Source organism: Desulfatibacillum alkenivorans DSM 16219, assembly GCF_900142135.1.
In the GTDB taxonomy this organism is placed as follows: domain Bacteria; phylum Desulfobacterota; class Desulfobacteria; order Desulfobacterales; family Desulfatibacillaceae; genus Desulfatibacillum; species Desulfatibacillum alkenivorans.
The window spans coordinates 57,672-156,224 of record NZ_FQZU01000009.1; the positions used below are offsets into that span (position 1 = coordinate 57,672).

Annotated in this window: 93 protein-coding genes and 1 pseudogene (1 of these 94 cut by a window edge); 41 read left to right on the plus strand and 53 right to left on the minus strand. The window is 54.7% G+C overall.

What is annotated here, in order from left to right; all coding sequences use genetic code 11:
* The 14 genes from BUE18_RS09715 to BUE18_RS09780 form a co-directional block, all read left to right on the plus strand.
* On the plus strand, positions 1 to 755 hold the 3' portion of the coding sequence (locus BUE18_RS09715; protein WP_139264664.1) for a tetratricopeptide repeat protein. The gene continues 577 nt to the left of window position 1, outside the view; 755 of the gene's 1,332 nt are visible here — the last part of the coding sequence; the start codon falls outside the window, past its left edge; the stop codon is at positions 753 to 755.
* Complete coding sequence (locus BUE18_RS09720; RefSeq protein ID WP_073475243.1) at positions 752 to 1,336, plus strand: D-sedoheptulose-7-phosphate isomerase; 585 nt, start codon at positions 752 to 754, stop codon at positions 1,334 to 1,336. The genes BUE18_RS09715 and BUE18_RS09720 overlap by 4 nt, the downstream gene beginning before the upstream one ends.
* 5 nt (positions 1,337 to 1,341) lie before the next feature.
* Positions 1,342 to 2,310: a GSU2086 family protein gene (locus BUE18_RS09725; protein WP_073475244.1), complete on the plus strand. Its 969-nt coding sequence runs from the start codon at positions 1,342 to 1,344 to the stop codon at positions 2,308 to 2,310.
* Positions 2,311 to 2,313: 3 nt separating this feature from the next.
* Entirely contained in the window at positions 2,314 to 2,517 is a 204-nt protein-coding gene (locus BUE18_RS09730) for a hypothetical protein (protein WP_015949076.1), read from the plus strand.
* Positions 2,518 to 2,530: 13 nt separating this feature from the next.
* A complete protein-coding gene (locus BUE18_RS09735; RefSeq protein ID WP_073475246.1) occupies positions 2,531 to 2,959 on the plus strand; it encodes an iron-sulfur cluster assembly scaffold protein in 429 nt (142 codons plus the stop codon).
* Between the two features lie 184 nt (positions 2,960 to 3,143).
* A complete protein-coding gene (locus tag BUE18_RS09740) occupies positions 3,144 to 3,515 on the plus strand; it encodes a cytochrome c3 family protein (protein WP_073475247.1) in 372 nt (123 codons plus the stop codon).
* 77 nt (positions 3,516 to 3,592) lie between these two features.
* On the plus strand, positions 3,593 to 4,861 hold the full coding sequence (locus BUE18_RS09745) for a 4Fe-4S dicluster domain-containing protein (protein WP_139264665.1): 1,269 nt from the start codon (positions 3,593 to 3,595) through the stop codon (positions 4,859 to 4,861).
* Positions 4,862 to 5,851, plus strand: a complete 990-nt coding sequence (locus BUE18_RS09750) for an RnfABCDGE type electron transport complex subunit D (protein ID WP_073475251.1) — start codon at positions 4,862 to 4,864, stop codon at positions 5,849 to 5,851.
* On the plus strand, positions 5,844 to 6,440 hold the full coding sequence (rnfG, locus tag BUE18_RS09755) for an RnfABCDGE type electron transport complex subunit G (protein ID WP_073475253.1): 597 nt from the start codon (positions 5,844 to 5,846) through the stop codon (positions 6,438 to 6,440). Before BUE18_RS09750 ends, rnfG begins: the two co-directional genes overlap by 8 nt.
* A gap of 18 nt (positions 6,441 to 6,458) precedes the next feature.
* The gene (rsxE, locus tag BUE18_RS09760; protein ID WP_073475255.1) at positions 6,459 to 7,070 is read left to right on the plus strand and encodes an electron transport complex subunit RsxE; all 612 of its coding nucleotides are present in this window, start codon (positions 6,459 to 6,461) and stop codon (positions 7,068 to 7,070) included.
* A 45-nt stretch (positions 7,071 to 7,115) separates the two neighbouring features.
* Complete coding sequence (locus BUE18_RS09765) at positions 7,116 to 7,691, plus strand: electron transport complex protein RnfA (protein ID WP_073475256.1); 576 nt, start codon at positions 7,116 to 7,118, stop codon at positions 7,689 to 7,691.
* A 258-nt stretch (positions 7,692 to 7,949) separates the two neighbouring features.
* The gene (locus BUE18_RS09770) at positions 7,950 to 8,795 is read left to right on the plus strand and encodes a sulfide/dihydroorotate dehydrogenase-like FAD/NAD-binding protein (RefSeq protein ID WP_073475258.1); all 846 of its coding nucleotides are present in this window, start codon (positions 7,950 to 7,952) and stop codon (positions 8,793 to 8,795) included.
* A gap of 65 nt (positions 8,796 to 8,860) precedes the next feature.
* Entirely contained in the window at positions 8,861 to 10,264 is a 1,404-nt protein-coding gene (gene gltA, locus BUE18_RS09775; RefSeq protein WP_073475260.1) for an NADPH-dependent glutamate synthase, read from the plus strand.
* 159 nt (positions 10,265 to 10,423) lie between these two features.
* Positions 10,424 to 10,909, plus strand: coding sequence for a TIGR00725 family protein (locus BUE18_RS09780; RefSeq protein WP_073475261.1), 486 nt, complete (start codon positions 10,424 to 10,426; stop codon positions 10,907 to 10,909).
* Positions 10,910 to 11,064: 155 nt separating this feature from the next.
* Here the strand turns inward: BUE18_RS09780 and BUE18_RS09785 are convergent, their stop codons facing one another.
* From BUE18_RS09785 to BUE18_RS09825, 9 genes are all read right to left on the minus strand, one after another.
* The gene (locus BUE18_RS09785; protein ID WP_244549302.1) at positions 11,065 to 12,345 is read right to left on the minus strand and encodes an ATP-binding protein; all 1,281 of its coding nucleotides are present in this window, start codon (positions 12,343 to 12,345) and stop codon (positions 11,065 to 11,067) included.
* 242 nt (positions 12,346 to 12,587) lie between these two features.
* The gene (locus BUE18_RS09790; RefSeq protein WP_073475265.1) at positions 12,588 to 13,892 is read right to left on the minus strand and encodes a GMC family oxidoreductase N-terminal domain-containing protein; all 1,305 of its coding nucleotides are present in this window, start codon (positions 13,890 to 13,892) and stop codon (positions 12,588 to 12,590) included.
* Between the two features lie 22 nt (positions 13,893 to 13,914).
* Positions 13,915 to 14,877: a 4Fe-4S binding protein gene (locus BUE18_RS09795; RefSeq protein WP_073475267.1), complete on the minus strand. Its 963-nt coding sequence runs from the start codon at positions 14,875 to 14,877 to the stop codon at positions 13,915 to 13,917.
* 37 nt (positions 14,878 to 14,914) lie between these two features.
* Complete coding sequence (locus tag BUE18_RS09800; protein ID WP_073475269.1) at positions 14,915 to 15,520, minus strand: TetR/AcrR family transcriptional regulator; 606 nt, start codon at positions 15,518 to 15,520, stop codon at positions 14,915 to 14,917.
* 168 nt (positions 15,521 to 15,688) lie between these two features.
* On the minus strand, positions 15,689 to 16,834 hold the full coding sequence (locus BUE18_RS09805) for an SPOR domain-containing protein (protein WP_170868318.1): 1,146 nt from the start codon (positions 16,832 to 16,834) through the stop codon (positions 15,689 to 15,691).
* Positions 16,835 to 16,874: 40 nt separating this feature from the next.
* Complete coding sequence (locus BUE18_RS09810) at positions 16,875 to 17,288, minus strand: hypothetical protein (RefSeq protein WP_073475272.1); 414 nt, start codon at positions 17,286 to 17,288, stop codon at positions 16,875 to 16,877.
* 35 nt (positions 17,289 to 17,323) lie between these two features.
* Positions 17,324 to 18,253, minus strand: coding sequence for a helix-turn-helix transcriptional regulator (locus BUE18_RS09815; RefSeq protein WP_073475274.1), 930 nt, complete (start codon positions 18,251 to 18,253; stop codon positions 17,324 to 17,326).
* A gap of 15 nt (positions 18,254 to 18,268) precedes the next feature.
* Entirely contained in the window at positions 18,269 to 19,099 is an 831-nt protein-coding gene (locus BUE18_RS09820; protein ID WP_170868319.1) for a trypsin-like serine peptidase, read from the minus strand.
* 99 nt (positions 19,100 to 19,198) lie between these two features.
* Positions 19,199 to 20,143: a hypothetical protein gene (locus tag BUE18_RS09825; RefSeq protein WP_073475278.1), complete on the minus strand. Its 945-nt coding sequence runs from the start codon at positions 20,141 to 20,143 to the stop codon at positions 19,199 to 19,201.
* A gap of 177 nt (positions 20,144 to 20,320) precedes the next feature.
* On the opposite strand from BUE18_RS09825, the gene BUE18_RS09830 reads away from it, so the two are divergent.
* A complete protein-coding gene (locus tag BUE18_RS09830) occupies positions 20,321 to 21,076 on the plus strand; it encodes an ATP-binding protein (RefSeq protein WP_083610910.1) in 756 nt (251 codons plus the stop codon).
* A gap of 276 nt (positions 21,077 to 21,352) precedes the next feature.
* Here BUE18_RS09830 and BUE18_RS09835 read toward each other — a convergent pair whose 3' ends face one another.
* Positions 21,353 to 22,159 carry a helix-turn-helix domain-containing protein gene (locus tag BUE18_RS09835; protein ID WP_073475279.1) on the minus strand — a complete coding sequence of 269 codons (807 nt, stop codon included), beginning with the start codon at positions 22,157 to 22,159 and terminating at the stop codon, positions 21,353 to 21,355.
* A gap of 92 nt (positions 22,160 to 22,251) precedes the next feature.
* Between BUE18_RS09835 and BUE18_RS09840 the strand changes: the two genes are divergently transcribed.
* From BUE18_RS09840 to BUE18_RS09865, 6 genes are all read left to right on the plus strand, one after another.
* On the plus strand, positions 22,252 to 22,593 hold the full coding sequence (locus tag BUE18_RS09840) for a hypothetical protein (protein WP_073475281.1): 342 nt from the start codon (positions 22,252 to 22,254) through the stop codon (positions 22,591 to 22,593).
* 674 nt (positions 22,594 to 23,267) lie between these two features.
* Positions 23,268 to 24,569: a hypothetical protein gene (locus BUE18_RS09845; RefSeq protein WP_073475283.1), complete on the plus strand. Its 1,302-nt coding sequence runs from the start codon at positions 23,268 to 23,270 to the stop codon at positions 24,567 to 24,569.
* A gap of 102 nt (positions 24,570 to 24,671) precedes the next feature.
* Positions 24,672 to 25,523, plus strand: a complete 852-nt coding sequence (locus BUE18_RS09850; RefSeq protein WP_139264666.1) for a hypothetical protein — start codon at positions 24,672 to 24,674, stop codon at positions 25,521 to 25,523.
* Between the two features lie 729 nt (positions 25,524 to 26,252).
* On the plus strand, positions 26,253 to 26,966 hold the full coding sequence (locus BUE18_RS09855) for an N-acyl homoserine lactonase family protein (RefSeq protein WP_073475286.1): 714 nt from the start codon (positions 26,253 to 26,255) through the stop codon (positions 26,964 to 26,966).
* Positions 26,967 to 27,112: 146 nt separating this feature from the next.
* Positions 27,113 to 28,558 (plus strand): trimethylamine methyltransferase family protein, encoded by a 1,446-nt coding sequence (locus tag BUE18_RS09860; protein WP_073475288.1) that lies wholly within the window; start codon positions 27,113 to 27,115, stop codon positions 28,556 to 28,558.
* A gap of 2 nt (positions 28,559 to 28,560) precedes the next feature.
* Positions 28,561 to 29,031: a response regulator gene (locus BUE18_RS09865; protein ID WP_342039441.1), complete on the plus strand. Its 471-nt coding sequence runs from the start codon at positions 28,561 to 28,563 to the stop codon at positions 29,029 to 29,031.
* Positions 29,032 to 29,169: 138 nt separating this feature from the next.
* Here BUE18_RS09865 and BUE18_RS09870 read toward each other — a convergent pair whose 3' ends face one another.
* The 14 genes from BUE18_RS09870 to BUE18_RS09935 all read right to left on the minus strand — a co-directional run bounded on the left by BUE18_RS09870 (position 29,170) and on the right by BUE18_RS09935 (position 46,129).
* Entirely contained in the window at positions 29,170 to 30,027 is an 858-nt protein-coding gene (locus BUE18_RS09870) for a DMT family transporter (RefSeq protein WP_073475290.1), read from the minus strand.
* Positions 30,028 to 30,285: 258 nt separating this feature from the next.
* On the minus strand, positions 30,286 to 31,968 hold the full coding sequence (locus BUE18_RS09875; protein WP_073475291.1) for a ribonuclease J: 1,683 nt from the start codon (positions 31,966 to 31,968) through the stop codon (positions 30,286 to 30,288).
* A 40-nt stretch (positions 31,969 to 32,008) separates the two neighbouring features.
* On the minus strand, positions 32,009 to 32,281 hold the full coding sequence (locus BUE18_RS09880) for a hypothetical protein (protein ID WP_244549303.1): 273 nt from the start codon (positions 32,279 to 32,281) through the stop codon (positions 32,009 to 32,011).
* A 110-nt stretch (positions 32,282 to 32,391) separates the two neighbouring features.
* Positions 32,392 to 32,931: a methylated-DNA--[protein]-cysteine S-methyltransferase gene (locus BUE18_RS09885; RefSeq protein WP_073475294.1), complete on the minus strand. Its 540-nt coding sequence runs from the start codon at positions 32,929 to 32,931 to the stop codon at positions 32,392 to 32,394.
* Entirely contained in the window at positions 32,918 to 34,198 is a 1,281-nt protein-coding gene (locus BUE18_RS09890) for a nickel pincer cofactor-dependent isomerase, group 22 (RefSeq protein ID WP_073475296.1), read from the minus strand. The genes BUE18_RS09885 and BUE18_RS09890 overlap by 14 nt, the downstream gene beginning before the upstream one ends.
* A 77-nt stretch (positions 34,199 to 34,275) precedes the next feature.
* A complete protein-coding gene (locus tag BUE18_RS09895; RefSeq protein WP_073475298.1) occupies positions 34,276 to 34,464 on the minus strand; it encodes a ferredoxin in 189 nt (62 codons plus the stop codon).
* A gap of 216 nt (positions 34,465 to 34,680) precedes the next feature.
* Positions 34,681 to 36,765 carry an acetate--CoA ligase family protein gene (locus BUE18_RS09900; protein WP_073475299.1) on the minus strand — a complete coding sequence of 695 codons (2,085 nt, stop codon included), beginning with the start codon at positions 36,763 to 36,765 and terminating at the stop codon, positions 34,681 to 34,683.
* A gap of 159 nt (positions 36,766 to 36,924) precedes the next feature.
* Positions 36,925 to 38,844, minus strand: coding sequence for a bifunctional acetyl-CoA hydrolase/transferase family protein/GNAT family N-acetyltransferase (locus BUE18_RS09905; RefSeq protein ID WP_073475301.1), 1,920 nt, complete (start codon positions 38,842 to 38,844; stop codon positions 36,925 to 36,927).
* A 187-nt stretch (positions 38,845 to 39,031) separates the two neighbouring features.
* Positions 39,032 to 40,876 (minus strand): PD40 domain-containing protein, encoded by a 1,845-nt coding sequence (locus BUE18_RS09910; protein ID WP_073475303.1) that lies wholly within the window; start codon positions 40,874 to 40,876, stop codon positions 39,032 to 39,034.
* A gap of 258 nt (positions 40,877 to 41,134) precedes the next feature.
* The gene (locus BUE18_RS09915; RefSeq protein WP_073475305.1) at positions 41,135 to 41,848 is read right to left on the minus strand and encodes an ABC transporter ATP-binding protein; all 714 of its coding nucleotides are present in this window, start codon (positions 41,846 to 41,848) and stop codon (positions 41,135 to 41,137) included.
* Positions 41,841 to 42,704, minus strand: coding sequence for an ABC transporter ATP-binding protein (locus BUE18_RS09920; RefSeq protein WP_073475307.1), 864 nt, complete (start codon positions 42,702 to 42,704; stop codon positions 41,841 to 41,843). Before BUE18_RS09920 ends, BUE18_RS09915 begins: the two co-directional genes overlap by 8 nt.
* 21 nt (positions 42,705 to 42,725) lie before the next feature.
* Positions 42,726 to 43,916 (minus strand): ABC transporter permease subunit, encoded by a 1,191-nt coding sequence (locus BUE18_RS09925; protein ID WP_073475308.1) that lies wholly within the window; start codon positions 43,914 to 43,916, stop codon positions 42,726 to 42,728.
* A 2-nt stretch (positions 43,917 to 43,918) separates the two neighbouring features.
* On the minus strand, positions 43,919 to 44,827 hold the full coding sequence (locus BUE18_RS09930; protein WP_073475310.1) for a branched-chain amino acid ABC transporter permease: 909 nt from the start codon (positions 44,825 to 44,827) through the stop codon (positions 43,919 to 43,921).
* A 96-nt stretch (positions 44,828 to 44,923) separates the two neighbouring features.
* Entirely contained in the window at positions 44,924 to 46,129 is a 1,206-nt protein-coding gene (locus BUE18_RS09935) for a branched-chain amino acid ABC transporter substrate-binding protein (protein ID WP_139264668.1), read from the minus strand.
* A 252-nt stretch (positions 46,130 to 46,381) separates the two neighbouring features.
* Between BUE18_RS09935 and BUE18_RS09940 the strand changes: the two genes are divergently transcribed.
* From BUE18_RS09940 to BUE18_RS09955, 4 genes are all read left to right on the plus strand, one after another.
* Positions 46,382 to 47,236, plus strand: coding sequence for an NAD(+)/NADH kinase (locus BUE18_RS09940; protein WP_073475313.1), 855 nt, complete (start codon positions 46,382 to 46,384; stop codon positions 47,234 to 47,236).
* Positions 47,236 to 47,856, plus strand: a complete 621-nt coding sequence (locus BUE18_RS09945; RefSeq protein WP_083610912.1) for an alpha/beta hydrolase — start codon at positions 47,236 to 47,238, stop codon at positions 47,854 to 47,856. Before BUE18_RS09940 ends, BUE18_RS09945 begins: the two co-directional genes overlap by 1 nt.
* A complete protein-coding gene (gene ispD / locus BUE18_RS09950; protein ID WP_073475317.1) occupies positions 47,853 to 48,548 on the plus strand; it encodes a 2-C-methyl-D-erythritol 4-phosphate cytidylyltransferase in 696 nt (231 codons plus the stop codon). The genes BUE18_RS09945 and ispD overlap by 4 nt, the downstream gene beginning before the upstream one ends.
* Before the next feature lie 342 nt (positions 48,549 to 48,890).
* A complete protein-coding gene (locus BUE18_RS09955) occupies positions 48,891 to 49,373 on the plus strand; it encodes a GNAT family N-acetyltransferase (RefSeq protein WP_073475319.1) in 483 nt (160 codons plus the stop codon).
* A gap of 11 nt (positions 49,374 to 49,384) precedes the next feature.
* Here the strand turns inward: BUE18_RS09955 and BUE18_RS09960 are convergent, their stop codons facing one another.
* Both BUE18_RS09960 and BUE18_RS09965 read right to left on the minus strand, forming a co-directional pair.
* Positions 49,385 to 49,825, minus strand: coding sequence for a hypothetical protein (locus tag BUE18_RS09960; protein ID WP_073475321.1), 441 nt, complete (start codon positions 49,823 to 49,825; stop codon positions 49,385 to 49,387).
* Positions 49,822 to 50,409 carry a 5-formyltetrahydrofolate cyclo-ligase gene (locus BUE18_RS09965; RefSeq protein WP_073475322.1) on the minus strand — a complete coding sequence of 196 codons (588 nt, stop codon included), beginning with the start codon at positions 50,407 to 50,409 and terminating at the stop codon, positions 49,822 to 49,824. The genes BUE18_RS09960 and BUE18_RS09965 overlap by 4 nt, the downstream gene beginning before the upstream one ends.
* A 216-nt stretch (positions 50,410 to 50,625) precedes the next feature.
* On the opposite strand from BUE18_RS09965, the gene serS reads away from it, so the two are divergent.
* The 11 genes from serS (at position 50,626) to BUE18_RS10020 (ending at position 65,725) form a co-directional block, all read left to right on the plus strand.
* Positions 50,626 to 51,900, plus strand: coding sequence for a serine--tRNA ligase (gene serS / locus BUE18_RS09970; protein ID WP_073475324.1), 1,275 nt, complete (start codon positions 50,626 to 50,628; stop codon positions 51,898 to 51,900).
* Positions 51,897 to 53,402, plus strand: coding sequence for a threonine synthase (gene thrC, locus BUE18_RS09975; RefSeq protein WP_073475326.1), 1,506 nt, complete (start codon positions 51,897 to 51,899; stop codon positions 53,400 to 53,402). The genes serS and thrC overlap by 4 nt, the downstream gene beginning before the upstream one ends.
* Before the next feature lie 16 nt (positions 53,403 to 53,418).
* Positions 53,419 to 55,386 carry a LysM peptidoglycan-binding domain-containing protein gene (locus tag BUE18_RS09980; protein ID WP_073475328.1) on the plus strand — a complete coding sequence of 656 codons (1,968 nt, stop codon included), beginning with the start codon at positions 53,419 to 53,421 and terminating at the stop codon, positions 55,384 to 55,386.
* Positions 55,387 to 55,402: 16 nt separating this feature from the next.
* Entirely contained in the window at positions 55,403 to 56,209 is an 807-nt protein-coding gene (locus tag BUE18_RS09985) for a tetratricopeptide repeat protein (RefSeq protein ID WP_073475329.1), read from the plus strand.
* 247 nt (positions 56,210 to 56,456) lie between these two features.
* Positions 56,457 to 56,939 (plus strand): GspH/FimT family pseudopilin, encoded by a 483-nt coding sequence (locus BUE18_RS09990; protein ID WP_073475331.1) that lies wholly within the window; start codon positions 56,457 to 56,459, stop codon positions 56,937 to 56,939.
* Between the two features lie 2 nt (positions 56,940 to 56,941).
* Positions 56,942 to 57,676: a PilW family protein gene (locus BUE18_RS09995; RefSeq protein WP_073475333.1), complete on the plus strand. Its 735-nt coding sequence runs from the start codon at positions 56,942 to 56,944 to the stop codon at positions 57,674 to 57,676.
* A gap of 31 nt (positions 57,677 to 57,707) precedes the next feature.
* Complete coding sequence (locus tag BUE18_RS10000) at positions 57,708 to 58,124, plus strand: type IV pilus modification PilV family protein (RefSeq protein WP_139264669.1); 417 nt, start codon at positions 57,708 to 57,710, stop codon at positions 58,122 to 58,124.
* A gap of 4 nt (positions 58,125 to 58,128) precedes the next feature.
* Positions 58,129 to 58,698 (plus strand): PilX N-terminal domain-containing pilus assembly protein, encoded by a 570-nt coding sequence (locus BUE18_RS10005; RefSeq protein ID WP_073475337.1) that lies wholly within the window; start codon positions 58,129 to 58,131, stop codon positions 58,696 to 58,698.
* 54 nt (positions 58,699 to 58,752) lie between these two features.
* A complete protein-coding gene (locus tag BUE18_RS10010; protein WP_073475339.1) occupies positions 58,753 to 64,614 on the plus strand; it encodes a PilC/PilY family type IV pilus protein in 5,862 nt (1,953 codons plus the stop codon).
* 72 nt (positions 64,615 to 64,686) lie between these two features.
* On the plus strand, positions 64,687 to 65,094 hold the full coding sequence (locus tag BUE18_RS10015; RefSeq protein ID WP_073475341.1) for a hypothetical protein: 408 nt from the start codon (positions 64,687 to 64,689) through the stop codon (positions 65,092 to 65,094).
* A gap of 100 nt (positions 65,095 to 65,194) precedes the next feature.
* Positions 65,195 to 65,725, plus strand: a complete 531-nt coding sequence (locus tag BUE18_RS10020) for a DUF4124 domain-containing protein (protein WP_073475342.1) — start codon at positions 65,195 to 65,197, stop codon at positions 65,723 to 65,725.
* Between the two features lie 6 nt (positions 65,726 to 65,731).
* Here BUE18_RS10020 and BUE18_RS10025 read toward each other — a convergent pair whose 3' ends face one another.
* The 14 genes from BUE18_RS10025 to BUE18_RS10085 all read right to left on the minus strand — a co-directional run bounded on the left by BUE18_RS10025 (position 65,732) and on the right by BUE18_RS10085 (position 78,414).
* Entirely contained in the window at positions 65,732 to 66,439 is a 708-nt protein-coding gene (locus tag BUE18_RS10025; RefSeq protein WP_170868320.1) for a uracil-DNA glycosylase, read from the minus strand.
* Positions 66,439 to 67,656, minus strand: a complete 1,218-nt coding sequence (gene coaBC, locus BUE18_RS10030) for a bifunctional phosphopantothenoylcysteine decarboxylase/phosphopantothenate--cysteine ligase CoaBC (RefSeq protein WP_073475344.1) — start codon at positions 67,654 to 67,656, stop codon at positions 66,439 to 66,441. The genes BUE18_RS10025 and coaBC overlap by 1 nt, the downstream gene beginning before the upstream one ends.
* 10 nt (positions 67,657 to 67,666) lie before the next feature.
* The gene (locus BUE18_RS10035) at positions 67,667 to 68,170 is read right to left on the minus strand and encodes a hypothetical protein (protein WP_073475346.1); all 504 of its coding nucleotides are present in this window, start codon (positions 68,168 to 68,170) and stop codon (positions 67,667 to 67,669) included.
* 110 nt (positions 68,171 to 68,280) lie between these two features.
* Complete coding sequence (locus BUE18_RS10040; RefSeq protein ID WP_073475347.1) at positions 68,281 to 69,402, minus strand: glycosyltransferase family 4 protein; 1,122 nt, start codon at positions 69,400 to 69,402, stop codon at positions 68,281 to 68,283.
* 10 nt (positions 69,403 to 69,412) lie between these two features.
* A complete protein-coding gene (locus BUE18_RS10045; RefSeq protein ID WP_170868321.1) occupies positions 69,413 to 70,549 on the minus strand; it encodes a glycosyltransferase in 1,137 nt (378 codons plus the stop codon).
* Positions 70,549 to 71,541 (minus strand): class I SAM-dependent methyltransferase, encoded by a 993-nt coding sequence (locus BUE18_RS10050; RefSeq protein WP_073475350.1) that lies wholly within the window; start codon positions 71,539 to 71,541, stop codon positions 70,549 to 70,551. The genes BUE18_RS10045 and BUE18_RS10050 overlap by 1 nt, the downstream gene beginning before the upstream one ends.
* Complete coding sequence (locus tag BUE18_RS10055) at positions 71,538 to 71,864, minus strand: FtsB family cell division protein (RefSeq protein ID WP_073475352.1); 327 nt, start codon at positions 71,862 to 71,864, stop codon at positions 71,538 to 71,540. Before BUE18_RS10055 ends, BUE18_RS10050 begins: the two co-directional genes overlap by 4 nt.
* Positions 71,857 to 73,434, minus strand: a complete 1,578-nt coding sequence (gene murJ / locus BUE18_RS10060; RefSeq protein WP_073475354.1) for a murein biosynthesis integral membrane protein MurJ — start codon at positions 73,432 to 73,434, stop codon at positions 71,857 to 71,859. Before murJ ends, BUE18_RS10055 begins: the two co-directional genes overlap by 8 nt.
* A gap of 183 nt (positions 73,435 to 73,617) precedes the next feature.
* Positions 73,618 to 74,376 carry a carboxymuconolactone decarboxylase family protein gene (locus tag BUE18_RS28265; protein WP_211482794.1) on the minus strand — a complete coding sequence of 253 codons (759 nt, stop codon included), beginning with the start codon at positions 74,374 to 74,376 and terminating at the stop codon, positions 73,618 to 73,620.
* 12 nt (positions 74,377 to 74,388) lie between these two features.
* Positions 74,389 to 74,796, minus strand: coding sequence for a cupin domain-containing protein (locus BUE18_RS28270; RefSeq protein WP_211482795.1), 408 nt, complete (start codon positions 74,794 to 74,796; stop codon positions 74,389 to 74,391).
* Positions 74,797 to 74,856: 60 nt separating this feature from the next.
* Positions 74,857 to 75,207 carry a cyclophilin-like fold protein gene (locus BUE18_RS10070; RefSeq protein ID WP_139264671.1) on the minus strand — a complete coding sequence of 117 codons (351 nt, stop codon included), beginning with the start codon at positions 75,205 to 75,207 and terminating at the stop codon, positions 74,857 to 74,859.
* 127 nt (positions 75,208 to 75,334) lie between these two features.
* The gene (locus tag BUE18_RS10075) at positions 75,335 to 76,066 is read right to left on the minus strand and encodes a carboxymuconolactone decarboxylase family protein (protein ID WP_073475357.1); all 732 of its coding nucleotides are present in this window, start codon (positions 76,064 to 76,066) and stop codon (positions 75,335 to 75,337) included.
* Positions 76,067 to 76,097: 31 nt separating this feature from the next.
* Positions 76,098 to 77,147, minus strand: a complete 1,050-nt coding sequence (locus BUE18_RS10080; RefSeq protein WP_083610916.1) for an alpha/beta hydrolase — start codon at positions 77,145 to 77,147, stop codon at positions 76,098 to 76,100.
* A gap of 79 nt (positions 77,148 to 77,226) precedes the next feature.
* Positions 77,227 to 78,414, minus strand: coding sequence for an iron-containing alcohol dehydrogenase (locus BUE18_RS10085; protein WP_073475359.1), 1,188 nt, complete (start codon positions 78,412 to 78,414; stop codon positions 77,227 to 77,229).
* A 198-nt stretch (positions 78,415 to 78,612) separates the two neighbouring features.
* Here BUE18_RS10085 and BUE18_RS10090 point away from each other — a divergent pair, with 198 nt between their 5' ends.
* On the plus strand, positions 78,613 to 79,578 hold the full coding sequence (locus tag BUE18_RS10090; RefSeq protein ID WP_073475361.1) for an AraC family transcriptional regulator: 966 nt from the start codon (positions 78,613 to 78,615) through the stop codon (positions 79,576 to 79,578).
* Positions 79,579 to 79,631: 53 nt separating this feature from the next.
* On the opposite strand, the gene BUE18_RS10095 is transcribed toward BUE18_RS10090, so the two are convergent.
* Together BUE18_RS10095 and BUE18_RS10100 are read right to left on the minus strand one after the other, a co-directional pair.
* Complete coding sequence (locus tag BUE18_RS10095) at positions 79,632 to 79,982, minus strand: 4Fe-4S binding protein (RefSeq protein ID WP_139264672.1); 351 nt, start codon at positions 79,980 to 79,982, stop codon at positions 79,632 to 79,634.
* Between the two features lie 9 nt (positions 79,983 to 79,991).
* Positions 79,992 to 80,198: a hypothetical protein gene (locus tag BUE18_RS10100; RefSeq protein WP_139264673.1), complete on the minus strand. Its 207-nt coding sequence runs from the start codon at positions 80,196 to 80,198 to the stop codon at positions 79,992 to 79,994.
* A gap of 240 nt (positions 80,199 to 80,438) precedes the next feature.
* On the opposite strand from BUE18_RS10100, the gene BUE18_RS10105 reads away from it, so the two are divergent.
* Positions 80,439 to 82,226 carry an acyltransferase family protein gene (locus BUE18_RS10105; protein WP_073475366.1) on the plus strand — a complete coding sequence of 596 codons (1,788 nt, stop codon included), beginning with the start codon at positions 80,439 to 80,441 and terminating at the stop codon, positions 82,224 to 82,226.
* Positions 82,227 to 82,252: 26 nt separating this feature from the next.
* Here the strand turns inward: BUE18_RS10105 and BUE18_RS10110 are convergent, their stop codons facing one another.
* Positions 82,253 to 83,470, minus strand: a complete 1,218-nt coding sequence (locus tag BUE18_RS10110; protein ID WP_073475368.1) for an MFS transporter — start codon at positions 83,468 to 83,470, stop codon at positions 82,253 to 82,255.
* Positions 83,471 to 83,541: 71 nt separating this feature from the next.
* Positions 83,542 to 84,177, minus strand: a complete 636-nt coding sequence (locus BUE18_RS10115; protein ID WP_073475370.1) for a TetR/AcrR family transcriptional regulator — start codon at positions 84,175 to 84,177, stop codon at positions 83,542 to 83,544.
* A gap of 205 nt (positions 84,178 to 84,382) precedes the next feature.
* Here BUE18_RS10115 and BUE18_RS10120 point away from each other — a divergent pair, with 205 nt between their 5' ends.
* Entirely contained in the window at positions 84,383 to 85,264 is an 882-nt protein-coding gene (locus BUE18_RS10120) for an alpha/beta hydrolase (RefSeq protein ID WP_073475372.1), read from the plus strand.
* Positions 85,265 to 85,362: 98 nt separating this feature from the next.
* Positions 85,363 to 85,554: pseudogene (locus BUE18_RS27455) on the plus strand (hypothetical protein); the annotation flags it as partial.
* An 82-nt stretch (positions 85,555 to 85,636) separates the two neighbouring features.
* Here BUE18_RS27455 and BUE18_RS10125 read toward each other — a convergent pair.
* The 4 genes from BUE18_RS10125 to BUE18_RS10140 all read right to left on the minus strand — a co-directional run bounded on the left by BUE18_RS10125 (position 85,637) and on the right by BUE18_RS10140 (position 90,267).
* The gene (locus tag BUE18_RS10125; RefSeq protein ID WP_073475374.1) at positions 85,637 to 88,060 is read right to left on the minus strand and encodes an efflux RND transporter permease subunit; all 2,424 of its coding nucleotides are present in this window, start codon (positions 88,058 to 88,060) and stop codon (positions 85,637 to 85,639) included.
* A gap of 14 nt (positions 88,061 to 88,074) precedes the next feature.
* Positions 88,075 to 88,686, minus strand: a complete 612-nt coding sequence (locus tag BUE18_RS10130; RefSeq protein ID WP_073475375.1) for a TetR/AcrR family transcriptional regulator — start codon at positions 88,684 to 88,686, stop codon at positions 88,075 to 88,077.
* A 98-nt stretch (positions 88,687 to 88,784) separates the two neighbouring features.
* Positions 88,785 to 89,408 (minus strand): LysE family translocator, encoded by a 624-nt coding sequence (locus tag BUE18_RS10135; RefSeq protein WP_073475377.1) that lies wholly within the window; start codon positions 89,406 to 89,408, stop codon positions 88,785 to 88,787.
* A 52-nt stretch (positions 89,409 to 89,460) separates the two neighbouring features.
* The gene (locus BUE18_RS10140) at positions 89,461 to 90,267 is read right to left on the minus strand and encodes an AraC family transcriptional regulator (protein WP_073475379.1); all 807 of its coding nucleotides are present in this window, start codon (positions 90,265 to 90,267) and stop codon (positions 89,461 to 89,463) included.
* 199 nt (positions 90,268 to 90,466) lie between these two features.
* Here BUE18_RS10140 and BUE18_RS10145 point away from each other — a divergent pair, with 199 nt between their 5' ends.
* Positions 90,467 to 91,531: an EAL domain-containing protein gene (locus BUE18_RS10145; protein WP_170868322.1), complete on the plus strand. Its 1,065-nt coding sequence runs from the start codon at positions 90,467 to 90,469 to the stop codon at positions 91,529 to 91,531.
* A gap of 414 nt (positions 91,532 to 91,945) precedes the next feature.
* Here BUE18_RS10145 and BUE18_RS10150 read toward each other — a convergent pair whose 3' ends face one another.
* The 5 genes from BUE18_RS10150 to BUE18_RS27890 form a co-directional block, all read right to left on the minus strand.
* Positions 91,946 to 92,452, minus strand: coding sequence for a rubrerythrin family protein (locus BUE18_RS10150; RefSeq protein ID WP_073475382.1), 507 nt, complete (start codon positions 92,450 to 92,452; stop codon positions 91,946 to 91,948).
* A gap of 273 nt (positions 92,453 to 92,725) precedes the next feature.
* Entirely contained in the window at positions 92,726 to 93,136 is a 411-nt protein-coding gene (locus tag BUE18_RS10155) for an MSMEG_6728 family protein (RefSeq protein WP_211482796.1), read from the minus strand.
* 556 nt (positions 93,137 to 93,692) lie between these two features.
* Positions 93,693 to 95,861 (minus strand): methyl-accepting chemotaxis protein, encoded by a 2,169-nt coding sequence (locus BUE18_RS10160; RefSeq protein ID WP_073475386.1) that lies wholly within the window; start codon positions 95,859 to 95,861, stop codon positions 93,693 to 93,695.
* Between the two features lie 1,188 nt (positions 95,862 to 97,049).
* The gene (locus BUE18_RS10165; RefSeq protein ID WP_073475388.1) at positions 97,050 to 98,015 is read right to left on the minus strand and encodes a nucleotidyl transferase AbiEii/AbiGii toxin family protein; all 966 of its coding nucleotides are present in this window, start codon (positions 98,013 to 98,015) and stop codon (positions 97,050 to 97,052) included.
* Positions 98,012 to 98,553, minus strand: a 542-nt coding sequence (locus BUE18_RS27890) for a type IV toxin-antitoxin system AbiEi family antitoxin domain-containing protein (protein ID WP_170868323.1), incomplete at its 5' end; no start/stop codon positions are given. The genes BUE18_RS10165 and BUE18_RS27890, both read right to left, overlap by 4 nt.

Sequence of the window (98,553 nt, forward strand, 5' to 3'; positions counted from 1 at the left end):
ACATAAGCGGCGACAAGCTCTATCACGACAACGACGTCCAAGGCGCCATCCGGGAGTATGAACGGGCGCTACTGGTGGATTCGGGCGCCGTGAATGTGCACAACAGCCTGGGCGTGTGCTTCGCCGTCCTGGGCGACTACCCCAAAGCCCTGGATCGGTTTGACATGGCGTCTCAGCTGGACCCCTCGGAGATTATGCCGGTTTATAATACGGGCGTAAGCCATCTCATGATGGGGAATCGGGACAAGGCCCTGGAGCTTTTTCTGCAAGCCGGGGAAATCGAGCCCGACCTGTTTGAACTGCTTTTGGAAACCGGCAAGATTTATCTTTCCAAAGGACGAACGGACAAAGCGCTGGACTATTTGAACAAGGCCGTTGCATCCAACCAGGACGCCTGGACCGGGCATAAGTATCTGGGCGATTGCTATATGGAAATGGGAAATCCTTCGGAGGCGGCCAAGGCTTACGCCAACGCCGTAAAATGCAATCCCGAAGAGGCGGAATCCCTGTCCAGCCTGGCTGTCGCCTACGACCGGATCGGCGAAAATCCGGAAATCGCTCTTAGCTTTGCCACCCAAAGCATAGAAATCGCCCCGGAAAACGCACTCTGCCAATACAGAATGGCGAGCATCCTGGAAAAACGCGGCGAGCTGCACAAGGCGGTCAGGCATTACGAAAAAGCCCTGGCCCAAGGGCATCCGTGCAGGGAATCGGTCATAGACCTCAAGGACAAAATAAAGCGGGAATCGGCATGAAAAACCTTGTTCTGGACATAGCCAGGGAAAGCACGGCTATTTCGACTGCTTTTTTTAACGAAAACGCGGACCTGGTGGTCAAAGGCGCGACCATGCTGGCTCAATGCCTGACTTCCGGCGGCAAAATTTTGATTTTCGGCAATGGAGGCTCGGCTGCGGATTCCCAGCATATCGCCGCGGAATTCGTTAACCGTTTCGAGTTGGAGCGCGCCCCCCTGGCGGCCGTCGCCCTGACTACGGACACCTCCGTGCTTACCAGCATCGGCAACGATTACAGCTACGCCCAGGTTTTCACCAAACAGGTGCAGGCTTTGGGCAAGCCCGGAGACATAGCCTGGGGCGTCACCACAAGCGGAACCTCGGCCAATGTCCTGGCCGCCCTGGACCTAGCCAGGGATGCGGGGCTGCTCACCTTGCTGGAAGCGGGGCAGGGAGGGCTGGCCCATGAGGACAAGTACGACCTGGTTTACAGCGTGAAGTCCAGGGTCACGGCAAGGGTGCAGGAAACCCATTTGATCCTCGCCCACATCCTGTGCGGCCTGACCGAGCAAATTTTATACCCGGATGGAGGGGAGGCCTGATTACGGTGGCTAAGCCTTATGAAATAATCGACAACTCCGGCATACAAACCGCGCCCTTGTCGGACAGGAAAAGCAAGGTCAGCCGGGAGGCTTTCGGCAAGCCCTGGCGCCCCGGCGGGTCGTACTCGAATTTTTTGGACTTCCTGCCTGACTTTTTGGCCGCCTCGGACCTCAAAGCGGTCATAGAGACCGTTGTCAGGGCCGTGAACAATCAAAAGCCGGTCATGTGGGCCATGGGCGCCCACGTCATCAAGGTCGGGTTGAACCCCATCCTCATCGATCTTATGGAAAAAGGCGTGATTCGCTCCGTTTCCACCAACGGCGCCGCCATCATTCATGATTCGGAAATCGCCCTGGCGGGCAAGACCTCGGAGTTTGTGGATCAAAGCCTGGGCAGCGGCGGGTTCGGCATGGCCCGGGAGACGGCGGACTTTTTAAGTAAGGCCATCAAGTCGGCCGAGGCCGAATCAATGGGCTTGGGCCAGGCTGTGGGCGAGGCGATTTTGGAAGACGCCCTGCCTTACGCTCAGGACAGCATTTTCGCCGCAGGCGCCCGGCTGGGCGTTCCCATGACCGTCCACGTGGCCATGGGCACGGATATCATCCATATGCACCCGGATTTCGACCCCAAGGCCGCGGGCGCCGCCACCCACAGGGACTTTCTGGTCTTCGCCAATCTGGTGAGCGGCCTTTCCCAGGGGGTGTTCCTGAACGTGGGCTCGGCCGTGGTCATGCCCGAGGTCTTTCTAAAGGCCCTTTCCCTGGCCCGGAATTTGGGCAATGAAGTCGGGGGCTTCACTACGGTGAACATGGATTTCATGCGGCATTACCGGCCAACGGTCAACGTGGTCAACCGCCCCACGGCGGAAGGGGGCAGGGGAATCCACCTGACCGGGCATCACGAAATCATGGTTCCGCTGCTGGCGGCCGGAGTGCTGGAAGGGCTGGCTGCAGCCAAAGCGGATAAGGAGTAAGTTGTGCAATGCAGAAATCACCCGGACCGCGAGGCTCGGGTCGTTTGCCAGAAAATGAACGTGGGTTATTGCCAGGAATGCCTGGACAATTGCGAGTCGTGCACGGACCCTACCGGCTATTGCAAATTCAGGTCCGCCTGCATGACCTGGGAACTGTGCAAAAAAACCGTGAAACAGCGGTTGCGGGAAGAAAAGGAATCCGCCTGATAAGGACAATTCCATGAAAGATGAACTGGACGCCTGGGCTGACGAGCTCCAGGAGGAAATATACAAGGACGCGGAAGCAGAATACTCCAGGGAAGTCTACGAACGGTGGCGCAACCCCAAACGCTTCGGCCGCATGGGGGACGCCACGGCCAGCGGAAAGGTGCGCGGCTCCTGCGGCGACTCCATGGAGATATATTTAAAGATTGAAGACGGGATTGTAATCAATTCCTCTTTTTTTACGGATGGTTGCGGGCCAAGCGTCAGCTCCGGCTCCATGGCGGCGGACCTGGCCATGAAAAAGGGCGTGGAAGCCCTCACCGATATCACCGGAGAGGTGATCCTGGAAGCGCTTGGAGGTCTGCCGGAGGACTCTCTCCACTGCGCGGGTTTGGCGGCCTCGGCTCTGTCGGACGCGGTAGACAGCTATTTTCAGAGGAAATAGCTTTTATTTTTTGTGATTTTTTGAACAAATGAAAAGCATTATCAAACAAGGGTTTAAAGCGCTTCCTGAAGAAAATGGTTGAAAGGTTCAGTGCATTATGGTAGGTCGGCAACGTCAATCATCGGGCATTGCGCCCGTCAACTGCACTTTTGTTTTGTGAAGCCGATAAAAGGAAAAAGCAAAAATGGACAAAAACAAGGAACGCCTTCTCGCCTTGTGCCTGATGGCTGCGTTATTTCTGGTGGGAGCGGTGTGCTATGCAGCCTACAGTCAGGAAGAGCCCAACAGGATTCTTTTGGACTTCGGAGGGGGGCAAGGCAAGGTTATGTTCGGGCATTACGAGCATTTCGAAGATTTTGACGTCGCATGCATCGACTGCCACCACACGGCCGAGGACGAACTGTCCGAAATGCAAAAATGCGGAGACTGCCACCTGAAGTCAATGCCCAAGGGCGATCCTTGCGTGGCCCGCAAAGACGCCTTCCACAATCAATGCATTGGTTGCCACGAAGACATAGGCATGGATCTGGCCTGCGGCGATTGCCATGTGAAATAGGCCGGCGGTGCAGACTGAATTTCATAATAAGTAACGCATTTGCGCATATATTGTAAAAACCAAAAAGGGTAACACCGATGAAACGAAGATCGTTTTTAGGACTGGTTAAACCAACGTTGGAATACACAACGCTGGCGGCCCTGTCTTCAATCCCGCTGAAAAAGGTCCCTGCCTCAAAAACTGCAACGTTCATGGTTCCCGGAACCATGGAAGGTACAGACCTTTTGGCTCTTAAGGTCGGTGATGAGGTGAAGGCAGGACAAGCATTGGCGCCCATCGCGGATAGCGATGACTACGCCATTTCAACTATCGCCGGAAAGGTGACGGCCCTGGAGCCTTTTACGGACGCGCATTCCAATGCCTTCATTGCCGTCACCGTGGAAGCGGCTGATGACCAGGAGTGGGCGGATTCCCTGGGCTCCGACCCGGATTTGGCGGCCGTAGCGGCGAACCTGCAAAACGGCCCGGGGGCTCTTTGCCTCAAGCCCGTTTTGGACCCGGAAACCAACATCAACACAATCCTGGTGCTTGGCATGGATCAGGACCTGATGACCACTGCGGTGCAATATGCGGTCAAAACCAGGGGGGCGTATCTGGCCAAGGGGATCGAGACTCTCAAGAAGATCACGGGCGTTTCCGAAATCATCCTGGTCGTGCCTTCCGATCTGACCGGCAACGTCCAGGGCTGTAAATGCACCATCAAGGAAGTGGGCGCCTCCTATCCTTCCGCCAATCCCAAACTGGTCATGCACAACATCGTGGGAAAAACCGTTCCGGCTGGCAAGACCCTGGAAGACATGGGCGTCCTCTGCCTTTCCGCGGAAGCGGTCGCCGCTCTGGGCGAATCCTGCGAGACCGGCAAGCCCTGCGTCAACAAGATCGTGACTCTTGTCGCCAAGGATGGAGAGGCTTTGAACGTCCAGGTTCCCGTGGGAACGCCTATCCAGGACGTGCTGGACGTCAAGCGCATTGCGCTTAATGACGGGGACAGGCTGATCCTGGGCGGACCCATGACCGGCGTTGCAACCTACTCCACTTCTCTGCCGGTTCTTCCCGGCACGGACGCAATCATGGTGCAGGACGGCGCCAAGCTGCCTGAAATCGAAGACGCTTCTTGCGTCAATTGCGGAGAATGCATCAAGGTCTGCCCCGCCAAAGTGCCTGTCAACATGCTGGTGCGCTTTCTCGAAAACCAACTCTACGTGGATGCAGCCGAAAAGTACGACCTGCTCTCCTGCGTGGATTGCGGGTTCTGCAGCTTTGTCTGCCCCGCAAGAATACCCATTTATCAGTACATTGGGCTGGCCAAGTTCGAACTGAGCCGGATGGCCCCGGAGGCGGAATAGATGGAAACTAATAAAAAATTTGTGGTATCCTACGCGCCCCATTGCCATAACGGGGACCGGATATCCAAGAAAAGCTATAACATGATGTTGGCGGCGCTCCCGGCGGTGTTCTTCGGGATACTGCAATACGGCGTCGCAGCCCTTAGCGTGATCTGCCTGTGCGTCTCCACCGCCATGGCATGGGAACTGCTTTTCAACCGGATTATGAAGCAGCCCCCCACCATCGGCGACGGAAACGCGGCCCTGACCGGCCTGATTCTTGGCATGCTCATGCCGCCGGTCGTCCCCTGGTGGGTAATCTTCACCATGACCTTTGTGACGATCCTGCTCGGAAAAGTGGTTTACGGCGGAATGGGCGGCAACCCGTTCAATCCCGTTGTTCTGGGCTACGCCATAACAAGGCTGTCCTGGGGCGTATTTCTGGATGTGGACGCCTCCCTGGCGCCCGGCTATATTTTCGATTTCAATATGGCCAACCCCATTGTCGCCATTAAATCCGCAGTATGGACCGGCGCCGGCGCGGACGCCGCTGCGGCGTTCCCCCCCCAAGTTCTTCTTTTGGGGCAGCATTGCGCATCCATCGGAACCATGTTCGGCCTGGGCCTGATTGTGGGCGGTCTTTATCTGATCGTCCGCGGCTACCTCCGCTGGGAGCTCTGCCTGTCCTACCTGGCGGGCGTCATCGTCACCGCGGCCCTGTTCTCCGCATTCGGTCCCGAGGGAAAATACGCAGGCGCCGCTTTCCACGTGCTGACGGGCTTCACCCTCATTGCCGCTTTCTTTTTCATGGCCGAAGACTCCTCCACGCCGGTCAACCTCATACCCATGTTGATCTACGGCATTGGCGCCGGGGTGTTGACCGTACTTATCAGAAACATCGGAGCATATCCGGACGGCGTGATTTACGCCTTCCTGCTCATGAATATCCTCAACCCCCTGTTGGATAACATCCGGCCCAAGGCGTTGGGAAAGGTGGTGGAAAATGAATGATATGGTTAAGATGGTGGTGGTCCTCACCTTGCTGGCGGCTGCTTCCGGCTTTCTGCTCTCTTTTGCGGAGCAAAAAACGGCCCCTCTCATAGAAATGCAGGTGCTGAACAACGAGCAGTGGCCGACGCTTCAGACTATTTTTAAAGACGCGGACAACCTGGACACCCTGGTGGACCAGCGTTTCAAGATCGATTTGGGGGACGACGAAAATGTAACGATCTTCCCTGGCGTTTATAATGGAGAACCCAAGGCGGTGGCTTTTGAGGCCAAAAGCACGGGTTTTGGCGGCCCCCTGGGCGTCATGGTGGCCGTCAACCTGGACACCGACGAGATGGTCGCCATCGGCGTGACCGTCAGTCAGGAAACCCCCGGCTTCGGCTCCAGAGCCAAGGACGAACCTGATCTGGCCAACCAGTTTAAGGGCTTGGGCTTGTTGCAGTCCTTTTCCGTCAAGGCGGACGGCGGCGACATAGACGCCATTACCGGAGCAACGGTAACCTCCAGGGCTGTTTGCGCTGCAGTTACCTCCGCCGGCGAGACCTACAAATCCATTAAGCCTGAAATTCTTGAAAAAGTGAAGGCGATATAAGGATAGGAGATCAATACCATGGCTAAAACACTGACTCAGGAATTCACCAAAGGCTTATGGCAGGAGATTCCGCCTTTCAGGCTTGTGTTGGGCCTCTGTCCCGCTCTCGGCGTCACAACCACCGTGCAAAACGGCGTTGGCATGGGCTTGGCCACCACCTTCGTGCTGGTTTGCGCCAACCTGCTGGTTTCCGTGCTGCGCAAAGTGATTCCGGCCAAAGTGCGCATCGCCTGCTTTATCGTGGTTATCGCCACCTTCGTCACCTTGGTTGGAATGCTCATGCAGGCCTTCACCTATCCGCTATACGGCATGCTCGGCATCTTTATCCCTCTGATCGTCGTCAATTGCATTGTGCTGGGGCGCGCCGAAGCATTTGCGTATAAAAATCCCGTGCTTCCCAGCATCGCGGACGGATTGGGAATCGGCCTGGGCTTCACCATGGCCCTGGGCGCTTTGGGCGCTGTCAGGGAAGTGATCGGAACCGGTTGCTTCACCGTCCCCTTCGGCCCCACCCTGACCATACTTTCGGCGGATTGGTACACGCCGTTTGCTTTCATGGTCCAGGCTCCGGGCGCGTTCATCGGACTGGGACTTATGCTTTGCCTCATGAACCTGGTACCCAGCAAATAGGCGGGAATTCAAGCCGTAGCGGCGGAAGCCGCAGGAGACGTAACAATGGGCGATATCATAGTTCTTATAATTAGCTGCATCTTTGTTAACAACATTCTTCTGGCCCAGTTCTTGGGCAACTGCCCCTTCCTGGGAACCTCCAAAAAACTGGAGACGGCCCTGGGCATGGCCATGGCAGTTATCTTCGTCCTGGTTATGGCGGGCGCCATCACCTGGATTGTCCAGTACTTCATCCTTGATAAGTTCAAGCTGGAATATCTGCAAACCATCGCTTTTATTCTGGTTATTGCATCTTTGGTTCAGTTTGTGGAAATGTTCCTCAAAAAGAGCATCCCCGGCCTCTACGCCGGCCTGGGCATCTTCCTGCCCCTGATCACCACGAACTGCGCCGTGTTCGGCGTCTGCATCATCAACATGAAAGAGGGCTACGGCTTCCTGGAAACCCTGGTGTCCTCCTTTGCTTACGCCGCCGGCTTTGGTCTGGCTCTGATCCTGTTCGCAGGCGTCAGAGAGCGCATCATCCTCGCCAGGGTGCCCAAACCCCTGCAGGATACGTCCATCGGTCTTATCACTGCGGGCGTGCTGGCTTTGGCTTTCATGGGATTCAAGGGAATGGTCTAGTTAGTCAGACTAAATTCTGTTTACCACCTTGTTGTCTCAATAAGGTTTCTAAAGCATGCCCACACGGCCTATAGGCCATGTGGGCTGTTTTGGTTCTTCGCCAAGGAAATGTTTCACTTGGCGCATAATATAACTTTCGGTTCCGCGGTAAGTTGCCTGAACACCCGGTTTTTTGTTTCAAAACCATGCCTTTTGTTTCAAGTAAGGCGTCAAGTGAATACATGGCAAGCCCGGGAACCCCCTATCCGGAGGTTTTCGATGTTTAAAATTTTATCAAGACGGGAAATGGCCCAGGGAACTGTGGTCGAAAACGTTATCGAGGCCCCGCAAATTGCAAAAAAAGCCAAACCCGGCCAGTTTGTGATTCTGCGCGTGAATGAGACAGGGGAAAGAATTCCTCTGACCATGGCCAACACCGACCCTGAAAGGGGAACCATCACCTTGATTTATCAGATTGTCGGCAAAACCACCTCTCTGATGAAGACCCTGCAGGTCGGGGACGCTCTCATGGACATCGCCGGACCTTTGGGCAAGCCCACCCATATTGACAATATCGGCACCGTGGTTTGCATCGGCGGCGGCACCGGCGTGGCAGTGCTCCATCCCATCACCCGCGGTTTCAAGGAGATGGGCAACAAGGTCATCGGCATCATTGGCGCCCGCAACAAAGAGCTGCTGATCATGGAAGATGAAATGAAAGCCGCTTCCACCGAGTTTGAAGTATGCACGGACGACGGATCCTGCGGCTATCATGGCTTTGGAACGGACCTTTTGAAAAAAAGGCTGGAGAGCGAGAAAGTCGACCTGGTCGTCGGCATCGGCCCCGTGCCCATGATGAAGTTCGTGTGCTCCGTGACCAAGCAATACGATGTGCCTACCCTGGTCAGCCTGAACGCCATTATGGTGGACGGCACCGGCATGTGCGGCTGCTGCCGCGTTTCCGTTGGCGGAGACACCAAGTTCGCTTGTGTGGATGGCCCCGAGTTTGACGGCCACAAAGTGGACTTCGACGGACTTTCCCAGCGCCTCGCAGGCTACATGGCTGAAGAAAAGGTCTCCATGGACCGTTTCACGGCGTCCTGCAACTGCTCCTGCAAGGAATAGGTTTTATTGCATCCAGGCAAAAACGCATTTACTAAACCCATCGGCTCAAAAGAGAGGGTGTTATAATGGCAGAAAAACAAGAAAAGGTCCCCAGGCAGCCAATGCCCGAGCAGGATCCTAAAGTTCGGGCAAGAAATTTCGAAGAAGTTCCTTACGGCTACTCAGAAGAAACAGCCATGCTGGAGGCTTCCAGGTGCATTCAATGTAAGAATCCCGGTTGCCGTCAGGGCTGCCCCGTGGGCATCGATATCCCCGGATTCATCAAGCAGATCGCCAAGGGCGACTTCGCCGCCGGCATCGCAAAAATCAAGGAAACCAACGCTCTGCCCGCAGTATGCGGCCGCGTTTGCCCCCAGGAAGTGCAATGCGAAGCCAAGTGCATCCTGGGCAAAAAGGGTGAACCTGTCGCCATCGGGCGTCTGGAACGCTTTTTGGCGGACTGGGAGCGCAAGGAAGGCGCTGTCAAGATTCCCGAGAAAAAACCCGCCACCGGCAAGAAAGTCGCCGTCATCGGCTCCGGCCCCTCCGGCCTCACCGTGGCGGGCGACCTGATCCTGAACGGGCACGACGTCACCGTGTTCGAGGCTTTCCATAAACCCGGCGGCGTGCTTTTGTACGGCATTCCCGAATTCCGCCTGCCCAAGGAAATCCTGTTTGCGGAAATCAATTACATGGAACGCCTGGGCGTCAAGTTTGAGTGCAACCAGGTCATGGGCGCCATCAAGTCCCTGGAGGAATTGTTCGAAGAAGGCTTCGACGCCATCTACGTGGCCGTCGGCGCAGGCCTGCCTTACTTCCTGGGCATCCCCGGCGAAAACCTCATCGGCGTATACTCCGCCAATGAGTACCTGACCCGTTCCAACCTCATGAAGGCTTACCTCTTCCCGGAATACGATACGCCTATCGTCATCGGCAAGAACGTGGTCGTCATCGGCGCCGGAAACGTGGCCATGGACTCCGCCCGCACGGCCATGCGCCTGGGCGCGGAAACCGTCAAGATCGTGTATCGCCGCTCCCGCGAGGAAATGCCCGCCCGCGGCGAGGAAATCCATCACGCCGAGGAAGAAGGAATTGAACTCTTCCTGCTGACCGCTCCCTTGTCCTTCTCCGGCGACGACAACGGCAGGCTCACCACCATGCATTGCCAGAAAATGGAATTGGGCGAAGCAGACGCCTCCGGACGCCGCCGCCCCGTTCCCATCGAAGGCTCTGAGTTCGATCTGGAATGCGACCTGGCGGTCATCTCCGTGGGCGCCGGCGCCAACCCGCTGCTCACCTCCACCACCCCGGCCCTGGAACTGAACAAACGGGGCTACATCGTGGCAGACCCCAACACGGGCAAAACCACCATGAAGGGCGTGTGGGCCGGCGGCGATATCGTCACCGGTATGGCTACGGTCATCATGGCCATGGGCGCAGGCCGCGCCGCAGCCAACTCCATGGAAGACTACCTTAAGCTGGGCTGGTAAGGCTCCAAGGATTCTGTATTGATATCAAGGCAGGGCTTCTAAAAGGAGGCCCTGCCTTTTTACCATTAATGGGGTCAAGTCTACGTTTGACGTTTGAGAACCAAAATACAAGGCCAAACGTCAAACGTAGACTTGACCCCCTATCCGGAGGGGCAAACCATGATCGTTATCGGCGTGATGGGCGGAGGCAGTGCAACGGATAACAGCGAGGCCCAGGCCTATGAGTTGGGCAAACTCATCGCCCGGGAAGGCTGGGCGCTTCTAAACGGCGGAAGGGCCGCCGGGGTTATGGACGCTTCCGCCAAGGGCGCCAAAGAAGCCGGAGGCCTGACCATCGGCGTGCTGCCGGACACAGATGCATCCCAGACCTCCCGATACATAGACATACCGATCCTCACCGGCATGAACGCCGCCCGAAATTACATCAATGTCCTGTCCTCCCAAGTGGTGGTGGCCTGTCCTGGCGCCGCAGGCACTCTTTCTGAAATCGCCCTGGCCATAAAAAGCCAGCGTCCGGTTATTTGCATGGGCTGGGATCCCGGCCCGGTAGTGGCGAACATGGCGAAATCAGGCATGTTTATTCTGGTTAAAAATCCCGGAGAAGCAGTTGTTGAGATAAAGCGTCTATTAAGAGATTTGCCATAATAATAAGCTGTTAATTTTACATGATAAATTTTTGTATTGAGGCTCAATTTAAAAAGTTCACCTAAGGCGCTAAAGTAGAAAAAAAAGCCGGAACAGGCTGATTTATTTTTCTTTTAAGCCATGGGAAGGGTTTGTTTGGAGTAGTGAACGCGGGGTCACTGTCCGTGCTTCGTTAAAAATTCCAAAACGTCATTGTACTGGCCGGACTCATTAGCGCGCCCGGCGTATTTCCCGGCCGTGGTAAGCCACTCCATAATCGTGGGCATTACCTCTTTCAAGGCTGTCTGGAAAAACTCGCTGGTTAGAGGCCTTTCCTCCCCGGATGTTAAAGAGGCGTCAATAGCGAAGTCGCACGCGGTTTCCACCAAATTGCACAGATCCGCGCCCGAAAAACCTCCAGTAGCCTTTGCTAAAGCCTTGGGACTTAGGCTGTCAGCAACGGGCCGCTCCTTAAGGTGGATTTCTATAATCCGCTCCCTGGCTTCCCTGTCAGGTGGAGGGACAAATACCCTGTCAAACCTGCCTGGTCTGCAAAAGGCGGGATCAACGGCCCAGGGCGCGTTAGTGGCGCCTAAAACAAGCAAGCCCTGATTATTCTGAGAGTAACCGTCAAGCTCGTACAAAAACTGGCTGACCAAATTGGAGGAGGCTCCTTCACTGAAAAACCTCCTTTTGCCTCCAATCGCCTCCAACTCGTCAAAGAATATGACCGAAGGCGCTTCCAACCTGGCATTTTCAAAGATGGCGTTGAGCTTCCGCTCCGACTCCCCGACATACATGTCCAAAATGTCGGAAATCGCTACGCTGAAGAAGGCGGCCTGGCATTCTCCAGCCGTCGCCTTGGCTAACAGCGTCTTACCGCACCCCGGCGGTCCGTATAACAATATGCCGCCTCCGGCCTTTTTACGAAATTTTTGAAAGATGGCCGGTTTTTGAAAAGGCAGGATGATTTTTCGGCGGATTTGTTGCTTGATGCCGTCCAGGCCCCCCACATCCTCAAACGTAACGGGCTGCTCCGGGGGCGCCAATAACCGGTTCAACTCAGGTTCGTCCCCGTCTCCATTTGCCATGACGCGCAGATGGGTAACCTTGCCCTTGCCCGCACAAGTTTGTTCAACCGCTTTGGCCTCTAACAAAGCCTCAAAATGCAGGTCCTCCAAGGCGGAGTTTTTTTCTAAAGCGCTGGCGTAAAGATCCCGGGCCTCCTTCCGCCGGTCTAATTCAAGCAGCGCCCTGGCGCGCAGAACCAGGCAGCGGGGATCTCCGTCCAGGCATACCGATAAAGCCAGTTCCGGCGCTTTGCCCTTAAGGCACAACTTGGCGGCGTCCGCTTGCTCTTCCGGCGATAATCGCCCAAGACCGGCGTCCTGGTTTGCTAATAGTTCCAGGCCGGTTTGGTATTCCTCCAGCTCCAGGCAAGCTCTGACAATAGCCATTAAAAGGCCTTGGGCCCCAGGATCCGCATTATAAGAGGTTATCAGCGTCTTTAAAGTGGCGTGGTTCATTGCTGCTCATCGAATTTTCTAAGGTGATGTGATGGATGAGAAGCATTTACCACAGGATCGAATAAATTACAAGTTTAATCCTGGCTTTCTCGAGGTAAATAAAGAAGTTCTATCAGTTTTGATGCCTTTGGTTGAACAATTACTGCAAGCCAAGAGCACTTTGCTTTTACTGGCTAAATTGCATCAATCAAGCGGGTTTGCGCCAAACGCCTCCCAAACCCGATTAAGCTCCAAACCGGAGGCAGGCCGCAAGGTTCGGGAAACACGCTGGCGTCGCATACGAAACATTTTTTAATCCGGGTTTCCAAATCCTTGTCCACAACCTGGCCGATAGGCGCCGTTCCTCCCGGATGGGCGGCTCTGACCGGCGTGGAAACGATAGTTTCCGGTTTGCAGCCGGCTTGGGCCAGTATCTTGCGCGAAATTTCTATGCCCCGGTCGATCTTCTGTTGGTCTGCGGGCGTCAGAGGCTTGGAAAAGGTTTCGTCGGGATAGATGCGGCCGGATATTTCATCCTGGATTTTAATCATGACGCCCAGCATTTTGGAGTGGGACAAAGTTTTGGGAATATGCCCGGGTCCTTTATAGATCATTTGCAATAGAAACGTTGGCATGGGGTCCATAAGGTCGCCTATGATGATGCCGTCGTCCGAATTTTCCAGCTTGCCGCAGCACATGGGGATTTCCTTGCGCATATCCATGTCCGGGCCGTTATACACGCCGTAGGTGATGACCAGCGGATCCGCAAACAGCCCCTGGCCGGCGTTTTCTATCCCTGAGCGCTGCAGTACGACCGGCGTGCCAAGCCCCCCGCCGGCTATCACCACGGCTTTGGCTCTTACCGCCAACTCCCCTTCCGGGGTTTTGGCCAGGACTCCGGACGCCTTGCCGTTTTTTTCCATTATCCTGTCAACCCGCGCTTTGTTAATCAACCGGGCGCCGTTTTGAACGGCTTCCTCCACATAATCCCTGGCCGTCCATTTGGCCTTTTTCCTGCATCCGTACATGCATACAGGACAGGAAAGGTCGCATAAATCATGCCGGATAAATTTCTTCATGGGCTCCCACGGAATGTCCAGGTTATGAGCCGCCGTCATAAGGGCGCGGGCGCCGGGGCCGATATGGCTGTCAGGAAAAGCGGCTATTCCGATTTCCCTTGCCGCCTCCTCCATGAAAGGCGTCAGATCAACGCCGTACTTTTCAAGCAGCCACGAGGGCGCCGGAATGGCCGCTCCGCAAAAGAGCATGGAGCTTCCCCCGGTGGTCAGGGCGCGCAGCATGTTCAGGCCTTCCCTGGACCAGGTAAAGCCCATTTTCTCTACCATGGTGAAAGGCCCGGCCACGTTTCCCCGAACTTTATGATGAGCGCCTCGTTCCAGGATCACCACGCTTTTCCCTGCCAAAGAAAGCTCCCGGGCCACTGTGGCCCCTCCAGGTCCGGAACCCGCTATAACCACATCCGTCTCAATCGTTTTCATGCACCCCTCCTTGGTAGTCCCCCTATATGGTTTCCAGCGCGGATAGATCCAAAGGCTCCGGCTTGGAATAGTCCCTATTCAGGACAATGGCCCCTGACGGGCATTTGTCCGCGCATATGCCGCACCCAAGGCATCTGTCCGGCTCCACCACAGGCCGCCCATCCTCCATTTTCACCGCCAGAAAACCGCACGCCTCCACGCACTGGCCGCATCCCTGGCATTTATCAGGATCATGAACCGCCACGTATCCGGACGACTCCAGCATTTTCAGCTCCGGGTTGTCGCCCTGGAAAAAATCCCGAAACCAGCTCTGCGCCTGCATGCCGCCGCAGCAGCACAAACAGCAATTGCATATGGCGAACAGGCGGTCTCCCGCCGCGTCCTTAAAAAAGGCGTTGTGCACGTACCCGGCTTCATGCGCCTGCTGCAAAACCGCCAGGGCTTCCTCCTGGGTGACGTAGTGGATATTCAGCTTCTCCCTGCCGTGCTGCACCGCGTAAGTGGCGAAAGGCTCCCCCACAAACATGCACACATGGTAGGGCGTGCATGGATTCTCCCGCCGCACCCGGCATGCGCAATCCCCAACAGCCACAGAGTTGGGATTCTTTAGAACAATTTGGTTGACCATGTCGTAGGTTAAAACCCGTTTAGCCTGGTCCGGCTGCACGTGGACGTCCTGGTTCAGGGTAAGAATTTGGGCGGCGTGCTCGTGAGTCAGCACCTTGCCGTGATACCTTCTTGGAAGCCAGTTAAGCAGCCATTTGTATGCAGCGCTGTTATTTAAAAATATGGGAGACCGCTTCATGACATACGTGAGAACCACCGTCAAAACATGCACGTAGCGCCTTGTGTTTCCGTAGTAGATCACAGCATGAAGAAAATGCAGCGGCCGCCTCCAGCCATGCATCCTCCAAAAATCCCCGGGCCTTCCTGTATACTCTTCCTTCGCTTTCCCAGCCTTGGCTCCAAGTTTAGCCGCCTCCATAGTTTCCTCCCCCCAAAGTTTGCTTCACTCGCTCCTGTTAAGACTCTCCCTCTTGCCCGGCCAGCAGCACAATCGCCGAGCGAACCGCATCCCATATGGAATTGTCCTTGCTCAATACAGGTTCAATAGTCATCTGCAGGCTGATTCCATCCACTATGGCGGTGAGGACGGCAGCCATTCCCTTAAGGTTTTTCGCAGGCTGAATCGCCCCCTTTTGCTCCATGCCATCCAGCCCGTCAAGGATGGCCTGCCTGAACCTTGCATGAAACTCCCTGAGCAGCGTCATGGCCTCCGGCCCTTGCCGGACCAGGGTCCAACTTTCCATAAACAAGGTGAAAAAATATGGGTCCGACTCCAAGATAAACTGCAAGGCCTGAGTCAGGCCTGCGGCAAGATCAGAAAGATTTTCCGCTTTGCTGAAAATAGTGTTGGTGGCCTCCAGAATATCTTCCATGTTATGGCGAAAAACCTGCACAAGCAGATCTTCCTTGCTTTTAAAATGATAATGAAGCAGCCCTCGGCTGACTTCCGCCTTGGAGGCTATTTGGCTGATGGTCGCTGCTGTGTATCCTTCTTCGGCCAGGATGACCCTGGCTGCTTCCAGGATTTTCCGGATTTTGGCGTTTCCCTTGGGTTGGTTCATTCCGACCCCTCTCAACTAAAATATTGGCTGGACGTCCAGCCAGTTTCCGGGTCTAAAAAATATCGGCGGACCCACAGAAAAGAAAAAATTAATCGTTTGGACAAAAATACGGGAGACCCGTTCGATTGTCAATAAAAATCTGGATGGGGGCCGTTGCGGCCCGGATTCTTACTTGAGATCCATGGGGAAGATCGCAGTTGCGATGTTTTCCCTGGCGGTCAGATCTCCCGCTGCCGATTTGGCCGCCGTCTGGGTGGGGTAGTCGCCTATGAGCACCAAATGCCACACCCGGCCGGACGCGGAATTGATCACGTGGGTCCTGGCGGCGTATCCCTTGGACTTAAGAAAGGCCTCTTGCTTGCCTGCGTTGGCGAAGGACAAAAAAGCGCCCGCCTGAATGGAATACCCCCTGGGCGCCGTAGACGCCGCCGGAGTCTTTTTTGCGGATTTGACCCTCGCCGGTTGAGGCTGAGGCTTGGCCGCAACCTGCTGCGGTCTGGTCTCCGACTGCGCCGGCGCCGGAACTGCCTGGTTCGTTGCGGGAACGGGCAGGGGCGAGGCCTGAATAGGGTCTACCGCCCGGTCGGAGGTTACTCTTGGGGAGCGGCTTGTATTCATGGATACGGCCACTGGCTGCAAAGGCCCCTCCACTTTCTGAATGGTCCCGATGCGCCAGGGAAGTCCGGCTCTGTATCGGTTAAGCCTGTCATTATAGGCATTTAAAGTGTCTTGAGAGACTGAATCCTGAAGTTTGAGGCGTTTTATGGCCTCTTCCTGGCTGGCGACCGCTCGTCTGAAATCTCCAAGTTCGGCGTAGGCGGCTGCCAGGGTGTCGTAAAACAGCAGGTTGTCTTCCGCGGAAATGGCTCGCTTTGCTAGTTCCAGGGCTTTTTTTCCGTTGCGGTAGTCTTCCTTGGGGCAGGTGGCCAGGATCCATGCCAGTTGGTTTTGAGCCCATATGGCGTTGGAATCCAGGCTCATGGCCTTGCTGCAATCCGCCAGCGCTTTCGCCCAGTTGCCTTTATAGAACCAGGCCGCGCCCCGATTGGTATAGCCGTCTACGAAGTCCGGGTTGATTTCAATGGCCCTCCCGTAATCCTGGATGGCCAAATCCAATTCCCCTTTAATGCCGTAGACCAGCCCGCGGTTATTGTAGGCCTGCCAGTTTGCCGGATTGATTTCAAGCGCCCTGGTGAAGGAGTTGATGGCCTGATCGTAAAGCCCCTTTTCCAATTCCTCCAGCCCCGCCTCGGACCAGCTTTGGATTTTCCCCTGCACCGGCGCGGGGGCCGCTGCGAGCCCTATTACCGTCAATATCAGCGCCAACCTATAACCGAAGCTTTTTAACAACACCTTAAGATGACTTTTCCTTTATGCGTTTTTTAATATCATCGAGCACCTCAGAGATGCCTTCCTGCCTGTCCACCACCAGGGTTTTGTCCTCCCCGGCGCCCGAGCGCCTCGCCCTGGCTCGCGCCTCCTCTTCCTGTTTCGTTTTTTTCAAGGGGGTTGCCGCCCAACCGCCGTCGGACTTTTGAATCTCCCAGTTCTCCAAATCCACCTGAAGCCTGCGAACCTGGGGAAGCCGGGAGATCTCCCGGAAAAGAAGCTCTACGTTATTCGGCGTGAAGTCCCCCTCGGGATCCTTTTTCAAAATCCCCCACAAATGCACGGTGGAGCCGGAGCAGGAATAACTGATTTGCGTCAGATCCACAGCGTTGCGGACCAGGGAGGTCTTCACTTTTTGATTGATTTCATATCGGTTCAATCCATTGCACCTCGCAGCGGCGAAGTCGGGCCAAACTACTCTTTGGACCTACGGACAGGTTGAGGATAAACGATTTTGCCGCAAATGTCCAAACTATATCCGCCTAATTTTTCAGCAATCTTTCTAAACTCAGGCTCCTGGAGCAGGCCGAGGAATGATTGGACCCCTTTGTCGAAGAACCGGTCGCGCCCCACAAGCAGGTCAAAACGCTCCCATCGCAATGGGATGAAGCCCATTCCAAGCAGATTGGAAGCGGGCCGGATGGCAAGACCTGCGTCAGCATTGCCCGCCGCTATCTCCAGGGCGACCTCCAAATGACTCCTGCATTCATGATTGTAGCCCTTTAGTTTTTCCGGCTTGATTCCGGCGTTTTTCAGCTCCGAGTCAAAAAGCAGCCGGGTCCCCGTGCCAAGAGGCCGGTTGACTATCCGGACTCCGGATTTGCCCAGGTCCTTGATGCCTTGTATCTTTAAAGGATTGCCTTTGGCCACCACAATCCCTTGTTCGCGCATGGCGAAATTGATGACGGCCGGAGGATCGCCCCCAAATTTTTCAGGAACGAACTGAAAATTGTACTCGGACCCGTCCTCCTGCATGAGATGGCTTGCCGCCACATGGCAGAAGCCCTTGTTCAGGGCATTGATGCCGCCCATGCTTCCCACGTTGGCGAATACCGCCAGATAATCCTTGTGCGAGCGGTTGAAAAGGGCGAAGGTCCGCTCCAGTAAAAGATCGTTGCTTCCTGCAAAGACCAGCAGGCCGGAGGCTGTCACGTCCCCTCTGGGAGAAGGATTATTAATGATGTGCTTCTCCAGCCATTTTTCCACGAGTCGTTGGGGAAACTTCCATTTGCCCGTGATTTTGGTGGCTGGCAATCCCTTTTCCGAAATCAGCGTGTAAACCATTTTTTCGTTTACATCCAGGAACTCAGCAACCTGCTTAGTGCTTAAAAAAACATCCGCCATGCACTCCTCCTGCCGTTAAAGCCCTTCCAAGGTGAGATTGTCCGGAATCGTTTCTTCAAATTGAGTCACATCCTCTCTGGTGATCAATTTCAGGATGGCGTCCGCAGAGGCGACCCTGGCCAGTCCGGAATTCTCTTCAAAGATTACCCGCCGCCTTTTGGTCATTTCGCTGATGGCCGGCTCCAAATAGGGTATCAGGCCGTATACCAGCCCGACCAGCCGTTCCTCGTTAAGAAGCGGCGTGGTCAACGGGCCTCCCACTTTGATCGGCGGCGTGTATAGGACGGGCCCTCCGCTGTTGCCGGGAAAAACAAAGGCGTCGGCGATGATGCCTGTTTCGTCCGACCTTGCCACAATGCCGGACCTGGCTATGGCTTTGGAATTTCCAAACGACCGAAGCCCCAAAGGATATCCCAAAATCATGATGGAGGCCCCCGCCTGCACGTCCTCCTGATTTAAAAAAAGGCTCTGCGGAATGGCGGTGGCCTCAAAAGTATCCTTTACCACGACAAACCGGCAAGCCAGGTCGTCCGGGCCGGAGACAAACCACTTTCCCAACCCTCTCTCTTCCATGACTGCATCGCTGATCAGGGTGCTGTCCCCGCCCTGGATGTTAAACCGATAAGCCATGTGCGACCTGATTTCACGCTCTTCATTCAACACAACGTGTTTGGCTGTGATTAATAAAATATGCTTGTTTTCGGTGATCACCAAAAAACCCGTTCCAGCGGCCATGGGGTCCTTGTCCGGCTTGTCCAACTCGATGGAAACCACGGTGTCCAGCCATTTTTGGTTGAAAAACGAGGTGCGGTAATTGTCCTGCGCCTGCGCTGAACCTGCTAACATAAAAACTAATCCCAGGATGGACAATAGCGCTGTCCCTGAGCGACGAAAAATATACATAAATGACTCCAATAAAATGAATACAGGCCGGCGCCGCAAAAGCTATCTCCGAAGCCTGCGCCTTCCTTGGTCAAGCCTGAGAACAACCGCCCCGTCTATCAGGGCGAAGTCCGCGCGATTGGCTGTCTTCAACTCCCCGATCAGCTTGTAAAAGCCGACCGCTGTCATGGAAGACGCGTCCTCATCCCCGATGGTTTCATCGCCGGCGCCCGTCATTTTGTCAATATAACCCAGGCTGCGGCCTATGGATATGGCCGGCTTAATCCCTGAAGGCAAGGCTTCAATTTTTTTTGCCTTCACGTAAATGGGGACAGGCCCGCGAACCGTCCTCCGTAAAGCCGGGTCAAGAATAATGAGAACCTCAGCATTGGGCGTCCCATCCCGGTCCTCCCCGTATCCAGCCAGGGTGACCCAATGGCCTCCCACCCGGACGTAAGAGGAGGTTGTCCGGTCGAAATTGTACCAGCCGACGTTCAGCCAGACCGCGCCGGGGCCCGCCAGGCCTTTCTTGATCCAGTCAAGGTCCGGCTGGATAACGCCCGTATGAAAGGCCTTGGGGTGCTTGCGCCAACCCTGGTATTGGATGGCCGCCCAGTCGAAGCCGCGGTCTTCCAAATATTTTTGCAGGCCAATCATCACGTAGGTCGGGCTGGCGCCTTTACGGGGGTCGACTTTCATATACCGGTCGCTCCCCAAAAGGGCGGCCAGGCGGGCGTGGGTGATATCCTCCTGCCCGTGGTCTTCCGCTATGGCCGGGTAACCGTTCAGGAAAAACCACATGATCCCGTTGGAAACCGCTGCAGCCGCGCAATAGCCCCGCCCATCATAAGGCAGAAACCCCATGCCGTTGTGTTGGCCCAAATCAGGCATGCGCTCCACCTTGGATGTATAAACCAAGGAGCCCGCCCATGCGCTTGGAAGCAATCCCAGGCAGAGCGCCAGCGCGGCGAGGAGCGTTTGCCAATTTTTACCGGCTTTTTCTTTCATGACAGGGTATATCCATAGCACACAATTACCCGCAGCGGCAATATGTCTAAGCGATTGAAGGGCCTTGCCGCCTCCCCTGGTTTTCTTTTTTTCAGTTTGCCATTCCGTGAAATGGGTCCTATATTAATCCGTAGCAATATTTGTGAATTCCAACTGGATGCCAAGAAAGGACATGCCATGAAAATAGCTGTTAGCGGTAAAGGCGGCGTGGGAAAAACAACCTTCTCCGCGCTCCTCATAAGAACCCTTGACGAACAAGGGAAAAAAGTCCTGGCCATCGATGCGGACCCGGACGCCAACCTGGCCTCCGCCGTGGGCGTACCCGGCGCGGAAGACATCGTCCCCATCTCAGATATGAAAGAGCTGATTTACGAAAGAACCGAGGCGAAACCCGGCTCCGTGGGCGGCTTTTTTAAGCTCAACCCCAGGGTGGACGACTTGCCCGAAGCCCTCTCCGCCAAGCTGAACAACATCAAGCTCATGCGCCTGGGCGGCGTGAAAAAAGGGGGCGGCGGCTGCATCTGTCCGGAAAGCACCATGCTGAAAGCCCTGATCAACCATGTGATCCTGGCCAGGGATGAAGTGGTTATCCTGGACATGGAAGCCGGCATCGAGCATCTTGGCCGGGCCACGGCCATGGCGGTGGATAAATTGATCGTTGTTGTGGAGCCGGGAAGGCGCAGCATCGAGACGGCCAGGCATATCCGCCAGCTTGCTTCGGAAATCAAGCTCTCCCGCATTGCCGTGGTGGGCAATAAAATCCGCGGGGAAAAGGACAAGGAATTCCTGCAAAAGAACTTGCCGGACTTTGATTTCCTGGGATTCATCCCCTACGACGACGCCTTGATCGAGGCGGACCTGGACGGCAAGCCGCCTTTTGAAAAGGCCGATGACGCCAAAGCCGTCGTCAAAGGCATGCTGGACAAACTATAAAACCCTCCGGCCGGGGCCAACGCGCCAAGCCTCAACGCCCCGGCCGTTTTTTCTCCTTGAACATTCCCGCCCATCCAAATTATCATACAAAAACAGCGGCCCAAGGCGTAAAAGTACGTCCCCAAAAACTTGCTGAGACTTATCTATAAAGTCAAGGACCTTTCTTAAAGTGCTCCCGGAAGACCATTCCACGACAATCAAACATGCCTGCGCTAAATTGCCCCTCGGATTCAGGAGCCCTTGTTCAAAAACACAAAAACTGGCAACTCCGAAAAACTAAATCGCAGCGCAAAATAATTGTTTGGTAGCCTCATCGGCAGGAAAGAGCAGCTCCACTCGTAATTCCTGAGTGGTTAGATCGAGCGGTGTGCCAAGGGTTGTTATGGTAGTGAAAAAACTCGCCCTAACAGAGTCCTTCTCAAATGTCAGAATCATGATTGGCATATCGGCGTCAATATCTGCATCCACTATAGAATCATGTATATTAAGTTTGGACATGTCTTTGTAGAGATCAATCAATTCTTCGTTTTGGGTCGAAACCGCCTCTCCCAGCAGGCGATCCATCATGAACTGTTCAACCATAGGCCAGTGTATGATGTAGTTTTTCAAGCCGTCCTCTGCAAAAACCATCCGGTAAACATTGTCATACTTTTTGAAGACGTTTTCTCCTACCAGGGTTTTCACGACCTGCTGATAGCCTGAGTTTTTCATCAAAATCTTGTAAGCTGCATTGATCACGATGGCTGGGTAAGGTTCGTGCTTTTGCAAGATCCTCTCCAGAGCGCTCCTAACCATGGACATCTTTTCCCCTTCAAAGGGCTCTTCTTTGAACTGGGAAGCAAAGCCGGCGGCCATTAAGAGCGCGTTTCTTTGTCGTAAGGGCAATTTGAGGCAGCCGGCAATTTTAAGAATCAATTCCCGGCTGGGTTTCGATCGGCCCGTTTCCACGAAACTCAAATGCTTTGAAGAAATACCGGCATCCAAGGCCAAATCCATTTGGCTGACCTTATTGTGCTTTCTCCAAAGCCGAAGCATGTCCCCCACGGATTCCGTCTTTTTATGGGCGCCCACAAAATTCAGCATAAATTTTACCTCCCAGGTAATGGACATCATTACCTTTAGGGGTTACCATTCACAAGAACTCAGGGCAACCTTATTTTGAAAGGAGAAAGACAATGACGGTGTTTCGTATTTTATTGGGCATTTTTACAATCGCAATCCTGCTCTTTACGGGACTTGTGATTCAAAACCATGGATGGAATCTTTTCCCTGTCTTCTTTGGAGACATTGCGGCCATGACCTGGGCTGGACAGTTCAATTTTGACTTTATGTGTTTCCTTACGCTTTCCGGGTTATGGCTCGCATGGCGACACAGGTTCTCTATGGTGGGTATCATATTGGGCATTATGGGCTTTTTCGGGGGCATCATGTTTCTCGCTCCATATCTTCTTATTATGAGTTTTAAGTCGAATGGAGACATGAATGAATTACTATTAGGAGATTACAGGGGGGACTAAGCTGTTATTGTTTTTGGAGACATCTTATCGTTTTATTCTTTATTCTTGGGGACGTCCCTGCATATTCTTGGGGACGTCCCTGCTAACTCACTAACTTTTTGTAATTCTTGGGGACGTCTTTGAATAATAATTCTTGGGGACGTAATTCTTGGGGACGTCTTTGAATAATTAATTCTTGGGGACGTCTTTGAATAATTGACTAACTGTTCTCAAGCCTTGACGCCAAAGCCGTCGTCAAAGGCATGCTGGAAAAACTATAACACCCTCCGGCCGGGGCCAACGCGCCAAGCCTCATCGCCCCGGCCGATTTTTTCTCCTTGAACATACCCGCCCATCCCCATTATCATACATAAACAGCGGACCGTGGCATAGAAGGGCGCCCCAAAAAGTTTTTGTCGGGTCACGCGGACCTGCGCCATGAAATTTGAAGCGATTCAGATCGCACACTGTTAGGTACACGCAGATCGCGCCAGGGCGGTTTAAGGCGTTTTGGAAGGACTAACGCCTGGGAAACAAGGAAATGATTCAGCGGTCTTTTTAAGGGACATCCGTGTTTACGCTTATTTGTCACATAGTATAGATTTTAGTTGTTATATTTTACTCTATGATATAAGAGTTATTTATCTGTCATTTCTCCCTCGATTCTAATAAATCACAGCACAAGGAGCAGACCCATGAATCCGCTCAGGGCCATTCTTATGTTAGCCTTCGCACTGATGGTGGCCAGCTGCGCCTCCGTCACCGTCCAGGACGCCGCCCCTAATGACGGCCGTGGTGACAACTTGAAGGACGGATACCTTTATTATCCACGCCGTCCGTATCTGCACGTGAAAAAAGAGTTTCCCCTCGAAGGAGGAGAAGGATACATCCAGGCGAAAAGAACCAAGGACGGCATTCTGTTCCGCAGTCCATGGGATGAAAGACTCCAAGCCCTGCCTCTTGGAGCCATTCTCACCAGGAACAAGACCGGGGACCTGACGTCCGGCGAAAAGAAGGATGACGAGGGCGGCGCCACCGCCAGCACGGAAAATTCCTCGGAGGACCGCCAGACGTTGAGCAAGGCGACGGCCACGGCCGGATACAATCCGGCCGTGAAGGAGATCGAACCCTTGGGCGACTTGTTCGACATCGTCTATCTGCCGGACGTGGACAACCCCCGCGTCTTGAACGCCTCTGCCCCGCTGGGCACGGCTGACGTCAGTCTGGCCTATGGACCAGGCAACACCTTCAATACATTCCAGACCACGGCGGACAACCGCGAGATAGGATACGTGGTGAAGGACTTGGTGGACACGACCATCAAAGTCGCCAAAAAGGTTGCGGAGATGCAGACGGGCCTGGCGACCCTTACGAGCGGCCAGATGGACACTCTGGCGTCGGATTATAAGATCGGGGACACCATGCTCCTGAAATATCGATATGTGGCCTATGCGACGCCCAACCTGACCCCCCTCGTGAAGGAGCGTGAATTCGCGGATGCCAGGGCGAGGTCGATTTTTCATGAGGAGGACCCCTATCTCAGAAGGCCGGAGTATCCGTATACCCGCTTTGCCTTCAAGATCCGCACGGAGTTTAGCCTGATCAAGGAAGACTTAGGCGCGCCCGGGCAAAATCCGAAGCCGGAAGGCGCTGACGTGGAAGCGGAGAAATCAAGGCAGATCGCGATCAATCTGATTTTCGACAAGAAAACGCTGGAACTCAAAGACGCCGGCGGAAAGGTGGAGTACAAGCTGACTTTCCTACCCACCGACCCCAAGACGATCACTGCGGATTCCGAGGTGCGGGTGACATGGCTTCACGATCCCTCCTTGCAAAACCCGAAAAACCTCTTGCCCCGCGTGCTTCAACAGACCATCGCGTTGCTGGAAGGCACGCCAGACGATCAACAGGAACCCATTCTGAACTGGCTCAAAGCCGCCAAGAAGCCCGAGAACGTGATAAACCTACTGCCAAATGCGGGCACGAAAGGATCGTGAGCCATGGCATTCACCGACTTGACCGTGTTCGAACAGGCCGGGATTCTGCGGCGCTTCATCCCAGGCCTCGAAAAACGCCTGAAGGAAGATCACCCAGAGCTGGTGTCGCTGACCCTCGGCAACCGGGAGCGGGGCGGCAAGGTCATGGAGGACGAGCTGACACTCAAGGCCGTGGTGCGGGAAAAGCTGGCCCAGCCCGTCAATCCCTTGCCGAGTTCCATCACGCTACGCACGCGGGCCAGGGCCGCCACCCAAGAAGAGTCGGCGGCGGCCATTGAAATACCCATCGACGTGGTCAGCTTTCCCACTTCCGAGCTTACCTCTGCAGCCAATGTCTTTGCTGTAAATGCAACCGGCTGCCTTGCCGGACGCATTCTCTGGGCAAATGGAGGGCGGGCCTGGCTCACGGTGTCCCATCTTCTCAAATTCCCTGGCGGGGCGACCGTGAACGCCCTCACCACTCGGGACGGCGTGCGCCTGCCGCGGGCAAAAGGCGCCCTGTGGCTCCAAGACCCCCTCCAGCCCGGCTACCCCATCGACGCAACCGCCGTGGTCGAAGAAGAGGACATGCAACGGTATGCGGCGTGGACCGCGGCCAAGATTGATTCCAAGATATGGACCCAACAGCTAAACGGCTTGAGGGGGTTCTATTTTGTCGACCAGAAAGGCGAGTTCCACGCGCTCAGGTATCATACGACGTGCCGGGCGGGGATCGTGCAATTCACGGGAGGAGGTTACTACCCCCTGGTGCACCTTTTTCAGAGCGACTACGCTCCATACGGCGGCGACTCCGGCGGGCCCGTATGGCTCGAATACCAGCAGAATCAGTATCTTGTCGGCATTCAGTCGGGCGTGACCGAGGGCAACTTCATAGTCATACCCATTGACTGCGTTTCGCGCGCCTTTCGAAATGCCGGTGTCATGAGCGGCATATGGTTCAAGCCGCTTAGCTAGCGCCCACCCATCAAGTGCTGCTTTTCCAATAATTCTTGTAATTCTTGGGGACGTCTTTGTAATTCTTGGGGACGTCTTTGAATAATTGTAATTCTTGGGGACGTCTTTGAATAATTGACTAACTGTTCTCAAGCCTTGACGCCAAAGCCGTCGTCAAAGGCATGCTGGAAAAACTATAACACCCTCCGGCCGGGGCCAACGCGCCAAGCCTCATCGCCCCGGCCGATTTTTTCTCCTTGAACATACCCGCCCATCCCCATTATCATACATAAACAGCGGACCGTGGCATAGAAGGGCGCCCCAAAAAGTTTTTGTCGGGTCGCTCCGCATGGGCTTTTAGGATTCTATATCGTTCCCGTCAGAACGGACGTCTTTGGATACTAAAAGACCCATGGCGGCTTCGCGTGACTCGACCCACAAGATGCCTGTGATTTCAATCTGTTGTAGGTCGGGTCGCGCGAAGCTGTGCATTGAAATTTGAATCGACAGGATGTCATTTTACCGTATCTGAATTCAAAATTTTGGGAGTCCAGGCGCAGCGACCCGACATTCTGGATACACGGCAATGGATTTCGGGGGACATGACTTTATCTCAGCAAAAGCGTCAAATCTTGCAAAGTATGTTCTATGAGATAAACATCACGTCCCCACAAAATCAAGGCAGAAATTGATAGACTGATTGCATCAACCTATAACCAAACAAAATTAATCAAATAAAAGGGAATCGTCATGAAAGAATACACCATTCATCCGTTGGTTGTGGGCGTAAACGAAACCGACCAGGGCGTCATGACCTATCTGCGGGATTACGGAAAACGCATTTACCTGCCCATCTATGTCTTTGTCATCAAGGGCGGAGACAAAAATATCCTTGTGGATACCGGGCTGGAGCAGTTTGTGGTGGCCGACGACCTGGGCGAAAAGCTGGGCATGGACATCCTGGAGTTCGAGGACGCCCTGGCGACCCAGGGCCTGGAGCCTAAAGACATCGACGTCATCATTCACACTCACCTGCACAACGATCATTGCGAAAACGACTACAAATGCGAAAACGCCAAGGTCTACATGCAGCAGGCGGAGTTTGACTTTTTCCAGGACCCGCACCCCATCGACCATCGGTATTATCCGGACGTGCTGGACGACGTGGACGTGGAAATCATCAGCGGCGACCAGGAGTTGTTTGACGGGATTTCCGTGATTTTCTCCCCCGGCCACAGCGTGGGAGGCCAGAGCGTTTGCGTGAACACCAAACAGGGAAAAGCCGTAATCACCGGATTTTGCGCCAACGAGAAAAACTTTCCCGAGGCCGGACCGGCGGTGGCGCCCGGAGTGCATATTGACGTACGTCAGGCTTATGACAGCGCGCAAAAAATCAAAACCGATGCGGACATCCTCATCCCCCTCCACGCCATGTGGGTGGGGCGGGAATCCGTCATCGGCTGAAACGCCGCGTTGCCATGGAAAAATGGAGATCCTGAAGAAAACAGCCTCCGGCGGGTCGCTTCATGGAAAAGCGGGGCAAAATCTTTTCTAAGGCGCTACGCGCAACGATCGCAGGGCGCCGATATTCAAAAGAATAGGAGATTTCAATGAGCAGGCAGGCTTTTGAAGCCTTTCAAAGGGGAATAACGCTGGAAAAGGAGGCTCAATTCGAAAGGGCCAAGGCCCTTTACGAGGACATCCTGCTTAACGCCGGCGAGGACGCGGTTACGGAAAAAGTTCATTGCCGGATGGAGGACATCGACGACCTGATTGCCGAAAAGGCAATTTACCGGCGCATTGATGAAAACGCAAAGCTGGTGCTGACGGAAATCGGCGTAAACATCGCCGGCAGCCAGTCCCTTTTGGAACTTCTGATGGAGGCGGACGCCGTGAATTTCGACAATGAAACGGCGCTGTTCATCCCCTTGAAACAAGAGTACATCGATCATTGCCTGGAACAGACGCCCCGAAAGATGGCGGGAGATCCGGGGAAAAACACTTTCGGCATTGGCGCGACTTCGCCCTTTTTAAAGCGGGCCGGCGAAGATGAACTGCGCCAAGCCAATCGGGAGGAGTACAAAAAGATCGCTTCTGCGGTGGGGGAGCAGCAAGACGTTGTGGGGATTTTTAGCCTGCCGGCGGCTTGCGACATGAGCATTTCCCTGTTCGAGGTCGCTCAATTGATGGAAAAAAATTTTCCCGGGCTCAAAATGATTACCACCAATACGATGAGCGATGATGAAGCGGCTTTTTTAAAAGGCAAGGATCAATGGCTCGACGGCACGAGCCTGATGACCTCCCTGGGCCCCATGGATAACATGGTGGAGCCCTTTCTGCGCAGCGCCCGCATAGGCAACAATCTTTTGCTCATCGATCAAAGCATTGCAGGCGTCTCCGCCCCGGGCAGCCCGGAGGCTTTCCTGACCCAGGTCCATGCCCAGGTTATTTTCATGATGGTCATCGCCCAGACCGTTAATCCGGGTGTATCTTGCGTACATTGCGGCATTCCCAGCGTCGTCGGGGCGGACGGCGCCCTGGCGTACAGCTCCCCCCAGCAAACATTCATCAATGCGGCCATGGCGAGGGTCAACTCCTGGATCGCCCATTTTCCTTCCGCCCAGACCGGAGGCAGCACCAGCTTGAGCGAGGTGACTCCCCAGGCGCTTTTGGACTCGGAATTGAGCCGAAACACGCTGCGCAAATATGGGGTGCACATCGTGCGGCATGCCATGGGCGCCTTAGGCAGCCTTAACTTTTTCAGCCTGGATAAATTTTTGGAGGACTGCGGCCGCGAAAGACATTCCCGCAGGATTTTTGAAGCAATGCCAAAGGATATAGGCGTAATCCCCACCTACTTTCCCGGCGACGATCAGGCTCTTGCAGGAATCCGGGAGGCCGCGGAAAAGGGCAACCCTAAAAACGCCGACCACACATTGAAAAATGCGGGTTCGTTCATTCATTGGATGGAACGCATCCGTGAGGCCGCCAAAAAAAAACAATACTATCCGGAACTCAACGATATTGTCTTGGAAACGATCAATTCAGGCGGGTGAGGATGCTTATGGACGGCGCGCATTTTCTGCTGGTGGATGACGAAAAAGTCTTTGTGGAGGCATTGGCCCAGCGCCTGGAGGCGCGGGGCTTTAAGGTGGATTGCGCGTTTTCCGGGGCGGAGGCTCTGACGCAACTGGAAAAGGACCGGTCCATCGACATTGTTGTTCTGGACAGGCGAATGCCGGACCTTGACGGCGTCCAGGCCATGAAGGAAATCAAAAAGGCCCATCCCCTTGTGGAGGTCATCATTCTTACTGGGCATGCGGAAATCGATTCCGCCGTGGAGGCCGTAAAGCACGGCGCTTTCGACTACCTGGAAAAGCCCTGCGATATTGACCAGTTGCTTTTAAAGGCCCGACAGGCTTTTGCAAGAAAGACCGAACGCGAGGAGAAAATCCGCGAGGTGAGGATGAAGCCCTACCTGTCCCCCAAAGAGCGGGACGCCCTCATAGCCAAAATCCTGGAAAATTGAACTCCTGCAAAAACAGCCTCCGGCGGCGAACTTTTTGCAAAAAGTTTGATCAAAAACTTTTCAATGGCCCTTCGCGCAACAGATTCCAATAGCTTCAGTCCGTCTCACTCTCTTCTTTTAGTAATGGAAAAACCTCTCTCAATCCCCTGCATCCCGGTCGCGGATAATCAATAAAACAGAACTCAAAATTAAGGAGCTGCCCACATAGGCCGCGACCCCGAACGACTCGCCCCACCAGAAAAAAGCGACCACGGCAGCCACCACCGGCTCAATGGTGGCGGTGATGGCGGCCCGGGACGCTTCCAGATGCTTCAGGCCGATATAGTACAGGAAATAAGCGGCGTAGGTGCACAAGGCGGCGATGCAGAACAAAGCCGTCCAGGCAGTCGGGCTTTTATGGGAAAACTCCACCCAGGGAAAAAGGGTTATGGCGCCCATGGGCAGCATGTACAAAAAAAGGTTGGGGGCGGTATACTTGTCTGAAAAGTATTTTCCTATGATGTAATAAAGCGAATAGCAAAACCCCGCGGTCAGGCCGAAAAACACCCCGGACCAGGTAACCTGGATGCCGCCTCCTCCTCCGCCCGCAACGCAGGCGACTCCCATAAGCGTGAATGCCAAGGCCAGGATTTTGAGGCGGGTGAACCGCTCCCTGAAGGTGAACCGGGCGATCACACAGACCCATGCAGGCGCCGTATAAAGCAAGACTGCGGCCATGGCGGCGCCCCCTGCGCGAATGGCCACCTGGTAGGATCCGTAAAAGGCCGTCACGCCGATAATTGCGAATAGCGCAGTCATGGGAAAATCCCGCACGGACATGCGCACGGTGCGCGTTGCTGCTGCATGTGCGGCGAAAAAGCCCCACGTCAGCGCCGCACGCCAGAAGGCGATCTCCATGGGCTGTAGGCCTTCCGACAAAGCCAGGCGGGAAAACGGCCCCAACATGCCCCAAAGCATAGCCGCGGCCGCTATGTATAGATATCCTTTTACTCGCAATTGCTGCGCCTTTTATATTGTGTCGTCCCGGAATTTTTGGGGAGGCTGCGGCGGTCGAACATGACAAACAGGGCGCAGCAAGCAGCACTCCTAAGTGAGCCGGGACATCAGGGAGCGAATTAACATCCCCCTGGTTTTGCGCGAAGCGCCATTTAAAAAGTTTTGATCAAACTTTTTCAAAAGTATGCCGCCGGAGGCATGCAGTTCGTCATTTTATGCAGTTTACCGCCGGAGGCGCGCGGTTCCGCAGTTGGTTTCTTACACTTCCAGCACCAGGGGCACGATGACGGGCCTGCGGCGAATAACGTAATTGAAAAAACGGCGCAAAGCCTGCTGGGTGGCGGCTTCTATGAGGGGGATTCTATCCGGCCCGGACAAGTCCAACTGCTCGACGGCGTCCATGATGACGCATTGGGCGTCCTGGAGCAAATGGCCTTTTTCGTCCTCAAACACAAACCCGCGGGAAAGAAGCTCCGGCCCGTAGATGACAACCCCTGTGTCGAAATCCAAAACCATGGTGGCCACCACCATGCCGTGTTCGGACAAGGCCCGGCGGTCTTTCAAAACCTTGCGGCCCACGTCGCCGATGCCTTTGCCGTCCACAAAGGTGCGGCCCGTATCCACGGATTCGCCGATCCAGCCCACTTCGTCCAAAAAGTTGACCACGTTTCCGTTTTGAGCCAGCAAAATCCGATTTTTTGGGATGCCCACTTTTTCCGCCAGCCGGGCGTGGTGCAACAGGTGCCGATATTCCCCGTGGACGGGCATGAAATATCTTGGCCGGGTCAGGTGCATCATGAGCTTGAGTTCTTCCCGGAAGGCGTGGCCCGAAACATGGATGGCCGAAATTTTTTCGTAAATGACCTCCGCGCCCCGGCGGTATAGATTGTTGATAATGCCGGTGATGGCCTTTTCGTTGCCCGGGATGAACTTGGAGGACAGGATGACCGTGTCGCCGTCCTTAATTTTAATCTGCTTGTGGGCGCCGGCCGCAACCCTGGCCAGGGCGCTCATGGGCTCCCCCTGGCTGCCGGTGGTGACGAGCAAAACCTCGTTATCTTCGTAATCCTTGACTTCGGAAACGTCAATCTGCATGCCCGGCGGAACGTTGATATACCCCAATTCCTGGGCGATGCGCATGCTCACTTCGATGCTGCGGCCGTTGAAGACGATCTTCTTGCCGGTTTTTGCGGCGATGTTCACAATCTGAGCCAGCCGGGGCACGTTGGAGGCGAACAGGGCCACGATAACCCGGCCCGAGCTGTCCCTCACCGCTTTTTCCAGGGTGGCGCCGATTTCGCTTTCCGAAAGGGTGTATCCTTCCTTTTCCGCATTGGTGGAATCGGACAAAAGGGCCAAAACCCCTTCTTCGCCCAATTGGGCCAGACGGCTCACGTCCGTGGCTTCATCGTCCAATTGGCCGTGGGTGATCTTAAAATCCCCGGTGTGGACGATCAATCCCGCAGGCGTTCTGATGGCCAGGCTGACGCCGTCCACCACGCTGTGGGAGGCCCTGACGAATTCAATATGAAACGGCCCGATGGAGAAGCTCTCCCGCGGCTTGATCTCGTGCAAATCCACCCGGGAAAGAAGATCCTTCTCCTCCAGCTTGTGGCTGACCAGCGCTATGGTGAAAGGCGTGGCGTAAACCGGGGCGGGGACGTCTTTAAGCAAAAAGGGCAGGGCGCCAATATGGTCTTCGTGGCAGTGCGTCAGGACAATGCCGGCCACCCGTTCCTTGTTTTCCCTCAGGTACTCATAGTCCGGGATGACAATGTCCACGCCCAGCATATAGTCCTCGGGAAACATGAGGCCGGAGTCCACCACAAGGATGACGCCGTCATACTCAAAGACTGTCATGTTCAGCCCGATTTCCCCCAGGCCGCCCAAAGGGATGATTTGCAGGGGGGTGGAGTGTTCAGGAGTATCCTGGGGCGTCATGACGTTGTTCGCTTTCTTATGGGGTTCATTATTCCTAAAGTCAGATGGAGATTCCCAAACGCTCCAGCGTGGCGTCCACGAAATCCATCATCCATTCCCTTTGCCGCTTATCCGCGTAACCCATGCAGGTGCATTTGACCTGGCCCAGGGTGCGAACCAGAAACTCCGCGCTAAGGGTGGTGTAATCCAGCTCCAGGGCGAAGCAATAGGGCTGGCAGTCCGTGTGCTCTTTTTGGATGGGCGTCAGAAGCTCTTCACTGACGGGAATCCAATAGATGCCGCCCATTTGGGCGGGCCCATGATTTTCATCCATAAATGATTTCAATGCTTCATAATCATTGGGCCGCAGCTGATCTATAACGTATTGTTTCAAACCAAACCTCTTAAAAGTTGTAACTAACTAAAAAAACATATATGTTTTTATCATACCCCTTGTTTTCCGGCAAGATGTTTCCCGGACTCCACCGCAAGCATCGTCTCTTTAAGGGGCAAGCCTCCTCCGAAGCCTCCCAACTTGCCGTCCGACCGCACCACGCGATGGCAGGGAACGAACATAGGGAATGGGTTGCCAGCCATAACGGACCCCACAAAACGGGCGGCCCTTGGGCATCCTGCCCGTCTGGCGACTTCTCCATAGGAGCACACCTGGCCGTAGGGAATGGCCGCCACCGTGCGTAATACCTTGATTTGAAGCTCGGTAAGTCCCTCAAAATCCAATAAATCCAGGTGCGGATCCAAAGGCGATCCCTCAAAGTAATCCTTGATTTTTTGGGCAAGCTCCCGGGCTTTCTGCGCCGGAGACGGCTCAACCTTCATCGCCTGCACTTCTTTGGGCAGTTGGGCCTTTTTGAGCTTGGGCAGATAGGTCTTGAGCAGGGCGAAAGGCGCATTTTGATAAACGAATCCCGCCATGCCGTGACTGGTCTCCACTTCCATAAAAAAAACGGCGTCATTTTTTTTCATTGAATCCTCCCAAATTTCCATGGCTGTCAAAGTCCATAGGACCAAAATCAGATTCGAACTCCAGACGGGGATTTGCCTTTGCTTCCCGCCTTAGGGCCGTGGAGGCCTGTATGATCTCCAAATCCGCCGTGCTTTTTATGCGGACGACCCGGGCTTTAGACCAATCCTCCAGCCCCGTCGTCGCCAGGCAGGCCTGCAGGGTCTCCCGGTCAGACTCAAAATGAAGCGGTATCGCCGCCTTTTCCGGTGAAATGGCGGTTATGGAGTTTACAAAGGTTTTCTTCAAATCCATGGCCCGGACCAGCCGGGTTGTGGTAAAGTCCGCCAGCCCGATTCCATTGGCGTTTCCGCCCGATCCGGGGGAGAGATCCCTCACAAAAATCCTTTTGGGATTCGGGGGAAGGAAAAAGTCTCCGGAAAGGTCTCGGTGCCGGCCCGTGACGTTGGAATCCATGCCGATCCCCGAAATGTCCTTGCCGATCCAGTCTACAATCAACAGATCCAGTTCGTCAAAGGGAATGCCGGGCGCCATGACCTGGGCTTTTAAAAGCAGCTTTTTCTCCTCATCAATAAGATTTTCGGCGGCCAAGGCCCTGATTTGGGATAATCGCCCCAGCCCGTCCTCCACCAAAGCCAGACCGGCCAGCAGCGGAGCCTTTTTGAGGATCATCCCGGCCGCCTCCTCAATGATGGAAAAGCCGAACCGCACCCCGGCCCGGTGCATGGCCGCCGCCCCTGAATGCTTGCCAAGGCCCACGCAAAGCATTTTGCACAGACCGCTCTGGATGGGCGCCTTGAATTTAGTATGGGACTTAACCCGATTGATGACGATCAAGTGGTCGGCGCGCAGAGCCTCGGAGGAAAAATGCACGGGCGCCCCGCAGCTCAAGGCGGCAATGGCCTTGGTTTCCATGGACGCCTGAACCGGAACGCCTTGACAGGCCTGCACAATCCCAAGGCTTTCCAGGACCTGCTCCTGCCCCTGGGGCGTTGCGCCCCCATGGCTGCCCATGGCCGGAACCAGAAAAGGCTTTAGCCCCTTATCCTGCAGCCAGGCGGCGCAAGAGCCGGCAACCTCTCCAATGGCATGAATCTTTCGGCTTCCCACGGCCAACGCAACGGTTTCACCAGGGTTGATAGCCTTGGAATTCAATACCTTGTCGAGCTGAAGGCGGACTTCCGGCCCTATGCATTTCAGAGGCCGGGCCGCCAGGCTCTGGCGAATGATCGCCATATGGGGTAATGATTGGGAGTTATCAATATGCATGATTGCTCACGCAAAAAAAAAAGGAGCGCACGTTCCGGTGGGAAGTTGTGCACTCCTTTTTAATTTTAAAGAGAATTTTAGGTCTCTTCGATGGTGATGGCGCCAGCTTCGCAAACTTCCACGCAGCTATCGCAGCCGAGACATTCTTCGGCGTTGACAGGATTGGACTTGCCATCTTCCATTTCGTAAACGTCAACCGGACATACGTCCACACACTCTTCGCAACCGACGCATTTGTCAGCGTCAACAATGGGATTGAATGCCATGAAACAGCCTCCTTAATGTATAAGTTATCCTAAAATAAAAAGAACGGGCTCTCGACAGCCCGCTATTCGACAGGGCAAAGCGTTTTAGGGCGCTCGGCCCAAAGAGTTCACAAGCTATCGGCACTTTCGTTATACCAAACAAAAAGGCGAGTCAAGCCCTTGAGTTCATTCACGCCCACTTTTTGTAAAAAGGCGGTTTTCTCGCAAAAAACAAGCCTATAAAATTATCGATGCATCCACGGCCAAGGGCTTTCCCCCCGAAATTACAAGCGGATTTATATCCAGTTCCCGAACGGCATCCAATTCCATGCCCAGGGCGCCTAAACGAACCAGAATTTCGGCAAGGGCCATTCTGTCAACCGGCGCCGCTCCCCGAAAGCCGTCCAGCATGCGTTGATTTTTCAGCCGTCCAATCAAAGCCAGGGCGCCGTCCATATCCAGGGGCGCCATGGCGAAGACAGCGTCGTTCAACACTTCGGCGTACACGCCCCCAAGGCCGCACATGACGCATGGGCCGAACTGAGGGTCCTTCACCAGGCCGGCGATGATTTCCATATCGATTTCAGCCTGCTGCTGCACCAATACCTTGCCTTGGCCGTCCATGGCGGACATGAGATCCTCAAAGGTCCGGGAGGCTTCCTGCCCGGCTCCGATGTTCAGGCGCACCAGGCCTTGCTCGGTTTTATGAATCATGCCCGGCGCCAGGCCTTTCATGACAACCGGATAGCCTAATTTTTCGGCCGCCGCAACGGCCTGCTCAGGGTTGTCTGCCAGGATTTCCTCCACAACCGGTATGCCCGCCGCGGCCAAAACCTGTTTGGACGCATGTTCGTCCAGGGCGCCCTGCTTGCCGTCCAGCAAAGCCCGGCATCGCGCCTTGACCGGTTCCGGCTTGAAATCCACGCCGCAAGGCGCTGCGGCCCGGCCTTTATACCACCCCAGCACCGTACTCATGCTTTCCACGGCGCGGGAGAGCTCCCGGTAGGTAGGCGCTCCCAGCCTTTGAGCCAGAATATGCATGTCTCTGGCCGGCTCCATCTGGCCTATGAGCCAGCAAAAGATGGGCTTTCCCGCCTCCTTGGCCATGTCGATAAGCTCCCCGACGTCCATGACCAAGAGGCCGCCAGAGGCGTGAAGGTGCAGGAAAATCATGTCCACCCCGGGATCGCTGCAAACCGCTTTCATGGCCGTGGTAAAGGTTTTCACCGCTCCGTTTTTTTCCACGGAGGGCCACAGGTCCACAGGGTTGGCCACGGGCATCCAGTCGGGATAGACCTGAGCCATGGCTTCTTTGGACTCCTGGGAAAGCTCGGCCACTTCCAGCCCGAAATTCTCCACAAAATCCGCCGCCATAATGCCGGCGCCGCCGCTGTAGGTGAGGATGGCCGTCCTTCCCTGCATGTCAGGAGGCATTTCAGGCGAAATTCCAAACGCCCGGCATATATCCAGCATCTGCTTGAAATCCCGGGCCTCAACCACCCCGCATTGGGCGAGAACGCCGCTGACAATCGCCCCGTCCCCGGCCATGGAGGCCGTGTGGCTGGCCGCAGCCTTGGCGCCCGCCGTGCTCGTTCCCCCCTTGAGCACCACAATGGGTTTGGGGGATTGCCGGCACAACTCCGCAAACCGCCTCCCCCGGGGGATGGCCTCCAGATACATGCCAATGGCCTGGGTGTCGGGATCGGAAATCAAATATTCCAGCAGGTCGCACTCGTCCACGTCGCACTTGTTGCCGATGGAGCAGACCTTGGACATGCCCATGGTTCCGTGGCTCATGTTGTCGATCAAAAAACCGCCCGCCAGCATGCCGCTTTGGACGATCAAAGACACGTTGCCGGGAATGTGGCCCACGTCCCACATGGTGGGCGCGGCGAACGAAAACACGTTTTGGTTGACCGAATCCACCATGCCAAGGCAATTGGGGCCCCAAACGCGAATCCCATGGCGCTTGGCGATGGAATCCACCTCGTCCTGGAGCGCCTTGCCCTCCGGCCCGGTTTCCGAGAAGCCCGCCGATTGAATCATCACCGCCCGAATTCCCCGCTCCCCGCATTCATCCACCATCTTCTGGACCGCCTTGCCGGGCACGAAAAGAATCGCCAGATCCACGGGGTCGGGAACGTCCTTTACCGATGGATAGCACTTCAAGTCCAAAATGGACTCGTAACCGGGATTGACAGGATATATGCCGCCCTTAAAGCCTTTGACCAGGTTTACAACTATGGCCAAACCGCCTTTGGGCTTGTTTGTCGCCCCGATAACGGCCACGCCGCGCGGGGTGAAAAATGCTTCCAGACTCATGAATCCTCCAAAAAATTCGATTAAAAGAACAAGAATGGGGACAAGGGGACGATAGCCGCTCTTCGGGGGGAAAAGAACAAATGCTCGCTTTTTTCCTACCATAACAAAAGCGCCCGGACAAGGTCTGCCGGGCGCTTGTTCCGTTTTCAAAGCCTCTTGCTATAAGATTCCTTTAACCAGCCGCGCCTGCGCCGAATCCGCCGCCCTGAAATCCATGGTCAGATGGTAAGCCCCGTCCGCCAGGGAGGCCTTGACCGGCAGTTTGCTCTTTTCGTAGACCTTCATCATGGCCTTGTTGGTGGAAAGCACGTCCGAGGTGAAGCCCTCAATGCCTCTTTCCTTGGCGATGCGTATGAGCATGTCCAGCATAAAGGATGCAATGCCCCGTCCTCCGTAGTTTTCGTCCACAATAAAGGCGGAATCGGCCCAATTGCTGTCCGTCAGCTTGACGTACCGCGCCTCCGCAATAATTCTTCCTTGTCCGGGCTCTCCCACCAGGCCGACGATGGACATGGCCTGGGAGTAATCCACATTGACGTACTCCTGCATCTTGGAGTGGGGCATGGTTTTGACCGGCGAGAAATAGCGGTAATACACCGCCTCGCTGGAAAAGCGGTAAAACAGGCGGCGCATTTCCTCTTCGTCGGACGGGCGGATGGGCCGGAACCGCACCGTGGTCCCGTCGCGAAAAGTATGGGATTCGGAAATCTGATGCGGATATAAATGGCCCATGGCGCCCACGCAAATCTGATCTTTGTACAGGAGGTTTTTCTCCTTGGCCTTCTCCATGAGCTCCTGACGGTCGTCGGGATGGGCGATGTCGATCAGCACCTGGGCCCGCTCCCGCAGACTGCGGCCCATCATATTGGCCACGCCGTATTCGGTCACCACAATGTCCACGATTTCCGCGTTGGTGATGGAGTTGGGATATCCCTCCACGGAAAGGACGATGTTGGGCTTGCCTTTTTTGTTCCGGCTGGGCAGGGCCACAATAACCCGGCCCCTTTTGCTCATGCGGGTTCCAATAACGTACTCCCCCGCTTCTCCCGGCCCCATACCCACGTTGCCCCGGCCGTAATGAAAGGCGAACTGGCCGCTCAGATCCACCCTGCGGGCGGGCAGGATAGCCACTGTTTGGGGGTTTTGGCTGATAAGGGCCGGGCTGGCCAAAACATCCAGGGCCTGGAACTCCACCAGGGGGTTTTTATCCAGCCAGTCCATAAGCTCCTGGGAGCCCAAGGCATAGGACACCAGGCACTTGCCTCTGAACGAGCCCTTGTTGCGGTTGGTCACAGCGCCGCTTTTCACAAGGTCCATAAGCGGGTCTGAAAAAAATCCGGAGTGAATCCCCAAATCCTTTTTCTTGGCCAGATGGGGCCATAGGGCTTCGAACAAAGGCTCCATGGAAAAGCTCAGGCAGCTTCCGTCGCTGATTAATGAGGCCACGTTGCGGGCCAATCGGTCGAATACTTCGGGCACGGGCGCCCTGGGAAACAGAATCGGCGGCTCCTGATTTTCCACCAGGTAGTCAAAATCGTTCACGTGCACAAAGGTGTCGCCGTAGGTCCGGGGCATCGTGTCTGATATTTCCCCCACCACAATGTCCGCCTGCTCCATGGCCTGGCGGGCTATGTCCACGGAGACGCCCAGGCTGGCGTATCCGCTGTCGTCAAAGGGGGTGATTTTCACAAAGGCCACATCGATCCGGATTCGGCCGGTTTCAATAAGCCGGGGAATGCGGGAGAAGTTGGCCGGAATCAAATCCACCAGTCCCGACGAAATGGGCTCGCTGGCCACCCAGCCTGAAAAAAAGGTCTTAAGCCGGAATTTCTGGTTATTCAGATCCTGGCCGCAAATGGCGTCGCCCAGGCTGATCATCTGAATGACCTCCAGGTCCTGGAGATTGTGGGCCTGGGAGTTCATCAGGCTCTTGACCATAGTGCGGGGCTCGGCCACGCCGGTGCTTAAAAAAATGCAGCTTCCCGGCTTGATTTTAGCCAGCACTTTTTCCGGGGCGGCCAATTTCTCCAACCACGGGCCTTTATCCTTTTTTTTATTTAATCTCAGGTTTTCCAGCATGGTCGGATGACTCCTTATTAGGTTCCATAAAAGATTATGATAGTCCTTTGACGCGGGGTGTCAAGACCTCCGTACGCCGCTTGTCAGTTTCAGTAATTGAGCAAGGATTGTACCAGCTTGGGGCGGGAAAAGAAAGAGCCCGGCGATTATAACCGCCGGGCTCGGTATGATTTTAAATTTCAGTCAGTTACTTTCGGGATGCGCGCCTGTATAAAAAGGCGAAGCCCATGGCCGATCCCAGAAAAAGAAGCGCGTATGGCGCAACCCTGGTTTTCCTTCCGTCAAGGGATTTTACAAAACACATTAACACGCTGTCGCTGTCCTTGCCGGCCCAGATATTTTCTGTTTCATCCTCAGGAACGCTTCCTGCTGCAAAGACGGTTCCGGTGAGCTGGTCCAGGCTGGGCGTTGTGACGGTCGTTATGGTCATGCTGATGACAGCGGTATAGGTGATGCCGGATCTTAGGTACAAGCCTTCCGTCACCTCGTACAATAGCGGGTCTAATGCATCCCAGTTATTGAGGTCTTCGTCAAACCAGTAAACGTCCATGCCCGAATGATATCCGTTGAAGTAAAGACCCAGTGTTACAGACACCACGTTGGTCGGGTCCGGGCAGTACAGGTCCCAGAACGTGCCGTCAAAGTCCTGAGGCGTGGGGTTGCCGTCATACAGCGCTCCGATGAAAATCGGCTCTTCGCCGCCGGCGCCCAGATCGACATCCAGGCAGATGCCGGCCTGGCTCCAGGATGTGGATCCGCAATCTTTAAAATCGGTCCGGCCGGAGGCGGAGATTTCATCCAGCGCCCAGGGGGCCAAATTGAGCAGGAACAGGCCGTCACCCACGGAATGCCTTTTAAATAGAATGCTTCCCGGTTTGCTTTTGGGGTTCGGGCTCCATCTGGGCTGGCAATCTTCATAATCTTTGGTAAGTTGGTAAAATGCGCCGCTGTCAACATTGGAAATGCATAGGGCCGTGTCTCCTTCGGCGACGGTGTCCATGCTGTAAACCAGCCACTTGGAATCCGGAGACCATGTTCCGCTTTGATGAATCCAATCGTAATTGTCCCCATCGTCGTCCCCGTCCTGCTCCATGATGGTTTTCATGTTTTGGCCGTTGGAGTCCATGATGACGATTTTTTTATCGTTATAGTTTTCGCCGGTGTATAAGGAGGTTGAAATCCATTTGCCGTCCGGGCTCCACCGGGGCCAATTCTGGCAGAACCAATCATTCCAAGCTGCAGGCATGGCGTCATCTGCCGGAGACAGTTTGACAGGAGCGGCCGTGCCGTCGGCCTTGACCTTGAATATACGAGCATCGCCAACGCTTTCGTCACACGCTTTGAAGCAGACCCACTTGCTGTCAGGCGACCAGCAGTGGTGGGAAATATCAACAATCCCGTCATTGTATGCTGCAACATCCTTCACGTTCGCGCCGTCAATATCCATGACGAAAAGATGGGCGTAGCCGTCACTGGCCGGAACGCAGCCCCGGAAAGCCACCTTGGTTCCATCCGGGCTGACCATGGGGTTGTTCTCTCCTGCGTCAACGCCGCCCATGGGGCCGCCATGGGCTTGAGTCAGGCTGGTCTGATTGGAGCCGTCCGCGTCCATTATCCAGATTTCTCCATTACCGGAGCTTGCCACATTCCTCTGGAACACAACTTTTGAGTTATTGGGCCACACAAAGCTGGCGTGGCTGTCGCAGCGATCGTTGTCCGTGAGGCGGGTATAACCAGTGCCGTCAGCCTTAATCACGCAGATTTCACTCGAGTTGCTTAAATTGGAATCGTCTACCTGATACACGATTTTGGAGCCGTCGGAACTCCAATTCCAGTTGCCCCAGCCAGGATAGGCGCTGTAATACTCCGTGCTAAGCTCCAGGATGTTGACAACCAGCCCTTCCGTATCGGTTACGGCGCCGTCAAGACCCCAGTCTTCCGAATAATCGGCGGCCCAAACGCTGATGGGAAAAAGAATTAATATAATTACAATTGCTTTTGTCAGAGCATTTTTTCGCTCCCTTTTTTTCATAATTGCATCCTCCCTGTATAAACGTTGAAAACTAATGCCAATGCAACGGGACATGCCCACAAAAATATTTCGTGACATGGCAAGATCGCCTAGCGGTTTCTCCAAGCGCAATTTTTAAAACAGATATAGGGAGGATATAGATAGAAAGGCATTGAAGGTCAATAAAGTATTAGACCTGTCAATGCCTTTTTAACAGAATTAAATTTTATTTCGAGAGCAATTACTGGTTTTCACAGTATTGTTATGCGGTAATCAGGCCTACTCCCCCATGCCAAGGTAGGCGTTTTTCACTTCTTCGTTGGCCAGGAGGTTGTCCGAGGTGTCCGTCATGGTTACCTTCCCGGTCTCCATCACATATCCCCGCTGCGCCACCTGAAGGGCCAGATTGGCGTTTTGCTCCACCAAAAAAATGGTGGTCCGGCTTTCTTCGTTGATCTTCCGGATGATCTGGAAAATCTGCTTAACGATAATGGGCGCCAGGCCTAGCGAGGGCTCGTCCAGAAGCAAGAGCCTGGGCCTGGCCATGAGCGCGCGGGATATGGCCAGCATTTGCTGCTCTCCGCCAGACAGGGTGCCGCCCTGCTGGGTGCGCCGTTCGCTCAGGCGGGGGAACAGTTCGTATACATAGTCCAGGTCCTGCTTGACCTGAGAGGCGTCTTTGCGGAGAAAGGCGCCCATATCCAAATTTTCCGAAACAGTCAGGTGGGGGAAGATGCGCCTTCCCTCAGGCACCTGGCACAAGCCCATGGACACGATTTCATGGGGCGGCATGCCCTGGATGGGCTTTCCCTCGAACAAAATCTCGCCCGAACGGGGCGGGACAATGCCCGAAATGGACATGAGCGTGGTTGTTTTTCCCGCTCCGTTGGCGCCGATCAGGGTGATGATCTCCCCCTGCTCCACCTTGATGGAGACATCCTTCAAGGCGTGGATATTGCCATAGTACGTATTGACGTTTACAAGCTCAAGCATCAATATCCTCTCCCAGATAAGCCTTGATGACGGCGTCGTTAGTGCGGATTTCCCCGGGCGTGCCCTGGGCGATTTTTTTTCCGTAATCCATGACGAAAATGCGCTGCGAAATACTCATGACCAGCCGCATGTCGTGTTCAATCAGCAAAATGGAGATTCCTTCCTTATCCCGGATGCGCTGGATCAAATCATCCAGTTCCTTGGTCTCCTGAGGGTTCATGCCGGCCGCCGGCTCGTCCAGGAGAAGCAAGAAAGGCTCGGTGGCCATGGCCCTGGCGATTTCCAGGCGGCGTTGCAGGCCGTAGGGAAGGTTCTTGGCGAAATTGTTGGCGAATTTTTCCAGGCCGACTTTTTCCAGCACCTTGTAGCTGTACTGTACGGTCTCCTGCTCCCGCTCCTTGAAGCGTTTTCCTTTCAACAGGGTGGCGGCGATTTCCATGCCTCCGAAGAAGGCGCTGGCCGCCATCCTCTTAACCGGGCTGTTATCCGGGTCCATGATGATTTCATGTCCTGCGCCGGAGTGGCAATGCCGGCCGATCATGACGTTTTCAAGCACGGTCATGTTCTGGAACAGGCGGATGTTCTGGAAGGTTCTCGCCAGCCCCCGCTCCGTAACCTTGTTGGGCTTGAGCCCGTTCAGCCTGGTGGAGTAGCCCGAAGGCGAGTTAACCAATACATCTCCCTGCGTGGGATTGTACATGCCCGTAACGCAGTTGAAAAAAGTGGTTTTTCCCGCGCCGTTCGGCCCGATGAGCGCCGCGATTTCGCCTGGGCGCACATCAATGTCCAAGGAGTCCAGCGCCCGAAGGCCCCCGAAGTCCATGGTAAGATTTTTGACGTCCAATATGGGTTTCATGGTTAAAGACTACCCCATCCGCTATTTGTGAATCGTATATTTTTGCCGCATGGCCGTGACAATGCCTGTGGGCCTGAACACCATCATGAGGACCATGGCGCCCCCGAACAGAATCATACGGTATTCGGAAAACTCCCGGAAATACTCCGGCAGCAGGACGATGATGCTGGCGCCCAGGATGACGCCCACCACCGAGCCCATGCCGCCCATGACGACAATGACCAGGATAAGCACCGACTCCCAGAATGAGAAGCTGGGCGGATTGATAAAGGTGCTTTTGGCGGCGAACACCACGCCCGCCATGCTGGCCCAGGTGGCGCCGAGCGCAAATGCCATGAGCTTGGTCTTGGTTCGGTCCACGCCCATGGCCTGGCAGGCGATTTCATCCTCCCGCAAGGCGATCCACGCCCTTCCTATCCGGGAGTTTTTCAATCGGGTCACGGCTATAATCGTCAATATCGCCAGAGCAAGAACCACATAATACATGAAGTCCGTTTTTTGGAATAAATCCATTTTTATGCCGAAAAAGGGCGGGCGGTCGATGTTGGCGATGCCGCTGGGCCCCATGGAGAACTCATTCCAGTTTTCCAGCACCAGACGGATGATTTCGCCAAACCCCAGGGTCACGATAGCCAGGTAGTCTCCCCGGAGCCTGAGCACGGGAAATCCCAGCGCCACCCCGAAGGCTGCGCCCAAAAAACCCGCCATGGGCAGGACGACCCAGAAATTGGCCCCGAAGTGATGGTTTAGCAGGGCGTAAGAGTATGCGCCCACCGCGTAAAAGGCCACGTAGCCGAGATCCAGGAGGCCGGCCAGCCCCACCACGATGTTCAGGCCCAGGCCCAACATCACGTAGATAAGCACGTTGGTCATGATGTTGGTGTTGTACATGTCGGCCCAGAACGGAATGGTAAGGGCGAAGGCTCCAACTAATGCAATGGCCGGGTACTTGATTTTGGGCTCTTCGGCGATCCGCTGCCCTATGGGCATACGGGCTTTGCCGGACTCCTCGGCCTTCTTCCCTTGATTGCGCCGGGCCAGCATGAACCGCCATAAAAAGGACAGGAAAAAGACGCCCACCCCAATATAGGCCATGTTCATCCACCGCCAGACCACGGTGTCCTCGATGGGGTTCACCTTGATCACCATGATGGGAAAGGTGAGGAACATGAACCAGATCGCCGCTTTGAGGGATTTAAGTATTTCTCCCATGATCAAACCTTTTGTATGTCAGACTTGCCCAACAATCCGGCGGGCCGGAAAATCAGGATTAAAACCAGCAGGGTGAATGCAAAGACGTCTTCGTAATCCGAAGACACATAGCCAGTGCCGAAACTTTCCGTACACCCCAGAACCAGGCCTCCCAGCATGGCGCCGGGAATACTGCCGATGCCTCCCAGCACCGCTGCCGTGAAGGCCTTAAGCCCCACGATAAAACCGATGAAAAAATTGATCTGCCCCATGTTGGAGGCGATGAGCACCGCGCCGACGGCCGCCAGGGAGGACCCTATGATAAAGGTGGCGGAAATCACCTTGTCCACGTTCACGCCCACCAGCATGGCCATGTTCCTGTCCTGGGCCGTGGCCCGCATGGCCTTGCCCGTGGTCGAGTACTTGATGAACAGGCTGAGCAAAATCATGACCACCGCACTGGTAAAAATGATGATGACTTCCGTGGCGGAAAGCACCTCGGAGATGTTTTCCAAAAAACCTTCTTCGGGAAACAGGTTTTTAAAGGGCATGAAGTTGGAAGTCTGAGCCAGGAGAACGTAATTCTGCAGGAAAATGGACATGCCTAACGCGCTGATCAAAGGAGACAGGCGAGGCGCCCCCCGCAAAGGCCTGTACGCGATCTTTTCCACTGTGTAGCCGTAGGAGGCCGACCAGACCACGGCCGCCGCCGAGGCCAGAATCAAAATCGACCACGCTGGAAAACCCGCCACGGTTAAAACGCCCGCCGCAATTAACGCCGTAAACGCTCCTATCATATATATTTCACCATGGGCGAAATTGATGAGTTCAATAATGCCGTACACCATGGTGTATCCCAGGGCGATAAGAGCGTAAATGCTGCCCTTGACCACCCCTCCCATTAATAATTCTTTAAAATAACCCCAGTCCATATCCCGCCTTTGGCCTCTTATTCGCCGGAAGCCCACAATATTCAGGGGCGGCCCGGAATCCGGACGCGCCCCCCTAATTGTCACACTGCCTTTTTGTTAGCCTTCCAGTTCCACGTACTTGCCGTTTTGGACCTGGTATACGGAGAATCCAACGCCGATGGCGTCGCCCCTGTCGTCAAACTTGATGATTCCAAGAGGCGTGGCCACGTACTCGTTGCGCAGCGCGTTGGAAACGGCTTCATAGTCGGTGCTTCCGGATTTGTCCACAGCGTTGAACAGGGCCAGAACCGCTGAGTAGGCGTTCAGATAGAATGCGCCGTAATCTTCGCCGTATTTTTCCTTGTGCAGCTTATCGGCTTCAATGGCCAGAGGGTTTTTGCTGGTGTCTTTGGGACCGGTGGCGTAAACGCCTTCTGCATAATCGCCGGCCACCTTGATGAAGGTGTCGTCTTTCACGCCGTCATCCGAGATGAAGATGGTGTCCATGTCCTTTTTACGCATCTGCATGACGATCTTGGACGCTTCAGGATGGTAACCGCCGAAGATGACGGCCTGTGCGCCGGAGCGGTTGATCTTCTGCACCACGGCGGAGTAATCCATGCCGCCCGGGGTGATGCCTTCGTACAGAACCACTTCCGCCTTGCCGGATTCTTCCAGGAACTTCTTGGCGAATTCAGCCAAGCCCTTGCCGTAGTCGCCCTTGTCGTGCAGCACGGCGATTTTGGTCAGGCCCAAAGTATCCAGAGCGAAATCCACTTCCAAACGCGCCTGGGCGTCGTCGGAGGCGATGGTGCGGAAGAAGTTGGGATAGTCCCCGCTTTGGGTCAGGTCCGGGTTGGTGGCGGAGGGGGAAATGGCGATGATGCCGGAGTCTTTATAAATGCCGAGGGCGGCTTTGGTGGCGCCGGAGCAGATATGCCCCACAACCAGGTCCACGTCCTCGCCCACCAGTTTGGTGGCGGCGTTGGTGGCCATTTCAGGCTTGCACGCGTCGTCTTCGGTGACCAGGATGACTTTGCGTCCGCCTACGCCCCCCTGGGTGGCGTTCACATGCTCAACCAGAATTTCGGCGGCCCGAACCGAGGGGATGCCGTAGGAAGCAAGATCGCCGGTGTGTGCGCCCGCCACAGCCAGCTTAAGAGGCTCCAATGCCCTGGGCACTTCCTTGACGACTTCCTTGATAACTTCCTTTTCTACTACCTTTTCTTCTCCTTGGCCGCAGCCAAACATCCCAAAGGCGGCAAGGCAGATGATTGCGATCAACGCAACGCCCTTGACCATTCTCCTCGATCCAGTTTTCATTTCCGTTCCTCCTTTTTAGTGGTCCCAAATTAAAACAGTCGCAGATCCATATTGAAAACAGCGAACAATAAATTCTCCAAATCAAACCCTAATGATAGAGTCAAGGCAAAAAAGCCTTTGGGTTCGATTGTTTGCATCTATCCTGAGCCGGGGGATTATTAAAAAGCGCTTGCCCCTGGACGGTCTACAATAGTATATCTTCTACCAACAGGCTTTTTGTATCAAGAAATTTTTTAGGTTACCTTACTTTTTATGAAAAAAATCGGAATATTTGCCAAAGTGCATGAAGAACCGCTTGAGATGGCGGACCAACTGCAGAAATGGCTGGTAAACCGCGATATTGAGGTTTTCAGGCGGGAAAGCTCCCCCCCTGTGCTGGATGTGACGCAAAGCAACCCCGGACACGCTCCCGCGGACTTGTCTTGCGTCATTGTGCTGGGCGGAGACGGCACCTTTCTGTCTGCGGCTCGGTGGATCGGAAATCAGGAAATTCCCATCCTGGGTGTAAAATTCGGCGCAGTGGGATTCCTGTCCGAAACCAGGAAGCAGGACTTGTATCCGGTTCTGGAGTCCGTCCTGACAAAGGATTTCACCACCCAGACAAGAACTCGCCTGCTGGCGACCGTCCGGGAAGACGAAAAAATCATCACCACCCAGACCGTGCTCAATGACGTGGTTATCAACAACGGAACCCTGGCCAGGCTGGCCAACGTAAACACCTATGTGGATGAAGAGTATCTGACCACATTCCGGGCTGACGGGCTGATCGTGGCCACCCCCACCGGATCCACGGCCTACTCCCTGGCTGCGGGAGGGCCTATTCTGGAGCCCCAGGTGGCGGCTATCGTTCTCACGCCCATCTGCCCCTTTACCTTGACCAACCGGCCCCTGATCGTCACGGACACGTCCACCATTTGCATGACCCTGGACGCCACGGCCATGGACGTCACCCTGACCTTCGACGGCCAAGCGGGCTTGAAGCTCAACGAGCACCACACCATCACCATTCAAAAAGCCCCGGTCCCCACAATCATGATCAAGGTTCCTGGCCAGTCGTATTTTGACGTCTTGAAAACCAAACTGCGATGGAGCGGAGGAAAGGTATAGTGGCGCAAACTCAGTCCGTTAAATTCAAATGTTTTGACCTGGAACTGGAAGGCCTCCTGGACGAACAGGACGGCGAAAAAGCCGTGGTGGTCACCCATCCCCACCCCCTGTACGGCGGAGACATGCATAATATCGTGGTGGACTCCCTGGCCAGAGCCTACGTGCAGTCCGGCTACACCTGCCTGCGGTTTAACTTCCGCGGCGTGGGTAAAAGCAAAGGCCTGCACGACGACGGCAACGGAGAACGCGACGACATCCTGGCCGCCGTGGCCTATCTGATGGACCTGGGAAAAAAGGACATCCACCTGGCCGGCTATTCCTTCGGCGCCTGGGTGGCGGCCCGGACCCAATGGAAGATTGAACCTCCGCCCCTGCTTATGGTGGCCCCGCCCGTGGACATGCTCAGCTTTGACGACGTGGAGTCGCTGCCCAGCCTGGAAATGGTGATCGTGGGAGAGCGGGACGAATTCGCTCCGCCCTATCTGATTCACGACAAGGTCCGGAAATGGAACCGCAGCGCCAAGATTATTGAAATCAAGGGCGAGGACCATTTTTTCTTTAACATGGCGCCGCAACTGGAATCCACGGTCATGCGCCATCTCCGGCAGCGCGAGTTATGATCTCCGCGGTCATTGTTGCAGGCGGAAGCGGACAGCGCATGGGCGCGTCCGTCCGCAAGCAATACCTCGAGGTTCTGGGCAGGCCCATCCTGGCCCGGACCATCGAGGTCTTTGACCAATGCCCGGAAGTGGACCGCATTATCCTGGTGGTCCCCCAAGACGATTACGCCCTGTGCCGGGAGCAAGTTCTCGCCCCCCTGACCCTTGCCACGCCCCTGGACCTGGCGCCCGGCGGCATTCGTCTTCGCCAGGAGTCCGTATACAACGGCCTTCGGGCCTGCGATCCCCAAACCGCCATCGCGGCCATACACGACGGGGTCCGGCCCTTTGTCACAGCGGAAGCCGTCTCCCGATGCGTCCAAGGCGCGGAAAAAAACGGCGCCTGCATGCTGGGCGTTCCCGCTTTCGACACCCTCAAACTGACCGACAATGACGGCCGGATTATCAAGACTGTTGACCGCGCCAATATGTGGCTGGCCCAGACGCCCCAGGCCTTTTCCTATCCCTTAATAATGGAGGCTCACGAAAAAGCCCTGGCCGACGGTTTTGAAGGCACGGACGACGCCTCTTTGGTTGAGCGCCTGGGCATGGCGGTGCACATCATCGAGGGCGGCCGGAACAATATAAAGATCACCACTCCCGAAGACCTGGCCCTGGCCCAAGCCCTGCTCAAAGCGGATTTGGACGCATAATAATCGCGCAGCAGCGAGGTCTCCCCGCCTGAAGCCGCGCGGTCTCCGCGCCCCCTAGTTGCGCGGCCTCCGCGCCCAAGGTATTCGCGAGATCTTCTCGCTGTATCGCAGGGCTTGCCCTGCCCATTCTTAGGGTGGCCCAGGCAAGGCTTTTTTTGCCTGGGTTCGCAGAACACAAGGCGCGGCCGGGAAAGTGCGCTGGAATTGGGTATGGCCGGCGGGTGAAATATCTTGCTTGAAACCGTTTTTTTTTGCAGTTGCGAGGTCTCCTCGCCTTAAGCCGCGCGGTCTCCGCGCAAACTGTTGTTCGTTTTTTGCACCACAATCAGGAGCCGATCCCCCATGAAAATCCGCAAAGCCAACCAAAACGACGTCCAAGTCCTCGTTTCCCTAATCCGTGCTTCCTTCAAGACCGTGGCGGACAGGTTCAACCTGACCCTGGAAAACTGCCCCAGGCATCCCTCCAATTGCACCTGGGATTGGATAAAAACCGCCCTGGATCAAGGCGTCCATTACTTTATTTTGGAGATGGATGGAGACGCTGTGGGCTGCTTCGCCCTGGAGCAGGCCGGGCCGGAGGTCTGCTATCTGGAGCGTCTGGCTGTGCTTCCAGGACGCCGCAACCAGGGCCTGGGCCGGGCTTTGGCGGATTTCGCCCTGGAGCAGGCGAAATCGCAGGGCTGCAAGCGTGTGGAAGTCGGCATCATAGCTGAGCAACTGGATTTAAGAGATTGGTACGCCAAAATCGGCTTTACGGAGAACGGCGAAAAAGAATTTCCGCACCTGCCCTTTCGGGCGGCGTTTATGGTCTACGCTTTATCGTGAGCAGGGGCGGGTCAGAATATTTTGGCGTAATAGGAAAAGGCCGAGACCTGCCGGCCCATGGTCCAGCCGGTGATGGGCGAGAACTTCATTTGGTAATAGCGGACGCCCTTACCGTCGGCGGGAGGTTTGCCGTCCACCAGGATTTCCACCCGGACGATGGGTTCTTGTTTGCCGCCTTTGGCTTTGATGGACGTGACGGCGACGTTCAGGCCGCTCAGTATTTCGTCCGCGCTTTGCTGAGCCAGATCCGGGTCTTTGGAATAATCCGTCCCTTCCCATTTGGCCAGGGCCTGGCGCGCATAATCCGAGGCGACCCACTTGCGGATGACTTCCTTACCTTGCGAATCCAAGGTTGTATTGCGCATGAACAGGCTGAAGACAGCCAATACCGCAACCACAATAACGGCGGCCACGGCTTTCCAGCCTGTCAGGGTGAATTCCACTTGGCTCATATTTTATAGATGACCCGCTCTTCCGTGATGATGATGTCAACGAATTTGTCGTGGGCTTCCATGGGCACCTGGCTGACCAGCTGATTTTCAAAGGCGATGGCCACCTTTCTGGTGGTGGCGGGCAGCAGGGGGATCAGCTTGTCGTAATAGCCTTCTCCGTAGCCGACGCGGCCGCCCCGTTCGTCAAATGCGACGCCTGGGATGATGGCCAGTTCGATAAAACGCAGAGGCACGGGCTTGCATATTTTGGGGTCCGGCTCTCTTTTTCCGCCGGAGCCGTCCCGCATATCGCCTTCCAGGTTGTCTATTTTGAAGGTAATGAATTCCTGGCGTTTGGGATGGACCACGGGAAGAAGGACCACCTTGCCCATGGAAAAACTTTCTTCGATCACGCCGGTGGAATCCGGTTCCTTGCGAAAAGGGCTGTATAACAGGATTGTCTTGGATTCCTGGAAATTGGCGAAATCCAGAAGGCTTTCCTGGATAGCGGAGCTTTTTTTCTCGTATTCCACTGAATCCATACCCTCACGGATATTCAGGATTTGGGTACGGACTTCACGTTTCTTGATCCTAACATCTTCCATATGGCTGTCTCCGTTGAGCCTTTTATGAAAATACAAGACTAGATTGATAACATATGCGGTTAATAAAGTCAACTTGCAATAATCATTGACTAAACTCAGATGCGCATGGTACTTCAAAATTATGGGAAACCCCGTGCGGGGTAATGCAATCCGACCTATTACTATATGGGCTCGCCCCAAGGGGACGGCCGATACAACGCATAAGGTAAGACAAAAATGCTTGATCTCAAGTATGTGCGAGCAAATTTAGATGCGGTGAAAACCGCTTTGGCCAATCGGAATCAGGAAACCCTGCTGGCGGGATTCGAAGATTTGGAGGCGGGACGCAGGACTGTTCTCGCCGAGGTGGAAGAACTCCGCCGCAAACGCAACGAGGTTTCCGGAACCATCGCCGTCATGAAGCGGGAAGGAAAAGACGCTGCGGATCTCATGGCGGACATGAAGGAAGTCTCCGGCAAAATCAAGGACCTGGAATCCGGGCTTAAGGAAAAGGAAGAAGCTCTTAACGAACTTCTTATGCGGATACCCAACATTCCGCATGAGTCCGTTCCCGTGGGCAAAGACGAAAACGACAACGTGGAGCTTAAAAGACACGGCGAACCCAAGAGTTTCGACTTTGAACCTCAAGCCCACTGGGACATCGGCGAGGGCCTGGGCATCCTGGATTTTGAAAGGGCCGCGCGCATCACCGGCTCCCGCTTCCCGTTGTATTTCGGAGACGGCGCATTGATGGAGCGGGCCCTCATCAATTTTATGCTCACGACCCATACCACCCGGCATGGATACAAAGAGGTGCTGCCGCCTTTTATCGTCAACAGAAAGACCATGACCGGCACGGGCCAGCTTCCCAAGTTTGAGGAGGACCTGTTTAAGCTGGAAGGATGGGAGTATTTTCTCATTCCCACGGCCGAAGTGCCCGTAACCAACATTCATGCCGAGGAAATCCTGGACGAAGAGGCTCTTCCCCTATATTACACGGCGTTCACCCCGTGCTTCCGGTCCGAGGCCGGGTCCGCCGGCAAGGACACCCGGGGCCTGATTCGCCAGCACCAGTTCAACAAGGTGGAGATGGTCAAGTTCTCCCATCCCGACAATTCCTACGACGAACTGGAAGGCATGCTGCAAAACGCCGAGACCATTCTCCAGGAGCTGGGTTTGCCCTATCGGGTTTTGAACCTTTGCACCGGAGACATCGGCTTCGGCGCGGCCAAGACCTACGACCTGGAAGTATGGATGCCCCAGCAGGGCGTGTATCGTGAAATCTCCTCGTGCAGCAACTGCGAGGATTTTCAGGCCCGCAGGGCCAATATTCGGTTTAAAAGCAAGGGTAAAAAAGGGACGTCCCACGTCCATACCCTCAATGGCTCCGGGCTGGCTGTGGGCAGATCCCTGGCCGCTATCCTTGAGAACTACCAGCAGGCGGACGGATCCGTTATCATCCCCGAAGTCCTGCGTCCGTTCATGGGCGGCAGGGAGGTTATAGAAAAATGAAGCTCCAGGATTTTCCCCAAGAGATAAGGGGAAGCATCCTGCCCAAACCGGGCGGGAAAATTATTTACCGGTGCCTGTCCTGCAACGAGGAATTCGGCATCGAAAAGCTGTTGTACACCTGCCCCAGCTGCGGCCAGGTGCTCTTGCTCCATGACATGGAGTTCGACCGGCTGAAGCAGCGCACTCCCGGGGAATGGCGCAAAATTCTGGACTATCGCAAGATGTCCAGCGAACCCGCCGTTTCCGGCATCTATCGCTATCATGAATTCATCGGACCCATTGTGCCGCTGGATTGCGTGGTCTACCTGGGCGAGGGGCACACCCCCCTGGTGGAGGCGGGCAAGCAGCTTCAGGAAAAGGCTGGGGGCCGCTTTTTTTATAAAAACGACGGGCAAAATCCCAGCGCCTCCTTTAAAGACCGGGGCATGGCAAGCGCCCTGTCATATATTAATTTTCTCATTAAATCCGAGCTGGTGAAAGACGTCCTGGCCGTGTGCGCCTCCACCGGAGACACATCCGCTTCGGCGGCCCTTTACGCCAGCTACCTGCAGCCGGACATCAAGTCGGCCGTGCTTTTGCCCCACGGCAAGGTCACGCCCCAGCAGCTGGGCCAACCCCTTGGCGCGGGCGCCCAGGTCTTTGAGATTCCAGGCGTGTTCGACGATTGCATGAAAGTGGTGGAAGCCCTGGCTGAAAATTATAACGTGGCTTTGCTGAATTCCAAAAACGCCTGGCGCATTTTGGGGCAGGAATCCTATTCCTATGAACTGGCGCAGGATTTTGACTACGACATGTCCAACAAGGTCGTATTCGTGCCCATTGGAAACGCTGGCAACATCACGGCCATCATGTCCGGCTTCCTGAAGTTTTACCGGTGCGGCATCATTGACGCTCTGCCCAAAGTGGTGGGCGTTCAGTCTCATCACGCCGACCCTGTTTACAAATATTACCTGGAGCCCGACGAGGACAAACGTAAGTTCGTTCCCGTGACCGTTGAACCCAGCGTGGCCCAGGCCGCCATGATCGGCAACCCGGTTTCCATGCCCAGGGTCATTTCCCTGGTCCGGGATTATAACGGGCAATCCGGGAAAAAGAACGTGTTCGTGGTCCAGGTGACCGAACAGCAAATCATGGATTGGCAGCTTACAGCCAACCGCTTCGGCCATGTGGCGTGCACCCAGGGAGGGGAGTGTCTCGCAGGCATGACCGCCGCCCTGAAGCAAGGCGTGATGGACTCCTCGGAAACCGCGGTGCTGGATTCCACGGCCCACGCCTTGAAGTTCTCCGGCTTTCAGGAAATGTATTTTGATGACGCCTTTCCGCCGGAATTCGGCGTAACGCCCAAACCCGAGCTTCAAAACCGGCCTGTTCTGGTCCGTCCTGCGGACCTGGAAAAGGTTCCGGCTCCGGGAAAACCCCTTGAAAGAGAAGAGTTTGAGCGGTTTGTTGAAAGAACCTCCCAGGATATTGCGGAAAAGCTCAATCTGTCGCCCAGGAAATAAAAATATTAACCGCTCCATGGCCGGACGGGGCCGCGGCTTTTTGCTGCTGGCCCTGGCCCTGGCGGTTTTTGCGCTTTCCGGGGCGGGGCGGTCCGCAGTCCTGTATAAGGATTATGAAATCCACAAAGCTTTCGGCGAGGACATTTTGTGCGACGCCTACGTAGTGCAGAAAGGCGACCACATTATTGAGCTGCTTCGCCTGCGGGGCCAGATTTCAGCCGAAGACTTCCCCGAGTTTCTCAGCATATTCAAAGCCATTAATCCCCACATCACGGACGTCAACAGAATATTCCCCGGCCAGTTTCTTTTGATCCCCCTGAAAAAGCTGCCCCCCGGATCCCTGCCGGAACAGGATATGGGCTCCGTCACCCTGCCGCTGGTCACCTCCCAGGTTCCGGAAGACACGCCTGCGGTCAAGCCTGAAGATTTAATCGAGCATTACGAAAAATACACGGTCAAGCGGGGAGACACCTTGTCGGGCATCATGAGCCCCCGCTTCGGCGGCGTGGGCTCGCCCTCCTATCTGGCCGCCATCGAGCGGTTCAAGGAGCTCAACCCCAATATTGAAAACGTCAACCGCATATACGCCGGGCAGCGGATCACTCTGCCCAAGACCGTCCCCATGGCCGCGCCCAAACCCGGCGCCATGGCCGCAGCCAGGCCCAAAGCGGCAGCAGCGGCCAGGCCTGTTCCCAAGCCCGGAGCCGCCGCAGCGTCCAAGACGCCGGCCAAGCCTGAGGCTGCTCCGAAAAAGAAACCGCGAAGCACGCCCAAATTCGACCCCACGCCGCGCGTGGAGCCTTTGACCGGGGATGGATTTCAATCGCCCGTCGCATTGCAGGACGGCCGGGCTCTGGAAGAGGACTCTCTGGCGCCCACGCAGGCTCTTAAACCCGCGCCCCTTCCCGGGGACATGGCCCCTGCACCTGAAAAGGCGTCGCCGGAAGACGCCCTTGAGCCGCTGAAGGGCGCCATCAGCGCCTTGGGCGGCATGGTCATGGATCAAGGCTATTATTATTTTCCCCGCATGGGAAAAGAGGACCTGAAGCTGGACCTTGAAAAACACCCCGTCATCCGGCTGCCGGACGGACGCTTTATGATGCTGGGGGAGCAGACCAGTCTCACCAGGGAAGAGCAGAAGGCGGTGACCGACATGTGGGGGCGCGTGGACGTCTTTGACCTTCCCCCCCAGGCCACGCCCGGCGGCATTTTGGGCGACGTCATGGCAAAGGCCGGCCTGAGCCCGGACAAGGTGGATTTGTCCTTTTTTGACGGCAACGTGGAAGTGACTGTGAACAGCCACCTGGTGCTGCCCGGACAGGGGCGGTATCAATATGTCGCCGTCACCTGGCTGGAGGACCCCAAGGAATTCTGCCACCCTGACATTGTCCGCTATTTCGCCGATAACGCGATCAAAATAGCCGACATCCTTCCCGAGGGCGCTCCACAAGTTGCCCAGGACGCCCCTAAAAACGAAAAGCACGCAGACACGGCCCTGCAGTTGCTTTTGGATCATCCCTCGCCCCGGATGACAATCGCCGCCTTGATGAAAGCTCTTGGCGCGGATTATAAGGAAAACTCGCCCTTTTCCTTTCCCTACGCCGGCTTTGAAGTGGAAACGGTCGTCAACCGGTTGAAAACCAAGGACGGCCGGGAGGTGCTTATTGATTTCGGAACCATGGGAGGCGAGGCCCACGACACCATCAGGAAGATGGGCTTTGAAGTCTACCGCATCACAAAGATGGACGATGCGCTTAACGGGTGCCGAAACATGGCCAGGGAGCTTCGCCTGGATTTTATGTGGGACCCGGAATACCTGGGCGCCAACCGTTCCAGGGACATCGCCCCCATTCTCAAAGTGCCGGGCCTGCTGATCGTCGAAGGCCGGTACAGGCCCGTGCTCGTGACAGACGAGCCTTTGCATGATATGATCACGGCGTTTCTTGTGGACAAGGGCGTGAGCGTAATCTTGGTTAAACAATAATTCGGAGGAAGTATTTATGAAGTTCATGAGAGAATGCCTTAACGCGCTGAAAGCCAAAAGACTCCAAGGGGGCCTTGCCGTCTTGGGCATTCTGATTCTTGTTTCCGTCCCGGCATGCGGTCCGAAAAAGGATCCCAACGTGAAGAAACAGGTGGAGGCGACCCAGGAACTGGGCGTCGTCCTCATGAACGAAAACAGGGCCAGGGCCGCCTTGCGCGAGTTCCTGAAAGCTGAGGCGCTGGACCCCCAGGATGTGGAAGTCCAGGACTATCTGGGCCTGGTGCTCCTTACCCTGGGCAGGCCCCAGGAAGCGGTTGAGCATTTCCAGCGCGCCGTGGATCTGAACCCCGAATATTTAAACGCGCAAAATAACCTGGGCTGCGCTTATTTGGAATTGGCGGAATGGGACAAGGCCATTGAGGTTTTTAAGGACCTTCTGGCCAATCTCACCTACCCCACCCCGTGGAAGCCCGCCGCCAATCTTGGCTGGGCCTATTTCAACAAAGGCGACATGGACTCAGCGCTGGAATATTACCTCATGTCCGTGGACCAATCCCCCAACTACGCCATTGGGTGGCGCGGCCTGGGACAAGTTTACATGGAGACGGGCAACCCCCAAAAAGCCGTGATCTCCCTGGAAAAGGCCCTGGTTGCAGCTCCCCGGTTCGCCGAAGCCTATTACGACCTGGGAGAAGCCTATCTCCGCACCGGTTTGCGCACCAAAGCCAAGGGGGCTTGGGAAAAGGTCTGTGAATTGGCGCCGGAAACCAATGTTTGCGCACGGGCCGCTTCAAAAATCCGCACATTAGAAACAAGCTGGTAGCCTGGCCCAAAACTCGTCAAAGAAATTTTTGCTGGGAAATGTATTGGGTTTTTTAATGGGATTCGAACAGGATATTTATTTTTTCACGGAAAAAGTGTGATGCATTTCACATAAATGGTGTGAAACGACTCATTGAATACTTCTACGCACTTTGCTATATCTGCCACAACTGGCGAATGCTGTACATTCGCTTAGGTTCCCTATTGCCTGTAAATAGCCGCAAAAAACCCTGAGAGGCTAAGTAATTATGCTCCTCCTTGCAAAACCATCCCCGGCGGATCCGTCCTCCCAACAAGGCTTCACCCTGCTGGAATTGCTGGTCGTCGTGCTGATCAGCGCCATCCTGGCGGGCATCGCCATCACCGGGTTGACATCGGTCCTGCCTACCCAAAGGTTGAACGTAGCCGCCAATACCCTGAGGGCGGATCTCCTGAAGGCAAAGGCCGACGCCGCCACCTATAATCGCGACGTAGGCGTGGGTTGCAATGTGGCCAAGACGGAATGGAAAATCCAGATGTTTGACATCACGGCCCTGCCTGAAGGAAAGGTTTATTCAGGCGTGGTCCGCAAAATGGCGGATTTTGAGGGGGTGACCATAGACACCCTCCCCAATGTCATCTTTCATCCCAACGGCACCACTCCCCAGTCCTATAATCTTGTCCTGAAGCACCCCAGCGCGGGCTCCAGGACTATCACCGTGTCCCTGACCGGAAAAGTAAGGATTGAGTAAGCATGCGAAAACAGGCAAGCATATTGCGCTCAAACGCCGGCGTCACCCTGCTGGAATTACTCATTTATCTGGCGATTTCAGGAATAGTGGCCGCCGCGATTTCAAGCATGATGTCCACCACGGTGGCCAGTTACCAGAGGAATCAGAACCGGCTGGTGCTGAAACAGGACATCCGGGCGGCCATCAATATGATGAATAAAGACTTCCGGCTGGCCGGCTGCGACCCCATATACGGCGACGACTTTCATTTCGGCCTATGCGTCGCCGATAACCAAAGCATCCGGGTCACCAGCGATTTTCTGCCGACCAAGGGGGGGACCAAGAAGCTGGCGGGCGTGACTTCGCAAACTCACAGCCGCTATTATAACGGGGATAATAAAGCCGATGGAGTCGGCGAGGACGTACAATATTATCTTGTAGACGACACGCTTGTGCGCGAGGCCATATACGAGGATGATGCAAGGCATGTGGAGACCGTCCTGGAAAATGTGACCAGTCTCAATTTTGACTACCTTGCCCGAATGAACGTGCCGGCCACGTTGACGACCACCACGGACTATACCTTAAAAGGCTTGTTTGGGCTGGGCCCGGGGCTTCCTCTAATATCAGGGGCTAATTTTGTGAGGGTGGAAATAGAAGCCCGCTCCCCCGTGGAGGACCGCCTCACGGGAGAGTATATTACCATGCGGGGAAGCGCGCTCATCCATATGCGTAATATGGTCTACAAAAACCAATAACAAAAAAACTTATACGGGACAGGTGGCTGCCGTGACTAAACATAACGGGATGTATAAAATACGCAAACGCTTGAAGGATCAAGAGGGGGCCTACCTCATAGAGGTGCTTATCGCCATGTGCATCCTCAGCGTAGGCGTTCTGGCGGCGGGGTCCATGCAGGCCAATTCCATAGCCACAAACACCTTTATCAGCATTCAGGACGAAGCCATGTCCCTGGCCAGATCCACCCTGGAAATCGTTGCGGGAACGAAGTTTGACGGAGTGAGCAATCTGCCGCCTTCCCGGACCGTGCTTACCCAGAACGGCCGAAAAATGACCGTCAATATAACCGTCGAACCATTCACCGCCATGATCACAAATGTCAAGATTTCCGTTATCTATGATAACAGGGGAGAGACCAGGACCATGACCCTTGAAACCCTCCTATCCGATGCAGAGGAACTATAGACCCATGAATATTGAAAGGTTGAAAAACATCGCCGGCGGAGAAAAGGGCTCCATCCTGATTTTGGCTTTGCTGGTCATGGTCGTCCTTTCTCTGTTGGGCGTTACGGCCATGACCTCCTCCAGCACGGACATCTCCGTCGCTAAAAATCAGGACGTATACAACCGCAACTTTGCTTTGGCCGAGGCCGCCGCAAGGCTTGGCGCCCTGGCTTTGAAGAATAACCCATATGTCCCTCAAGAGGATGACCCCGCCTCGGTGGACGAATTCACAGACTCGGAAATGCCAGTCTGGATGTATAAGGGAAACCAGTTTGAGGACTGGATCAAGCACCCCATTACCTGGACCCATAGTGTTGAAGAAAGAACCATCATGGGCGAGGTTGTTAAGTTCAAGGTTCGCTACGACTCGAGCGGAGGCGGGGTTACCACTATTGACGCTACGGGGGACGATTTCATCACCCTGGAGAGGTACACGATTTTCGGGCGCTCCCATAATGACGGGGGAGAGGTGATCGTCCAACTCGGGTACCAGCTTGCAATGCTGCAGTCGGACAAGGACAAGCAGTCAGATTAAATCGCAGACGGTCAGTGACTTTAGATAACACCAGGAAAACCAGAGGTTGAAGACATGAATAAAACAGGAAAAAGTAAGAACCTACCGCTATCCCGCCTGACTTGGGGTCGGGTCTCCTGCCTGGTTCTCCTGGCTGTATTGGCGCTTGGAGCCGTTTTTACCCCCTCAAACGCCTTCTCCTGGGGGTGGGGCGGAAGCAACAACTTCTGGGTGACGGTTTATTTTGTCGACCAGGATGACAACTACATCTGGGAAGGCAAGTTCCGCATTGAAACGGTCGCTGATTCGGACTGCGACTATGAACTGACGCGGGAATACTCCCCCGGGACGACCGTCACGTACAACAGAGCCACCACATGCAACTATATTGTCCACTTTCCGGATATTCCCGGCTACGAAACCCCGGATCCCGAAACTGGGACGTGGCGGAGGAGAAACTCATACACCGTTTATGGAGAGTATGTGGAAATTCCGGATCGAACCACGTTTAACATGGACATTTCTCCGTGGCAGGCGGCTAACGGCGGCGCCCAATGGCGCATTAAAAAACTTTCCGGAACCAACTGCTCCTATGGCGACTCCGGCGACATCTCCGCCGGCCAATATACCTTTGACTGCCCGGTCGATACCCCGTGCACCTGCGATTATGAAGTGTCTCTGGTGGACGGCAGCTATTACGCAGCCCCCACCCAAATCACCTTCAATAACGGAACGAACACAATCACTGTCAACGAGAGCGGCGGGGTTTTTCTGCTGGAGGACGTCCCTTCCAGCCTCAATACCTACGACCTCAGCGCGGTGTACTATGCAGACGCGGTCAGGGTCACGGCCGCTCTCGATCCTTCCACAGCCATAGACGCCGGCGCCCAATGGAAAGTGGTGCGGGAGGCGAGCGGATCCTGCCCCATCGCGGATTCCGGCTGGCTGGATTCCGGAGAGGAATATGTATTTAACGATATTACGGCTACCTGCAGCTACACCATCAAGTTTTCTGACCTCACGGATTGGATACCCCCTACGGAAGTCACTTACAACTTCGTCCCCGGACCGAATGTCAATGACCTTGGAACCTTTACCTACGAGGCCCCCACGGGGGCTATTTGCGATGATTTTAACGACGGCTCCCTGGATCCTCACTGGCGCTTTGTGGATAACACCAACTCCGGGGTGGCGGCGACCGTTCAGGAGACTAACGGGAAGATTTATATGTCCGGCCGGGGATCCAATCAGTTTTCCTCTGTGGATGAGTACGCGGCCCTGTACCTGACGAAAGTCGAGGGCGACTTTGAAGCCGTGGTGGAAATCGTCAACAAGAACTCCACCTCCGGCTATTCCAAGTGCGGCCTCATGTTCCGTAACGACATCTCGGACTCCTACGACTCCTTGGGATACGCCTGTGTGGGTTTGACCGACTCCTACGGATTTTTCGCCTACTACGATTCCACCAATAACGGCATCCTCAATAACAGCTACACCAAAGGGTCGACAGTTTATCCCAGCTGGGTGAAGGTGGTGCGCACCGGCGACGTCTTCTCCTCATACTATTCCACCGACGGAACCAATTGGGTCTATATGCGCGATATGACCGTCAACACCGCCAATGATACGATCGATATCGGCATCTACCTGACGGCCTATAACAGCGGGTCGACCAAATACGTGGAGTTCGACAACTTCTGCGTGACCGAAGCTGCGGAAAAGGTCCCCTTCACCGGTCTGATAGAGCCCGCAGGGGCCAGGGCCAACGCCCGGTGGAGGTTGTTCAATACGGACACGGGCCAGTGGGAAACCGATTGGCTGTCCCATAACGAAACCGCCATGGTCCTGGCGGATAACACCTACAATGTCTACTGGAGCAATATTGACGGTTACCTGGAGCCTTCGCCCAATCCCACGACTTCGGTTTTTCTCGCTTCAGGCAGTACGGGAAACTCTCAAACGGGTTATTACGCCTCTATTGTGACCACCTCAACCACAACGTTGACAACGGAGGCGTCCACAACCACGACGACAACCACAGCAGCTACCACGACTACCACAACCACCACAATACCAGGGACCCTTTGCTTGTCGCTGGCGGACGTTCCCATGGAAACCCAGCTGCAGGCCGCCCCGGCCATGATCATGTTCGTTCTGGACGACTCCGGCAGTATGGACTGGTGTTTCATGACCGATGAAAGCGACGGCTTGTTTAGCAGCAGATACTACAACTGGTATATGTCCGATAATGGATACGGCACAAAGTATCTGAGCGACGAAACGCAGTGGAAGGCCAAATATGCGGGCTACAACCACATGTATTACGACCCCATGTCAACCTATGATCCGTGGCCCAATTATAATAATGCAAATATTAATGCGCCCCAGTCCGACCCCACGAAAGCCACGCCGACTCTTGCTTTGGGCGACACCTATGTCACCGTGAATCTGGAGTATCTGGTGGACGATTTGGACGGATCACCGGACTTCACCTATACCGAGTCCAATGGCGCCTCTTTCGGGGTCTCGTCCAGTTCCCAGGCTATTATAGACGACCATTACTTGTATTCCAACGCGAAGGGGGATTACGAGGTTGTATGGACGCCCACCAACCTGCCGGCGGGGGTTTACAATGTTTACGTAAACTGGGTGACCTCTTCCGGCAGAGCCGATGACATTGTCTATACCATCAACCACGCAGGCGGGGCCACCGTCACGCCCAGTTACGACCAGTCCGTCAACGGCGGCAGCTGGCAGCCCCTGGTCGCTACGGACGGAACCGCCGAGTTCACGTTTTCGGGGGATCCCTCTGAAAACGTAACCCTGGCCTACTCGGTGACCACCAGCACCACCAACAGGATTTGCGCCGACGCCGTTAAGTGGGTGCCTTCCACGGGCGTAACATCCGTGGACGTAAAAAATGCGCACTATTATACCTATTCCCCCTCAGAAAACGCCTACTATCTGGTTAATTTGAGCGGCGACAAGGAATACTATCGTTTTGGAAACAATGACACCAATTACGTCACGGAAGCCTCCATCATGCGGGACTACAGCCCGCCTGACGACGTGATAGGCTACACGCCGCAAGGCGTGGAGAGAACCTACGAGGAGGAACTCCAGAACTTTGCGAATTGGTTCACCTATTACCGGAGACGCGAACTGGCCGCCAAAGCCGCCGTGTCCAACGTTATCGACGGCATGCAAGGCGTGCAAATTGGCCTGTATACAATCAACTCCTCCTCCCATCGCATGGGCGTGACGTCGGTTAATGTCGCAAGCACGGATGCCGACGGAGTCACCACCTATACGGACAATTCCAGCAGCATCCTGACGATGCTGTATGATTCCCAAAGCAGCGGCGGCACCCCATTGCGCCTTGGGTTGAAAAACGTCGGCGCCTATTATCATGAAGACGAAACAGCCAGTACTCTCGGGTCGGGCACACCCTACGCCCAATCCGCAGAGGGAGGCGATTGCCAGCAGGCCTTTGCCATTGTCATGACCGACGGCTACTGGAACGGGAGCAGCCCCAGCGTCGGCAACCAGGACGGGGGCGAAGGAGCGCCTTTCGCGGACTCCTATAGCGACACTCTGGCAGACGTGGCCATGAAGTATTACAAGAATGACTTGTCATCCAACAGAAGCGACCAGGTTCCCACCAGCTTCACGGATAAGGCGACCTATCAGCACATGGTCACCTACTCCATTTCCTTTGGAGTCACCGGAACTCTAAACCCGGATGACTTCGACCTGTATAACAGCAACCCAAGCGCCAGGGTTTACCCCACGTGGCCCAATCCGACCTCTGCTGAAAAGGCAAAGATCGACGATATGTGGCATGCGGCGGTCAACGGCAGGGGCGAGTTTCTTTCCGCGGCCAATCCCACGGAACTGGTGGACTCCCTCCAGGCTCTCCTCCAAGATGTGGTCTCCCGCATCGGGTCTGGCGCATCGGTCTCCGTTAACGGCGAGGAACTGAGCGCAGACACCCTGACCTTCCAGTCCAGTTACTCCGTGGACGGTTGGACCGGCGACCTGCAGGCCTACACCCTGGATGCGAATACCGCCGCCATCAACATGGACACCGCCGTGTGGTCCACCCAGGATTGGCTGGATGATGCAAACTGGAATACGGACAGGATAATCGCAACCTATACAGGAACCTCAAGCGTGCCTTTCCGCTGGACCGACATTTCCGCCTATATGCAAACCCTCATTCTCGATGAGGACACATTGAACTTTGTCAGAGGCGACGACTCCAATGAGGTGCATAACGGAGGCTCTTTCAGGGACAGGAACCATAAAATGGGAGACCTTGTACACTCGGCGCCCAGGTTCTTTAACGACACCCTGTTCGTGGGCGGAAACGACGGCATGCTTCACGCCGTGAATTCCAACACGGGCGCGGAAGCGTGGGCTTATGTGCCGCTTCACGTGTTCCATAACCTGTACGCGCTGTCGGACGTCAACTACTCCCACCAGTTCTATGTGGACCTCACCCCAAGCGTTCGCTCGGCGGGAAGCACCGACCTGCTGGTTGGGGGCCTGGGCAAGGGCGGGAAAGGCTACTTCTGCATTGACATAACCAATGCCGATTCCATTGCCACGGAGGCCGAACTGGCGGACTCCGTGTTGTGGGAATACCCCCGCACCAACACGCCTGCTGCGGATGTAGCGGACGTAGGCTACAGCTTTAGCCTGGGTTATATAATAAGGACCACGCAAGGCTGGAGCGTGATTTTCGGCAACGGCTACTCCAGCCCCGATCAGAGCGCGGTTCTTTTCATCCTGGACGCCATGACAGGCGAACTGATCCGTAAAATCGACACTGGCACGGCGGGAACCTGCAACGGCCTTTCCACCCCCTTGCCCGTGGATAGGGATTTCAACGGCGTGGTCGACGCAGCTTACGCCGGCGACTTGAAAGGCAATCTCTGGAAGTTCGACCTTTCCAGCGCCGATCCCAACGCCTGGGGCGTTGCGTTCTCCAGCGGCTCGGCGTCCAAACCGATGATTTCCGTCTCCGGTCCCGGTGGAACCGAACAGCCCATTACCACAGCGCCCGTCGCCATAGCTCATTGCGACAGCACGCTTCCCGGCTACCTGGTCATGTTCGGCACGGGCAAGTACCTGGGCGACACGGACTTTACCAACTCCGACACCCAGACCCTTTACTGCGTCTGGGATTTCACCGACGATACAGGGCTGTACTACGGCGATCTTAACAACGCCACCGGCGCGGTTTCCAACAGCTCGGCCGTGCTGGTGGAACAAACCGAGGACGAATGGGTCTCCGACGGCGCCAACGAGTATCGCGTTATGTCCGAAAATGAAATTACCTGGGCTACTGCAAACGCGGACGGCGAATATGTGGTCACCAATTGCGGCTGGTATTTTAACCTGCCTATTTCCAAAGAGCGGATTATCACCGAGTTGACCCTCAGCTCCGGCACCTTGACAGTCATTACCACCATTCCCAAGGACTCCCAATGCTCCGCGGGCGGCGAATCCATGCTGATGCAGCTCGACCCGTGTACGGGCACTAACTTTGACTCGCCCCGTGCGGATATCAACGGGGACGGCCTCATAAACATAGATGACATGGTTGAAATTACCAAAGACGACGGAAGCACCGAAAAAGTGGCTCCTGCCGGCGTTAAAGTAAACGGCCGCATCTATCCTCCGGTTTACGTCACCATACCGGATTACGACGAGGACGGCGCCAACATCGGCGACGACACCTCCGATGATGATGACGGCTCAACCGGGGATGACGAAGCCGATGACGTGGGCGACGGTTTCGGCGACACGGAATTCAAAGATTCCGATCAGAACGTAAAGAGCGAGATGGCCAACACCCAGGATAAGGACATCCACCAGAGACTTGTCTCAGGCGATAATACGGGCATACTCTTCTGGATGGAAGTGGAATAACAGGTCAAACCTGGTCTATAAAAAAGGGCGGGGCCATGCCCCGCCTCTTGGGCAAGGCCCATGGAGAACATTATGAAAGCAACCAACCTGAAAACCATTGTGAGGATGACAACTGCCGTCGCTCTTTTACTCTTTGCAGCGGGAGTCCTGCCTGCTTCCGTTCTCGCCGGCGCAACCACCGGCGAAGGCGCCAACGCCATTCTGGACGTACCCAAAGTGTACAGTCAAACCGCTGTGGAGCAAGGCCTGAAAGAAAGCAGAGGCATCCCCTGGTTCAACGGCACGGGTGTGATTGACAAAATCGTGGAGAACGGCTTTGTGGTGGACGATATGACCCTGGTGGGAACCAACGTGGATTTCAGGTCCGAAGCCACGGGCCAGCCCATCGCCTCCTCGTTTTTCAAACCCGGCGCCAAAGTGGGGTTCGTCCTTAACTCCAAAAATATCCTGACTTCTTTGTGGCTGTTAAAAGAACAATAAGAAGCACCATAAAAAATCTTGCCTATAAGTATATGGCCCTATACTATTAGGGCCATATTATATTATGCGCATTGATATTGAATTCCAAAAGGAGCCCTGAATGAAACTGATAAAAGCTCTTATCATTGCAGGCGTTGTTTTTTCTCTGGCGCCTTGCGCCTGCTGGGCGGAGTTCTACCGGTACAAGGATGCAAGCGGCGCCTGGGTCTATACGGACAACATAATGGAGGTTCCCGCCGACCAAAGGCCCAAGACCTATGAAGGCGTCACGGATAATTTGTCCGATTCGGAAAAAGCGAAATTAAAGGCCGAAAAAGCCGCCAGAGCGGCAAAACGCCGCGCAAAACGCCATAGCTTTCCTTCCACCGTTTCCTCCGATACGGATAGGGCGTATGCGGATTTAAAAGCCGAAGAGGACGCCTTGACGGAAATGGGAAAAGACCTGAAAGCCGAGCAGGAGGCGCTGGGGCGGTTAAGAGCCGAAGCAAAGACTCAGGAGGAGCGGGACGCCATCAACCTTAAAATGGCCGCCTTGAATAAGAAAATCCAGCAGTACGAAAAGCAACGGCAGGATTACATCAAAAAAGTCGATGTATACAACCGCATGCTTCAGAAAAAAATCGACGATTAGCAGCGCCTAAGACAAAGGCTTTCCAAGAGCGCGCATTATGGCTTGCATATCCTGCCATACTGCGCGTTTTTTTTTCGGAGCTGTCAATAACTCCCGGGGATGAAAGGTGGGCATAACCCGCATGCCCAGGTAAGGTTGAAACTGGCCGCGGACTCGGGAGTAGGGCAGGTCCTGCTTTAAAATAGCCTCCGCCGTTATCTGGCCGAAGGCGCAAATAACCTGGGGCCTGACTGCTTCCACCTGTTTTCTGAAAAATCGGGAGCACGCCCGCAAACACTCAGGGGCAGGCAATTCCCCTTCTGGCACGGGGCATTTCACCAGATTGCATAGGTACACATCGTCCCGGGTCATTCCCATGGCCTTGAGGATATTGTCCAGCAAACCCCCGACTTCGCCCTGAAAAGGCAGGCCCGCTTTGCTCTCTTCCATTCCCGGCGCAATGCCCGCCAGCATAAGGGGGGACTCCGGGTCGCCTTGCGCGAATACGCCGTTTATGCGGCCCTTGTGCAAAGGGCACTCCGTACAGCTAAGCGCTTCCGCCTCCAAACCAGCGCCGGCCGCCTTAGGCCCTGATCCTTTTTGGTGAAATCCTTGCTTTAGAAGAGCCTGAGTCTCCTGGCTGCAATCAAACCCGGCGATTCCCTGGCCGGACAATAAACGCAAATGCTTGGCTATGGATTGGGCGATTTCAGCAACGGAAACCTGAGCAGCCATCAGGAGACCCCGCATTCAGGCAGAAAATCCGTAGCCTTGTCCAGGATTGCGTGGGCCGCAGCCTCCTTGCTCATCAGCCCCAGGGTTTCAGAGGCGCCTCCGCACGAAAAGCAGGTAATTTTATTGGTGTCCGCCCCAAATCCGGAGTCGCTGGGGCCGATCAGGTTTGCAGCGATCATGTCCAGGTTCTTTTTCCGCAGCTTCTCCTGGGCGTGGGCGGTTAATTTTTCAGTCTCTGCAGCAAAGCCGATTAAAACCATTTTCCCTTTTCTCTTGCCCAGCTCCAATAAAATATCGGGGTTGGGAACAAGATCCAAGGTCATGCAATCGCCGGTCTTTTTAATTTTCTGTTCGGCTTCCGTTTCACAACGATAATCCCCCACTGCAGCGGTCTTGATGACGATGTCCGCACGCTCCGCCTGAGCCAGGACCACCTCGGCCATTTCCAGGGCAGTCATGACTTGATGGATTTCAACATTTTCGGGAGGACTGATGCTTACAGGGCCTGTTACAAGGATTACCTTGGCGCCGCGATGCTCCGCCGCCCTGGCTATGGCGTAGCCCATTTTACCCGTAGACGGATTGCTGATATATCGGACAGGGTCGATGGGCTCCCTGGTGGGCCCGGCGGAAACCAGCACGCACTTGCCTTTCAGGTCCTGCTTGGTCAACAGCTTCATTAGTCTGTCGGCGATTTTTTCAGGATCGGGAAGCCTGCCAGGACCTGTGTCGCCGCAGGCCAAAAATCCCGCGCCGGGCGCCATCACGGAAAATCCGTGCGATCCCAATTTGGCCAGGTTCTCCTGGACAATAGAGTTTTCGAACATCTTGGTGTTCATGGCCGGACAAACCAGCTTGGGGCAAACCGCCGCCAACACCAGGGTGGACAATGGGTCGTCCGCAATGCCGTGGGCCATTTTTCCAATAATGTTGGCCGTGGCGGGAGCGATGATCAAAGCGTCCGCTTCCTGCGCCCAGGCCACATGGCGGATGGAGTTGTCCTCGTCTTGCTGCCACATGTCCGTATAGACAGGCTGCTCGGTCAGGGCCTGAAAGGTGGCCGGACCCACGAATTGCTGGGCGCTTCGGGTCATGACAACGCGTACAAGAGCGCCCGCCGTGGTTAAAATCCGGACAAGCTCCACGCTTTTGTACGCAGCAATGCCGCCGGAGACGCCAAGAACAATGGTTTTGCCAGCCAAGGGGCTATGGTACACGATGACCCTCCTATTCAGCCAAGCCCGACTCCTTGAGCAGACCGGCGCCAGGGGCCATTTCACTGCCTGGGGCAACCCACACCTCCAAGTTGGTGGTGATGGACGTTCCGCGGATAGTGATTACGCAGGTGCGGTTTTCCTTCCTGAAAAGCATGAGGGTCCTGGGCGTTCTCACGACGCTCACCAGCGCCCAGTTGTCCTTGATCATGTTATTTTCAAAAAACGCCACCAGGGAATTCACTTCAACCCTGCCGGTCAGGACCAGCACCCCGGCGGAAATTCCGGAAGCCCGGTACACAAAGCAATTGTCCTTGTCCAGCTTAAGCTCCTGAGGAATCAGGACGTCGTCAAAATCATAATAAACAGGGGACGGCTCAGGCGGAGACGGTGCTACGGAGCCTGATGATCCTCCGTTTTCAAAATTCATGGATTTACATGCTGATGCAGAAAAAAGGATTGCCAGAACGAGCGCCAGAAGAAGAATGCCGTGTTGAAAACCTTGCTTCCGTATCATGGTAGAACCTCCGCGCTTTTTTAATTGAGGGAGCCGGTTTAGGCTCCCAAGAAAACTTCCTGATCAAACAAACAGAATATGCATAACTTGGCAGATGTCAGTTTTCATGCCTATTCATCATATATTTTCAGGATACTGTCAATTACGATCTGTTCCGAATACTTGTTGAGAATAAAGGATCGGCCCTGCCGCCCCATTTCCTCCGCTTTCTCCGGGTTGTCCAGCAAGTAAAGAATTGCCTCCGCCAGGGCTTGGGAATCCTTCAAAGGCGTCAGCAAGCCGGTTTTTCCGTCCATCACCACATCCCGGCAGCCGACCACATTGGTGGCGACCACAGGGCGGGACATGGCCGAGGCTTCCATCAATGACCGGGGCGCTCCCTCCCTATACGAGGGCAGCACGACAATGCTCGCCGATGCGATGAACGGGCGTACGTCCTCTGTCTCGCCAAACCACTCCACCACGCCGGTTTTGATCCATTCTTCCAGGTCCCGGGCGTCCACCACGGTGGGATTGCGTTCGTCCCTTCCGCCCAAAAGGCAAAACCGGGCGTTCGAACCTCTTTCTGCGGCGATGCGGGCCGCCTCCACATATTCGTAGATGCCTTTATCCTTCAACAGGCGCGCCACCATCAAAATTACGGGCGGTTCTTCGGGGGCGGGAGCGGGAAAAAGCCCTCCGTCAAAATGGGCGCAGTCCACGCCTTCCCCGGGAAGCAGCCCGGCCTTATTTTCTTCAATAATCCCTTTGGAGACGAAAAAATCCCTATCGCTGGGATTGAGAAAAAATACATGGTCGCAGCACATAAAGGCAGCCCGGTACATGAACTCCACCAAGGTTTGCAGCAGCGGGTTTCCCGACCCTGTAAACACGTAGCCCAAGCCTGTAATAGCGGCGATTACCCTGGGCGCGCCGGCCAAACGGGCCGCTATGCTCCCGTAAATTACCGGCTTAATCGTGAAATGGTGGGCGATGTCCGGCTTTTCCTTCCGATACCAAAAAAACATGGCCAGAAAAAAGCCGATATCAGACACAGGGTTGATGCCCTTCATGTCCAAAGGAAGATTTTTAAAAGGCACGCCGATCGCCCGGATTTTAGCGGCGAATCCGCCGCCCCTGGCGCCGCCGCCCAGGACTTCATGCCCCTGACTTTTTAATACGCGCATAAGCCCGGCTCTGAAATTATATAAGGTCCACGCGCACCGCGAAACCAAGGCGATTTTTTTCGCCATTTAAAAGCTCCTAAATAACCAAACTGGTGTAAAAGTCTTCATACTGTTTAACAATAGCCTCCAGGGAATACAGCTCCTCAATCCTGCGCCGCGCCGCCAGCCCAAGCTCCTGCTTTTCCTGGACGGAAAGACTCAGGATCTCCTTGATCGCTCCGGCAAGGGCGGCTGCGTCCTCATTAGGAACGATGCGCCCTGTGGGGCCGATTACCTGGACCGTGTCGCCTACGTTATTCGCCGCAACAGGAACCTGGCAGGCCATGGCCTCTCCAACCACGTTTGGAAAGCCCTCTCCGTAGGAACTCAGCACCGAGACGTCGGCCGCCGACAGGATCTCCGGCACGTCGCGCCTTCTTCCCAACAGGAACGCATTTTTCTCCAGGCCAAGTTCGTTCACTATCCCGTACAATGCCGCGTTGCCAGGGTCAACCCTGTCCCCGCAAAGAATAAGCCTGATTTCAGGAAAGTCACGTCTAAGGAGGTCCGTCGCCTTCAGCAGAGTGGCGTGATCCTTCATGGGATCCTGCCTGGCGAACATGACCAAAACCGGATCCGCGGCGCCTATGCCCAGTTCTCCACGGATTTTCGCGCCTGCCGCCTCATTTCGGGAAAACCGTTCCAGGTCAAATCCGTTGGGTATGACTTCAAACCGTTTGCACTTGTATCCCATTTTTAAATGCAAGTCCCGGCCGCAGTAGGAGTTGGCTATTACCGCGTCGGGAAACCGGGACAACAGGGCGCAGGACTTCACCACCCATTCCGTCAGCCGGTTGTATTGGGAAAAATCTATATTGGAATTACGGACATTCCATGCAATCCGGGCGCGGGAGCTCAGGCGGGAGGCGAAAAGGTTTAAAAAGTCGGCATGATAAAGCCATGATTGCACCACGTGAGGTTTGAATTTCCGGATGATTTGCACCAAACGGAAAAACGCCCCGGGCTTAGGCCTGCCAAGGTCTAATTCCAGGCTGTCCACCTGGACGCCGCTTTCGGCTATGTCCTTGGCTATAGGGCCGGCATGAACCATGCTGACCACCCGGCAGGCGAATTTGTCTTTGTCCAGGCTTTTGCATAGTTTGGCCAGCATTGCCTCGGCGCCGCCGGTGTCTGTAGTCGTAATAATATGCAAAAGGCGAATTGGTTCAGGCATTAGATGCTTGCGCTTTCTTTTTGTACGGCAAAGCAGATGTAAGGGGAAACCCCCAGGCCGGTTTTGGCGGTAAGAAATCTGACAGACTTCACGGCGAGCATCATGGGCGTCTTCATGTTGCGCTCCGAAGCCGCCTCCAGCCATACTTGATGGGGTGACCTGATTCCTGGCCGAGGTTGCATAATCCGGGCGTGAGGATCGTGATTTTTCAAAATTTTATAAACCTCTTTGACCGTGGCGCCTCGTATTCCCCGGCGCAAAAGAGCTTGCCAAGGCTCCTCATTTTTCACACGGGATGAAAACCGTCTGGCCATTAGCGCGGCCGCTGCCTTTGGAAGATAGTTGATTAAAGGCAGCCCTGTCGTGTGGGTTTCGATGGGAAACCATCTATAAGGGGTTTCCGTTACCAGCATGCATCCTCCGGGGGTAACCGCGTCCCACAGTTTGGTTGTAAGATCCTGGCGTTCGTTGGGCAAGAGATGCTCGAAAACCGCGTTTAGCAGCACCATGTCGAATTCACCCAGGCCGGAGGGCAATTGGTCGTCAGACGGAGACATTAGAAATTCAATATTCTTAAACCCATAATGCTTTGTGCGCAACTCGGCGATTTTCAATAGCTTAGGCGATCGTTCCACCCCTACGATATGTGCCTGGGGAAACATGCGTTTAAGCGCCATGGCGGATGCGCCGCTGCCGCAGCCGAAATCCAAAATGCGTTTGCCGTTCAAATACTGCTTATCAAAATAGGCCAGTATGCTCTTTTTTAACAAGCCTGGCGTGTGTAGCGGGTCCTCGTCACGGCGGATTTCATCGCAGAGAAAGGCCGGTCCTTTGGCGTCCAGAACGGCCCGGATTAGATCAGGATGATAGGAAGTGGTCCATTTTTTATCGGGTTTGGAAGCCCCGCTGGTGAAAACTTGGATTGTTTTCGCCCCGTCGGGCTCTGGAATAAGGAGGACCTTTCCATTTTTGTGGTCTATGGTAATGGTCATTGAGCCGGATTTTCGTCTCCTTTTTTGCGGCTGCTTGGATTATCGTCCTTAAAATCATATACGAGTTCGTCTTTCCCAACCATGCCAAGTTCTTTTCGGGCTACGCTTTCCAAGTAATCGCGATCTTCCAAAAGGCGATACATGGTCCTGCGAAGCCGGTCGTTCTCTTTTTCCAGGTCCTGATTGGCTTCATGCAGCCTGGCGGCTTCCCTTTTCAGGTTATACATGTCCACCAGTCCGCGATTTCCAAAGGCAAGGAAAAAGAACAACACGGAAACCAAGATTAAAAGGCCCGTAATTGCAAGATTATGGAATTTATCCACGGCGTTTTACCCTCTTGTCAACCAGACTCCACATTGCCTGGAATTCCTTTTTACAAAAAACGCTGGCCAAACCCACATATACCACAATTCCCGCCCCAATGCACAGCATGGTCCTCAAGGTCAGTTGGGCGGGCCCCACTTGTCCCTGGGCCAGAACTCCTGCAAAATGCGCGGAAATGTAGACGGCCGCTCCCATTCCCATTGACGCAGCCAACGAGCCCATGACGGATTTTAAAATTTTCCGGCCGCCCAAAGGCCCGATTTTCCGTCGAAGGTGATACGTAAGCAACGCAAGGCTTAACGCCGATGATAAGGTCGCCGCCAAAGCAAGCCCGCCATGGAGCAGGGGCTTCATCAAAGCCATGGAAAAGGCCAGATAGGCGACCAAAGACAATAGCGCCACGCGCACCGGCGTGACCGTGTCCTGGAGCGCGTACAGCATGGACACCACAATCCGTGCGCCTGAAATGGCGCATAGCCCCAATACAAAGTAAATAAGCGCATGGGCTGTATGCAGCGTGGCCTCAGCGCCAAAAGCGCCCCTTTCGAACAATAATCCCACAATAGGCTGCGCCAGGACGATCAGCCCCACCGTGGCCGGCAGATTCACGAACATGATGATCCGAATGGCGTAGCCAAAGCTGTCTTTCAGGCCTTCCATGTCCTTGTTGGCCGCCTGGCGCGAAAAGCTGGGCAGCGCCGCCGTGGCCAGGGATATGCCGAAAATCCCTAAAGGCAACTGGGTCAGCCTGTCGGCGTAATACAGATAGGACACACTTCCCTCGGGCAGCATGGAAGCCAGGATCGTTCCTACAATGATGTACACTTGATACACCCCGGCGCCAAGCACCGCAGGCCCCATGAGCACCGCCACCCTTTTGATGCCCGGGTGGCTCAATGGCCCCTTGATCCAGCCTCGAAAGCCCTTCTTATGCATAAACGGAAACTGCAGGGCCAGTTGCAGCGCTCCGCCTATAATTACGCCTAAAGCCAGGGAAATTACCGGCGGCTCAAACGTGGAAAAGAACAGATACACGCAGGCAATCATAGCTATGTTTAAAAAAATAGGCGCCAGGGCGGGAGCGGCGAAATGCCGCATGCTGTTCAATATGCCCATGCACAATGCCACCAGCCCAATGAAGAATATGTATGGAAAAGTAATGCGCGTCAAAAGGACCGTCAGGGCGAATTGATCCGGGTTCTTGGCGAATCCCGGCGCCAGAACCATAACCACCTGAGGCGCAAATATCACCCCAAGCACGGTCAGGCCGGCCAGAATCAGGGCCAGCACACGAAAAGCCGCGCCCGCCATGCGCATGGCTTCCTCATGCCCCTTTTTTTCCAGGTATTCGGAAAAAACCGGCACGAACGCAATGGTCAGGGAGCCCTCTGCAAAAAGCCTGCGAAGCAGATTAGGAATGCGAAAGGCCACAAGGAAGGCGTCCAGGGCAATGGATGTGCCGAAAAAGTAGGCCATAACCGCGTCCCGGACGTAGCCCAACACCCGGGAGATGGCTGTCGCGCCGCCTACAATCCCAGCGGCTTTGGTCATTTGGACTCTTTCCGACATGCGTCCTCCGGCGAAACAGATAAGGATATATGAATATCCTCGCAAAGACTTCTAAAAAACTCAGATGCGTTTCTTATACTCGCGCTTGCTTTAAATGGCAAGAACCCTTGGTCGATCCTTGCCCGTCATGGGGTAAGAATCAGCGCCGGTTTCATGCGGGCCGCCGGAGGGAGGGCGGGACGTTTACGTATTTTCTGGAATGACCTCGTTCACGCAGGCCAGGGCGTTGAACATCCTGGGATAGCCGAGGTAAGGCAGCAATTGGGTGAGCACGCTCAGCAGGGTCTCTTTGTCGTTGCCCACGCGGAGGTTTCCCTTGATGTGAGCTTTCAATTGCGGCTCGCACCCGCCCATGGAGGCAAGAAAGGCGAATGTGACCAGTTCCCGCATTTTTATGTCCAGGCCGCTTCGGGTGTAATATTTGCCAAAGCAGTTCCCGAACAAATAGTGCTGGATGTGCTTTTGATTTTCAGGGGCCTTTTGGTAATTTTCTTCGATCATCTCCCCAAAAACCGAATTCAAGAGCGCCCGGCCTTTGTCAAAGGCGGTTTCGGGCGTGACTGTCGTCTGCCCTTCACCGGGCAGCTTGACGCCCCGGCTCTTAAAAAGGTCGTTTGTCGCGTTTAAAAAATCCAGGGTTCTGGCCATGCCTACGTATTGGGTGGACTGGTATACGATCTCCTTGATCTCCACAGGCGTAACCCCCGCGTTCAGGGCGGCGTCCAGCATGATTTTGTACTGGGCCAAAGCCGGCTGGGCGATGAGGGACGCCAGGAGCACTATCATCCGGGTGCGCGTATCCAGGTTTCCGTATTCAAGCACTTCATCAAAGGCGAAATTGTCGAAAATCTCCATCAACTCAGGGTCCGTGTCATGAAGCGCGGATTTTCGGCCCGGGAACAGGTCTTGGTAGTTTTTTTTCGCCTTTTCTGAAATGCCCATGGAGTACTCTCCTTATTTTAACGCGTTGTATTCATCGTCCGAAACAGGCTCCAGCCAGGTCGCCGGGCCTTTTTCCGGAAAAAGTTCTATGGCCAGGTGCACAAACCAACAGTCCCTGGCGGCGCCGTGCCAGTGCTTGACGTCCGCCGGAATTTCCACCACGTCTCCGGGGCGCAATTCCCGGGCCGGTTCGCCCCAAGCCTGATAGTAGCCCCTGCCGCCGGTCACCAACAGAAGCTGGCCGCCCTGGTGCTTGTGCCAGGAATTGCGGCATCCGGGCTCAAAAGTGACATTGGCCACAGGAAGGGCCGAGTCAAACGGCGTCAGCATCTTCAACCATACTGTCCCATTAAAGTTCTCGCTGTCAAATTTATCCCCTATAGGGAAAATCGCCATTTTTTTAACTTCATCCATGTTCATTTTTCTTTCTCCCATGCAAAGCCAAAGAAAGCCAGCTTAGGTTATTTGTACTTCATTTGGTTACGGGGCGTCGACTGTTTCAATCTGTATCTCACCGGACATTCCGCGTATGTTTTCGCTTCCATCCACGGCATGGCCCAATTCATATAAGCCGGAAGCGGAGCCGAAATCGTCGTAGAACATCACTACGTCTCCCCAGGGGGCGTAATAGGCCAGGGTTCCAGCAACGGCGTTTGCTCGAGGCGTATTTTTTGTATCCAGCTTCTTAGGCGGGTAGAAAATTTTTTCAATGCCGCCGTAGTTTTCCACCTTGATGCTTAAGGGAAGTTGGGCGGCCAATTCCCTGGCCGCATTACTGTTGTTTAATTGGAATATTGTGGTCTTTCCGATTTCCGTCACGCTAATTTTCATGGCCGTTTGCCTCTCTGATGCTTGTGAGTAAACAGTGAGTGCACACAATATCAACCCGGCAATGAAGAGGGATAAAAAGCGTTTCACAGGTTTCTCCTTTTGGAATAGAGGGTTTACCTTGTTCGCCCTATCTCTTTTCCAGAACCGCTGTCAGGATATTCCGGGCGCTATCGGCCTGGGCCTTGCCCACCTCGGTCTCAAGCACGGCAATAAAGCCTTTCATTTGCCCTTCGGTCAGTCCGTTGTTCATGGCGGCTCCCAGGTGAAAGGCAAGCTGCCCCTCCGCGCCTTTCAGGTTGGCCAGAGCGGCGATGGTGGTTAGCTCCCTGTCCTGATGACTGATTACATCCCGTGCGAAAAGATCCGCAAACAAGTGCTCTTTCAGGAAAACGTCGAAGATGGGCGCGAAGGTCTGCCATCTGGCGCCTGAAATGTCCTGCTCCAGGCCGGCCAGCTTCGCCCTTACTTTGGCGCCGTATTCGTCCTTGTTCATGTCTACGGGAACTGGGCTGGCTTCCTTGCCCTGAACGTCCTTCATGCCCTTGGCTTTCCGCTCGTCCACCACGCCTATAAAGGTGTGCAGGCCGTTCAGGCTCCGGGGAAATCCCACATAGGCGTAAAGATGCGCCAGAATTTCATTGATTTCGTTGATGGTCAGGCCTGCGTCCAGGCCTTTGCTCAACGCCGGTTTCAGGCGGTCCAGATCGCCGTCCGCGGTGAACGCGGCAATAGGGACGATGCATTGCTGTCTTTGGCTTAATGCGTGTTTCTTGTCCATGGTGTTTTCCTCCCCGCTGATTGCAAAACCTGGAAGCAGCAGAAAAACCGCTAAAAAAACTGAGAGGGTGCTTACTTTCATGTTTCGTTCCTTCCTTGATGCAGCCTTAACGCTAATTCAAGTGACTGCCGAAAAAGGCTTCCAATTTGTCAAAGGGAATCCTATCGGTCCTGTCGTACAGGTCAATGTGCCTGGCGCCCGGGACGATGACCAGTTCCTTGGGCTCAGCCGCCATTTCATAGGCGTCTTCCGTGAAATACCGGGAGTGCGCGTTTTCGCCCATGATGAATAAAATGGGCCTGGGCGAAATATCCTTGATGTGCGCGTTCAGTGAAAAATTCATGAAAGCCATGTTGCTGGTCGCCGTAAACGGACCGTGCGATCTGGGGTGATGTCCCCGCTCCATGCCGTAATACTCAAAAAACTCGCTGGAGATGGGATCCAATCCTTCCGGAAGGGAAGCCGCCGGCTCGCTGGGGAACCCCGGAGGCAGCAAAGGACTTCCGTTTTCAAAATCCTTCCAGCGCTGCTCGCTAAGCTCCCCGAGCATTTGGGTGCGCTGTTCGCCGGTCATGCCGTCTTTCCATCCTTGGCGGATTACACGGCTCATATCGTACATACTGGCGGCGGCCACAGCCTTGATGCGTTGATCCACCTGCGCGGCGCTAAGGGCAAAGGCGCCGCTGCCGCAAATGCCGATCACACCGATTTTATTCCGGTCCACAAAGGGGCGGGTTCCCAGAAAATCCACGCCGGCGCTGAAATCCTCCACAAAGATATCGGGAGAGGAAAGGTGTCTGGGCTGGCCGCTGCTTTCGCCGTTATAGGACTCGTCAAAGGCCACGGCCGCAAAGCCTCTTTCCGCCATGGTCTGGGCGTAAATGCCCGCGCCCTGCTCTTTGACTCCGCCGTACGGCGTGCCAACGAGAATGGCCGCATATTTTTTGGACTTGTCCATGTTCTTGGGCAGATACATGTCCGCTGCGATAGTGAGCCCGTATCTGTTGGGATAGGTCACTTTTTCGTGCTGGACCTTGTCGCTCAAGGCAAAGGTCTTGTCCCATTCCGGGGCGTCCGCCGCGGAAACTGCTGTCACGGAAAAGAGCACGCCCATGATTATTGCTGCGGCTATTTTAAAACCGGCATAACTATTTTCTTTCATCGTATTTCTCCTTTTCTCGCCAGACTTTCGCATAGGGCGAAAATTTTAACAATTTTTGCAGGCGCCCAAATAGGCTGCGCTACAGAGCCGCCCGCAGCACCCCGATAATATCCGCTTCGCTCATAGGGGGAAGGCCGGGCAGGTTCCCGTCTTCATCATAGATGATGCGCAGGGTTTCCTGGGCGTATTTCTCAATCAGCTTTTCGTCGATTCCCAACTCCGAAAAACGGGTGGGGCAGCCGATGGATTTTAAAAACTCTTCAAAACGGTCAATCCCTTCCATCGCAGCGTCCAGGTCGTCGGCGCCTTTTGCCTTCACGCCGAAAATCCGTTCCCCGAACTGCACGAATTTGGCCGTGTTGGACTTGGCCGCAAAGCGCATCCACGCAGGGTTGATCACCGCCAGCCCGGCGGCGTGGGTGACGTCATGAAAGGCGGATACGGTGTGCTCGATCATATGCACGGGGAAGCCCGCCGAGATCCCTGACTGAATCCAGCCGTTAAGGGCGACGATGGAGGCGTATTGCACGTGAGTGCGCGCGTCCAGGTCGGTCCCGTCCGCGATGGCCTTTTGGCCGCATTCCATGGCCGTCAGGATGGCGCCTTCCGCAAACCGGTCCTGAACGGGCGCGTTGTCGGCGGAGTTGAAGTAGCCTTCCGTGATATGGGTGATGATGTCGCACACGCCGTAAGCGGTCTGATCCTTGGGAACGCTGACGGTCAGCTCCGGATCCACTATGGCTACGCTGGGGAACAGGCAGGGCGCCTGGACAAAGGATTTTTCCGAAGACTCCTCGTTGGTGATGACCGCGCCGCAGTTCATTTCCGATCCGGTCGCCGCCAGCGTGGGAACCGTAATAATGGGCAGCGCCTTGGTCGGAAAATAAGGATCGGGCTGCCCGTGAAAAATCATATCCCAGGGATCGCCGTCATAATATACGGCCGCCGCCATGACCTTGGAGGCGTCCATGGCGCTTCCGCCGCCCAGGGCGATGATAATGTCGCAGCCTTCCTTGCGGGCGATTTCCGCGCCGCGACGGACTGTGGCTATGCGCGGGTTGGGCTCCACGCCGGAGCATTCCGCCATGGCGACTCCTGCCGCCTTCAGGCTGGAAACCGCCTTATCAAAAGTTCCGTTTTTTTTGACGCTGCCGCCGCCGGTGACGATCAAAGCCTTTTTGCCTAATTCGCCGGCAATTTCACCCAACTGGTTCAAAGATCCGGCGCCAAAAACAAGCCGTGTGGGGTTTTGGTATTCAAATTTCATATTTAATCTCCTTTTCGTTCATGGGCGGTGAACCGCCCTTTCTTGTCTTTGCTTATACTCTTGTCCATTCCGGGGGCGGTAGATTGATCCTCCGCAATTTTTGCCTGATCCTCCGAAAGCGCCCATATATGGATTGAACTGCGTGGTTAGGCTTTGGTAAACTAAGGGCAACGTAAAATTGAAACGGGGAGAACCCTTATGAATATGCAAAACGCAGATCAGGAAGAAAAATTCGAAAATTTGGAGGAATCCAAAGCAGCCTTGGTGGAAAAAATCGACCGTTTGACCGTGGCCATGGAAGCCCAGGAAACCGCCATCCCGGCCCTTGCCCTGATGCGTTGGGAAGAGCCCACCGAGCGGACAAGCTACATGCACGAACCCAGCATTTGCCTGATCGCCCAGGGATCGAAAAGGGTGTTTTTAGGAGATGACGTCTTCTATTACGATGCAAACCATTTTTTGCTGACTTCCCTGGATCTGCCGGTCACCGCCCAAATCATGGAGGCCAGCCCGAAAAAGCCTTACCTGGGCCTGATGCTGAGGTTCAAGCAGCGCTCCATCGCCCAGATGATGGTGGACAGCAACCTGCCCGCGCCCCGTGCGCCCCAGGAAGGCCGGGGGATCGCCGTCAGCGAGCTTTCCGCGCCGCTGCTAAGCGCCTTCCACAGGCTGGTCAATTTGCTGGACCAGCCCGAGGACATTCCCATCCTGGCCCCGCTTATCCAAAAGGAAATCCTGTACAGGCTGCTGGTGGGCGAGCAAGGGCCGCGCCTCCGGCATATTGCCTCGGTGGGAAGCCAAAGCCACCAGGTGGCCAAGGCCATTGACTGGCTGAAGGAAAACTACGAGGAACCCTTGAAGGTAGGCGACCTCGCCGCCCAGACCGGGATGAGCCCGTCCACCTTTCATCATCACTTTCGCGCCTTGACCGCCATGAGCCCTTTGCAATTCCAGAAATGGCTGCGGCTTCACGAGGCCCGGCGCCTGATGCTGACCGATCGCCTGGACGCGGCAACCGCCTCCTTTCGGGTCGGATACGAAAGCCCCTCCCAGTTCAGCCGGGAATACAGCCGTATGTTCGGCGCTCCGCCCCTTCGGGATATAAAAAAATTGCGCGAAGACCCCATGGCCGGCCAGGCCGTGGCGTACGAGACGGCCAACTAAGGACTGCGCTCCGGGGCCGTAAGCGTTTTACGGCCCTGGAGGTTTTGACTTGATCAAAGAAACAGTTCCGGTTCTTTTCTAATCTGACAGGCGGCTTGCAATTGGCCGATCGCCCCATTGAAATTGGGGTCGGTCATTTGCTTCGCCTGGTTTGGGCAGAACTTGATGCACGCAAAGCAGATCATGCATTCCCATTTATTGATTTGAGAAACGTCGTCGGGATCAATGGCGTTTGCGGGGCATACCTCGGCGCAAAGCCCGCACTGTCCGCACTTGTCCATATCCGTTTCAGGAGTCAGGGAAACCACTGCTCGGGCCTGTTTGATCATACCCAGGTTGACTGGCTCCACATAAGGCGTGTTTCCCGGAATAGTGATTTTTTCCAAATTATCTATACTGTCCACGCCATCCAACTACTTTTTGATTTGCGCGCCGAAATCCTTGGCCGCCGCTATATCGTTCGCATCCGGCCTGCCGTGGGCGATGGGCCGCGAGGGCAGGGAATAGGAGTGTTCGGCGACAAAAGCCCCGCCTGCAACAGGGATAAATCCCTGCTCCGCCGCGATGTCATGGAGCTCCAGAAGGGCGTCTTGGTACTCCCGGTTTCCGTAAGTCACCACAAGAACCGCCGGAACGCCGCGCCCGGACAATTATCAACGAATTGAGGGGCAGCCTGGCCCGAAACCAGCGGCTTGCCTGGCGCCGGGGAAAAAGATCTTGAAAAATTGTTGATAGTACTAAATAGTTAGCCCGTCCCTAAGACGGCAGGCTTTAACCAACAATGCAAAAATAAAATTCGCAGACTGACAATAAAAGACTGCATGCTTCCATAGCTTCCTTTCGCGGCAGAGGTACGTCAAATGAACGCTCCCGCAAGGCGTTACGAGTTGGACTGGATTCGCGTCATGGCCATCCTGGCCGTGTTTTTTTTCCATAGCACCCGGTTTTTCGACCTGTGGGATTGGCATATCAAGAATGCGAACAATTACCTCTGGGTGGAAATCTGGAACAGCTTCATGACCACGTGGCTGATGCCCTTGTTCTTCGTCATTTCCGGCGCCAGCCTGTTTTACGCCCTGAGCAAGTCCGGCGGATTCAAAAAGTTCTATTCGGACAAGTTCTCCCGCCTCATGGTCCCGGTGGTCATCGCCGCATGCACCCACAGCGCCTTGCAGATTTATTTGGAACGGACTTTCAGGCATGTTTTTTCCGGGTCCTTTTTCTCATTTTACAAAATCTATTTTTCGGGCTTGTATTTCGAGCCGAACTGTCCGGGAAACTTTGCCTTCCATGGCATGCATTTGTGGTACTTGCTGTTTTTGTTTCTCTACTCCCTGCTTTGCTACCGCTTGTTCGTCCGCTTGCAGGGAAGCTGGAGCAACGGCCTGAAACGGCTGACAAGCCTGCTGTCATCGCCCAAGGCCATGTATCTTATCCTTCCCCTCCCTCTGCTGCTAATAAAACTGATCGTGCCGTCCTCCATTTTAAGCGTGGGAAGCGGCGGTTGGGGATTTCTGTATTATCTGTGGTTTTTAATCGGAGGGTTCGTAATTGCATCCGACGAAAACCTCATGGAGTGCATCAAGCGAAACCGGAATTTGTCGCTGGTATTGGCCGCCGCCTTTACCGCCGCATATCTATATTTGGTTTTTGGGGCTCTGGGCGGGGCGATTCCTTATGTAATCAGGCCTTGGGTCGCCCTGTTGCTGCGGTTTTGGGGGGCTTGGTTCTGGGTCCTGGCCATTCTGGGGCAGGGCATGCAGCATTTATCCTTTAATCGCCCCATACTCCGCCATTTAAACGAAGGGGTGCTGCCTTTTTACATCCTCCATCAAACGATCATCCTCAGCTTCGGGTATTTTGTCATGCCCCTGGAAATTGCGGATTCCGTCAAGTGGCTGATTGTTTTCATCGATGCGTTCGCCCTTACCGCCGGACTCTATTATTATCTGATCCGAAAACTTGACGTGCTCCGATTCCTGTTCGGCATGAAAACCTCCAAGCCGCTATTCTCCAAAGCAGGCAAAACAATCGTCCTGGCCGCCTTACATATAGTTTATGCTGGCATGATAGCCTTCTCCGCGGTCAACTGGCCGGCCGCGGCCGCAATCAACCGGGCGCCCATGCCCTTTGCCTGCGACGCGGATCGGGACGTTATCCTGGACGTCCGTAACATTACGGAAAAATCGCCAACCGGGGTGCGATTGGTAGCGGACCCCTCCGCCTCCATTGGACGGGCCGTTGAATTGACTGCCGGCGCCAGCGGCAAGTCTCTGCCCGCCCCGGAGGTATACGTGGAAATGCAGTATGAAGCCCCGGCGGGCAGGTATACGGTATGGCTGCGCGGCAAATGCAGCGTGGACGACATCTCAAGCGATTCCATCTGGCTGCAGTCGGACAGATGGATAGGGACTGGTTGGGGCTCTATGCTCGGCAACTGGCTGGATATTCATCCGGCGGGCGCCTGGGGCTGGGCCAGCAACGGGGACGATCCCAAATTCATCATTTTGAGGTCCGACGGCCCTCACACGCTAAGGATCCAACCCCGGCAGATCCCCCACCGGATCGATCAAATCTGGCTGAGCCGCTTTCAAAATCGGATTCCCGACTCGAACGAGCCGTTGCCGGAAGGGAAATCCGGCGAATAAGTGAAAGAGCGCCTGGGGCTGAACCCTCAGCTTGGCTTTTTAAGAAAATAGGCTATGGCCCCGGCGCAGGCCGTCAGCACGGAGCAGGCCCAGAAGGCCATGTTGAAATTGCCGGATACGTCCGCCAGCCAACCCGCCAGGGCGGGGCCGGCAATCTGTCCTGCGCCGAAAAACAGCGTGATGAATCCAAAGGCTTTCACCGCCTGCTCAGGCCCCATGTAGTCTCCCACGGCAGCCGACATGATGGTGGGGATGCTCCAGACAACCAAGCCGAAAATCACAATGGAGGCGTACAAAAAATAATCGGAAAGGTATACGGCGGCGAATGCATAGGCGGCCGTATAGGACGAAAAAGCAGCGATGATGGCTGCTTTTCGGCTGAATTTGTCGGACAACCAACCGAACAACGGGCCTGAGAATATGGACAAGGCGCCCACAATCGCCCAAAACCTGCCTGCCGCGCCCTCCCCAAAGTTCCGCTCATTCACCATGGCCGTGACAATAAAGGTCGCATAGACCACGTAGGTGACGCCGAAAAGAAGGTAAATCACGCCAAGATGAATCATGGTGCGCCGGGCGTCCGACGGATTGCAAGTATTATTCTCAGCCTGGCAGGATTGTTCAGCCGGCGGCTTTCCCAGGGGGGCGAGCCCCAACTCGCTGGGACGATTTCGCAACAACAGCCCGGCTATCAGAGAGACGACCAGAGAAATGGCGCCGATTATCAGCCAGCCCGTCCTCCAGCCTTCGCTCCCGCAGGTCATGATTATCCAGGGGACGAAAAGTCCGGAAAAGATAATGGCCATGCCGTTGCCTGAAATCATAATTCCGGCGGCCCGCCCTCTGGTCTCCGAGGTGAACCAGTGGGATACCAGCCCCATGAGCGGCACATTGGCCAGGCCGGAGCCGATCCCGGTGACGAAATAAAGGGCGAAGGCGGCAATAAAGGTGGAAGCCCAGCTGATGGCCATCATGGAAGAGCCCACAAGCACCAAACCCATGGTGATGGTCTTGCGCGCGCCCAGCAAGTCCACCGTGCGCCCGGCCGCCAGGACCGCCAGAATGTATCCGATGAAATTTCCCGTGCCGATGAGCCCCATCTGGGAATAATTCAATTTCAACGAGGAACTCATGGACGGCAGCAGCACGCCCAGGGAAAACCTTCCCAATCCCAGGCAGGAAAAGAGGGTGACAATCCCCGTAAGGCAAATGACCCAACTGTAATGAACTCGCTTTATGCCCATGCCCGTCCTCTGTGTTAAACGGTTTTTAAGATTCCATTAAACAGCTTTCCCAAACCCTGTAAAAGCAAAAATTAGGGGGCTGAGGAGGAGGATTCCGTAAATAAATATTTGAAAAGCATCTCCTCCAATTCCCCGATAAGCGATTCCTTGCCGGAATGTTCGCTCCGAAGCATCAGGCAATGAGTGATCGCCTCGCATGTCCGGTATGTAAGCTCCGCCGCAGCCTGTAAGTCCTCCACGAATAAAAGGTCCTTGTTTACGTTGAAAATTGCGGCGATGACATCGATGACCTTTTGATCTTCCTGACGGCTTAGCTCCATGATGTCTTCTTCCAGAAACATCAAAGGGAAAGCCGCCTTATGCAATTCCTTTTGCTCCATGTGGAAAGCGTAGTGAGCTTGAAGCAGTGCGCGAATGATCTTGCGCCCGTCGTCCGACCCGGAAAAAACAGTACCCATTATGGGCACGGCGTGCTCAAGCCCCTGCTGATAAAATTGCTGCACCAATTGGATCAGGATGTCCTTTTTATTATTGAAATAACGATAAAAAGTTCCTGTCGCCAGACCCGCGTGCGCGGCGATTTCATTGCCGTTGGTTTTATAATAGCCCTTTTCCACAAACAGCGCCTTGGCCGATTCCAGCAGCTTGGCCCGGGTTTCCTTGCCCCGCTTTTGCACAGGCTTGCGCGCCTTTCCAGGCTTATCCATGATCCGTTTTCCTTTCAGATATTTGACCCTATATAGCACGATTTCGCCCTTTTAATAAAAGGGTGTTGAAATATTGAAAACATGATAATTATATCACATTTTCCTTGACGCGCCTCCTGATTTGCTTCATACAAAACATGATATATTTATCATGTTTTGTATGGGCGGCCATGTGCAACGAAAAAAGAAGAACGGGGAGAGGCCTATGAAGAGGGAAAACATGCGATTCAAATCGCAAGGGCTGGAATGCGCGGGATGGTATTATAAGACTGCCGGCAAGGGGAAATCCCCCTGCGTGGTTCTCGGCCACGGCTTTGGCGGGGTAAAGGAAGCCCGGCTTGACGTTTATGCAGAAGCCTTTGCCGAAGCCGGGTATAACGCCCTGGCTTTCGACTACCGTCATTTCGGGGAGAGCGAGGGAGAGCCCCGGCAAATCCTGGACATCAAAAAACAGCATCAGGACTGGCATGCCGCCATTGCGTTCGCCAGAAGCCAGGAAGGAGTGGACCCGAATAAAATCATCCTTTGGGGATCGTCTTTTGCGGGAGGGCATGTGATCCCCGTGGCTATCAAGGACGGTAAAATTGCTGCCGTCATCTCCCAGGTTCCCAACCTGGACGGCTTGGCCACTGCCCGCACCAACGGAGTCGTTCACGCCCTGAAACTTTCCTTGGCTGCAAGCCGGGATATTCTTAGGTCGGTCCGCGGAAGAAATCCCTACTACATTCCCATTGCCGGGGAGCCGGGAGAATTGGCCGCCATGACCGCCCCAGGCGCCAGGGACGCCGTTGAAAAGCTCTTTCCCCACGATTTTAAGCCCAACGAAGACGTGGCCGCGCGCATTATTCTCCATGTGCCGTTTTACTCTCCGGGCGGGCTGGCGCGCAAGATGTCCATGCCCTGGCTGATTCAAGCGGCGGAGCATGATGCCGTCACGCCCGTCAAGCCTGCATTCAAAGCCGCAGCCAATGCGCCCCAAAGCAAACTGATCACCTACAAGTGCGGGCATTTTGACGTGTATCTTTCCCCCCTGTTCGAGCAGGTCATCCAGGATCAGGTCATGTTCCTCAAAAATAATGTGAATTAGCGGGGAGTCGTCATTTAGCAAAAAAAGACCCAGAGCCCCCTGCCGGGACCCATCGCCGTTTTTGAACACGGTTTGACAAATTTCATCAAAAACCGGAGGCGGCTGCGGACGCAGGGGAAGATCTGATGCGAGAAGTGAACCATCCTCTGCATTTAAAGGACCTTGGCGTTCCCGAAGACGGCCCGGTGGAATGCGCCATCCACGCCATGGGAGACGCCGTCAGCCTCTACAACGCACGGCCAATCTCTACCCCGGAAGAAATTTTGGAGCTCTTCAAACAGGTTTACTAATCCCAATTATCATAAAAAAATGGGCTGCGGCCTCCCGCAGCCCATCACTCAATGGCGATAATAAGGTCCTTCGTTCCAGTCGTCAGGCCTCAAGCGGTTCATCGGCTTTTATGGACGCGGGCCTTCCATACATCACCGTCAGCAAGGCGGGGGCCAGCAGCAGGTCGGCGGCCAGGGCGAACAGGACCGCGCATCCGGTCAGCAAACCGAAATAGACGTTGCAGCTAAGGTAAGCGGTCATGTATATGAAAAATCCTCCGCAAAGCACTATGCTGGTGATGGTGATGGCCCGGCCCGCTGTATGCAGAGTTCCGCGCACGGCTTCCTCCACTTTATGGGAGGCGTCCAGGCCTCGCCGAAAATGATGCAGAAAATGGATGGTGTCGTCCACCACCAACCCCAGGACAATGCCTCCAAGCATGATGCTGAACATATCCAGGGGAATTTCCAGATAACCCATGACTCCAAAAATCATGACAATGGGAACCACGTTGGCGATCATGCTCAGGAGCCCCAGCCCGAACCGCCCGATCATGATAATCATCAAAAGGGTTATGACCAGCAAGGCAAACACATAGCTCTTGGCCATGCTGGTGATGAACAGCTTGGTTATGCCGATAAAAAGAGCCATATGGCCGGTAAGCGCGACAGCCTCTTGAGGAAACTGCCGCACCAGATATTCTTTTACAAGATCCACGTAATCCTTATACAGGATGGAATCCGTAAAGGGCGCTAATAGGGACAACCGGGCGATTTGATACGTGCTGTCCGCAAGCTCCTCCAGGTCGTCGCTGCCGCTGGATTCAAAAAGGATCAACTCCTGGGCGATCAACTCCCGATCGTCGGGAACCTTGTAGGCTTCGTCGCGATCCTCGTTTAAGGCCCGGTTGGTTTCCTTTAAGGCGTCGGCGATCGACGAAACCTTTCCGGCCCGGATGCCGTGGGCCGAAATATGGGGAATATCCTCGCCCGCCTGGGCCAATCGCGCCAGCAAATCAGGGTCGTGGAACCCGTTTCGCCTTCCGGAATCAATCACCACCTCCAAAACCACCGTCCCGCCGTTGGTTGCATCCATGACGTCCGTGCCGATCCGGGCCTCCGAGCTTGGCGGCAGCCACTTCATTGCGTTGTGGGAAAACTTGACGTTCATGGCGCCCGCTCCGGCAATAATGGCAGCGGCGGACCAGATCAGAATTATCGTTACAGGCCTTTGGGTGGTTAGACGGGTGAGACCGTCGAAAAAGCGGTCCATCACGGAAGGCTTTCCCGCCGTTTTTTTGATCGGCTGCTTCATGGGAAAAACCGCAATCAGGGCGGGCAGCAAAAAGATTGTATAAACAAAAGCCAGCATCACGCCCACCGGCGCGATATAACCCAATTGGGCGACAACGGCCACGTCCGCCCACACAAAGGAGAACAGGCCGCAGGCCGTGGTCAGGCTGGTCATTAAAACCGGAAGCCCGGTACGCCCCACGGCCTGAATAATCGCCGCACGCTTGTCTCCGCAGCTTTGATGGTTTTGATAAAACAGGGTCAGAATATGCACCGAGTCAGCGATGCCCACCACAATCAAAAAGGTCGGAAGAATCTGAATGGCGTTGGTGATGGGAATGCCCCACAACGCCATAATGCCAAAGGACGACAATAGGGAGAATACAACCACGATTAACGGGAAAAAAACCCCGGAAACCCGCCGGAAAAGCACAGCCAGAAAAAAGATAATCAGCAAAAAGGATAACGGGATCATCAGGCCCAGATCCTTTTGGATGCCCCGCTGGATTTCCGCCACAAAAACCGGCGTGCCCGCATAATAAAAATCAACCCCCTGGCCGCGGTATCTGTCCACAATGCCGCGAATGACGTTATCGATCTCCACGTTTTGTTCGTTGCTTAAATAGTTCCCGGGCGGCTTTTCAATGGGAGCGACAGCACTGTCAAACCCGTCGAATACGTCGCCTTCCGCCGCTTTGACGATAGCCTGGGCCTTGACGATGATCATGGCCATGGAACGGTCCGGCGCAATGAGCAAATTATCGTAGAGGGGATACCGGTCGATCAGGTTCAGGATGCGGCGGCGCTCCTCCTCGGTTTCCGGAGGCTCTGGCATCAGATCCTCCACAATAAGCGTGTCTCCCTCCGCCCGGACCACCCGCCCGTTAACCAGGCTGTTGACCTCGTCCAGGTAGGGAGCCTCGTCCTCCAACTCCCTGTGCATTCGGTTCATAATCGCCAAAAACTCCCGGGTCAGGCCTTTTTCCGGGCGCATGCCGATGATGAACATGTCGTCCTGGCCGAACTGATCGCGAAATTCGTTGTACGCAATGAGCATGGGGTCGGTCTGGCGGAAAAAACTCTCCTCCCGGGTGTCCATGGTCAACTCAGGCAGTTGCGCGGCCAGAAAGACGGTGGAAGCCAGGATAACGGCGATGGTTATAAACCAATGGGCGTATACCCATTTGGCAATATGCGTAAAAAGGCTTTCCAGTTTTTGATGCGCTGCGCTCATGGTTGGGCCTTCCTTTATGGGGTTTGCCGCCGGGTGAGGCCGGACAGGGTTTGCCGGATCATGGCCAGAACGGCCTCCGCAGCAACTTCCGGTGTCATGGACGCGTCCCGAAAAAACATGACCAAAACGCCGAAATACTCCATGAACAGCATTTGAGCCATAACGCCGGAATCCACCTCCGGCGCCAGGCGGCCTTCCTGCTTTTCGCACTCGATCAATCCCACGACGTAATTCAGAAAGTCGGACATCTCGCTGGCAATGCTTGGAGTCTCTTCGTCCGACTCAAAAACCGTGCGGCTTATGAAAAAGCGGTACAGATCTCGATTGCCCGCATAAAAAGTGAACATGCAGCGCCAGATATGGGCGATCCTTTCCGCAAAATCCCCCTCTTGGGGCATGCTTGCAACAGCGCGCTCCACGGCCCGTTCAATATCCTCGGAAAGGACCGCCTCCATCAAGGCGCATTTGTTCTTGAAATGCACCACCACCGACGCCGGCGAAACCCCGGCGTTTTTGGCAATGGCGCGCATGGTGCATTTGTCCAGGTCGGTTTCCAGGAACATTTTTTTCGCCGCTTCCATAATGAGGGAGCGGGTTTGGCGTTTGGACGCTTCCCGGCGGTTCATGGCTGGTCTCCTTTTTAAGCATGTTTTTTCAATAAACATGTTTAATAAAATCCCAAGGGCCTGTCAAGCGCTTTGTTTCAGCCCCGGTTGAGCCCGGGTCAGGCAACACCGCGCCTGGCCAGAGCCAGGCTCACTCCCGCCACGACCATCAAGCCTCCCGCTCCCCGGAAAATGGGCTGCAGGGCTTTTTTGTTTTGCAGAAAATTCCTGGCGCTTCCCGCCGCCCACGCCCAGGCGGAGGCTACGGCAAAGGTGACCGCTAAAAAGGTGGGAAATATAATGGCGAATTGCAGCCCCCAAGGGCGGGACGCATCGATGAACTGGGGCAAGAACGCGGTGATGAAAATCAGGCTCTTGGGATTGGGAATCGTAACGATCAGGCCCTGGGTGAAAAGATTTGACCCGGAAGCCGTCGGCTCGTCAAGCTCCAGGGGGGCGCCTGCGCCTCTCCATTGTTTGAATCCCAGATAAACCAGGTAAATCGCCCCGGCCCAACGAAGCCAGTCAAAGGCTTGGGCCGCGGCGCTCAGCAGGGAGGTCAGGCCGACTGCAGCGATGATCAACTGGACGGCGACTCCCGTGGTTTCTCCCGCCACCGTGCATAAGGCGCGCCTCCAGCCAAACGATATGCTGTGGGCCACGGCCAAAATCAGGCTGGGGCCGGGCAGGGCGATCATAATGGCCGTGGCGGCGACAAAAGCAAGGTATACGTGCATTTCCATGTTTCTTCCTCCTTAATGGTCTGGAGGAAGGATATCCGGAACTCGGACGGATTTATTGTACGAAATTGACGCGGTATTCCTGGGGGGTGACCGTGGTCATGGCCTTAAAATGGCGGTGGAAATGGCTTTGGTCAAAAAAGCCGCACTCCAGGGCGGTTTCCGCAATATCCCAGCCCCGCCTCAAAAGCTCTCGGGCCTTCTCGATCCGGCAATTCATGCGATAGGCGTGGGGCGTTATGCCGACGGCGGCCTTGAAGCTGCGTAAAAGCGTATAGGGGTTGACGCCCAAATTTCCGGCCAGGGAATTGAGGGTGAAATCCTTTTGCAGATCCTGCGCCAGAATCATTTTCAGGTCTTTGATATTTTCCCTGCGCTGATTCTCCTTACCCGGGCTTAGGCATGCTTTGGAAAAAACGCTGCAAGCCAGGTCGAACAGCATTTGCTCTTTTTCCTGCAGATGCGCTTTTGTGTCCATGAGGCGGCTGACGGCCTCCCGGTATTGCTCATACAACGGTCCGTCGTCTATCCTGTTTTTCTCCATCTTCACAAAGCTGCTGACCTCCCATAGGGATTGCTGAACCTGAAAGCACCAGTCCGTACTAAGGTGAAGCATGGAGTAGGTCCGGGCCTTCTCGCCGTCCGGGTTGCAGGCGTGGAGAAGGTCGGGATTCACCACCACCAACGAGCCGGGCGCCAGGACGGCCTCCCGGCCCTTGATCTGGTAAATCGCCTGTCCTTCTTCGATCGCCCCGATGCTTAAGGTGCGGTGCATGTGGGGCTTGAAGGCGAGGTCGCTGCTGGAATAGCGAAGCTCCGCAAAAGGCATGCGTTCATCTTTGAAAAAGCGTTCTTTTCTCATTTTTCTTCCCAAATCGGCAATGCGTAAAAGCCGGGCTTTTCCTGCGGGAAAACAGGCGTAAGGGTTCTTTCTTTGTTTTACGGCCTGGAAACGCAGCCAGTCAATACCGGAAAATCATGGAAACGGTATTTGACAGGAAAAACAAAAAAATGCGAAATTATAGGCGGTTATCCCACTAAATAACATGGAAGGCGGCAGTATGAATAAATGCAAGCGCTGTGAATGTTTACCTCAATACATGGAGCAAGCTGGCGTGCTATATCTTTCGCCGCCCATGGAGCCTACCTTTAAATCCATTGAAAAAGCCCTGGAGAACGAGCCTTTTCGATTGAATCAAGAAGACAAAAATATCTTTGAGATTCCCCTGGACGGAAATAACGCCAAGCGGCTTTTCCGAGGCCTTCAACGCTGCCTGAACGACATGGAATTGGCGGATACAAAATGCCTTTTTCTCCCCCAGGGGGCGGCGTTTGGCATTGAACACATGGTGAAAGTCACAGCATTGGGCGAATTTATATCTGTCTGCGATAATCGTTGGTTTACCGACCTGTTGCGGGATGAACGCCTGGAATCCTGGTTTCAGCCCATCGTCCATGCAGAGAGCCCAACGGAGGTTTTCGCCTATGAATGCCTTATACGGGGAAAAAGCGAAAACGGCGAAACCATATTCCCCGACGCATTATTTGGAATGGCGCGGTCAAGCGAGCTTTTGTTCTTTCTGGATCGTTTGTGCCGTCAGACGGCCATCAAGGACGCTTCCAAACATAACATATCCGCCAAGTTGTTTATTAATTTCAATCCCACCTCCATATATAATCCCGTGCATTGCCTAAAAAGCACTCTCAGGACCATCAAGGAATGCGGCGTTTCTTATGATCAAATCGTGTTTGAAGTGGTGGAGACGGACAGAATCCAGGATGTCGAACACCTGCTGACCATTGTCAGTTTTTATAAAAACATGGGCTTCGGCCTGGCCCTGGACGACCTGGGCGCAGGATACAGCTCCCTCAACCTGCTACATCGCATTCAGCCCGATTTCATCAAGATAGATTTGGAGCTCATCCGGGATGTGCACAAAAACGAGTCCAAAGGCGTTATCGTCAGAAACCTCCTGGCCATCGCCCGGGATCTGGGCATTCAATCCATTGCCGAGGGCGTAGAACAAATTGAAGAATGGCAATGGCTGAAAGCCAATGGCGCCGACTACACCCAAGGATACCTCTTGGCCAAGCCCTCACCCGTGCCGCCGGATCCTGCCATGTGACCGCATAAAAAGGGACGACTGCTCCTGCCATGAGCCGTAAAAATTTAACAACAGGCCTCCGGCGGATGGCTATCTTGAAAAAAAGCTCCGCAAAGAGCTTCATAATGGCGCAGCGCGTAAAAACAAGAGGGTGCAAAAAGGGCCTGTCATCAGGGCCTTGCGCGGCCCCTACGCCCCGTAGCCGCGCGGTTCCCGCGCCATGCTGTTCCAGGGCTTGCCTGCTTTGGGGGGGACGCCATCGGCAGGGTTGTTTGCCTGCAATGTTGCGAAGCCAAAAAAGGCGCGACCCGGATTGACGTCCGAACCTTATAGCTGTCTTCGTTCTGGCCGAGAATTCCCAAGTCTTCCTATCGGCATTCCCGAGCATCCCTATGGGGGAGTTAAGAACCTTTAACTCCCCATAAAGAAGTGTTTTTAAGGCGTCACGATCTTGAACTTCTCTTTTGGGGCGCCGCAAACAGGGCAGGCATCCGGGGCTTTCTTGTCCGTCACGTAACCGCAGACCTGGCAAACATGATACTCGCTTACTTTGTCCTTGATGACATCGTAAATGGCCTTTTCGTAGAGTTTGGCATGGTACCCTTCGGCATCCCGGGCATGGCTGAAGGCCAAGGCGGCGGCTTTTTCGCCCTCCTCCTCGGCGATTCTGAGGAATTCGGGATACTCGTTTTGGCTGATGGACTGCTCTTTTTTGAAGGATTTCATAAGGTTGGTGTCTGTGTCCTTTACAATGATTTCCTTCAAAAGGTTCATGTGACGCGTGGCGTGCACTCTTTCCGCCTCTGCAATGGCCTTGAAAAGCAAAGCGATCTGAGGAACTTCCTCTTCCTCGGCTCTTTCCGCAAAGGCCAGAAGCCGAAAATAGGCCTTGGCTTCCCCAATAAAGGCATCGTAGACGTTCTTTTTGGTTTGTTCCTTCATTCGCTCCCTCCGGCTGGTTATTAAAGGTGGTACTCACATAACGGATAACAAGTTGTTTTGATAAAATAAGCAAAAGTCGAGTTTTGTCCAGATATATTTATTTAGCGTAAGGTAGAAGAAAATTTTGTAGTACACAAATTTTTTTATGAACCATTATTGGGCTTGGCCGGCCATAATTCCTGGAAGGTTGTATAGGGAAACGCCCCTGGATTTGTCGCTGGGCGTTGGTTGAGGATAAGAGGGTGAGACACAGCCGGGGGGGGCGTGGAATTTTCAAACGGGCCAGAAGTAGGGGAGGTTGTCCGGCTCCTTCCATCCATATTGACCATAAAAATGAGGGTCCTTGCGCAACAGATTGGAGCGATGGGAGGCGTGCAGACGCTCGTCGCCAAGCCACCAGGGGGTGATGATCTCATCGTTGCCGCCGCCATCAACGCCATAAGGCATGGAGTTTTGATATCCCCTGCGCACCCACTCGCGTATGACTGCATCCCGATATACCACCAATGCCGCCTCAAAGCCGGTCCACATCTTGACTGCGGGATGGTTACGCCACCCGCTCCCATAAAGAATGGTCCGGCGAATGGTCTCTGCCTCCACCCGCTGCTTGCCAAGCCTGCGATAGTCCAGGACCCTGGCGGAACGATCAAAATCCGCGTATGGCAAAAAGGTTTGCATACGCATAATTATAAGCTCGGACGGCAAGCAGAACAAGTCAAAAAAACGGAAATATGGGCCGGTTGAATACGGTCCCGGCGGTTGACGCCGTTATGTAATTGCGGGGTTTTCCCTCCCTGTAGCCGCGAGGTCCCCTCCCCATTGTATTGATGGTTGATGCCGTCATGTAGTTGCGCGGTCCCCGCAATTGTAGCCGCGCGGTCTCCGCGCCCGTGGTTGCGAGGTTCCCTCGCCGTGTAGCCTCAGGGCTTGCCCTGCTCTTTTGTCATTCCTGCACACGCAGGAATACAGGGGCCTTTTTGGGGGTGTTTTTGACGGGGTATGCAAACGTAGAAAAGGTATATAATTTCCTTGATGCGTGTCCGAGAATCCAATCTCAACACCGCCAATATTGGCTCCAACTATCCCCCAGATGAGTTATATTCATCCATAAATAATATATAATTTCAATAGGATATGTAGTTGCTGTTTTATTAAGGGATGTCCCCTAAAAAACATGGGATGTCCCCTTAAAAAAACAACTCAACTCGAGAGGGCGAATTGTCCGGCAAGTGCTTGACTTTTAGAGTTTGGGCTCTGCGGTTAGCCTTTTGACCGGCGAAGTCTTCGGGCCTGTCGCAGATACCGGGGGGACCGATTGGTTGACAACCGGTTCAGTCCCTCTCTGTTTTCCGGACTGGCCGCCCACAATCGTCACCAGTTCGGCAACCATGGCCTTCATTTGCGCGGCCTGTGCGTTCATCTTTTCAGATGCACTGGCCGACTCTTCTGCATTGGCTGCATTCTGCTGAACGACACGGTCCATTTCCGTAACGGCCGTATTTACCTGACCGATACCCTGGGCTTGTTCCGTGGAAGCTGAGGCGATCTCTCCAACCAGTTCGGCCGCTTTGGTCACGCTTTCAGCGACTTTCTGAAAAGCTTCGTTGGTCGAACTTGACAGCGCAGACCCCTCGCCGACCTTTTTTACCGTTCCTTCGATCAGTTCAGCGGTATTCTTGGCCGCATCGGCTGCCCGCATCGCCAGGTTGCGCACCTCGTCCGCCACGACGGCAAATCCCGCACCGGCTTCACCCGCGCGCGCCGCCTCGACAGCCGCATTGAGCGCCAGCAGATTGGTCTGAAAGGCGATCTCATCGATGGTCTTGATGATCTTGGAGGTCTCCTCGCTGGCTTTGGTTATGTCTTCCATGGAGGTCGTAAGTTTGCGCATGGAACTGTTCGCGTCGGCCACAACCTGGTTGGCTTCCGTCATCAGACTGTCGGCCTGGCTGGCGTGATCGGCATTTTGCTGGGTCATGGCGGACATTTCTTCCAGGGAGGCGGAGGTTTCCTCGATAGATGCCGCCTGCTGCGAAGAACCCTCCGCCAGTTGCTGGCTGGAGGATGACACCTGCCAGGACGCGGCCGCCACCTGATCCGAGCCATTGTTGAGTCCGGTAATGATCCGGCTGATGGGCTTGGTGATCGAGCGGGAAAACAAAAGGGCTACGCCAATGATCGCCGCAATACCGATCACGGCAACGATCCCAGTCAGCCAGTTAAGGGTATGTATGGCGGCAAAGGCTTCGGCTTCATCAATTTCGGCCAGCAAAGCCCAGGTTGTGCTGCCCACCGCCAGCGGCGCGTAAGCGGAGAGCACCGGATTCCCGTTGTAATCTATGACAATGCTTCGCCCGGTTCTACCACTGAGTGCTTCGCGACTGGCTTGTGTGTCCACCTTCCCCTTGTCGGGGTTTTTAAAAGATGCGACCACGCTGTGAAATTCTGGGTCGAGGTATGAATCGGACCGCATCAGACCGTCTGAGCCGACAAGGTAGGTCTCCCCGCTTTCTCCCATCCCGGAGCGCTCACCCATGATGGTGTTGAGAACATCGATAGGAAATTGAAATATGGCAACACCAACCTTGGCGCCCCCATCATAAATAGGCGAAGCCACAAAACCGGCGGGGGCTTCATAGGAGGGCGGATACTGAGCGAAGTCTGTAATAACGATTGTGTCTTTATTGCTGGCTTCATTCGCCATGCGAAATGCTTTGGCAAAATTCGTATGCGCATAGGCGCCATCAATGAGTGAGGTTGCGTAGTCAAGTTCTTTGAAGACTGAATACACGATATCGCCCGTTTGGCTGTCTATGAGGAAAATGTCGTAGTAGCCGAACTTTTTGAGATAACTTCTTATGATCGGATGGTATAGGCTGTGAAGCTCGCTGTATCTGGAATGATCAGAGGATCGATTCAGCTGGTCCTTTGAACCCAAGGGGTGACTATTGACTTTTATATAGTGATACTGTAAAGCAAGCCCCTCACTGTCCAGGTGATCAAAAAATCTTTCGACGGCTGGTACGCTGCCAGGGTTCTGGTTGCGGTATTCTTCGGCAAAATCTTGCGAGTAGTAGGTGAATAGTTCCGACCCCATAGTTTTCAGGTGTTCTGGATTGATTTTGTTCTCTGCGATGAAACTGTCGAAAGCCTCATCAAATTGCTGCATCGCCGTGATGATCATCCTGTTTTCAGAAAAGGTGATCATCTGATCCTTGATGGTTTGAAGGTATCTTTCGACTTGACCCTTTTTCACATCCCTCAGGCTCTCCAGTTGCGCAAATGCCTGTTTCTCAAGGGCGGTACTGGCTTTGCGCAATGAACAAACGCCAATGACCGCAGAAGGAATAATACCCACCAATAGGAAAACAATCATAAGCTTGGCGCCGAGACTAAAGCCTTTAAACATTTTGTCACCTCTTCGCGTTGAAAGTTAAAAGGCATATTGGTGAAACTAATTTATACCCGGGAGTATTCATTCAAGATTACATTTTTTAAAAGTATCTATCGTTTTATCAGGTAGATAGTCATCAATGCCCTACATCGATTGCAAATAGTGTACCGAATTGAAAAGACTTTCCATAAATCATAAAAGTGGATTGGAATCGGAAAGTAACGAGCAGGATAGATTGGCAATTGCGCAGATAGGAAAAGTCTTTAGCCGGGGATATCGGAAACTGTCCGGTAACTGTGGAAAGGGTTTTCAGAATTTAATGCCTTAGATTCTGCACCAGGTTGCGTCTTTATCCACCACTGTTCACTGGGTGGTGGCTTTGGCAGGCTGCGTTGATAATAGTTATTAGGACTGCAGATTTTGCTGATAGTCCTTAGTAAAAATTTGTTTGTCGCAACCATGGTATGTTGTTGGTATTATAGGCAACCTTTCCAAAATGCCCATATATTATGACACTTCACATCAAGGTGGGGGATAGGGGGGTGGCGACGCTAATAAACAAGAAACGCCTTCAGGGATTGCTCCCTGAAGGCGATATAAAAAAACGGCCTAAGCCGTTGAAAACAAAATAAAGGGGCTTCTTATGACCGCCCTTTTTTTTAAGTGGCGTCCCCAAGGGGATTCGAACCCCTGTCGCCGGCGTGAAAGGCGATACCAACCAAACGGGCAAGAGCAGGAAAACATTATAAAAAGGTGTTATATCAGGTAGTTGCGTATCTTTTTGAAAAAACCTTCACATACCCCAAAGTACCCCAAAATCCCCCTCTGAGGAAGGCGTCTACTTCCTATTTACTTCCTTGAGGGGTGGCGAAAACCCGCGAAAAGTATGTCTTGAAGTTGAAAACGAAGCAGCGGGCCAGAAACCAAGCTCAAACAGTGTGTTTTCGTAATCAGGAATTTCATCAACTGGAAACCGTTGGTATCAAAGGGTCTCTGACGATTTCTACTTCCCGGTCTACTTCCTCGGTTGGGTATTCGACAATGCGGCAGAGCAAACGGCTAACACTATATATCAATATAATCATGTTGTTACCGTCTATCCATAAGGACTGGTCGCACTATTTCGGCTATTTGAAAGATTAGTGTTCGGCTAAATGAAAGGTTTGGCCCGGATCGACTAATGGATAGGAAGGCCGATAGGGTTCATACCCCCTTATGCTTCCGAACATTTACCGCCTTCCACTCCAGTAATGGATGGTCACTCAGCCTCACCACCAGGTCCGCGTCATTTGTCAACAAAGCCGGGTGGATTTCCCCGTGGTCCAGCAGCCGATCCAGGAACTCCATCTCGGCGTCGGTGAACGGAAACAGAAAGCCCAGAGCGCCCTTTGTTTCTTCCACCAATCTCCTGCCGTATTCCTCGGCGGTTTCCGCATCCTGAGCGGCGATGGTCCGCAGGGTGGGCGTCAACTGCCGGGACAATTCCTTGGGATCGAAATCCACGTTGTCCAGTTTGATCTGCCTCCAGTCCTTGCGGTTCATGGCCCCGTAGGCAAAAAAGGCGGCGCGGACCTTTACCCTGTCCAGGCCGAGTGCCATCATCTGGTAGCAGTCGAACAGGTCCCGGGCTTGGTGTCTTGAAAACAGGGCAGCCAATTTCCCAGCCGCGATTTCATGCACGTTCAATACCGGAACATTCTTAGCCGTCCATGATCCGACGGTCCTGGAATCCATGATGGACACCGGCCACAGGGGGACGCGGAACATGAAATTCAGGTCCACCTCCAGATTGCCGGGCTGACCCAAGGCGCTTTGGTATCCCAACACCCATTTGCCGCCGGCGTGATCCTCGGGCATGCGTTTGACCGTGAAGCCCTCTCTGGAAAAGACGGCGGTCAGCGCCTGCTCCATCTTGGGTCGGTCCTTCAACATTTCCTCACACCCCGGTTGGGCCACATAGTTGAGGTCGATGTCCACGGACAATCGCGGTACATTGAGGAAGAACAGATTCAGGGCGGTGCCGCCTTTGAGGGCGAGCTTGCCCTTCAGAAACGGATGGTTCTGGAACGAAGCCAGCAGATGCAGAAGCATGACCACCTTTTCCAGCAGGTCGGGCCGAAAGCCGGTGCGCTCTGCCTCGGCCATCAATTTTTCTGGGGATACTCTCATGCCATTTCTTCCCACGTTCGATGGAGGACGTCTTCGGGCACCATCAGGTTCCAGTCCTTGACCAGCGTGCCGGATTTTCGTTTGGATCGGTCCAGGTAATGGGGTTGCCGGGGACGCAATTTTCGCAAGGGCGCCAGGTGTTCATCCTCCACCATCAAGGCTTCGCGGTGCTGGTCCAGATAGAATCCGACCCGGGCGGCGGTGGTGGCGTTTTCCAACAAAAGGGCGTACTCCACAACTTGGTCAAGATTGAAAAATTCCACCAATTCCAGGGAACGCCAGATTTCTTCCCATGAACCGGAAAGGTCCGGGCGGTCCATGACATCCACCAGGGTCCGTTCAAGATTCGTGACGTGAAGGGTCACCCCCCTGCGCTCGGCCGTTTCCACCCCGAAAAACTCAGCGCCGTTCTTCACCAGGGCCTTGGGCATGGTCACGCAATGAAATTCGAAAGATCGGAACCGCAACGGGACGGATTTGGTGCGGGACAGGTAATGAAAATCATTCCTCACCGTGTACGCCTTGCCATGGAATTGAA

Excerpts from the sequence above, each read along its gene's own strand:
- BUE18_RS09720 (WP_073475243.1), top strand. The coding sequence starts at position 752 with ATGAAAAACCTTGTTCTGGACATAGCCAGGGAAAGCACGGCTATTTCG.
- BUE18_RS09735 (WP_073475246.1), top strand. The coding sequence starts at position 2,531 with ATGAAAGATGAACTGGACGCCTGGGCTGACGAGCTCCAGGAGGAAATA.
- BUE18_RS09740 (WP_073475247.1), top strand. The coding sequence starts at position 3,144 with ATGGACAAAAACAAGGAACGCCTTCTCGCCTTGTGCCTGATGGCTGCG.
- BUE18_RS09745 (WP_139264665.1), top strand. The coding sequence starts at position 3,593 with ATGAAACGAAGATCGTTTTTAGGACTGGTTAAACCAACGTTGGAATAC.
- BUE18_RS09750 (WP_073475251.1), top strand. The coding sequence starts at position 4,862 with ATGGAAACTAATAAAAAATTTGTGGTATCCTACGCGCCCCATTGCCAT.
- rnfG (WP_073475253.1), top strand. The coding sequence starts at position 5,844 with ATGAATGATATGGTTAAGATGGTGGTGGTCCTCACCTTGCTGGCGGCT.
- rsxE (WP_073475255.1), top strand. The coding sequence starts at position 6,459 with ATGGCTAAAACACTGACTCAGGAATTCACCAAAGGCTTATGGCAGGAG.
- BUE18_RS09765 (WP_073475256.1), top strand. The coding sequence starts at position 7,116 with ATGGGCGATATCATAGTTCTTATAATTAGCTGCATCTTTGTTAACAAC.
- BUE18_RS09770 (WP_073475258.1), top strand. The coding sequence starts at position 7,950 with ATGTTTAAAATTTTATCAAGACGGGAAATGGCCCAGGGAACTGTGGTC.
- gltA (WP_073475260.1), top strand. The coding sequence starts at position 8,861 with ATGGCAGAAAAACAAGAAAAGGTCCCCAGGCAGCCAATGCCCGAGCAG.
- BUE18_RS09780 (WP_073475261.1), top strand. The coding sequence starts at position 10,424 with ATGATCGTTATCGGCGTGATGGGCGGAGGCAGTGCAACGGATAACAGC.
- BUE18_RS09785 (WP_244549302.1), bottom strand. The coding sequence starts at position 12,345 with ATGGCTATTGTCAGAGCTTGCCTGGAGCTGGAGGAATACCAAACCGGC.
- BUE18_RS09790 (WP_073475265.1), bottom strand. The coding sequence starts at position 13,892 with ATGAAAACGATTGAGACGGATGTGGTTATAGCGGGTTCCGGACCTGGA.
- BUE18_RS09795 (WP_073475267.1), bottom strand. The coding sequence starts at position 14,877 with ATGGAGGCGGCTAAACTTGGAGCCAAGGCTGGGAAAGCGAAGGAAGAG.
- BUE18_RS09800 (WP_073475269.1), bottom strand. The coding sequence starts at position 15,520 with ATGAACCAACCCAAGGGAAACGCCAAAATCCGGAAAATCCTGGAAGCA.
- BUE18_RS09815 (WP_073475274.1), bottom strand. The coding sequence starts at position 18,253 with ATGGCGGATGTTTTTTTAAGCACTAAGCAGGTTGCTGAGTTCCTGGAT.
- BUE18_RS09820 (WP_170868319.1), bottom strand. The coding sequence starts at position 19,099 with ATGTTAGCAGGTTCAGCGCAGGCGCAGGACAATTACCGCACCTCGTTT.
- BUE18_RS09825 (WP_073475278.1), bottom strand. The coding sequence starts at position 20,143 with ATGAAAGAAAAAGCCGGTAAAAATTGGCAAACGCTCCTCGCCGCGCTG.
- BUE18_RS09830 (WP_083610910.1), top strand. The coding sequence starts at position 20,321 with ATGAAAATAGCTGTTAGCGGTAAAGGCGGCGTGGGAAAAACAACCTTC.
- BUE18_RS09835 (WP_073475279.1), bottom strand. The coding sequence starts at position 22,159 with ATGCTGAATTTTGTGGGCGCCCATAAAAAGACGGAATCCGTGGGGGAC.
- BUE18_RS09840 (WP_073475281.1), top strand. The coding sequence starts at position 22,252 with ATGACGGTGTTTCGTATTTTATTGGGCATTTTTACAATCGCAATCCTG.
- BUE18_RS09845 (WP_073475283.1), top strand. The coding sequence starts at position 23,268 with ATGAATCCGCTCAGGGCCATTCTTATGTTAGCCTTCGCACTGATGGTG.
- BUE18_RS09855 (WP_073475286.1), top strand. The coding sequence starts at position 26,253 with ATGAAAGAATACACCATTCATCCGTTGGTTGTGGGCGTAAACGAAACC.
- BUE18_RS09860 (WP_073475288.1), top strand. The coding sequence starts at position 27,113 with ATGAGCAGGCAGGCTTTTGAAGCCTTTCAAAGGGGAATAACGCTGGAA.
- BUE18_RS09865 (WP_342039441.1), top strand. The coding sequence starts at position 28,561 with ATGCTTATGGACGGCGCGCATTTTCTGCTGGTGGATGACGAAAAAGTC.
- BUE18_RS09875 (WP_073475291.1), bottom strand. The coding sequence starts at position 31,968 with ATGACGCCCCAGGATACTCCTGAACACTCCACCCCCCTGCAAATCATC.
- BUE18_RS09880 (WP_244549303.1), bottom strand. The coding sequence starts at position 32,281 with ATGGATGAAAATCATGGGCCCGCCCAAATGGGCGGCATCTATTGGATT.
- BUE18_RS09885 (WP_073475294.1), bottom strand. The coding sequence starts at position 32,931 with ATGAAAAAAAATGACGCCGTTTTTTTTATGGAAGTGGAGACCAGTCAC.
- BUE18_RS09890 (WP_073475296.1), bottom strand. The coding sequence starts at position 34,198 with ATGCATATTGATAACTCCCAATCATTACCCCATATGGCGATCATTCGC.
- BUE18_RS09895 (WP_073475298.1), bottom strand. The coding sequence starts at position 34,464 with ATGGCATTCAATCCCATTGTTGACGCTGACAAATGCGTCGGTTGCGAA.
- BUE18_RS09900 (WP_073475299.1), bottom strand. The coding sequence starts at position 36,765 with ATGAGTCTGGAAGCATTTTTCACCCCGCGCGGCGTGGCCGTTATCGGG.
- BUE18_RS09905 (WP_073475301.1), bottom strand. The coding sequence starts at position 38,844 with ATGCTGGAAAACCTGAGATTAAATAAAAAAAAGGATAAAGGCCCGTGG.
- BUE18_RS09910 (WP_073475303.1), bottom strand. The coding sequence starts at position 40,876 with ATGAAAAAAAGGGAGCGAAAAAATGCTCTGACAAAAGCAATTGTAATT.
- BUE18_RS09915 (WP_073475305.1), bottom strand. The coding sequence starts at position 41,848 with ATGCTTGAGCTTGTAAACGTCAATACGTACTATGGCAATATCCACGCC.
- BUE18_RS09920 (WP_073475307.1), bottom strand. The coding sequence starts at position 42,704 with ATGAAACCCATATTGGACGTCAAAAATCTTACCATGGACTTCGGGGGC.
- BUE18_RS09925 (WP_073475308.1), bottom strand. The coding sequence starts at position 43,916 with ATGGGAGAAATACTTAAATCCCTCAAAGCGGCGATCTGGTTCATGTTC.
- BUE18_RS09930 (WP_073475310.1), bottom strand. The coding sequence starts at position 44,827 with ATGGACTGGGGTTATTTTAAAGAATTATTAATGGGAGGGGTGGTCAAG.
- BUE18_RS09935 (WP_139264668.1), bottom strand. The coding sequence starts at position 46,129 with ATGAAAACTGGATCGAGGAGAATGGTCAAGGGCGTTGCGTTGATCGCA.
- BUE18_RS09940 (WP_073475313.1), top strand. The coding sequence starts at position 46,382 with ATGAAAAAAATCGGAATATTTGCCAAAGTGCATGAAGAACCGCTTGAG.
- ispD (WP_073475317.1), top strand. The coding sequence starts at position 47,853 with ATGATCTCCGCGGTCATTGTTGCAGGCGGAAGCGGACAGCGCATGGGC.
- BUE18_RS09955 (WP_073475319.1), top strand. The coding sequence starts at position 48,891 with ATGAAAATCCGCAAAGCCAACCAAAACGACGTCCAAGTCCTCGTTTCC.
- BUE18_RS09960 (WP_073475321.1), bottom strand. The coding sequence starts at position 49,825 with ATGAGCCAAGTGGAATTCACCCTGACAGGCTGGAAAGCCGTGGCCGCC.
- BUE18_RS09965 (WP_073475322.1), bottom strand. The coding sequence starts at position 50,409 with ATGGAAGATGTTAGGATCAAGAAACGTGAAGTCCGTACCCAAATCCTG.
- serS (WP_073475324.1), top strand. The coding sequence starts at position 50,626 with ATGCTTGATCTCAAGTATGTGCGAGCAAATTTAGATGCGGTGAAAACC.
- thrC (WP_073475326.1), top strand. The coding sequence starts at position 51,897 with ATGAAGCTCCAGGATTTTCCCCAAGAGATAAGGGGAAGCATCCTGCCC.
- BUE18_RS09980 (WP_073475328.1), top strand. The coding sequence starts at position 53,419 with ATGGCCGGACGGGGCCGCGGCTTTTTGCTGCTGGCCCTGGCCCTGGCG.
- BUE18_RS09985 (WP_073475329.1), top strand. The coding sequence starts at position 55,403 with ATGAAGTTCATGAGAGAATGCCTTAACGCGCTGAAAGCCAAAAGACTC.
- BUE18_RS09990 (WP_073475331.1), top strand. The coding sequence starts at position 56,457 with ATGCTCCTCCTTGCAAAACCATCCCCGGCGGATCCGTCCTCCCAACAA.
- BUE18_RS09995 (WP_073475333.1), top strand. The coding sequence starts at position 56,942 with ATGCGAAAACAGGCAAGCATATTGCGCTCAAACGCCGGCGTCACCCTG.
- BUE18_RS10005 (WP_073475337.1), top strand. The coding sequence starts at position 58,129 with ATGAATATTGAAAGGTTGAAAAACATCGCCGGCGGAGAAAAGGGCTCC.
- BUE18_RS10010 (WP_073475339.1), top strand. The coding sequence starts at position 58,753 with ATGAATAAAACAGGAAAAAGTAAGAACCTACCGCTATCCCGCCTGACT.
- BUE18_RS10015 (WP_073475341.1), top strand. The coding sequence starts at position 64,687 with ATGAAAGCAACCAACCTGAAAACCATTGTGAGGATGACAACTGCCGTC.
- BUE18_RS10020 (WP_073475342.1), top strand. The coding sequence starts at position 65,195 with ATGAAACTGATAAAAGCTCTTATCATTGCAGGCGTTGTTTTTTCTCTG.
- BUE18_RS10025 (WP_170868320.1), bottom strand. The coding sequence starts at position 66,439 with ATGGCTGCTCAGGTTTCCGTTGCTGAAATCGCCCAATCCATAGCCAAG.
- BUE18_RS10035 (WP_073475346.1), bottom strand. The coding sequence starts at position 68,170 with ATGATACGGAAGCAAGGTTTTCAACACGGCATTCTTCTTCTGGCGCTC.
- BUE18_RS10040 (WP_073475347.1), bottom strand. The coding sequence starts at position 69,402 with ATGGCGAAAAAAATCGCCTTGGTTTCGCGGTGCGCGTGGACCTTATAT.
- BUE18_RS10045 (WP_170868321.1), bottom strand. The coding sequence starts at position 70,549 with ATGCCTGAACCAATTCGCCTTTTGCATATTATTACGACTACAGACACC.
- BUE18_RS10050 (WP_073475350.1), bottom strand. The coding sequence starts at position 71,541 with ATGACCATTACCATAGACCACAAAAATGGAAAGGTCCTCCTTATTCCA.
- murJ (WP_073475354.1), bottom strand. The coding sequence starts at position 73,434 with ATGTCGGAAAGAGTCCAAATGACCAAAGCCGCTGGGATTGTAGGCGGC.
- BUE18_RS28265 (WP_211482794.1), bottom strand. The coding sequence starts at position 74,376 with ATGGGCATTTCAGAAAAGGCGAAAAAAAACTACCAAGACCTGTTCCCG.
- BUE18_RS28270 (WP_211482795.1), bottom strand. The coding sequence starts at position 74,796 with ATGAACATGGATGAAGTTAAAAAAATGGCGATTTTCCCTATAGGGGAT.
- BUE18_RS10070 (WP_139264671.1), bottom strand. The coding sequence starts at position 75,207 with ATGAAAATTAGCGTGACGGAAATCGGAAAGACCACAATATTCCAATTA.
- BUE18_RS10075 (WP_073475357.1), bottom strand. The coding sequence starts at position 76,066 with ATGAAAGTAAGCACCCTCTCAGTTTTTTTAGCGGTTTTTCTGCTGCTT.
- BUE18_RS10080 (WP_083610916.1), bottom strand. The coding sequence starts at position 77,147 with ATGAAAGAAAATAGTTATGCCGGTTTTAAAATAGCCGCAGCAATAATC.
- BUE18_RS10085 (WP_073475359.1), bottom strand. The coding sequence starts at position 78,414 with ATGAAATTTGAATACCAAAACCCCACACGGCTTGTTTTTGGCGCCGGA.
- BUE18_RS10090 (WP_073475361.1), top strand. The coding sequence starts at position 78,613 with ATGAATATGCAAAACGCAGATCAGGAAGAAAAATTCGAAAATTTGGAG.
- BUE18_RS10105 (WP_073475366.1), top strand. The coding sequence starts at position 80,439 with ATGAACGCTCCCGCAAGGCGTTACGAGTTGGACTGGATTCGCGTCATG.
- BUE18_RS10110 (WP_073475368.1), bottom strand. The coding sequence starts at position 83,470 with ATGGGCATAAAGCGAGTTCATTACAGTTGGGTCATTTGCCTTACGGGG.
- BUE18_RS10115 (WP_073475370.1), bottom strand. The coding sequence starts at position 84,177 with ATGGATAAGCCTGGAAAGGCGCGCAAGCCTGTGCAAAAGCGGGGCAAG.
- BUE18_RS10120 (WP_073475372.1), top strand. The coding sequence starts at position 84,383 with ATGAAGAGGGAAAACATGCGATTCAAATCGCAAGGGCTGGAATGCGCG.
- BUE18_RS10125 (WP_073475374.1), bottom strand. The coding sequence starts at position 88,060 with ATGAGCGCAGCGCATCAAAAACTGGAAAGCCTTTTTACGCATATTGCC.
- BUE18_RS10130 (WP_073475375.1), bottom strand. The coding sequence starts at position 88,686 with ATGAACCGCCGGGAAGCGTCCAAACGCCAAACCCGCTCCCTCATTATG.
- BUE18_RS10135 (WP_073475377.1), bottom strand. The coding sequence starts at position 89,408 with ATGGAAATGCACGTATACCTTGCTTTTGTCGCCGCCACGGCCATTATG.
- BUE18_RS10140 (WP_073475379.1), bottom strand. The coding sequence starts at position 90,267 with ATGAGAAAAGAACGCTTTTTCAAAGATGAACGCATGCCTTTTGCGGAG.
- BUE18_RS10145 (WP_170868322.1), top strand. The coding sequence starts at position 90,467 with ATGAATAAATGCAAGCGCTGTGAATGTTTACCTCAATACATGGAGCAA.
- BUE18_RS10150 (WP_073475382.1), bottom strand. The coding sequence starts at position 92,452 with ATGAAGGAACAAACCAAAAAGAACGTCTACGATGCCTTTATTGGGGAA.
- BUE18_RS10155 (WP_211482796.1), bottom strand. The coding sequence starts at position 93,136 with ATGCGTATGCAAACCTTTTTGCCATACGCGGATTTTGATCGTTCCGCC.
- BUE18_RS10160 (WP_073475386.1), bottom strand. The coding sequence starts at position 95,861 with ATGTTTAAAGGCTTTAGTCTCGGCGCCAAGCTTATGATTGTTTTCCTA.
- BUE18_RS10165 (WP_073475388.1), bottom strand. The coding sequence starts at position 98,015 with ATGAGAGTATCCCCAGAAAAATTGATGGCCGAGGCAGAGCGCACCGGC.